We start from the raw sequence: 115,343 nt of genomic DNA on the forward strand, positions 1-115,343 counted from the left end.
ATGGGGAGGGCGGCGAACTGGGGTTCGAGCCAGGCACGGAGGTCGGCGGGCAGGATGTTTTTCAGGTCATCTTCGAGGGGAGCGGCGAGGCGCGGATCTTCATGCGCGAGGGCGTAGTGGAAGTTGGCGGCGAGGGAGGCCTCGGCCTGGTTGAAGGCGCGATCGGCGGCGGCGATGCTTTCGGCCACGGCGTGGCTGACGGCGTTTTCGGCGAGGGCAGGATCGGTCAGGTAGGCGGCAACGATGCGGCAGAGGAGGGGGAGTTGTTCGCGTTCGGTGGAGCCGGTGAAGAGGAGGGCGTCCTCGGTGACGGCGAAGGTGATCTCGGCGGCGTGGCCATCGAGGGCACGGGTGATGCCGGCGATGTCGAGTTGGCCGAGTCCGCCGGCGATGAGGGCGGCTTCCGCCACCTCGGGCACGCCGGGCTGGGCGGGATCGGTGCGCAGGTGGCCGCCGTTCTTGAGGCGCACGATGAACTCGACGGTGTCCTGCTCGAAGGAGGTCGGTTTGAAGTTGAAGGTCACGCCGTTGGCGTAGTGGACCTGTTCCACGTCGGTGGCGGGATCGGTGCGCTCGGAGACGATGGCGGCGGGCTCGCCGAAGGAGGTGTAGGGGAACTCGAGGTCCTCGTTGACGGACGGCGGGGTGAGCTCGAGGCGGGTGCCCTCTTGGAGGGCTTCGACGAGGTTTTTGCTCATGCCGGCTTCGCCGAGGTCGCCGTAGATGAAGTAGCGGGCCTGGCCGGTGGCGAGGTAGTCGGCCAAGGCTTCGCGACAGGTTTCCGGCGTGAGCGTGGGCAGGATCTCGCGGGCGAGGGCGTGGGTGGTGGCATCGGCCGGAAGCACACGTTGGTAACGCACGGCGTCGGTGAGGCGGGACGCGTAGGCGGGCACGTCGGCGTGCGACGGATGGCTCTCCTCGTAGGTGATGCGGTTGAGCAACACCTCGCGGGCGTCTGCGACCTCCTCGGGGAGGAAGCCGTATTTGCGCAGGCCGCGGTATTCGGTGAGCAGGGTGTGGAGGAGGGTTTTCCAATGCTCGGGGCGACCGCTGACGGAAAGGGTGAGCTCGGCAACGTCGGGGGACGGCGAGGCCTCGTAGATTTGGAGACGTTCGACCTCGGAGGGCGCGAAAAGCACCTGGCGGTTGAGGCGCGACTGGATGACTTGGAGGGCGAGTTGAGTGATGAGGCTTTGGCGGAAGTTTTCGACCGAGTCGGTGGCGGGCGTGGGGCGGGTGTGGATGATCTCGAAGTTGAAGGACTTGATGGGGCCGATCTGGGTCCAGTGCAGGCGCGGGGAGGACGGGTTGACAGCGGGGGGCGCGGAGGGTTGCGGGGCGAGCGGACCGCGGGCGCGAAAGCTGCCGAAGTGGCGGGCGACAGCGGCATCGATCTCGGCGGAGGGTTTGTCGGCCACGATGGCGAGCACGACATTGTCGGGGCGATACCAGCGCTCGTAGAAGTCGCGCAGGTCGTCGGCGCGGGCGCGGTCGACGCTGTGCGGGGTGCCGGCGGGGTTACGTTCACCGAGCGGATGGTCCGGGTAGACGAAACCCATACGCTCCTGGGCGAAAGGGCCGGCGACGAGGCCGCGGGCATTGATCTCGGCGAGGATGACCTTGGCTTCGCGCTTCACCTCGCGGGCTTCGATTTTGAGGCCGTCGCACCAGTCGCGCATGACTTGGAGGGCGAGCTCGAAGGTGGCGGGGTCGTCGTTGGGTAGGTCGAGTTGGTAGACCGTGTGGGAAGGCGAGGTGAAGGCGTTGACCTCGGGGCCGATGCGCACGCCAGCGCGGGCGAGGGTGGCGCGCAGGGTATCGGCGGGGAAGTTGCGGGTGCCGTTGAACGCCATGTGTTCCACGAAGTGCGCGTAGCCGAGCTCGTCGTCCTCCTCGTGATTGGAGCCGGCGTTGACGATGAGACGCACGCTGACGCGGTTGTTTTTATCGGTCGTCTGCGCGTGGAGATAGCGCATGCCGTTGTCGAGTTGGCCGGAGGAGAGGATCGGGTCGTAGGGCAGACCTTCGATTTCGGGCAGCCACGCGGCGTGGAGGGCGGTGAGCGGCAAAAGGCAGGAGGCGACGGCCGCGAGGAAAGGGCGGAGGGAAAGAGAGCGCATGGTGAAACGGATTAGGGGAGAAGCCGGCAACCGGTGAAACCGGTTTCAGCTCGGGGTGCAATGCACCTGGGATGATTGGTCGAGAGACCGGATCACTGGTCGGTGACGCGGTGGAGGGCGAGGGGGCGAGCGCGCCTCAGCGGCGGGCGGCCATCAGAATGCGCAGCACATACCAGAAGAGCAGCATGACGCTGGAGAACAGCGCGAGGGCCGCGGCGACGGGTTGGTCGGTGCGGTAGTGGTGGATGATGTTCGAAGTCGTGTAGAGGATCGAACCACCGGCAAAGAGCACCATGACGGCCGAGAAGAGGAGGCCGAGTTGGAAGCCAAAGAGCATGCTGCAGACGATGACGCCGAGCGCGACGAAACCGCCGATGGCGAGGATGCCGCGCATGAAGGAGAAGTCCTTGCGGGTCATGAAGGCCGTGGCGGTGAGGCCGGCGAAGAGCAGGCCGGTGATGATGGCGGCCATCGGAATGACATCGGGCGAACTGAAGTTGGACGCGATGTAGAGCAGCGGCAAAAAGAGGAAGGCTTCGGCAGCGACGAAGAGCCCGAGGCCGACGTATTGCAGGGCCTGCGACACATTGGAGCGTGCCCAGGCGTCGGCGAGCCATGAGACGCCCATGAAGGCGCCGAGCACGATGAGCCAACTGTATTGGCCGCCGGTCATGAGGCGGACGACGTCGGGTGCCCAGGAGGAGCCGATGAAGACGGCTTCCAAGGCCACGAAGGCGAAGATGGCACCCGCGAGGGTGAAGTAGGTTTCGCGAATGAAGGCGGCGCGCTGCTCGGCGGGGGCCTGGGCGACGACGAAGGGATTGCCGGGTTGGCTTTGCATGGTCGGACGAATCAGCAGGAGTGGAGGGTTGCGGCCAGCGGGCGCGTTTCTTCCTCAGATCCGAGCGAAGCTCAACGTCAAAGCGCGACGCGGCGCGGCACCGCACGGGGCCACGCGCCGGTCGGGAGCTCAGAAGCTCGCCGTGAAGGCGAGGGCGGCGAGGAAGGACGGATCGTAGTCGCTGCGGGCGAGGGTGTGGCCGCTGGCGTCGTCCCAAGTCAGCTCGCCGCCGACGATGGTGCCGAGGTAGAGATTGAGGTGGCTGCCCGGACCGAGCGGGCGGGAGGCGCGGAGGAAGGTGGCGACGCCCTTGTCCTCGCCATAGCTGGCCGTGGCGGGATTGCCGTCGTCGAGTTTGAAGCGTTCGGAGCGGTAGCTGGCGCCGAAGCCCAGTTCCCAGGATTCGAATCCGGTGTAAACGAGCTCGAGGCCGGCGGGACCGGCGGGGCCGGGGCGGAAGGGATTGCCGAGGCGCCAGTCGTCGTTGATCTGCCAGCGCACGAGCACGACGGGAAAACCGCTGGTGTCTTCGAGACCGAAGAAGACGCCGGCACCGATGCCGAGGGTGAGGGTGGAGTCGACTTGGCGGGAGTAGCCGAAGATGCCGCCGTAGGTGAGGCTGTCGCTGTCGAGGCCACCGGACTCGGCGGCGAAACCGACGGAGGGCGAGGCGAAGAGGGACGACGTGCGGGAAAGCGGATGGGAGTAGCTGAGGCCCAGATCGAGGCGCTCGATTTCAGACCAGCCGCCGGGCGTGCTGAAGTCGTAGTCGAAAAGTTGATACTCGAGGCTGGCGCCGAGGGTGCGGCCGCCCTCGAGGCCGTAACGGCCGCCGAGCTGAATGCGATAGTCGTTGCTGGAGACGTCACCGCCGGCGTCGACGTCGGAGCTGCTGCGGAAAATGCCCGAGGTGAGGAGTTGCCATTCCTGATCACCGGCGGCGAGGGGCGGGCCGCCTTGGGCCGATATCGAGACGGCTCCGGCGCTGATAGTGGCGAAGGCGGCAGAAAGGAAACGACGAAGGGAGGAGGTTTTCATGGCAGTGGCCGGAAGGACGCGAGAGGAGTGCGTCTTGTCAAACGGGGTGGGACGGATTGTGGGGCGGTCGCGGGTTGCCATGCCGGTCGCGCGTGGCAGACAGAGGAGATCATGCCGTCATCCGCTGAAACGTCTGCCGAGAGTATCATCACCGCACTGGGGCTGCAGCCGCTGGATCAGGAGGGCGGGTATTTCCGCCGCACCGCCGAAGCGGGCCTGTGGGTGAAGCCGGCGGAGCAGATTGGAGGAGGCGACGGCGATGGGGACGAAGCGCGGCGGGCCTATTCGGTCATCTATGCGCTGTTCACGCCGGAGGGGTTTTCGGCGATGCACCGTTTGAGCAACGACGAGATCTGGTGCTGGCACGCCGGAGATCCGCTGGAGTCGCTGCGGCTGCACGCGGATGGCAGCGGCGAATGGGTGCGGCTGGGCGCCAATTTCGCGGCGGGCGAACGGCCGCAGGACGTGGTATTGGCCGGCGTGTGGCAGGGCACGCGGTTGGTGCCGGGGGGGCGCTGGGCGCTGGTGTCGTGTGTGCTCGCGCCGGAGTTTGATTGGGGCGATTTTGAGCTCGGCGAGCGGGCGGAGCTGACGGCGGCGTATCCGAATTTCGGTGACGGCGTGACGGCGTTGACGCGGGAGGAGGCGCCGGCGGGGGCGCGGTGAGTGGCAGGGGGCAGGACGGAGGGGCAGGGGAGCGCGAGCAAGCTCGCAGCCTACACGGTAGTTTCGGGCACCGAGCTTGAATCCTAACGGCGGCGGCGGGTGGGCTTTGCCGTGCGTCCTTTGGCTTTGGGCTTGGGGGGCGGGGCTTTGCCTTTGCGGGGCGCCGGCGGCGCGGCTTTTTTGGGCGCGGGTTTGCGGCTGGGTTTGCGGACCGGGACGCGGGTGTCGACGCGGGGTGGACCGCCGCCTTGGTAGGTGAAGCCGGGCAGGCTGATCTGCTGGATGCGTTCGCCGATGAAGCGTTCGATCTCGTGGACGGCGCCGCGGTCGGCGGGGGTGGCGAGGGTGAAGGCGTCGCCCTCATTCATGGCGCGGCCGGTGCGACCGATGCGGTGCACGTAGTCCTGCGAGTTGTTTGGCACGTCGTAGTTGATGACGTGGGACACGCCGGAGATATCGAGTCCGCGGGCGGCGATGTCGGTCGCCACGAGCAGCGGGTAGGTGCCGTCTTTGAAGCCGCGCAGGGAGGTGTTGCGCTGTCCCTGGGAACGGTCGGAGTGTAGCACGGTGACTTTGAGTTTGGTCGCCTTGAGTTGGCGCACGACCTCGTTGGCCCCTTGTTTGGTGCGGGTGAAGATGAGCGCGCTTTCGTAGTCGATGCGCCCGAGGAGGGCGAGGAGCAGGTCGAACTTCTGGTCGGGCAATACCGGGAAGAGCGAGTGGCTGACGGTGTTGGTGACGACTTGATCGCGGCCGACGACGATGCGGGCCGGGTTGTGCACGGCAAACTTGGCGACGCGCTCGATGGCCTTGGGCAGTGTGGCGGAAAAGAAGAGCGTCTGGCGGCGGCGCGGGCAGTGCGGGACGATGGTTTTGATGTCGGGGATGAAACCCATGTCCAGCATGCGATCGACTTCATCGAGCACGAGGACCTCGATGCCGGAGAGGTCGATGAGCTTGCGTTCGAGCAGATCGAGCAGGCGGCCGGTGGTGGAGATGACGATGTCCGAACCGGCGGCGAGGGCGTCGCGTTGGCGACCCAGACCGACGCCGCCGTGGAGCACGGTGGCGGTGAGGTCGTGGTCGCGGCCGAGATCCTGGATGACCTCCTCGACCTGCACGGCGAGCTCGCGGGTCGGCTCGAGGATGAGGGCGCGGGGCGCGGCGCCGGGGCGATGGCGACGCAGACGTTGCAGGATGGGCAACACGAAGGCGGCGGTTTTGCCGGTGCCGGTTTGGGCGGAGGCTACGAGGTTGCGCCCTTCGAGCACGACCGGGATGGCGCGGGCCTGAACGGGGGTGGGCGTGGTGTAGCCGGCCCGCTCGACGGCAGCGAGGAGGTCGGGGTTGAGGCCGAGATCCTGAAAGGCGGACATGGTTCTGGGTGGCTGGTGGATGGGTGCTGGTCGCTGGGAGCTGGGAGCTGGGTGGCTGGTGACTGGGTGCTGGTCGCGGGGTTAGCGGCGGAGGCGGGAGCGGCGGCGCGGGTTGGCGGGTTGGCCTGAGGGGGAGGGCGCGCCGGCGGGTTTGGGTCCGGAGGATTTGGATTTCGGACGAGAGGGCGACGACTTTCCGCCGCCGCCTTGCTGGCCGCGGCCGCCTTGGGGACGGTTTTGTTGCGGGCGCTGTTGGCGGTTGCCGCCACCACCACCGCCGCCGCCGCCTTTGGAGCGGCGCGGGTTCTTGAACGGGCGGGAGGTGTCGAGGGTGGGTTGTTGGCCGCCGATGTAGTCGAAGCCCTCGAGCGTGAGCTGCGGGATGCGGGCGCCGATGAAACGTTCGATGTCGTGGACGTCGCCCTGTTCGTCGGGGCAGGCGAGCATGTAGGCGTCGCCGACGGTCATGGCTCGGCCGGTGCGGCCGATGCGATGCACGTAGTCCTCGGGGTTTTCGGGCACGTCATAGTTGATGACATGGGACACGCCGGAAACGTCGATGCCGCGGGCGGCGATGTCGGTGGCGACCATCACCTCGTAACGTCCGTTCTTGAAGCCCTCGAGCGCGGCGGTGCGTTGGTTTTGCGAGCGGTTGGCGTGAAGGACGGCGACGGAGTGCGGGGACGATTTGAGTTTGCGGGCGATGCGGTCGGCGCCGTGTTTCGTGCGCGAGAAGATGATGACGCTTTGGTAGTCCTCGCGTTCGAGCAGGGCGTAGAGCAGTTCGAACTTTTGCTCGTAGGCGACGGGGAAGATGGCGTGTTTGACGGAGTCGTTGACGGAGCGGGTGCGGCCGATGACGACGCGCTCGGGGTTGTTGAGGGCGAAGCGGGCGACCTCCTCGATTTCCGGCGGGACGGTGGCGGAGAAGAAGAGGGTCTGGCGGGACTTGGGGCAGAGCTCGACGATGCGTCGGACGTCGCGGATGAAGCCCATGTCGAGCATGCGGTCGACCTCGTCAAGGATGAGCACCTCGATGCCGCTCAGATCGATGGCCTTCTCCTGCACGAAGTCCATGAGGCGGCCGGTGGTGGCGATGACGATATCGGTGCCCTGGCGCAGGGCCTGGCGTTGTTTGCCGTAGCCGACGCCGCCGTGGAGCACGGTGGCGGTGAGGTCGGTGAAGCGGCCGAGATCGCGGAAAGAGGTTTCGACCTGGGCGGCGAGTTCGCGAGTGGGCTCGAGCACGAGGACGCGCGGGCCGCGGCTGCGGTGGCGGTCGAGGCGCTGGAGCACGGGCAGGGCGAAGGCGGCGGTTTTGCCGGTGCCGGTTTGGGCGGAGCCGATGAGGTCACGGCCCTCCAGCACGATCGGAATGGCGCGCAGCTGGATGGGCGTGGGATCGCCGTAACCCATGGCGAGGACGCCCTCGACGAGGTTGGATTGAAGACCGAGTTGTTTGAATGGCATGGGGCGAGGGCGACGGGTTTTGCGGGGAAGGCGAGGGAATTATGGGGGGAGCGATCAGCCATCAGCTGTCAGCGGTCAGGGCGAACTCGAAGAGGCAGAGCGGTTTTTAACGCAAAGATCGCAAAGAGAACGCATCCTCCGTCGCTCTACGAGCTATGGCGGACAGGGACGGCGCTTCGCTACCTTTGCGATCTTGGTGTTTTTAAAAGATGAGGCTGGGGAATTCTGATCGCATGTGGCGGGACGGCTCGGTAGGGCGGGGAATGGAAAAACGTAAATTTGCCGAACTCGGACTCAGCGACGAAGTGCTCAAAGCCGTCGATCGCATGGGTTTTGAAGAGGCGTCTCCGATTCAAACCGCGGTCATTCCGCTGCTGCTGGAAGGCCGCGATGTGGTGGGCCAGTCGGCGACCGGGTCGGGCAAGACGGCGGCGTTTGCGATCCCAGCGATCGAGCGGGTGGACCCGAAACTGAAGCGCGTGCAGGTGCTCATCCTGTGCCCAACGCGTGAGCTGGCGGTGCAGGTGGCGGAAGAGGTGGCCAAGCTCGCCAGCGGCAAGCGCGGCGTGATGGAGGTGCCGATTTACGGTGGGCAAAGTTACGAGCGCCAATACCGCGCGCTGAAGGCGGGCGCCCAGATCGTGATCGGCACGCCGGGCCGCGTGATGGACCACATGGAGCGCGGCACCTTGTCGTTGGACAGCCTGAAGATGGTGATCCTCGACGAGTGCGACCGCATGCTCGACATGGGTTTCCGCGACGACATCGAGCAGGTGTTGTCGGCCACGCCGCCGGAGCGGCAGTCGTTGTTCTTCTCGGCCACGTTGCCGCCGCAGATTCGTGGGCTAATCAACCGCTACACCAACAACCCGGAGTCGGTGAAGATCGCGGCCAAGGCGCAGAATGCGCCGCGGGTGGAACAGATCTATTTTGAAGTGAACCGCCGTTCGAAGATCGAGGCGCTGACGCGTTTGATCGACCTGCACGATTTCCGGCACGGCATCATTTTCTGTTCGACCAAGATCATGGTCGACGAGCTCGACGAGCACCTGCACGCGCGCGGTTATCAAACGGATCGCCTGCACGGTGACATCACGCAGGCGCAGCGCAATCGCGTGACGGAGAAGTTCAAGAAGCGCGGCTTTGAGTTCCTCGTGGCGACGGATGTGGCGGCGCGTGGTTTGGACGTCGATGACCTCGAAGTGGTCTTCAACTACGACCTGCCGAACGATGCCGAGGACTACACGCACCGCGTGGGCCGCACCGGCCGCGCCGGTAAGTCGGGCATGGCCTTCACCTTCGTGAGCGGCCGCGAGGTCTACAAACTCCAAGGCATGATGCGCTACGGCAACCTGAAGATCCGGCGCGAGAATCTGCCGTCGCTCGATCAGGTGGAAGAGGCGCGCGAGAACGCGTTCTTCGAGAAGCTGCGCGGCACCTTGGAGGAAGGAAAGTATCGCAAATACGATCGCCTTATCGACCGCCTGCTTGACCAAGGTTACGCCAGCACCGACATCGCCTCGGCGCTCATCCACCAGATGACCGCGCACAACGACGAGAAGCGCCAAGAGGTGGAGCACGCGGCGGGCTTCGGTCGCGAGGAGCGCGGTGGTGGCGGTGGCAGTGGTCGGGGAGGCGACCGCGGCGGCGAGCGTTTTGAGCGCGGTGGAGGTCGCGGTGGCGATCGCCATGAAAAGCCGAGTTTCGATCGGCCGGGTCGCACCGGACGCGAGTCGGGTTTCACGACGCTGTTCTTCAACGTGGGCCGAAAGAACCTGGTGCAGCCGGGTGACCTGGTGGGCAAGATCGGGGGCGTGACGCGCCTGCCGATCAACGTGGTCGGCGCGATCGACATCAAGCAGCGGCACTCGCTGGTCGACGTGGCGAATGACGCGGTCGACACGGTGCTGCAGAAAATGGCCGGCGTGCGGATGAAGGGGCAGGTGTTGCAGCCGATCCCGGCGCAGGACGCGGAGTAGGCTGGGTGCTGGGTTTTGTAGGGCTGCCGCTTGCGGCATGCCGTCGGCTGTTGGGGGAGGGCCGTCAGCCTGCGGCGCGCCGCAAGCGGCGGCCCTACACGGGGTGGCGAGGACTTTCGCATGATGATTTGTCGGTCGTAACCGGGTCGTTACGGCGTGTTTCTTGACACGTCTCCAAACGCTCAATACTCCGGGGACCCGACATGGATGCTGTTCTAGAACAACCCGTGTTGGTGTTGAACCGCCTCTGGCAGGCGGTGAATGTCATCGGCGCCAAACGAGCCTTTGGTCTGCTAGCGAGAGGGCATGCTCAGGTGGTGCACCACGCCACTGAGGATTTTCGCGTCTTCTCTTTTATGGATTGGATGGACTTCTCGGTCCACAACCCGCCCCTCGACGAACTGGACGCGGTGCACACGCCCAGCACGGTGGTGCGGTTGCCGCGGGTGATCCTGCTCACCGTCTTCGACAAGTTGCCGCGCAAGGAGATCAAACTCACTCGCAGCAACGTGTTCCAGCGCGACAAGGATACCTGCCAGTATTGCGGGCAGGTGTTTGACCGGGAGGACCTGAATCTCGACCACGTGATCCCGCGCGACCGCGGCGGCAAAACGACGTGGGAGAACATCGTGTGCTCCTGCATCCGCTGCAATTCGCGCAAGGCCAACCGCCTGCCGCACCAGGCGCACATGCGGCTCATCCGCAAGCCGGTGCGGCCCAAGTGGCGTCCGGTCATCTCGCTGGTGCTGGACAACAAACAGCGCGAGCGGTGGAAGGACTTCCTCGATCTGGCCTATTGGAACGTGGAGCTGGAGGAGTAGGGTGTTGAACCACGGATGGACACGGATGAGCGCCACTACCGTGGCGCTTTTCTTTTTGCCTACTTCCTTTTGGCGGGGCGCTTCCTGAGCGTGGAGGGGGCGATGATGCCGACGCGCTCGTCGCGGGCTTGGGCACGGCGGACCAGCCAGCGGGCGTCGGTTTCAAAGCTATCGGATTCCTCGGGAAGGAAGAGCCACTTGGGCAGGATGGGGTGCGGGGCGAGCGCGGGGCAGTCCTCGATGAGCGAGGCTTGGTGTTCCCGCTCGGTCGGCACGAGCACGCCGCGCCATGGCTCTTCGCGGTCGGCGAGGAAGAGCACAAACTTGCCGTGCAGGTAGGCGGCTTTGCCACCGAACATGGACTTGAGCAGGAAGGTGGGATCCTCCTCCAAGGGCTCGACCACCCAGAGGTGCCGGTTGAGGCGTTTGGCGGTTGGTTCGCGGCGCGGGGGCATGCGCGCGAGTCAGGCGCTACCGGCGCAGAAAGGCAATGGTGGCGGCGGCGTGATCGGTGAAGACGCCATCGACCTTCGCTTGGTGCAGGAGCAGATCGAGGAGCACGTCGATGTGCGGCACGCCGGGCGGCAGGGCGTCGGCGCGCACGGTGTAGGGATGGATCAACAGACCGCGGGCGTGGGCGGCGGCGACGGCCGGTTGCGGTTGGCCGTCGGCCCGGAGGATCTGACCGAGGTGTGGTCCGATGCCTTGGGCGTAGGTGGCGAAGTCGGTGAGGTTGGCGTCGGTCAGCGGCAAGTCGCCGCCGGTGAGCTGAATGAAGGGCAGGGTGGTGCCGGTCTCGCGGCGGAGGCGCTTGAGCTCGGCGGGATCGAAGCACTGGACGAAGACCGGGTCGTCGGCGGAGTCGTAGCCGTAGTGGGCGAGCAGGGCGATGAGGGCGGTGCCGGGGTCCTTGCCCTCGCTGTGGTGCCAGGCGGGGTCCTTGATTTCCGGATACAGGCCGACGGTGCGGCCGGTGCTGTGGTTGAGGCCCTGGATCAGTTGAATTTGATCCTCCATGCGGCAGAGGCGGAACGGGCCATCGCCGCTCGGGAAACGCTGCGGGAACACGGCTTCGCCGGTGCGGGGATCGAAGCGTTCGCGCACGGTGAGGGTTTGCAGCTCGGCCCAATCAAAATCGATGGCGTAGAAGCGGCCGTCCTCGCGGTGGCGGGAGGGGTAGCGCGTGGCGACATCGGTGGTGGTGTCGAGGTGGATGTCGTGAAGCACGACGAGCACATCGTCGCGCGACATGACGAGGTCCTGCTCGATGTAGTCGGCCCCCTGCGCGTAGGCGAAGGCGGCGGCGGGTAGGGTGTGTTCCGGCAGCACGCCACTCGCGCCGCGGTGGGCAATCACGAGGGGGGAAGACGCGGCGGCTGCGGTGGTCATGAGGGCGCAGGCTAGCACCGTGGAGGCGAGGGCGGCGAGGGTCATCGGAATCAAGTGAGCGGGAAGGGCTTTTCGCCCTCAAACTGCGGCGAGGCGAGTTTGGGGGCCGGGTCACCAGGTGCCCAGGCGGGCAGCTCGAAGTGGACGCGGCGTTGCAGCTCGGCCCCGACATCGCCACGGGGCGTGAGCGGTGGCACGATGGCGAGGTGTTCGACCTGTATCCGATCGGCGGTGACACGGGCCCGGGCGACGCCGTAGCTGTGGGTGTCGCAGTAGGCGAGGTGACGGTTTTGGCGCGGGTTGCGCGCGGCGGCGGCGGCGGTGAGGTCGCCGCCGGTTTTGGCGGCGGTCATGGCGGCCTTGGTGCCCCAGAGGAAACTGGTGTTGAGGTTGGCGGCCAGGGCGTTGCCGAGCTCGAAGGCCGTCAGGGGGCGCAGCGGGTTGTCGGGTTTGGTGTAGGAGAGCACCCCCTCGAACAGGCTCTGGGAACTGATGCCGGCGACGGCGAACTCAGCGCCAACCCAACGCGGCGAATCGGCGTCGAAATCAGGGGCAACCGCGCCGGCAAAGTGGCAGTGATGATCACCGGTGAGGGACACAAAATTGTTGATGCCGTGATCGTCGACGAAACCGAGGAGCTCGGCGCGCTCGGACGGGTAGCCGTCCCAGCAATCGGTGGTGAAGGCGAGTTCGGCGCCTTTGGCTGGATCGAGGTGATGGAAATCGAGACGCAGGGGCTGGAGGGGCAGGGAGTTGCCCCAGAGTTTCCAGGTGGCATCGGTTTCGCGGAGCACGTTTTTGAACCAGTCCTTTTGCTCGGCACCGAGCATGGTGCCGGCGGGACGGTCGCGGCGGACGTTGGGGATGGTCTTGTCGCCGAGCGGGATTTCGGCGGGCGGCTGACCGCCGTTGAAGGTGCGGCCGGCGTCGAAAATTTTGATGAGTTCCCACGGGGTGACGTAGCGGGCGGAGCCGGAGATCTGCTGATTGAGCTCGCCGGGCACCGGGTGTTCGGAGCGGTGGGAACGGGTGTCGGTGACGACAAGTTCAACGTGGCGGCCGTAGCGGAAGGAGCGGTAGATCGACAGGGTGTCGATGGCGCGCAGGTTGTTGGGCTCGGTGTCCAGGCCGTGCGCATCGACGGTGCCGGCCAAGGGCGCGTCCTCGACGGCGGCGAAGGTGAAGTCGCGGGCGGCGTTGGGCACGATGGTGGAGGCGGGCAGATCGGAGAGGACGGCGGGGATGAACTCGAACCAAGCCTGATTGGCGGCGACCTTGCGGCGCTGCTCGGCGAGAGGCTGGGCGGTGTAGGTGGAGACCGATTGCCAGCAGTCGTCGGAGAACTCGTGGTCGTCCCAGGTGTTGATGAAGGGCCAGCGAGCGCGGGCGGCCTGGAGGTCGGGATCGGCGAGGTAGGTTTTGTAGAGGAAGCGGTAGTCTTCGAGGGTGAGCGCGTAGACGCCGCCGGCCCATTCGGGGGGCGTGCCGCCGCCGCTGGGCAGACCGTCGATCTGGCGAGCGCCACCGTAGCCGAGGGCCTCGTAAATGAAGTCACCGAGGTGGAGGACGAAGTCGAGTTGGTGGTCGGCCGGAGCGGCGAGGTCCTCGTTCACGAGGGTGCGCCACGCGTGGTAATACCCGCCCTCGTAGCTCTGGCAGGAAGCGAAGGCGAGGTTGATGGCGCGGTCGCTGTCGGGGGCCGGGGCGGTGCGGGTGCGACCGAGCAGGTGGGTGACGTCGGCACCGGCGCGGAAGCGGTAATAGTAGATCGTGTCGGGCGACAGCTCCTCCACGTAGACGCGCACGGTGTGGTCGCTGGCGGCGGTGGCCATGACGGTGCGCTCGGCGACGACCTGGCGGAACTCGGTGTCGGTTGCGACCTGCAGCACGAGCGCGATGGGTTCGGCGGTTGGACCGGTGAGAGGTTCGACGCGCGTCCAAAGCATCACGCTGGACGGGGTCGGGTCACCGGAGGCGAGGCCCTGCGGGAAGTGAAACGCGCCGGGCTGCGCGCTGGTGGCGGCCCAGAGTTGGGAGCGAAAGGGCAGGGCGGCGGAGACGGCGAAGCAGCCCGCGCCCTGGAGGAAGCGTTGGAGGAAGTGGCGACGAAGCACAGCGGCGGGCGGGTCAGTAGTTGAAGGTCGCGTTGAGGCCCCACAGGCGCGGGGAGCCGGCGATGAAGGTCGGAATCCCGAAGGAGCCGCCGGTGTTGCCCGCGTCGATGAGGTAGTCCTCGTCGGTCAGGTTCTGCGCCCAGGCGCCGATTTCCCAGCGGCCGTTGGGCGAGCGCCAGCCGGCGCGCAGGTTGAGCAAGGTGTAGCCGTCCTCGCTGAGGATGCCGCCGAACATGGCGTTGTTGTCGTCGAAGTAGTGCTTCGACTTGTATTGCACGACCGGGGTGAGCCAGAGGTTGCCGTTGTTGCCGAGCGGGAAATTGAGGGTGGCGCCGAGGGCCGCGGTATTGCGGGCGGTGAGACGGAAGCTGTAGCCGGCAAATTCCTGCGGCTGGCCGTTGTCGCCGGTCTCGTCAAAGGTGGCGTCGGTGTAGCCGTAGCTGGCGAAGAGGGTGATCGTGTCGGTCACCGCGCCTTGGAAGGTGGCTTCGAAGCCGGTGCCGGTGGCGTTGCCGGCGTCGGTCGCGATGAAGCGGCCGGGCGTGCTGGGATCGGCGATGGTGGTCTGGAAGTTGTTGTAATTGTAGGTGAAGGCCGCGGCGCTCCAGTTGATGCGGCGGTTGGCGGAGACGCCCTTCACGCCGACCTCGTAGTTCCAGACGATTTCCTCTTTCAGGTAGTTCGGCGTGCCGGTCGCGTCGATGGTGATGGCGTTGGGGCGGCGGCCGCGGGAGACGGAGGCGTAGGCGCTGGTGAGGTCGTTGAGGCTGTAGCGGGCGCTGACGCGGCCAACCCAACCGGTGGAGTCGTCGCTGGCTTCGAGCACGCCGTTGGTCGGGGTGAAGACGATATTTTCGCCGCCGCCGAGGATGAAGCCCACGGTGGAGGGGGTGGAGCTCAGGCGGCTGGCCTCGTAGCCGGAGGTGATGTCCTCGGCGGTGAAGCGCACGCCGCCGGTGAGTTCGAGGCGATCGGTGAGTTGGTAGGTGCCATCGGCGAAGAGATCCCAGGCGGTCGTCTCACCGTGGTTGGCGTATTCCTCGACGTGGGAGCCTTTGAGCGGGACGCCGGCGAGGAAGGCGAGGCCTTGCAGGGACGGCGGCAGGGCCGGGTTGGCGAAGAGGGCCATGGAGGCCGGGTAAGCGCTGACGGGGGCGAAGGGATTGACTGCAGGGATGGCGGCGTTGGCGAGGGCGGCGGGGACTCCGGCGGCGATGATGCCGTCGCGGAAGTTGCCGGAGAGGAAGGGCCAGATCTGTTGCTCGTTGCCGTAGAAGGGCACGACTTGGGAACCGGTCTCGTGGAAGTAGCCGGCGCCAATGAAGCCGACGAAGGGGCCGCCGTTTTTGTAGTTGAGGCGGAACTCCTGGCTGAACTGATCGCCGGTGGCGTCTTCGGCGAACTCGAGGAGGGGCACGAAGGAACCGTCGGCGTCGAACTGCTCAAAGGAGTCGAACTTGCGCCAACCGGTGATGGAGGAAAGCGACCAGGCGCCGGCGAGTTCGTGGTCGATCAGGAGGGTGGCGCCCCAGACGCTGCGATCGATGTAGAGGTCGCGGCCGCGGTTGAGGGCCGCGAAGGTGTAGGGGGAGGTATCGCCGCCGGGAGGCGCGATGGTGCCGCTCTTGAAGGAGGTGCCAGGCGGGGTGTCGACCTGGTAGTTGAGGATGAGGTCGACGGTGGTGGTGGGCTGCGGCTGCCAGCGGAGGGACGCGCGCACGGCCTGGGTGTCTTTGCCGTTGAGGGTGGAACCGTCGGCGACGTTGTCGATGGTGCCATCGTGTTGGACGGCGGTGAAGGCGACGCGACCGAAAAGTTGGTCGGCGACGATGGGGGCGTTGACCATGCCCTCGATCTCGGTGCGGTTGAAGTTGCCAAAGCCGGCGGTGAGGCGGGCGGCGGTCGTGTTCTGGGCTTTGCGCTGGATGAGGGACACTGCGCCGATTTCGGCGCCGCGGCCGAAGAGGGTGCCCTGCGGTCCTTTGAGCACCTCGACGCGTTCCATGTCGAAGAGTTCAACGACGCTGCCACGGGAACGGCTGATGGAGACGCCGTCTTGGAAGAGCGAAACGCGGGTCTCGCTGCGCGGGTCGCCGCTGTCGGTGGTGACGCCGCGGATGTTGATGCCGGGGTTGTTGGGCGACTGCTCCTGCACCATGAAGCCCGGCACGAATGGCGCGAGGTCCTTGTATTGGCGGATGCCGTAGGCTTCGAGGGCGGAACCGGTGAGGGCAGTGACCGGAATCGGCACGTCCTGGATCTCCTGCACGCGGAGCTGGGAGGTGACCTCAACGGCTTCGAGACTGATGACGTCGGAGGGAGCCTCCGAAGCGGATTGGGCGTGGACCGTGGCGGTTGAGACGGTCAGCGCGAGGGCAAGGCGGGCGAGGTGGCGCGAAGTGCTCATGATAGGGATCGGAGTTGTCCGAAATCCCAGCACGAGCAGGCCGGAATGGGTGGGTCAATGCGGTGGCGGCGTGGTCACGCTAACTTAACCGCGGCGTAACCGCGCGGTCACGAATCAGCCTTTTATCTTCTGGCGGCCGAGCAGCCAGAGGGCGGCGGCGGCGGCGAGATCGGTGAAGGCGATGAGGATGCGCAGCGGCTTGGGAATGATGCCGGGCAGCATGAGGATGAGCAGGGCGAAGAGGACGAGGAAGCCGACGGCGAACTTGAGCAGGATGAGCTGGCGGCCGGGGTCACCGGTGGGTGGAGGCATGGAAGGATTTTCGATTTGGGATTCTTGATTTTCGATTCGTCAGGCCAGCGGGAGGAGGAGGGCCATGGTGGTGCCTTCGGGGCCGGTGGAGCGCAGCTCGAGATCACCGTGGTGGCTGACGAGGATGCGTTTGGCTATGGAGAGACCGAGGCCGGTGCCGTCGGGGCGGCCGGAGAGGAAGGAGTCGAAGATGCGGTCGCGCATGCTCGGGTGAATGCCGGGGCCGGTATCCGTAACGCTGATACAAACCTGGCGACCGCCCTCGGCGCGGGTCTCGACGCTGGTGCTCACGGTGATGGTGCCGCCGTTAGGCATGACCTGGGTGGCGTTGAGCAGGAGGTTGAGCAGCACCTGTTGGAGCTGGCCCTTGTTGACGTCGATGACCAGTGGGATGTCGGGCGGCTCGAAGCGCAGGTGGATTTTGCCCTGGGTGAGTTTGAGGCGGATGAGGACGAGGGTGTCCTCGATGATGTCGGTGACATTCCAGCGCGAGTGCAGGCTGGAGGGGGCTTTGGCGAAGTTGAGCACGCGCGAAACGATGGCCTCGAGTTGGTCGAGTTTTTCGGTGATGACGCGCACGTCGGTTTTGCGCGGATCGTCGTCGGGGTATTCGAGGCGCAGGGTGCTGAAGAGGAGTTTGAGCACCGTGAGCGGGTTGCGGATCTCGTGGGCGATCTCGGCGGCGAGCAGACCCAGGGTGGTGAGCTGTTCGTTTTTGCGCAGGGTGGCTTCGCTTTGGAAAACGCGGGCGTAGAGGCGGGAGTTTTGCAGGGCGACGGCGCCGAGGGAGGCGAGGGCGCGGACGAGGCGTTTTTCGTCGTTGTTAAAGCGGTGGGTGGTGTCGGTGAAGATGGCCAGCACGCCGATGATTTCGTCCTCGATCTGGAGCGGGGTGGCGAGGATGGAGCGCAGGCTGGCTTCGCGGGGCAGGTCGATCACGTCGACAAACTCGCGGGACTGGACGTTGGAGAATTCGACGGCGCGGCGGGTGTGAATGGCGGAGGCGACCAGGCAGGAGTCGAGCGGGAGGGCGCCCTCGGGCAAGGTGGTGGGCGTGGGGCCGTCGTAGGCAACGAGGCGGGCGGCGCCGCCGCTGGTTTCCGGCTCGTGGAGGTAGAGGGCGCAGGCACGGGCGGCGGTGATACTGCGGGCGTCCTGCGTGAGGCTGTTGAAGAGATCCTCGGGCTCGAGTTTGGTGACGAGGGTCTGACCGATGGAGATGAGGGACTGGAGTTGGCGTTCCTTGCCGCGGAGGTTTTGCAGCTCCCAGTGGCGCTCCATGACCGAGGTGGCTTCCTCGGTGAGGATGAGCATGAGCTCGAGGTCAGTATCGTTGAAACAACCCGGTTCTTCGCCATCGACATTGATGACGCCCATCACCTGACCGTTGGAGCCGATCATGGGAGTGACCATCTCGGTGCGCACGTTGTCGCGAACGCGGACGTAGCGCGGATCCAGACCGACGTCGTGGACGAGTTGGGGGCGGCCATGGAAAGCGACCCAGCCGGTGATGCCCTGACCGAGACGCAGGGAAAGGTCGTCGTAGCCGGCGCTGTTGGTTTCGTCGGCGATCTCGATCTCCAGCTTTCCGGTGTCGGGATTGAGCAGGGAAATGTCGCCGGAGGTGGCTCCGACGGCTTCGATGACGGCCTTAAGAATGGCGAGCAGGATCGCGCGCGGTTCGTCTTTGCGACCGGCGAGCGAACTGATGCGGTAAAGCGCGGGAAGGGTGCGTGAATCGGGCGGCAGCTCCACGGGGACAGTTACTGGAGTTTGGGCGGCAGGGGAGCCAGCCAAAGATGGGTCTCAGGTGGCGGGAAATCGCACCGGCCAGTGACCGTCGACGAAGGGGCGGCGGCCGCGAATGTTGCGCAAATAGATGTAGGTTTCGACCGGGGTGGTGTCGTGGGGCGGCAACAAGGGGATCGGGTCGCGGCGGTAGAGTTTTTCGTCGATGCCTTCGAGACGATCGAGCTCGGCGAGGGTGGGGGTGTCGACCTCCCAGAGCTCGCCGGTGACGCCGCGTTGGTCGGATGGGTCGCGGACCATGCCCGGGTAGTCGGCGACCAGATAGAGTTTGTAGCCGGGCACGGTGCGGGCGTCGCCGAGGTAGGTCTGGCCCTCGAGGAAGGCGTGGTTGGAGCCGCCCTGTTTGAGGGTGCCGTAGACGAAAACGCGGTGGCGGGTGGGCGCGGTGGTGGGCGCGGTGGAGGTGGTCATGCGTGCACGTCGATCACCAGCGCGGTGGTATTGTCGCGGCCGGAGGCGCGCACGGCTTCTTCAACGAGGAGGCGGCCGATCTCGGGATCGTGGGACTCGCGCACGGCGTCTTCGATGCGGTGATCCCAGAGGCCGTCGATGAGCCCGTCGGAGCAGAGTAGAAAACGATCTCCGGCGTCGCAGCCGACGGCGCCGATCTGCGGCTCGAGAAATTGGAAACTGCTGCCGAGAGACTGTTGCAGAGAGTTTTTGGCAGGATGGTTGCGGGCCTCGCGCTCGTTGATCTCGCCGCGGCGGCGCAGCCAGCCGGGGCGGGTGTGATCGTGGGTGAGCTGTTTCATGCCCCCGATCTTGGGGAAATAATAGATGCGGCTGTCGCCGACATGGCCGAAATAGAGCCAGCCGGGAGTGAACCAAGCCAGGCTGAGGGTGGCGCCCATGCCGGCGCATTCCTCGTAGGCGGACCCGAGGTAGGTGAGGGCTTTGTGGATGCGTTGGAAGAGCTCTTCCAAGACATCGTTGAAACCGGAGGCCATGCCGGCGGCGCTGTGGCGGAAGCTGCGGGGGAGGAGTTGGGTGGTCTTCTCGATGGTGATTTTGGAGGCAAATTCACCGGCGGCTTTGCCGCCCATGCCGTCGCTGACGGCGAAGACGAAGTCGTTGTCGGAGAGCGAGGCGGAGCCGACCTTGCCGAGGTAGTTGATATCGTGGCCGTTGAAACGCAGACCAAGGAAGGTGTCCTCGTTGTTCTTGCGGAAGCGGCCCACGTCGGAGTGGCCGGACCAGTGGAGAGAGAGGGGGGGGCCACCCGGAGGGGGCGCGGACTCAGCTTCAGGCATCGGGGGCAGGCGTTTGGTCTTCGTCTTCGGGATCGGGGTCGGGCTTGAGGGAGACCGAGGGATCATCGAGCAGGGTGGCAAACTCGAAATCGATCAGACAGAAGCGACCGTCGGCCGCCCGGTAGGTGACGTTGCGCAAGAAAGGGTCTTCATGGCGCACGCCGTAGTCTTCGAGTTCACCGAACAGCAGCTTCAGCTTGCGGGAGCTGAGGTGTTCGACGCGGGTGCCGCAGTTGGTGGTGATGATCGAGAGGGCCTCTGGATCGGACTCGAGGAGTTTGGGCACAAATGGACAGTCGCGCTGCTCAAGATGACGCAGGACGGCGACTTCGGTCTCAAAGCGTTCCCGGGCGCGGGCGCCGCGGTAGTGCTTGTGGACCCGACCGTCGAAGCCGATGTGAACGGTGGCGCGAGCGGTATCCTTGATCTCAGGCATGATTAAAATTCATAACGGGAGGAACTTACGAGGTGAGGCAGCGGCGGCAAGGTCAGCGCGAGCGATTTGTAGGGTTTGCCGGAGGGGAACTATGCATGAATTTTGTTTCTTAGTGGCATATAAGGTGCTCAAACTACTTCCGCGTCTGGACAAACTTTTGCTCATGCGCGGAACCGAGACGGTTACCCGTCCCCTTAAAGCAACCCAGCAACCCATTCGTTACTCACCCTAAGTCATATGGCCAAACTGAAACTGGAATACATCTGGCTCGACGGTTACACCCCCGTCGCCGGCCTCCGCGGTAAAACTAAGATCGTCGATGGCGATCCCGAGAAGTTCACCCTCGAAGACTGCCCGATGTGGGGCTTCGACGGTTCCTCGACCAAGCAGGCGGAGGGTAAGAGCTCCGATTGTTTGCTCAAGCCGGTCGGCCTTTATCCGGACAGCAGCCGTGAGAATGGCTTCATTGTCATGACCGAGGTGCTTCTCCCGGACGGTTCCCCGCACCCGACCAACACTCGCGCCACCATCCTCGACGACGAGGGCACCTGGTTCGGCTTCGAGCAGGAATACTTCTTCTACCAAGACGGTCGTCCGCTCGGTTTCCCCGAGGGCGGCTACCCGGCCCCGCAGGGTCCCTACTACACCGGCGTCGGTTACAAGTCCGTCGGTGACATCGCCCGCACCATCGTCGAGGAGCATCTCGACGCCTGTATCGATGCCGGCATCAACCACGAGGGCATCAATGCCGAGGTCGCCAAGGGCCAGTGGGAATTCCAGATCTTCGGCAAGGGCTCCAAGAAGGCCGCCGACGAGATTTGGGTCGCTCGCTACCTCCTCCTCCGCATCGGTGAAAAGTATGGCGTGGACATCGAGTTCCACTGCAAGCCGCTCCTCGGTGCCTACGACGATCCGCTCGATTGGAACGGCTCCGGTATGCACTGCAACTTCTCCACCGAATACATGCGCACGGTTGGTGGTAAGGAATACTTCGAGAAGCTCATGGAAGCCTTCTCCAAGTATCGCGAAGAGCACATCGCCGTCTACGGTCCGGACAATCACCTCCGCCTCACCGGTCTGCACGAGACCCAGTCGATCGACCAGTTCTCCTGGGGCATCGCCGACCGCGGTGCGTCGATCCGCGTCCCGCACAGCTTCGCCAACAATGGTTGGAAGGGCTACCTCGAGGATCGCCGTCCGAACTCCGCCGGCGACCCCTACGCCATCGCCGGTCGCATCCTCCAGACGATCGCTACGGTTCCGACCAGCTAACGGGAACTAGCTTAGAACCTAAAAGGACTTACACCGAACCACCCCGCCGCGAGCGGGGTGGTTTTTTTTGGGGTGGCGCCGGGGAGGTGATGCGCCTTGCTGTGAGGCCGATGGCGTTGTCCCCGCGCGAAACGGTTGGTGTTGGAGCCTGGTTGGATCGATTGATCACTGGGCTGTATCTGGGCGTGCTGGCGTGGGTCGTCTGGAATCTCGGTGGGGTGATGGCGCGGCCGATGGGAGCGGGATTTGCCGGGGCGATGGCCGTGGTGGTATTGGTGTGGCTGCGTTGGCTGGTGCTGGACGCGACCGGTCTGCCGCGCGGGTGGTGGTGGCCACTGCCGATGCTGGCTTATGCCGGGCTGCATGTGGGCGGGCTTTCGGCGACGCCGGGGCGGGCGGTGATGGATGCCTTGCTGGGCGTTTGGGGCGTGGCCGGCTGGTGGGGGGCATTGCACCTGGTGCGGTTCAAAGAGACGCGGCGCTGGCTGTGGCTGGGCGTGGGGTTGATCACGGTGGTGATGGGGTTGCTGGCGTTTTACCAACGGGCGGTGGACCCGACGTGGCTGCCGCTGGACCGGATTCAATCCAAGCAATACCAAGAGCGTTCGAGCGGACCCTTTGGGGTGCCGAACAACATGGCGGCCTGGATGCTGATGGTGCTGCCGCCGGCATGGTGGTTGACGTGGCGTTGTCTGCGCAAGCGGCCGGAGGCGGCGCTCACGGCGGGCGTGGTGGCGGTGCTGGCGAGTGCGGCGCTGGTGTTGAGCCTGTCGCGCGGCGTGTGGCTGGCGGCGTTTCTGGCGCTGGCGGTGTGGGCGACCGTAGGGCGATCCGGAGGGTGGGGCCGACGTTTTGGCTTGGGCGTTGCGGTGCTGGTAGTGGCGGGCGGGTTGGTGGCGTGGAGTTATGCCAAGCTGCCGGTGGTGCGGGATCGGATGGACATCATGGTCGAGTATCGGGGCGAACGGACGCGTCCGATGATGTGGTCGGCAGCGTGGCAGACTTGGCAGGACTCTCCTTGGACGGGGAGTGGGGGCGGCAGTTTTGAGGCGGTGTTGGAGAAACACCGGCCGGCGCCGTTTCGGGATGCGCCGAAGTGGGTGCACAACGACTACCTGAATGTATTGAGCGACTATGGGGTGGTGGGGTTTGGTCTGAGTTGGGGATTGGCGGCGGTGGTTTTGGCGGGCACGGCGTGGCGACATAGCCGACGGCGAGTGGCTCAGGCGGATGGCGGGGAGCGGGTGGCGTTTGACGACGGCTGGCGGACGGCGGTGGGCGTGGGCCTGCTCGGCCTGTTGTTGGCGAGCGTGGTGGATTTTCATTTCCATATCCCTGCGGTGGTGTGGTTGGCCGCGCTGGCGGCGGCGGAGTGGACGGGAGGGCGGCGGCGGGGTGACGCGGTGCCGCGAGCTACAGTGCGCACGAGTAGGGTGAGGCGAATCGGAGCCGCGGCGGTCGGGCTGGTCGCGGTGGTATTGGCGGTGCTGGCTTGGCCGCGCTATGTGGCGGAGCAGCATCGGTTTTTGGGGCGGGAGCTCACGGACAAGCTGGCCGATAGGGGCGGGGCGCCGTCGGAGGAAGATCTTGCCGCGATTCTGGTGCATTTTGAGGCGGCGACGCGTTTGGCGCCGGAGCACGAACTAGGCTGGGCGGAGTTGTCGATGGCGATTGCGTTGCAGGCGCACGTCGAGCCGGAGCGAAAGGTGGAGTTGGGGCGAGAGGCCGAGGTCGCGGCGCGGCGGGCCTTGGCGCTGAGCGAGGCGGTGGCCTGGCATTGGGTGCGCCTCGGGGTGGCCTTGGATTTACAGGGGGAGTGGGCCGAGGGGGGCTTGGCCTTTGGGCGGGCGGTAAAATTAGCCCCGACCAACGCGCGGGTTTGGTTTTACCAAGGCTTTCATTTCAGCCAGAAAGCTCACACCCACGCTCTCGCGAGGGTCGCTTTAGCCACTTGCTTGCGTCTTGACGGTGGAATCCGGCAGGCAAAAGCTCTCCGCGCTGACCTGGAGCGATCCCCGTAGATCGTTTTGAAACCACTTTACCGATGTCCTCCCTCAACTTTCGCCGGTTCCTCATCGCCTCAATCGCAGTTCTGCTCACCTCCGTCGTCGTGGCGCAGGCACCGGTGAAGCGAGGTTACGTGCGGCTGACCCGGATCGGGCCGACGGTGCAGGTGCAGGACAACGCGACCGGGGAACTGAAATACGACCTGAAGGAACAGCCCACGGAAGAGATCCGAATTTTGGAGAAGAGCACTGTGCTGACGGTGGGGGACGACTCCCGGGTCATTCTGGTTTTCTCCAATGGAGCAACGATCACGGTAGCGGAGAAATCGATTCTCAATATCGAAAGCTACCGGCAGAATCCGTTTGCGGGCGACTACAAGCCGGCCTCCGCCTCGGAGGAGCCTCCGGCCGATTCGCATACACGCATCCGACTCGAATATGGTGAGTTGGTGGGCAACGTGAAGAAGCTGCGACCCGACTCTACCTTTACCGTGGAAACTCCGGTTGGTGCCGCTGGTATTCGCGGCACGACCTTCCGCGTGGTGTATCGCCCGCAGGGAGACGGTCAGGCTTTCTTTTCGGTGACGACGCTTGAGGGCGACGTTGGTGTCACGACCAACGAGGGCACGGTGGACGCACCGATTAGCGTCGTGGACGAGCAGGAGGTCGTGATCGTGATCGAAGTGGATGACGATACCGGTGAGGTCACGGTCGTGACGCCGGTCGAGGAGATCGCTCCCGCCAACGCGGATACGGGGACGTTGGCGGACATGACGGCGGCGGTGCAGGATTTGGCCGAGGCGGTCGTGGATCTCGTGTTTACGGCTGAGAATTCCCAAACCGACGAGCCCGCCGAGGAAGGCGCCGGTGAGACGGGTGATGAATCAGCCGAAGATCAGGAAGAGCAGGAAGACGAGGGTGATGACGAATCCGACCAGCAAGATTCGGAGGAAACCGATGAAGGCGAAGGTCAGGATGAGGGTGAGCCGGGAGATGAGGGCCAACCTGGCGAAGAAGGTGCAGGCCAAACACCGGAAGGTGAAGGCTCGGATAACGAGTTCACCGGAGGAGAAGAAGGGGATGATGACGGTGAGCAGTCCCAAACTCAAACGCCTCCCGAAAATGACATTCCCCCGGTGATTGATAACGCCGACGAGCAGACTCCTGGTGCGGGACAAGGGTAAATCTTCGGCTTAATAACTCCTTTTCGCCCCGGCCGTCGGCCGGGGCTTTTGTTGGGCGGGCTTACTTAAAGCGGCTGAGGTGGGCGATTTACTGGACCTCGCGCTCGGGGCCGGACTAGCTTCGGCGGCATGAGCTCGGCGCGCGTGAAGACACTGTGGGTGATCCTGGCCTTACTGCCGGTGCCGGTGCTGTGGTGCTTTTTATTTGAGTCGGGCTCGCTCAATCGAGCGCGGGATTGGTCGATGGACCTGCGCTACCGTATCCGTGGTCCGGTGACGACCGAGGCGAAGGTGGTTTACGTCGACATCGACTCGCTGAGCATGAGCAAGATTGGCAATTTCCCGTGGAGTCGGGCTTATCTCGCCAAAGTGGCCCGCACCTTGATCGAAGAGGCGGGGGTGAAGGTGGTGGGCGTTGACTTGGTGTTGTCGGACGCAGGTTTGGCGGAATCGGCCGACATCAATTACATTGTGCAGGGCAACCGCGAACTGGCGGCCTATTTGTGGAACGATCCGCCGGTGGTGCTGGCGAGTTCGTTCTCCGCGCAGGTGTCGACGGACATCAATGGCAATTTGATTTATCGGCAGCTCCCGCGGGTGGCGGGGGAGTTGCCACCCATCCATGAAATCGAGGGGCCGGAGGTGCCGGCCATACGCGTAGTGCCGGGCCAGCCGCCGTATTCGCCGGGCAGCACCGGGCTCATCGACACCGAGGATCGAGGTGTGCGACGGGTGCCGTTGTGGGCGCCGACCGATGTGCGCACCTACTACCATCTTTCGGTGGAGATGCTGCGACGCTATTGGGATCTCGATATTGACGGGGTGAGGGTGGACGGCGACCGACTCCTGTTCGTGCGTCCGGACGGCGAGGTGTTGCGTTCGGTGCCGATGCTGCGGGGGCAGATGCTGGAGTTGAACTGGTTTTCCAAATGGGACTCTCCCGACCACAATCCGCGGATCAGTTTTTATGACGTCTACGCTTACGCGAGCGCCTTGGAAACAGACGATCCGGAGGTTGTCGCTACGGGGGAGGCCTTTTTTGCCCAGGAGCAGTTCAAGGATGCCCTGGTGTTGATCGGTCCGGTGGACCCTTTGCTACAGGATTTGGCGACGACGCCCTTGGATGAAAATGCGGTGCCCAAGGTGGGGGTGCACGGCAACGCGTTGAAAACGATCCTGGCGGAGAAATATATCCGGAGACTGGATACGTGGCAGATCTATGTGGTGGTGGTGCTCTTCTCCGTGCTGGTGGCGACGTTGGCGATTTGGGGCGGGCATCGCAGCGCCCTGGCGCGGTTGGTGGCGGTGTTGCTCGTATTGGGCTACGTGGGGCTTTCGCTGTGGCTGTTCGGCTCGCAGCATCTGGTGTTGCCGTTGGTGACGCCGGTGGGATCGGCGCTGTCGATGACCTTCCTGGCGATCGGTTGGCAGGTGGTGCAGGAGCAGAAGGCGAAGGGCCGCATCAAGGGCATGTTTGGCACCTACCTCGCGCCGACAGTGGTCGAGTCGATGATCAACTCGGGCAAGGACCCGGAGCTCGGCGGTCACGACGCGGAGATCACGCCGTATTTTTCGGATATCCAGAGTTTCTCCTCGTTCTCGGAGGTGCTGACGTCGTCGCAGTTGGGTGAACTCCTGAACGAGTATCTGACGGCCTGCACCGACATCATTCAGGCCGAGGGCGGCACTCTGGATAAATACATCGGTGACGCGGTGGTGGCGATGTTTGGTGCGCCGGTGGATTTGGCCGACCACGCCTACAAGGCCTGTTTGACGGCATTGCTGGTGCAGCAGCGGCTGGATGAGCTGCGGGCCAAGTGGACAGCCGAAGGCGACAAATGGCCGGACATGGTGCACCGCATGCGCACCCGGATTGGGCTCAATACTGGCAAGTGTATGATCGGAAACATGGGCAGTCGGACGCGCTTCAACTACACCATGATGGGGGACAATGTGAACCTGGCGGCGCGCATGGAAAGTGGTGCCAAAGCGTGGGGCGCGTTCACCATGGTGGCGGACACCACGCGGGTCGCTTGCGAGCAGCATGGCGGTGACCGGATCGTGTTTCGTCGTCTGGGCCGCATCACGGTGCAGGGCCGTTCGCAGCCGGTGCCGATTCACGAGGTGACGGGCCTGCGCGAGCAGGTGAGCGACCGGACACTGGAGTGCCTGGCGCTGTTCGATCAGGGCTTGGAAAAGTATTACGCGCGGGATTGGGAGGGCGCGGCGGCGCTCTTCAAGCGGTCGGCGGAACTGGAGCCACTCATTCCGGGGCAGGCACCCGGCGTGAAAGCCAACCCGTCCTTGGTTTACCAAAAGATCGTCGCGGAGACAGCGGCGAAGCCGCCCCCGCCGGATTGGGATGGCGTTTACCACATGACGAGCAAGTGAGGGATGAGCATCGGCGCGGCGTGGCGCCGGGGTCCGTTGCTCACTCGATCACGATGTCGCGGATGTAGAACCAATCGAAGTTTTTGCGGCCTTCCGGTCCCGGGTCGGAGCGAATGAGCAGCTTGTCGTCGGGCGCGAGTTGCAGGGGCAGGCGCAGGATCTGCATCGGCCGGTGGGCTTCGTTGCCGCGCGGGTTGATGTGGCGCTGGAAGAGGTTTTCCACGGTGCCGTCGGCGGCAAGACGCTCGACGATGAGGGTCGCGCCATCGGTGTCCATGTAGTCGTTCTGCCAGACGCTATCGAACATGCCGTATTCGACCAGCAGGCTGGTCGCGCCGGGGGGCGGCGTGAACCAGAGGCGGGTGGTCGGATGCGCGTTGATGAGCATGCCGTCGGTGGTGTTGAGCACGGCCGGGCCAAACTCGAAGTAGAAGCGATCGGGCAACGGCGAGAGGTTGGCGAAGAGGCGTTGCTGACGCTTGGTCAGGTTGGCGGTCTCGACGGTGGCGCCCTTCATGGTGTCGGCGTAAACCTGCACGGGATCGCCGCCCACGTCGTTGGGATTGGCGTCGGCGGGGAGGAGTTCGGACATCACGCGCTGGGTGAAATACACGTCGGCGTAGTCCAGGCGCAGCATCGGCTCGCGGGTGATGTCGAAGGCGCGCATGACGTGCTCAACCAAGGCGTCGTTGCCGCGTTGGTCGCGCACCAGCACGAGACCGGCCACCTCGTTGGGGTCCAACTTGGCGAAGGCCTCGTCGAGCACCGCCGGGTCATAGATGGTGCCGAAGGCCAGCATGAGGGCGCGGCGTTGCGCGTAGTAGGGGATGACTGAGCTCCATTCGTCGCCGGCGATGATGAGGACTTCGTTGTCCTCGGTGAGCTGGAGCAGACCGTTGGTGAGGTTGTCGCCCGAGCTGCCGCGGACCATGCCGGCGCGGTAGTGTTCGTTGAAGGTCTGGATTTGTAGGCCGGCGACGAGCGCGAGCAGGCCGAGGGCGGGGAGGCGGGTCCAGCGTGAGCGCTCGGCGAGACCGGAGAGGGCGAGTCCCCAACCGAGGGCGGCGACGCCGGCGATGGCGACGAAGTAGTAGTCGTGAATCGAATACAGGTTGGGGAAGATGGCCTGAGTGCCGAGGAAGGTGGCGAGGCAGAGTAGGGCGGCCCAGCGCAGGCGGCCGGCGAGGGTGGCGGCGATGAGGGCGAGGACGACGATCAGCAGGGGCGGGAGCAGGCCGAGCTCCCATTGGCGAGCGAGTTGGGTCCAGCGATCGATGGAGAAACGGTCGGCGAAAAGGTTTTGGCCGAAGTTGAAGCCAGTGAGGTTGTCGGAGCGCAGGATGCGTCCGATGGGGTTGAGGGCTTTGGTGGCGTCGGCAAAGTGAGTCCACCACCACGTAGCGATAAAGGCGGGCAAGGCGGCGGCCGCGCCCCAGCCGACGAGGACGAGCGCCTCACGTGGGTTGCGCTCCCGCAGGGCGCGGATGAATGGGGTGAGGCCGATGGCGGCGCAGGGCAGGCCGGCGGCGAGCAGGGTGGTGGCTTTGGTGAGACCGGCGAGGGCACCGAAGACGCCGGTCGCGACGAGCCAGCACAGTGAACGTCGGCGCAACATGAGCGCGAAGCTGAGGACGAACCAGGCGGCGAAACACAGGGCCATGGTTTCGATAAGAAAGGCGCGGCCGTAGAGGATGTTGACCGGACTGAGCAGCACGGGAATGAGGCACCACCAACGGCGGGCGACGGGCACGCCGGCCAATCCGAGGAGCAACCAGAACGCGGGCAGCGTGGCGTAGAAACAGACGAGGGAGACCGTGCGGGCGACCTCGGTCATGGAGAGGTCGCCGTGCTGCGTGATCCACGCGACGGTCCACTGGTAGAGGGGAAACTCCATCGGGATGGACCAGGGACGGCCGAGGATCGGCGTGGGGTAGGCGAGGTCGTAGTTGTCCTCGGCGATGATAAAGTGCGTCGAGTGAGCCGTCTGAGTTTGGCGGAAGGAGTTGCCGGGCAGGGCGGTGGAGCTCCAGCTGATCGTGACGGCCTGGATTTGCCAGACGAGCGCGCCGAGCAGGCAGAGCAGCGCCAGGAGGTGTTCGAGTCGGCCCGGCGTGGTGATGGCGGGGGCAGGGGACCCGGGGGAATCGGGGGAGGCGGCGGAACGAGGGCTCAAGGTGCTAGTGGCTAGGTGGACGGGGGCGCGGGCACAAGGGTTTTGCCGGGGATCGGCCGCGCGTCGAAAGTGCTGGCCGGGTGAACCGGCAAAAGCAAACTGCTGGCCATGAAACGAACTGGTGCGATGTTCCTGGCGGCGGTGGTGGCGGCGACAACGGTCCTGGCCGGATCGTCGGTGTGGCGGGCCGAGTTGGACGGCGAGGTGGTTTACCTGGGCGGCACCTGTCACATGCTGCGGGCGAGCGACTTTCCGCTGCCGGCGGAGTTCGACGCGGCTTACGCCGAGGCCGACACGCTTTACTTCGAAACCGATCTCAACGCGATGCAGTCGCCCGCGGTGCAAATGAAGATCCTGGAAGAAGGCATGTTGGGAGACGGCACGGTGTTGTCGGATCACCTGAAGCCCGAGACGTGGGCCGCCTTGGAGGAGCACTGCGCCAAACACGGACTGCCGTTGGCCGCCTTTGCGCAGATGAAGCCGTGGTTGCTCACCGTCACGCTGGCGGTGTTGGAGTGGCAGAAGAACGGGGCGGTGCAGGAAGGCGTGGACATGCACTATCACGCGCTGGCCGAAAAGGACGGCAAAACCACCGCGGGGCTCGAAGACATCGATGCGCACCTGCAGTTCGTCATCTCCATCGGTGACGGACAGGAGGATGAGATGCTGTTGAGCACTTTGCGCGACTTGGAGACCTTGCCGCAGATGGTGAGTGAACTCATCGCGGCGTGGCGCAGCGGCGACATTGAGACCATGGACACGGCGATGATGGCCGACATGCGCAAAGAATTTCCCAAGGTCTACACCGACCTCGTCACGGGCCGTAACCACGACTGGGTGCCCCAGGTGCTGGCGATGTTTAAGCAGCCCGGCACGGAATACGTGTTAGTGGGCGTCGGCCATTTTGGGGGCGAGGAAGGCTTGATCGCGCTGCTCGAAGCCGAGGGCGTGACGATCGAGTTGGTCGAAGTGGAAGAGTGAGTTTTGGCAGCTCGGGTCGGTTTATTTGAACCGATCCGGCGGATGCGAACGACTTGGGGGGCGAAACCATGGAAAGAGACGCCCGCCAAGTGCTGAGTGAGTTGCTGATCCTGCGAGCGCAGGGCGGTGATGAACGCGCGTTTGCCGAGCTCCACCAGCTTTGGTGCGGCGACGTGGAGCGTTACGCGGCAGGAAAAGTGGGGGATAGGCATGGCGCGGAGGAGGTGGCCCAGTCGAGCTGGGTGGCAATCGCCCGCGGGCTGGGGCGGCTGGACGATCCGGCGCGTTTTGCGGGGTGGGCGTTTCGCATCGTGGCGCGGCGGGCGGCGGACTGGATCCGGGGCCGTCAGACCGCGCGGCGGCAGGCGGAAGAGCTGCAGGGGCAGGTTGCGACGGAAGTGGACGACGGTCCGGCGCCGGCGAGGGACGATGACATCACGCGCCTCCAGGAGTGTATCGCGGGTATGGATACGGCGACACGGGAGCTGCTGGAACTCTTTTACCAAACGGGGCTATCGGTCGGCGAAATCGCCGACGTGTTGGGCGTGCCGGCGGGCACGGTAAAATCCCGCCTGTTTCACGCCCGCGAAGCCCTCAAACGCCAAATCGAAAGGGAATCACCATGAACGACAGCATTGATGAAAAAATCCGCGCGGCGCTGCGCGATTCGACCGATGGAGATGCGCTCGCCCGCGAGCCCAACCTTGCCCAGGAGCTGATCACGGCCTTCCGGGGGCGCAACCGCTTCACCAACGTGATGGCCTTCGTTATGAGCATCGTCTCGATGGCCGTCTTTGTGTGGTCGGTGATGCGTTTCTACGACGCTGCGGTCGTGCGGGACCAGTTGGTCTGGGGCGGCGTGGCGCTGTTCACGCTGATCTTCATCTCCTTCATGAAGGTCTGGTTCTGGATGGAGATGCACAGCAACCGGGTCCTGCGCGAAGTGAAGCGGGTGGAACTGCTGCTGTTGAGCAAGCTGCAGGAGCGCTGAGCGGCGCAGGTGGAAAACAAAACGCCCGCGCCGGGAAGGGCGCGGGCGGAGAGTTGGTAGGTAAACGGTGGATACCGCTTACTTGAGGATCATTTCCTTCACCGTCTTGCCGGCGGGGACCATCGGCATGACGTGTTCGGTGTAGGGCACGATGACGTCGAGCAGGTAGGGGCCTTCGCAGTCGAGCATCTCCTGCATGGCCTCGCGCAGGTCTTCCTTGCGGATGACGCGACGGCCGGGGATGCCGTAACCTTCGGCGATCTTCACGAAGTCCGGGTAGAGCGCTTCGGGATTTTCCGGGCCACCGATGTTGTTCTCGTCGCCGAGAATGGTGTTACCGCGGATGGAGCCGTAGAAGCGGTCTTCCCACTGCACGACCATACCGAGGTGCTGGTTGTTGAGGATGAGAGCCTTGGCGCCGATCTTCTCGATCTTGGCGGTGGCGAGCTCCTGGATGTTCATCGCAAAGGAACCGTCGCCATCGATGTCGACGACCTGCTTGTCGGGCGCGGCGACCTTGGCGCCGAGGGCGGCCGGGTAACCGAAGCCCATCGCGCCGAGGCCGAGGGAGCTGATGTAGTGGCGGGGCTTGTCGAAGCGGTAGAACTGGGCGGCCCACATCTGGTGCTGACCCACGCCGGTGGTGATGATGGCTTCGCCCTTGGTGAGCTCGTATAGGGTCTTGATCGCCTCTTGGGAGGTGATGTGCGGACCGTCTTCGTAGGCGAAGGGGTGGTCGCGCTTCCACGCCTGGAGTTGGGCGTGCCACTCGCTGGTATCGGGCGGGGTGAAGTTGTGGGTGGCGATGAGCTCGTTGAGGCGGGTGAGGGCCTGCTTGATGTCGGCCTGGATCGGCAGCTCGACGCGTTTGTTTTTGTTGTGCTCCGAGGCGTCGATGTCGATGTGGACGATGGTCGCTTCGGGCGCGAACTTGTTGACATCGCCGGTGATGCGGTCGTCGAAACGGGCACCAAAGCCGAGCAGGAGGTCGGCCTGATCGACGGCCCAGTTGCCGTAGGCGGCGCCGTGCATGCCGAACCACTGCAGCGAAAGCTCGTGGGTTTCGGGGAAGGCACCGACGCCCATGAGGGTGGTGGCCACGGCGACGTTGGTGGCTTCGGCAAAGGCTTTGAGCTCGGCGGAAGCCTCGGCGGAGATGATGCCGCCCCCGCAGTAGAGGATGGGGCGTTTGGCCTTGGCGATGAGGTTGAGCACCTCTTTCAGCTGCTCGTCGCTGGCGGCGTGCTGCTGACCCACGTAGGGGTTGGCGAACTCGACGGAAGCCGGGAAAACCGGAGTGAGGCGGGTCTGTTGGACGTCCTTCGGGATGTCGATGACGACGGGGCCGGGACGACCGCTGCGGGCGAGATGGAAGGCCTCTTTGAAGACGCGCGGCAGATCGGCGGCGTCCATCACGAGGTAGGAGTGCTTCACGATCGGCAGGGTCATGCCGTAGAAGTCGGTCTCCTGGAAAGCGCTCTTACCGATGAACTTGGAGTAAACCTGACCGGTGATGGCGACCATCGGGATGGAGTCCATGTAGGCATCGGCGATGGCGGAAACGAGGTTGGTCGCGCCGGGGCCGCTGGTGGCCATGCAGACGCCAACGTCGCCCTTCACGCGGGCGTAGCCCTCGGCGGCGAAGGAACCGCCCTGCTCGTGACGCGGCAGGATGGTGCGGATCTTGTCGGTGCGGGCGAGAGCCTGATGGAGCTCTTGGGACGCGCCGCCCGGGTAGGCGAAGATTACGTCCACCCCTTCACGAATCAGGCACTCGACAACTACGTCGGCACCATTCATTTCGCGGCCAATTTCAGGCGAGGGAAAGTCGGTGGGTTGGGAGGACGTTTTCATAGCGGTTTATTTGTGGACAAAGGAGAACGAGCAAAGCGCAGGGCGGTTCGCGCTGGCAAGCGCTTAAACCCGTCGGTTGCCAGAGGTAAAACGGTCACGGTGGGTGGGGCGCCAAGGTGTTGGATTTTGGAGTTGGTATTGCGTGCGACCGAGGTGCAGGGTGCCGCGGTGATACGGATTCTTTTTATTGGCGACATCGTGGGCCGTCCGGGCCGGGACAAGATCGCGACCTGGTTGGGTCGATTGCGTGAGAAGCACCGCCTGGATTTTGTGGTCGCCAATGCGGAAAACGCCGCGGCGGGCGCGGGCATCACCGGCTCCATCGCCAAGACCCTGCTGGGCCAGGGCGTGGACGCGATCACACTCGGCGACCATGTGTGGGATCAGCGTGGTTGGGAGCACGAGATCGACGGTTTTCCGAAGGTCTGCCGGCCGGCCAACCTGCCGACGGAGTGCCCGGGGCGGGACCATGTGGTGCTGGAGAAAAACGGTTTCCGGCTGGCGGTGTTTACGGTGCTGGGACGCACCTATCTCAACCTGAAGGCGGAGTGTCCGTTTAAGGGGGCAGACACGATGTTGTCGCGCACGGTAGGGGCGGGCGTGGCCGATGCGGCGCTGGTTGAGATTCACGCCGAGGCGACCTCGGAAAAGATCGCGTTGGGTTGGTATTTGGACGGGCGCGCGGCGGCGGTGCTGGGCACGCACACCCACGTGCCGACGGCGGATGCGACGGTGTTGCCCAATGGCACCGCGTTCATCACCGACGTCGGCATGACCGGGCCTTACCGCGGGGTGTTGGGCCGGCAAATCGAGCCGGTGGTCGGGCGTTTCGTAGATGGGATGCCGCGTCGGTTTGGCGTGGCGGAGGAAGACGTGCGTTTGTCGGGCGTGTTGATCGATTTTAATCCCGAGACGCGCCGCGCCGAGCGCTGCGAGTTATTGGTCGTGAAGTGAGGCCTGGGCGTCGTCGCGGCGGACGTCGACGCGGCCCCAGTAGGCCCAATCGCGGGTGAGGGTTTCACCGGGGCTGGTTTGCAGCACGAGTTGGCGGGTGCCGGCGGGTAGCGCGAGTTGGTGCTGCTGCGGGTTTTGGAAATCCGGATCTTGGTGAGGCCGCAGTGCGTGCTCGGCTTGGGCGAGCGGGGCGCCGTTGTCGTTGAGGGCGACGATGGTGAAGGTCACGCCGTCGGTGGTCTCGGTGGCCGTGGGATCGTTGTAGGCGGCGGGTTGCAGACCGATGGTGTAGTCGACGGTCGCGGCGGCGGGGGACACTTGGATCCAAAGCTCCGAGGAAGGGTGGGCGCCGAGGGCTTGAGTGCCGTCGGGCAGATCCACGACGTTGAAGCCGAATTGGGTGCGGTATTGGAAAGGCGCCGGGGTGATGAATTTGAAAATCTGGTCGGCCTGGATCGGCTGGACGGCGGTCAGCTCCGAGCCGGTTACGAAAGGTTCGGGCGGGGGCGGCGGGGGCATCTCGGCGTGTAGCGTGACATCGTCGAAAGCGGGGTTGTGCAGCAGGGCGGAGATGACCCCGATGGAGAATTGCGGGACGATGTAGGCATCGGTGATGGGTCCGGAGGCGATGCGGTTCGGGCCGATGCCGTAGCGCTCGTGCACGTCTTGCAGCAGTCCGGTGTTACTGCGCTGGTGAGAAGAGAGCCAAAGCGCCACGACGGACGTATCGCCGAGCGCGTCGAAATAGCGGGCGCGAGCGGCGGGGTCGTCGGCGACTTCATCGACGAGCATGAGGGCGCGGCGCTGCATGTAATAGGGCGTGGCGGCGTTCCAGTTTTCGCCGGCGATCACCACGACGCCTTCGGGCGGGAGTTGGTCGCGCAGCACGTGGATGAGGTCGTTGCCGCCCCAGGAGCGCAGGGTTTGGGAGGGGTGGAAGAGGCGGAGGTAGCTGCCGGTTTGAGCAGCGATCAGCGCGACGACCAGTAGTGCGGGCACGCCGCGACGGAGTGGCGCTGGCAATGCCGTGCTCACGCGATCCAGCGCGGCGGCGAAGGCGACGACGACGAACGGACCAATGGCGTAGAAGTAGTAGTCGTGGCGCTGATACAGAACCGGGAAGAGGAGAATCGTGCCGAGGACCAGGAGGAGAGGGATGAGGAGGAGTCGGCGCGTGCCGGACGGCGCTCGCCAGGCGGCAAGCAGTGCGAGCGGCAGCAGCCACCACGGCAAGAGGCTGCCGCTGATGTGGCCGGACACGGCGGACCAACCGGCGGGGTCGGTGCGATCGGCCCAGGTGCCAAAATTGGTGTCGGAGAGCGCGGCGGAGGAGAGTTCCTGGCCCCCGGGAGACTGGGCTTTGATGGCGTCGGCAAAGGACAGCCACCACAGGATACTCACGGCGGGCAGCAGGGCGGCGACGAAACCGAGGCGAACGAGGTGGAAGACGCGAGGGAGGTCTTTCGCGCGCCACGCGGTCCACGTGTGATGCAGTCCGATGAGGGCCGCGGCCGCGCACCACGGCACGAAGGTGGTGACTTTGACGAGGATGGCCAACGCTCCGAGCACGGCGGTGAGGCCGGCGTAGGCGAAGCTGCGGGTCTCCGGTTGGCACATGCGAATGAAGGCGACGAGAAACCAGACACTGAACCCGAGTGCCATGGTTTCGATGAGCACGGAGCGCGTGTAGAAAATGTAGAGCGGCGCGGTGGCGGTGAGCGCAAGCGTGGTCCCGGTGACGATACCGGGCGCGCGCAGTTGGCGCAGGAGCACGTAGAGCCCGGCGAGGACGCCGGGGAAGAGGATCACATTGACGGTGCGGGCGGCGACCGGGATGGACCAGCCAGTGAGTTCGACGAGACCAGCGACACTCCATTGGTAGAGCGGGAACTCGAAGGGGATGGACCACGGGGGGCCGAAGAGCGGGGTGGGATATGCCAGACTGAAGTCGTGATCCTGCACCATATGGTGCACGCTGAGGGCGGTCTGGGACTGGCGAAACTCGTGGCCGACGAGGAAGCCGGCCGTGAAGTTTTGGGTGACCCACCACGTATTGAGCAGGATGGCGGCGAGCACGAGCCAACTCCAGAAGGGGGGAAGCCGGCGGGAGTCGGGAGACGGAGCGGGAGAGGGCTCTGGCACCATGACGGAAGGTGAAACGGGCCGGGGCTTACTTGACCTCGATGCGTTGCCAATAGGCCCAGTCGAAGCTGTAGCCCTCGTTGCGGCGGGTGGCAAAAATCAGGTGAGCCGGGAGGGGCGACGGCAGCGGGAACGAAACGGTTTGCGCACCGCGGTCGGCGGGGGCGGAAACGGGGGTGAGGGTGCGGGTAAAGAGCGGGGTTTGGGTGCCGGCGGCATCGACGCCGTAGACGATAAACTCGACGCCATCGGAGAGGGTTTCGGCGCGTTCGTAGCTCTCGGGGCGCATGCCGAAGGTCATCTTCACGGTGTGGGCGGTGGGCGGCGGTTGAATCCAGATGTCGGCGTCGGGATGGGCGGTGAGCACGAGTTGGCCGTTGATGTTGGCGACCTCGAGATCGTATTTCGCGCTGTAGTGGTGGGGGCGCGGGCTGGCGAAGGAGAAGAGGCTCTCGGCCAGCTCGGGGGGGACGGCTTGGAGCGAGTTGTCGGCGACGATGGAGGGCGGGAGCACGGGTTCGTCGGCAGCGCGGTTGACGACGAGGGTGCGGTAGTTGGGGTCCTGTTCGGTGGCGTAGCGGACGACGCCGCGCAGGTGATTGCTGAGGTAGAGATCGTGGTGGCCGTCGGTGATGGAAATCTGGGGATCGAGGTCGAGGGCAGTGGTGATGGGTTCGATGAGGGTGGGTTTATCCCGCATCTCTCGAGCGACGAGCAGGCCGGCGATCTCTTCGTCCTCGAGACAGCCGAGCAGCTTCACGGCGGTGGCCGGGTCGCCCATGATCTGGTTGTGCAACATGAAGGCGCGGCGATCGGCGTAGAAGGGAATCGAGGCGGCCCAATCGTCGCCGAGCACGATGAGCACGCTGTCGGTGGGCAGTTTTTCGCGGATGAGGGCAGTGACGAGGGTGCCGCCGGGCGAGTCGACCAGCTGGATCTCGCGGTAGTCGCGGATGTAGCCGTGGAGTTGGGCGGCGCAGACGGCGATCAGCAGGAGCGGAGCGGCGTAGCGCAAGCGATGGCGCAGGTTTTGCAGCCCGGCCAGACACCAGGCGGCGGCGGTGAGCAGGGCGATGCCGTTGGCGTAGAAATAGTAGTCGTGATACGAATACAGGATCGGAAAGCCGACTGGCACGGCGATGAACCAGGCGAGGGCGATCCACGGCCAGCGATCCCGACGGCGCCAGGCGAGGGCGGTGGCGGCGACGGCGACCGCGAGGATGATCCACGCGGGCGAAACGGCGCGGGCGGCGTTGGTGGCGGCTTCGGCCCAGGTGGTGGGGTTGGTGCGGTCGGCCCAGGTGCCGAGGTTGAAGCTGCGCAGGTTCTCTGATTGCAGCCAACTGCCGCCGGGGGAGGTGGCTTTGATGGCATCGGCGGTGCGCAACCACCATACGGTGAGGCCGCCGGGCAGGACGGCGGTGACGGTGCCCAACCAGAGCGTGCGACGCCAGGCGGCCCAGCCGGCGGCGCGCCATTGTTGCCAGCTCCAGAGGATGCCACCGAGAGCGGCGGCGCCACACCAGGCCATGAAAGTGGTGACTTTGACGAGGGCGGCGAGGCCACCGAGCACACTGGCGACGACGGCCCAGCTCAGACTCGAGCGGTGGCACATGCGGGCGAAGGCCCAGAGAAACCATACGCTGAACATGAGCGCCATGGACTCGATGAGCACGGCGCGGGTGAAGAACAGGTAGACCGGCGAGCAGAGCAGCAGGGTCGGTGCGAGCCAGCGACCGATGGTCTCGCGGGGACGCAGTTCGCGGAGCAGCAGGACGAGACCGACGAGGGAGAGGTAGAAGCAGGCGAGATTGAGCGCGCGGCCACTCTCGACGACAGACCAGTCCGTGTGGGTGGAGAGCCAGGCCGTGCCCCATTGGTAGAGCGGAAACTCCATCGGGATCGACCACGGCGGGCCGAAGAGGGGCGTGGGGTAAGCGAGGCTGTAGTTATCTTCCCGCGCGATGAAGGTCGCGGAGATGGCAGTCTGCGCTTGGCGGAACTCGTGACCCGGCAGGAAGCGCGCCGACCAATTTGCGGTGACGAGATGGAAATGCAGCCCGAGGGCGAGGAGCAGGGCGAGCTTGGGCCAATGGGCCAACCAGAGCGCGAGCGGTCCGCGCGGGGAGGCGGCCACCACCGTCGGAGCGGGGGGGGCCGCGGAGGCTGCAGAATCAGGCTTTGGCAACTCCGGCCTCCTCGTAGACGCCCATGTGACGGAAGCGTTCGTAGCGAGTATCGAGGAGTTGCTCTGGAGAGAGACCCTTGAGGTCGTTGAGGTGCTTTTGCAGGGCGTAGCCCAGAGTCTGGGCGGTTTGGGCGGGGTCGTGATGGGCGCCGCCGAAAGGTTCGGGGATGACCTCGTCGACGATGCCAAACTTGTCGAGGTTGATGGCGTCGATCTTGAGGGCGGTGGCGGCGCGGGGCGCCTCGGCGGCGTCCTTGTAGAGGATGGCGGCGCAGCCCTCGGGGGTGATCACGGAGTAGTAGCTGTTCTCCATCATGAGCACGCGGTTGGTGACGCCGATGCCGATGGCGCCGCCGGAACCGCCTTCACCCACCACCACGGAGATGGTCGGGATGCGGAGCATGGCCATTTCGCGGAGGTTGACGGCGATGGCTTCGGAAACGTGGCGTTCCTCGGAGCCGACGCCCGGGTAGGCGCCGGGGGTGTCGATGAAGGAAAGGAGGGGCAGGCCAAACTTCTCGGCCATTTCCATCAGGCGCAGGGCCTTGCGGTAGCCCTCGGGCTGGGGGTGGCCGAAATTGCGGGCAATTTTGTCCTTGGTCTCGCGGCCCTTTTGCTGGGCCACGATCATAACGGGTTCGCCGCGGAAGAAGGCGGTGCCGCCGATGAGCGCCTGGTCGTCGCCAAAACGGCGGTCGCCGTGCAGCTCCTGGAAATCGGTGCACAGGGCGTTGATGTAATCCAGCGAGTAGGGGCGCTGGGGGTGGCGTGCGATCTGGACCCGCTGCCACGGCGTGAGGTTGGAGTAGATGTCGCGCTGGGTGGCCTCGATCTTCTTTTTGATGCCGGCGATCTCGTCGCTCAGATCCAAATTGTTCTCGAGGGATTGCTGACGCAGCGCGTCGAGCTGCGCGGTGAGGTCGCGCAACGGCTTCTCGAACTCCAGCGTATAGGCGGGCTTATCCATGCGCGGCGGAGGCTAGGTGGCTCAGGGAACGGCTGTCAACGGGCAGGAATAGGCCCGGATGGTGCCAAAAAAGAGGGGTCAATTGATGCCGTCGGTCTGGCCGGGCGGGGTCTTGAGCTGGTCTTTCCAGCCAAGCATTTTGGCGCGGGCACCGAAACGTTCGGCGGCTTCCTTGTCGCCTTTGCCCACCCAAATGCGGGAGAGGGTGGTGTTGATGAAGAGGTCGTCGGGCTGAAGCGCGTGGGCCTGTTCGGCGGCGTGGAGGGCCTCGTCGAGGCGCTCGAGGTTGAGGTGGATCTCGGCGCTGGCGTGCCAAGCGGCAAAGGACTGGGGGGCGGCGGAGGTGGCCTCGTTGATTTTGGCCATGGCTGCATCGTGGTCGCCCATGGTGTAGTCGAAGGTGGCGTCTTCGATGAGGGTTTGGAGGGCGTCTTCGGTCATAGGCGCAGTGAAGGCGAACGGGCGGAAGTGGAAAGAAAAAGAAAAGACCGGCTCAACGAAGAGCCGGTCTGGAAAACCGATGGGAGGATGCTTTGGGCGATCAGGCGTCGGGCGCGCTGCCGACCATGGCGATGCTGAGGTCGATTTGGTCGGCGACCTTGTCCTCGTTCTGGCCGGGACGGATGCCGTAGTCGGAGCGGCTGATGGAGAATTCGCCGCGCACGACGAGCAGGTCGCCGCCGATCTCGGGCTTGTTGATGCGCTTGCCGAAGGCGTCGGCGAGGTAGGTGAGTTTGACCGGCACAGAGATGTCCTTGGTCACGCCCTTGAGGGTGAAGGAACCGTGGGCGGTGGCGGTGGTGGTGGTGCCGGCGGTGGAGACGTCGGAGAGGCTCTCGATGGCGAAGGTGATCTCAGGATGACCGGCGGCATCGATCCAGCCCTCGCTGAGGAGGTGGTCACGCATGGTGTCGTTGGTGACCTTGAGCGACGGAGTGGCGACGACGATGGTGCCGGTGGTGGCGGCCGGATTGGCCGGGTCGAAGGACACGGTGCCGGAGATGCCGTTGGCGGTGCCGGCGATGGGCTCGAGCAGCGAGTCCAGATGGAAGGAAATCGCGTTCACGCCCTTCGGGTCCTTGAAGTCATAGGACGCCGGAGCGGCCATCGCAGCACCGGCGATGGACAGGGAGAGGAGGAAGGCAAGGATGGTCTTTTTCATGTTGGTTTGGGAAAGGGAAATGAGGGAGCCGCCGAGCATCAGACCGCGGCGGTCGGTCGGCGCTTGACGAAGAGCGACACGCCGAAGAGCACGACACCAAGAGCGACGCCGCCGACCAGGTATTCCATGCCGGGCACAAAACGATCTTCGTAGGTCGTGTATTCGAGGCCGGTGATTTCGTCGATTTGGGTGACGGGCACCTGGTCCATGCTCCAGCCGGAGTGGGCCCCGGCGTTCACCCACCAAATGACGGTGGCGACGACGAGCAGGAGGGAGAGGAGGCGGAGAGGAAGGCGCAGGGCTGCCATGCGCCGTAGCGAGGGCGTTCCGCGTTGAAAGGCAAATGGCCCGGAACGAAATTTCAGGGCGTGGCCAGCTCGCTCATCGGTGCTGATGGCGGCGGCGACTGTAGGCGAATGCCAGCCCCACGAGGCCGGAGAGCAGGGCGAAATTGGTGGGCTCGGGCACCGCGCTGAGCGAGTTGGCGGAAATGTAAGCCGCGATATCGGTGGCGTAGTTTCCGACGTAGGAAAAACCGCTGGCCTGGTAGGTGGTGGTCGAGGTTGCTACGCTGCCGGTCCACCAATTGATGCCCGTCAGGTAAAGGGTGTCGCCGGACGTGAGAAACAGGGGGGCACCTGAATCGCCGGGTTCCAACAAGGCCTCGTAGGTCAAACCGCCGGGGGTGTTATAGAGCGAAACCAAGGCGTGATCCGTGGTGCCGGCGACCTCGTTGTTGGAAATCCAGGACTCGAGATAGTTTTCGCCGACGGCGAGATCCTGGGTCGTCGACCACGTGGTGTCGGAGTGGCCCGTGATCTTGGCCCGGCGACCGGCGATACTGGAGGAGGCAAATTCGGCGAAACTGGAGATGGTCTCCGTTTGATAGTCGTAGCTCGTGTAAGTCGACGTGAGGGGAGTCGCGAGCAGGCCGATCCAGAGGTCGGAAGAGCCGAGGCGTTGGCCGCCGGTCACCGTGACCGTGGTGCTGGCTCCGGCGGGGTCGTTGCTGTTGTAGAAGGTGACCGAGGAGCCCACTTCCGGGTGGTAGTGGTTGGCGCTGAGAAAAACGTCCAGCGCCACCAGGGTCGCCCATTGGCCGGCGCTGCTGCGGCCGACGCCGGACCAGTCAAAGGCGCTGCCGATGAAGTCCGGGTCGTTGGCGAAGCGGTCATTGGTCTCGGTCGAAAAATCGACGATGACGACCGCGTGGACGGCGTGCGCGAACAGCAGCGAGGCGAAGGGCGCTAACAGAGCTCGGGCGATGCCAGTCATTGGCGCGAACGTAGGTGTCGTGCGCGACTTGGCAATACGCCCGAGCTGGGTCGAGGCGGTCTTATTCAGCCGGCTTGCGCAGGCGGAACATCATGACGTCGTGCGATTCGACGACGCGGGAGTAGTTCTCATCGGACATTCCGACGACTTCTTTGGTCCACACGTCGTAGAGTTCCTTGGGCTCGCCGAGCATGTAGAAACGATGGAAGGGGATGGTGAGTTCGCGGGCTTCGTCGGCGGTATTGAGCGCGCAGACGGCCCATTCGCCGTCGCTGAGTTCTTTGAGGAAGATCTCGATGCCGGCGGCGTCTTCGTCGAGGGCCTTAAAGCCCTGCTTGCCGAGGGGATCCTGGTTGATGGCAATGACGTCGGGATCGGTCATGATGGCGGTGATCTCATCGCTCATGTGGCGCACGTCGTTGCCGGCCATGAGGGGGGCGGCGATCATGCACCAAAGGCTGAAGTGGGCGCGGGACTCGGCGACGGTGAGGCCGTCGTTGCCGACTTCCATCATGTCGGGGTCGTTCCAGTGGCCGGGGCCGGCGTATTTGGCGATGCCGTTGGGGCCCCACTCCTTCACCAGTTCGGATTGGAGATCGAGGATGCGTTTCCAGCCCATTTCCCACATCTTGTAGCCGTCCCAGGAGTCGTAGATGTCGCCGGTGGTGCGCCAGAGGTGACCAACGTCCTCGGCCCATTCCCAAGGTTTGGCGGTGCCCCATTCGCAGATGGAGAACACGATCGGCCGGCCGGCGGTGTAGAGGGCGTCACGCATGGTGGTGTAGGCCTCGCGGGCGTCGCGGGTCTCGGTGTAGCACCAGTCGTATTTCAGGTAGTCGATGCCCCAGGAAGCCCAGAGACGGGCGTCCTGATATTCGTGGCCTTGGGAGCCCGGGTAGCCGGCGCAGGTTTTGGAGCCGGCGCAGGAATAGATGCCGAGTTTGAAGCCGCGCTCGTGCACGTAGTCGGCGAGGGCCTTCATGCCGGAGGGGAATTTCTCCGGGTCGGCGACGAGGCTGCCGTTTTCGTCGCGTTCGCGCAGGGACCAGGTGTCGTCGAGCACGATGTATTCGTAGCCGGCGTCACGCATGCCGTTGGCGACCATGGCGTCGGCGACACCTTTCACGAGGTCTTCGTTGATGTTGCTGGCGAAGGTGTTCCAGCTGTTCCAGCCCATGGGCGGAGTCTGGGCGAGGTCTTCAAACTTCTGGGCCGAGAGCGGGCTGGCGAGCAGCGCGGCGCCGAGGGCCAGGGCGGACAAGGGGTTGAGGCGATTCATCATTAAACAGGATTTTTGGGTGAAGAGGGGAGGGAGGAACAGGGGCGTTTTAAACCGGGTTTGTGGAAGGGGTTGCGAGGAGGAGAACGGGGTTTTCCGCGGAAGCAAAGTGCATCCTAGCGAACGCGGCGCTTTACGGCATTGAGAAATATTATCTTGGTTAGCGTTTTACCGGTATGAGTTTTCCATCTGAATTTACCTGGGGGGCTGCCGCGGCGGCCTATCAAATCGAAGGAGCTTGGAACGTGGATGGCCGCGGTCCGTCGGTGTGGGACACCTTTTCGCAGACTGCGGGCAAGGTGTTTGAGAACCACAACGGCAACGTGGCCTGCGATCACTACCATCGCTGGCGCGAGGACATCGGGCTGATGAAGCAGCTCGGCATCAAGGCCTACCGCCTGTCCCTGTCCTGGTCGCGCATCCTGCCGCAGGGCACGGGCGAGGTGAACGAGGCGGGCCTCAAGTTCTACGACGACCTCATCAACGGCCTGCTCGAGGCCGGCATCCAGCCGTGGGTGACCCTCTTCCACTGGGACCTGCCACAGGCGCTGCAGGACCAGGGCGGTTTCACCAATCCGGCGATTGCCGACTGGTTTGGTGACTACGCGACGATCGTGGCCAAGCGCCTCGGCGATCGGGTGAACCACTGGATGACGATCAACGAGCCGCCGGTGATCCTGGGTCTCGGTTATCAGGACGGTGTCTTCGCCCCCGGTCTGAAACTCTCCTACGCCGAGTGTTTGGCGGCTGCGCACAACCTGTTGCGCGCCCACGGCAAGGGCGTGCAGGCCCTGCGCGCAAACTGCGTGGGACCGCAGCAAATCTCCATCGCGCACACCTCACGGGAACCGATCCCGGCGAGTGACTCGCCGGCCGATATCGAGGCGGCCCGCGCCCGCTATTTTGGCTGCGTTGCCGAGAACATGTGGAACCTCGCCTGGTGGGCGGATCCGATCGTGTTGGGTCGTTATCCGGAGGATGGTCTGGAGCGCTTCAAGGAGCACCTGCCGACGATCACCGACGCCGACATGAAGCTCATCTCCGAGCCGATCGACTACCTCGCCTACAACTGCTACTCGGGCTACAAAGTGAAGGCCGGGGCGGACGGCGTGGCCGAGGTCATCACCGATGGTCACGGCATCGGCAACCCGCGCGGCACGCTGCCGTGGCTGAGCATCGCGCCGGAGGCGATCTACTGGGCGGCCCGCTGGCAGACCGAGCGTTACAAGCTGCCGCTGGTCTTCTCGGAAAACGGCTTCTGCAACACCGACTTTGTGCATCGCGACGGCAAGGTGCACGACAGCCAGCGCATCGAGTTCATGCACCACTACCTTACGGCCATCGGTAAGGCGATCGACGACGGCGCCGATGTGCAGGGCTACTTCTACTGGTCGATCATGGACAACTTCGAGTGGGCCGAAGGTTACAAGGACCGTTTCGGCATCGTGCACGTCGATTACCAGACGCAGGTGCGCACCCCGAAGGACTCGTTCTACTGGTATCGCGATCTCATCGCGCGGGGCGGTCAGCTCGACTGAGCGACTGAACCGGTTGAGATATTTTGTATGGCGGGTGGCACGTTGTTGCCGCCCGCTTTTTTTTACCCGCCGAGCACGGTTTTCAGCATCTTGCTGAGTTCGGCGATGCGGTAGGGTTTGGTGAGGTAACCGCAGAAACCCATTTCGAGGAACTGGCGGGCCATCTCGTCGTTGTCGTAGCCGCTGGAGACGATGGCCCGCACATCGGGGTCGATTTCCTTGAGCTTCTTGAAGGTCTCTTCGCCGCCCATGCCGCCCACGATGGTGAGGTCGAGCAGGACGACGTCATAGGGGCGGTTGACCGCGTGGTAGCGGCGGTAGAGGGCGAGGGCGTCTTCGCCGCGGTGGGCGAGGTCGACCTTGTAGTCGAGGCCCTCGAGCATCGTTTTGCTGATGTCGCAGAGCTGTTTCTCGTCGTCCATGAAGAGCACGCGGCCGGTGCCGTAGCGGAGGCTGGCGGCTTTGCGCACGCCGGTTTCGAGCGACTTGGTGGTGACGGGGAGAAAACTGGTGAAGCTGGTGCCGACACCGACGGTGGAGTCGACACCGAGCTGGCCGCCGTGTTTGCGGATAATGGACAACACGGTGGCGAGGCCGAGGCCGGTGCCAGTCTTTTTGGTGGTGAAGAACGGCTCGAAGATGCGGTCGATTTTGTCCTCGGGAATGCCGGCGCCGTTGTCCTGCACCTCGATCTGCACGTAGTCGCCGCCGGCGAGCGGAGGCACGCGGCCCTCGGCGAGGGTGACGGTGCGGCAGCGGATCCAGATGGTGCCCTGGGACGGGTCGGCCATGGCCTGCATGGCGTTGATGATGAGGTTTTGGTAGACCTGAATGATCTGGCCGCGGTCGACCTCGATGGGGCCGGCGCGTTCGTCGAGTTCGACATGGATCGTGACCGGGCTCCCGGCGGCGGCGACGCGCACGGCGTCGCGCAGAACGTCGGCCGGGCGGGTGACGGTGTAGGTGCCGCCGGGGTTGCCCTTGGCAAAGGAGAGCAGCTGACGCGTGAGGGTCTTGGCCGTCATGCACGCCGTCTCGGCGTCGCTGAGTTTGTCGTAGTCGCGGTTGTCCTTGGCGATGGAGATGGCGCCGAGGATGGTGGACAGCAGGTTGTTAAAATCGTGGGCGATGCCGCCGGCGAGTTGGCCGAGCGAGTCGAAGCGGTTGGCGCGGATGAGCTCCTCGGGCGTGAGCGACATCTCGTTGGGGTCGCGGAAGACGAGGGCGAGGCCACCGATGCGGTCGTCGGGGCCGCGGAGTTGTCGCACCGTCCAGGCGACGGCGCGGGGGGGCTGACCTTCGGACTCCAGCAAGTGCTCGGTGTGGAGACGAGGGGCGCCATCGGCTTCCAGGGCGAGCTCGATGGAGTCAGTCGCGGGCTGACGGTCGGATGCGTTGAGCAGGCGGAATTCCTCGGCGAGCGGATGCTCGCGCACGGCGGCGGTCGGCCGACCGAGGAAGCGCTCGGCCCGCGTATTCATGAAGGTAATACCCCCGTGGGCATCGGTGAGGATGACGGCCTCGTGCAGGGCGTTGAGCACGCCGGGCAGTTTTTCCTGCTCGGCGGGCGTCGGGACGGGCAGCGCGAAGGGGACGGCGGAATATCCGGCCCGGGGCGGAGGCTGTGCGTGGGGTGAGGAGGCGGGCAGCACACAGCCGACCACGCGGAGCAGTTCACCGCGGCGACTTACCCGGCGCTGCAGTCCGAGCGCGACCGGAATGTCGACGCGATCGGAACGGCGCAGGGTGGCGGGGCCATTGCCCCACGGAGCGTCGCCGCCGAAGTGGGCCAGATAGTGGGTGAGGTCGCCTTCGCAGTCGGTCAGGTGTTGGGTGAAAACGCCGATGTCGGGGTGCTCCACCGGGTCGCCGATGAGGGCGCGCCAGGCGGGCGAAGTCCAGGCGCGGCCTTCGGCAAAATCGAGGTCGAAGACGGCGAGCTCACCGTCGCCGCAGAGGGCGTCGAGGCGGTCTTCGGCGATGACGCCGAGTTCTTCGACCTCCTTGCGTTCGGAGATGTCGAGGTGGAAGCCGACCACGCGTTGGAGTTCGCCATCGGCGGCGAAGATCTGGACGCCGACGCAGTTGATCCACACCCAGTGGCCGCGGCGGTGTTTCATGCGAAACTCGACGGAGAAGCTGCGACGATCGGAGCGGGTGTGGCGACCCACCTGGTCGGGGGCGGCGGCGGAGTCGTCGGGGTGGATGAGCTTCAGCCAGGTGTCGTAGGTGTTGGCGAGATCGGCGTCGGCGTAGCCCAGCAGGCGTTTCCAGGCGGGCGAGTAGTGGGTTTCGTCGGCCGCAAAATTGAGGTCAAAAAAGCCGGCGGCGTCGCTCTGGACGAGTTGAGGCCAGGCAGTCGGGGCGTCGGTGGATGCGCTCGGCGCGGTGGTGGCTGCGGTCGGTGACGGCGTGTTGGGGGCCGCCGCGGGCGCGGGCGAGGCAGCCGGTTCACGGGGAGGGATCGCGAGTCGGGCGAGCCAAGCGATGTCGGTGCCGTCGGCTTCCTCGAGCTCCACCCGCACCTCGGTGGGTGATTCGTCGGGTTCGTGGCGCAGGCACAGCGGCACCCGTTGTTCGGTGGCGGTGGCGGAGAGCACCTCCCATTGGGTGTCCAGCAGTTCGGGGTCGTCCGAAACGACTTCGAAGGCAAAGAGCGTGACAAAAGGTTGGCCGATCTGGGCGCTGAGTGGACCGGGGCAAAAGGCCTCGGCGGCGAGGTTGGCGCCGAGAATGTGACCGCGGGCGTTGAGCAAGAAGGTTGCACTGAGCCCCGGGCGTCGAAGGGCCGGGGGGCGGGAGTGCGGATCGATCGGACTGGAAGAAGGCGAGCTCAAGGTCGGTCGGGATCGCTTCGAGCCGGGGGAGGTGGACCTAGCAAGAAGGTAGGGGAGACTTACTAGGTCCGTTCGGAGCGACAATCATCGAATGATTGCCGCGCAAGCCCCTAAGCTTGGTGGGTGGCGGCGCTGGAAAGGATGTGCGTGGCCGTGGGGCTTTCGCCCTCGAGCCAGCGGTGCACCCGGCCGGCCAGAAACTCGATGTAGGGGGCCTGGTCGTTGAGGCAGGGCACGTGGCGGAAGGATTCGCCGCCGGCGGCTTTGAACTCTTCGGCCCCTTCGCCGGCGATTTCCTCGAGCGTCTCGAGGCAATCGGCCACGAAGGCCGGGGTCATGACCACCATGCGCTTCTTGCCGTCGTGGGCGAAGCGTTCGAGTTCCTTATCGGTATAGGGGGTGAGCCAGGGTTCACCGACGAGGCGGGACTGGAAGGAGACGGACCACTTGTCGGCGGGCAGGCCGGCGCGTTTGACGAAGGCGTCGGTGGTCTTGAGCACCTGGGCCTTGTAGCACATGGCGTGGGCGGCGCTGCAGGTGGAGCAGCAGTCTTTCACGAGGGTGCAATGGGCCTTGGAGGCGTCGCCCTTGCGCAGGTGGCGCACGGGGATGCCGTGGTAGGAAAAGAGGATGTGGTCGTAGGGCTCCTCGAGGTAGGGAGCGGAGACGCGGTAGAGCGCTTCGATGTAGTCGGCGTCCTCGTAGAACGGCTGCACCGACTCGATTTTCATCGTCGGCGCGAGACGGGCGGCTTCCTCGTAGACCTTCACCACGACAGTTTCCCAGGAGGACATCGCGTAGTGGGGGTATTGGGGGAAGAGCAGCACCTCCTCGATGCCATCGGTGGCCATTTGCTCGATCACGCTGGCGATCGAGGGCTGGCGGTAGCGCATGGCGAGGTAGACGGGTAGGTCGGGGCCGAGGGCGGTGGCGAGTTTGGCGGCGACGGCTTGGGAAGTGAGGACGAGCGGGGAGCCGTTTTCGGTCCAAATTTCCTCGTAAGCCTTGGCGGATTTGGGCGCGCGGAAGCGACAAATGATCTGATTGACGAGAAAGCGGCGGGCGGGGCCCCAGGCCGGTTTGTCGATCACGCGCTCGTCGCCGAGGAATTCCTGCAGATAGGTGCGGACATCCGGCACGGCGGTGGAATCGGGCGAACCCAGGTTAACGAGGAGGACGGCGCGTTTTGGCATGTGGCGCCATTCATCGAAGCGGGGGGAAGGGTTGTCAACTGGAGGGCGGGCTTTCCCGGCGCGGGGGAAGGTGACGGCGGGCGGGGCAGTGCGTAAATCCCCGGATGGACTTGGACGGCGGGGTGCCTTTACTCGCCGGTTGCTCGTCGTGGATTTGCCACTGCTGTTTATTCCCCAACTTCCTTTTTCGCTCGGCGTGGTGTCTTGGCCGAGCGCGTTGCTGTTGAATGGCGCGGGTTGGGGGCTGCTGGGGGGCGTGTTGGTGGTGGCGGCGTTTGTCCTGGGGTTCTGGTGGCGCGGAAGGCGGGGGACCTCGGATCCGAGCAAAGCCAGCCAAGCCGATCAGGCGGGGCGGGAACGGGGGCAGGCGGATTTGCAATCGGTGCTCTCGAATCTCGATGTCTTGGTCTGGGAGGCGGAGGTTTTGGTCGAAGGGGAGTCCCTGCGATGGGACTTCCGGATCAAAGAGACGCGGATGACTCAGCGCCTCTTTGCCGAGGGCTGGCAGGAGCGGCGGATCAGCCTATGGCGGCATCTGCAGGTGCCGGAGATGGCGGAGATGGACCGGCGCTCGCGCGGGGCGATTTTGGAAGGCCTGCCGGGTTACCAGCAGGAGTTTCGGGTCCCGGAGGGCGACGGGTTTCGTTGGGTGCGTGAGACGGTGGCGATCGAACAGCGGGCGGCCGATCGATACTGGCTGGTGGGGTTTGCGGTCGATATCACCGACCAGCGGTTGGCGGAGGAGGAGTTTCGCCACAGTGAACGCAGCCTGACGGAGATCTTGAAAGGGGCGGACTGTCTGCTCTGGCGTTCGCAGGTGGAGCGAGGGGCGGATGGGGTTTTGCAATGGCTCCATTTTCGTATCCCCCGGTCGGGATTGTATCCACGGCTCTTCGGTGATCGGCCGGCCACCATGGGCGGGAAACTCTGGAGTTTGGTGGAGGTGCCCGACCTGGAGGCGATGAACCGGCGCTCGCGGGATGCCTTGGAGAATGGGGCGCCGGAGTATGAGCAGACCTTTAGCGTGCGAAATCGGGCCGGGGAGTCCTTCTGGCTGCAGGAAAAGGTTTCGATCTATCCCATCGGCGCCAATCAGTGGCACTTGGTGGGCATCGTCACCGATGTGACCCAGCGACGTAAGGCGGAGCTGGCGGTGCGACGGTCGGAGGGGCGCTACCGCTCTCTGTTTGAGCACGTGCCGGTTTCGATCGTGGAGGCGGATTTTACGGCGGTGGGTGAGTGGCTGGAGCGGCTGCGGGGGGAAGGAGTGACGGACCTGCGCGCGTATTTGCAGCGTCACCCACGGGAGATTTCGCGCGGGGCGATGCGGGTGCAGATTCTCGCGGCCAATGTGGCGGCCCGGCGCACGATTGGGGCCGAGAGCACCCGGCAGATCCGGTGGCGTCGGCGGGTGTTGGAGACGCCGTCCTCGATGGAGGCGGTGTTGGAGGCGTTCGTCGCGCTCTGGGAGGGGCGCAACTTCATCGAACGGGTGGTGGAGCTGAGGAGTCTGCACGGGCGTCACATCACCACGACGATGCGGTGGTGGGTGGCCCATGGAGAGCAGGGCTACGACCTCTCGCAGGTCATCATGATCTATGTGGATGTGACCGAATTGAAGCGGGTGCAGGGCGACTTGGCCGCGCAACGCGAGCAGTTGAGCGTCACCTTGCGTTCGATGAAGGAGGGGGTCGTCACCACGGACACGATCGGGCGGGTGCAGTTCATCAACCCGGCCGCGCAGGAGCTGATCGGGGTGAGTGAAGCCAATGCCATCGGGCAACCGCTGCTGCGGGCCTGCGGTTTTAAATCGGCCGAAAGTGGCGAGCCGCTCTCACTTGAGCTGGAGCGGGTCGCGGCGGGCGACGCGGTGCTCAATCTGCCAGCCAATACGGTGATCGAAAAGTCGCCGGGCGACCTGCGCTTGATCGAGGGCGAGCTGGCGCCGGTGCACGACCGCGAGTCGCGGGTCACGGGCGTGGTGCTGGTGTTTCGCGACATCACCGACCGCGATCGGCTGGAGAAAGAAATGGTGCGGGCCACTCGGCTCGAAGGCGTCGGGGTGCTGGCCGGCGGCATTGCTCATGATTTTAACAATATCCTCACCGCGGTCATCGGCAACCTGTCGATCGCCGCGATCGACACCGAAGAGCACACCGACGTCGGCAGTGCGGTGCGGGATGCGCGACGAGCGGCCCTCAAAGCCAAGGACCTCACCCAGCAGCTGCTCACCTTTGCCAAGGGCGGGGAGCCGATTCGAGCGGCGGTGCAGTTGCCGGAGGTCATCCGCGATATGGCGGGATTTGCGCTGCATGGAGCCAACGTGCGGGCGGAGTTCGATTTTGCCGAAGACCTATGGCTGGCCAATGTCGACAAGGGGCAAATCGGGCGCGTGGTGCAGAACCTGGTGATCAACGCGGTCCAGGCCATGCCGGGGGGCGGCCGGGTGACTTTGCAGGCGCGCAACGAGGTGCTGGCGTATTGCCCGGGGCGGCGACTGCAGCCGGGCAAGTATGTGCGTATCGACATTAGTGATACCGGTGGCGGCATCCGGCCGGAGCACCTGGCTCGGGTGTTTGATCCCTATTTCTCGACGAAGGAATCGGGAAGCGGGCTCGGCCTGTCGGCGGCCTATTCCATCGTGGCCAAGCACCAGGGTGTGATCGAAGTGGCCTCCACGCTGGGCGAAGGCACGACCTTTACCATCTGGTTGCCGGTGGCGGTGACGAACGAAACGGCGCCGGAAGAAGTCGCCGTGGAACTCGAAGCCCCGTTGCGTGGGCGGGTGCTCTTCATGGATGACGAGGAACCGATCCGCGAAATGATCGTGACGCTGCTCCGGCGCCTGGGCATGGAGGTCCAGACCACGGCCGACGGCGAGGAGCTGGTGGAGGTCTACCGGCGGGAATTTGAGCGCGGCACGCCGCCGGACCTGGTGTTGACGGATCTCACCGTGCCGGGTGGCATGGGCGGGCAGCAGGCGATGGAGATCTTGTTGACTATCAATCCGGCCGTGCGCGCGGTGGTTTCGAGCGGTTATTCCAGTGACCCGATTCTGGCGAATTTCCGCGACTACGGTTTCTGCGGCATGGTCGCCAAACCTTACGAGCTGCCCGAGTTGCGTCGCGTCCTGCAGGAGGCGCTGTCGACGGAACCGGACTCGTCCTAGGCCGCGCAGGCGCGGATGCGGGCGATGAGCGTCCCGACGTTCTCGGGGGCGATACGGTCGGTCAGCACGGTGCCGGGATATCGCAATTCGGTGTCGAGGTGCACGCCGGGCTCGGAGCCGGGGCGCACGATGTCCTCGATGAAATCCATGCCACCGCGCGGTTTGATCCAGGCGTAGAAGAGGTCGGCATCGCCCGATTCGAGCACGACATCGAGCCGGAGGAAGGTGTGACAGTAGAGGGTGAGGTCCCGAAACGACGCAAACCAGGTCGGCGGGCACGTCAGTTGATCGCGAATGATCAGAGTCATGTCGGAGCTGTGGCCTAGCAGATCGTTTGCCAAAAAACCGGGATGAGAGGCCAGCGGGTGAGCACGATTGGGTTTTGACGATCGCCCGGCGAGCGGGCCTGCTGGAGGTCGAATGTCCAACGCCATGACTGAAGAAAAACGCACGCCTGTCCTGCTCGTGATCCGCGATGGTTGGGGAAAGAACCCCGATCCCGCCGCCAAAGCTTCCAATGCCGTGGAACTCGCCGCCACTCCGTGTGACGACGCGCTGCAGGCCGGCAGCCCGAAGACCGCCATCAGGGCCTCGGGTCTCGACGTCGGTCTGCCCGACGGCGTGATGGGCAACAGCGAGGTGGGCCACGAAAACATCGGCGCCGGTCGCATCGTCGACCAGGAGCTGGTGCGCCTCAACAAGCTGTTCTCCGAGGGCAAACTCGCCGGCAACGCCGTCTGGGGCGGCATCAAAGAGCGCGTCGCCGCCGGCGGTCGCCTCCACCTCATGGGCATCGTGTCCGACGCGGGCGTGCACGGCATGCTCGACCACCTTTACGGCATCCTCGAACAGGCCAAGACCGATGGCATCAAAGAGGTGTTCATCCACGCCTTCACCGATGGCCGCGACACGCCCCCGACCAGCGGTCTGGGTTACGTGACGGCCGTTGATGCCAAGTGCGCCGAGATCGGCGTGGGCAAGATCGCCAGCGTTTGCGGTCGCTTTTGGAGCATGGACCGCGACAACCGCTGGGAGCGCGTTTCGAAGGCCTACGACCTGCTCACCGGCCGCGCCGCCGTGGCCACCGCCAAGACCGCGCAGGAAGCCGTGCAGCAGTATTACGATGCGCCGCTCAGCCCGAGCCAGACCGGTGACGAATTTGTCGCGCCGACCGCCATCGTGGACGCCTCCGGCGAGCCGCTGGCGACCTTCCAAAACGGCGATGCCGTGCTCTTCTACAACTACCGCGGCGACCGTCCGCGCGAGATCACCAAGGCCTTCGTGTTCGATGACTTTGATGGCTTCGATCGCGGCGAGAAGCTCGACCTCTACTACGCCACCATGACGGAGTATGAGAAGGGTCTGCCGGTGCACATCGTTTCGCCGAAGCCCGAGAAGTTGAAAAACATCCTCGGTGAGGTCGTGGCCAATGCGGGCATCAACCAGTTCCGCTGTGCCGAGACCGAGAAGAACCCGCACGTCACCTTCTTCTTCAACAACTACCGCAGCGATCCCTTCCCCGGTGAAGATCGCGCCTGCCCGTCCAGCCCCAAGGTGCCGACCTACGACATGCAGCCGGAAATGTCTTCGGTGGAAGTCACCGCCAAAGCGAAGGAAGCCATCCTCTCCGGCAAATACGGCCTGGTGGTGGTCAACTTCGCCAACCCCGACATGGTCGGCCACACCGGCAATCTCGACGCCGTGATCAAGGCGGTCGAGGCGACCGACAAGGGCGTGGGCATTTTGCTCGAAGCCCTCAAGTCCGTCGGCGGCAAGGCGGTCGTCACCGCCGACCACGGCAACTGCGAACAGATGTGGAACCCGGAGACCAAGGGCCCGCATACCGCGCACACGCTCAACCTCGTGGAACTCTTCGTCGTCGGCGAAGGCCTCACCAAGGATGGCACCCAGATGCGGGACGGCGGTCGCCTCGCCGACATCGCGCCGACCGTGCTCGACCTCATGGGCCTGCCGAAGCCGGTGGAGATGACCGGCGAAAGCCTCATCGCCTCGCGGTAAGGTTCGCGGCGGTTTACACCTCTATTCATTTACACCGCGCCTCGGAATCCGGGGCGCGGTTTTTTGTGCCAGTAGGCGACGGTTCAGTGAATCTCCAGCACCACCGCGCTGCGGGCGGGGACGACGACGGATTCGCTCAGGTCCTGGGTGGTGCCGGTGAGCACATCGGTGCCGTGGCTGCCCGGCGGCAGGATTTCGGCGAAGCGGGCGGTCGGGAGCACCGCCGGCTCGGGGCGTTTGTTGAGCACGACCATCACGGTGCTCTCGTCGGTGTAACGAAAATAACAATACGTGCCATCGTCGGGCACGAAGTGACGCAGCGCGCCGTCGTGGATGGCGGTGGCGGTGCGGCGCCAGTGCAGGAGACGGCGGGTGAAAGCCTGGGCATCACGTTGGTCCGTGGTGAGCCCGTCGCCGGTGAAGGCGTTGACGGGATCGCCGGCCCAGCCGCCGGGGAAGTCGGTGCGAATCACGCCGTGGTCGCCCGGGTGGTCGCGGTTGTGCATGAGGATCTCGGTGCCGTAGTAGAGCTGCGGGATGCCGCGCATGGTGAGGTTAAACACGAGACCGAGTTTAAAGAGCGCGAGGTCCTCGCCGACCTGGGTGTAGAAGCGGTCCATGTCGTGGTTGTCGGGGAAGATGACGAGGTCCTGCGGGGCCGGGTAGAGGAAGTCGTGGGCGACCGCTTCGTAGAGCCGGATGAAACCGGCGTTCCACGTTTCCTCCGGCGCGGTGAGGGCGAGGCGCAGGGCGTCGTTGAGCGGGAAATCCATCATGCTCGGCATGGGCGAAGTGTAAGCGTCGGCGTTGACCTTGCCGCGTTGCCAGTAAGCGACGAGGGCGGGGGAGAGGGTCCACTCCTCGCCGACGAGATTGAGCTGCGGATATTCGGTCAGGATGGCGGACGCCCAGCGCGCCATGAAGTGTTTATCTGGATACGGATAGGTGTCGACGCGCACGCCGGAGAGGCCGGCTTCCTCAATCCACCAGATCGCGTTTTGAATGAGGTAGTCGGCCATCAGCGGATGGCGCTGATTTAGGTCAGGCATGTCGGCGACGAACCAACCGTCGTTGAAACGCTGGCGATCAATCTGAGCCGCGTGCGGATCCTGATTGGTGGTGCGCGCGTGGTTGGTGGGCTCGAAGCGACCCGCAAAATTGATCCACTCCGCATCAGGTGGATCCTGCACAAACCAATGCTGCAGACCGCAGTGGTTGGGCACCATGTCCATGATGACGCCGAGGCCGCGCTCGCGGGCGGCGGCGACGAGGTGGAGATAGTCGTCGTGGTTGCCGTAACGCGGATCGATGCGGTAAAAGTCGGTCATGGCGTAGCCGTGGTAGGACCAACGCGGCATGTCGTTTTCGCGCACGGGGTTTAACCATAGCTGGGTCACGCCGAGGTCGGCGAGGTAGTCGAGGTGTTGGGTAATGCCGGCGAGGTCACCGCCGTGGCGGCCGTAGGCTTCGGCGCGGTTGAGGCCCTCGCGTAGGTCGGCGATTTCGTCGTTGGACGGGTCGCCGTTGGCGAAGCGATCGGGCGTGATGAGGTAAATCACGTCGCTGGCGTTAAACCCCTCGCGGTCGGCGGAGCCGGGGACGCGGGGTTTGAGCTCGTAGGAGAAGACTGAATACGTGACGTCGGGTGCGGTGAGGTGCAGCTCCAAGGAGCCGGGCGCGGCTTCCGGCGCGATCTGCAGGTAGACGAAGAGGTAACGCGGATTGGCCACGCGCTCCACGCGGTCGATGTGAACACCCGGGTAGTCGGTGAGGGAGACGGTGCAGTCGTGCAGGTTTTCGCCGTAGAGCAGCAGTTGCAGTTCGGACTGTTGCATGCCGGCCCACCAGTGGGCGGGTTCGAGGCGCTCGAGTTCCGGTTTGGCGGACAGGGGCGTCAGCAGCAGCGAGGCGATTAACGCGGCGCTGAGGAGCGGGCGAGGCAAGCGGGGGCGGGGCATGCCTGCATTCTCAAACGAAGAACCCGACCGGCAAGGGCCGGCCGGGCGTTAAAACCGGGGCTTGCCCGGAGAAAACTTAGGTGCGGGTCGCTTCGGCCACGACCGACGGAGCGGCCGCGGTTGCGGACCGGCGGAAGAGGGCGCGGTCTTTGCGGCGTCCGTTGAGGATGCGGCCGATGAAGGTGGAGCGAACGAAGAGCTCGTAGGTGAGCAGCGCGATGCCGATGGTGGCGAGGGAGATGGCGCTGAGTTTGAGCGACCAGTGCCAGGACCATTCGGCGACCACCACCTGCAGCCAGAGCACAATCGGCAGGTGGATGAGATACATCCAGTAGGACGAATCGGCCACGTAGCGCACGGTGGCGGACGGGCGGCGGATGAGTTTTTGAAACACACCGAGGGTGAGCAGCACGAGCGACCACATCACGACGGCGTAGCTCAGCACGAAGCCGGAGCGAGCGAGTTGGAAGTGCGGGTGGCCGGTATCGCCTTGAATTTCGGACAACCACAGGGCGGCGAGACCGCTGACGACGACCAACACCCAGCGCAGGGCGGACAGTGCCACGACCTGGTCAAGCAGGTGGGTGTTGCGGCGGAGCATCCAGCCGAAGGTGAAGAAGCCCCCGTAGATGAGCAGCGCGGGCAGGTGCGGGTCGAGCGAGCGGTCCGGCGTGTCCATGCCCCAGCCTTGCATGAACCAGAGCGCGCCGGCGGTGGGAAGGACGAGCAGGTAGATCGACCACGGGGCGCGGGCGATGCGACCGAGGGTGGCGTCGGCGGCACGGAGGAGTCCGCGGTAGACCGGACCCGTCAGGCGCAGCGCGGCGCGCACGCAGAGCAGCAGGGCGGTGCAGAGGATGAGGTAGTAGAGGAACCAGAGGTGCGAACCCATGAGCAGGCCTTCCGGCAGGGTGGAGAGTGTGGCGTAACCGTCGCGGATGCCGCCCCAGAAGCTCCATTCCCCGCGCATGCTTTGGCCGCCCATGATCCAGCCGGACACGAGGAGCGGCTTGAGGATGAACCAGCCCACCACGAAGGGCACGACGATGCGCAGCCAGCGGTTGGCGAGGAAGCCGGCGCCGCCCTGGCGGTGGAACGACAGGTGGCTGAAGTAGCCAGCGATGAGGAAGAACAACGCCATGCGGAAGGAGTGGCTCAACAGCATGAACGGGCCGATGACGGCGCTGGTGGACACGTCCATCACCGCCCAGCCGATGTAGATCGGCAGGAAGGAGAGGGCGGCGTGAAAGACCACACCCAACAACAAGGCGTAGGCGCGCACGGCATCGAGGTAGTCGAGGCGGGCAGGGGAGGCGGACGGGTTCATGAGGGTTCCTCGGTTGGGGGTGGCGGAGGTGGAGGGGGCGGGACGGTTGGGGCGCTGCGAATCGGCGGCGGATCAATAGAAACCGATCTCGTCGATGGCGTAGGCGAAGTCGCCCGGTTGCACGCCGGCGACGACGAGGCTGATGCTGTTGATGGTCGCCGGGTTGAGTTTGGTCTGCTCGGACCAGGCGCGCTTCATGGAGGCGAAGGGGATCTTGATCTCGTGGAAGTCGCCGTCGGCGGCGCGGGTGATGGGAGCGGCGTGGTAGTCGAAGTTGACGACCTCGGTGCTGTTGGCGGAGACGGCGAGGTTGCCGCTGGTGAGCTTCACGCGCATCACGATGCCCTCGAAGTGGCTGAGATCGGCGGCCTCGTTGGGCGCGGCCATGGGGAGCACGAGGCTCACGAAGCCGGGCTGGCCGCGGGCGGGTTTGATCTCGCCGGTGGCGGTGAGCACGCCGTCCTTCACGTTGTGCGTGAGGTGGGATTTGCCGCCGACGGTGGCGTCGTCGATCACGATGCGCGGCGCGCCGATCGAGCTCAGATCGCTTTGCGCGAAGTCATCGAGTTTGGCCGGGAATTGGCCGAGGGCGACGGTGGCCGAAGCGAGCGCGCCGAGGGCGAGCGCGAGGCGAGAAACGCGGCGGAAGAGGGAAGGGGAGGAGGAGGCTTTCATAATGTTCCTGCGGTTGAAGGGGGTTGTTGGTTTACACATAGGAGTGCCTCCGCGGCGGGGTGAGGTGACAGAGTTTCGACATTTTTTTGGCGGCAGCCCCGGCGCTCGCCGGGTGGCGGGGCAAAATGCGCCCCCGATTATTGAATTGCCCCGCTGGCGCGCGGTGAGCTTACGTCAGCCCCTTTCGTCCCCGATTTTCCGACTATGAAGCGCACCCACCACTGTGCCCAGCTCACCTCCGCCGACCTCGACAGCGAAGTCTCGCTCATCGGCTGGGTGGACACCATCCGCGACCAAGGCGGCATCATCTTCGTCGACCTGCGCGACCGCAAAGGCATCACGCAGATCAAGCTCGAGCCGCATGATAATGCGCAGCTGGCCGGGCAGATGAAGCACCTCAAGGACGAGTCGGTGGTCGAGATCCACGGCAAGGTCTCCCGCCGCCCAGAGGGCACGCAAAACGACAATCTGCCCACCGGTCAGGTGGAGGTCGTCGCCTCGGAACTGGTGATTCACAACGTCTCCGAGACCCCGCCGTTCCCGCTCGACGACGCTGGCGGCGACAAGGTCAACGAGGACCTGCGTCTCACCTACCGTTACCTCGACCTGCGCCGTCCGCGGATGCGCAAGAACCTGCTCACCCGTCACAAGGTGACCAAGGCGATCCGCGATTATTTCGACAGCCAGGAGTTCATCGAGGTCGAAACCCCGTCTCTCTTTAAGAGCACCCCGGAAGGTGCCCGTGAGTATCTCGTGCCGTCGCGCATCCACCCGGGCGAGTTCTACGCCCTGTCCCAGTCGCCCCAGCAGTATAAGCAGATCCTGATGGTGGCCGGCGTGGAGCGTTACTTCCAGATTGCCCGCTGTTTCCGCGACGAGGATCTGCGCGCCGACCGCCAGATGGAGTTCACCCAGGTGGACGTCGAGGCGTCGTTTGTGACCCGCGAGGACATTTATGAGCTCTTCGAGGGCATGGTGCGCAAAGTTTGGAAAGAAGCGGCCAACTACGATCTCGAAGGCCCGATCCAGCGCATGTCCTTCCAGGACGCGATGAACCGCTTCGGCATCGACAAGCCCGACCTGCGTTTCGACATGGAACTGGTCGATTTCTCCGAGATCTTCTGCGAGTCGTCCTTCAAGGTCTTCTCCGGCACGGTGAAGAGCGGCGGCGTGATCAAAGCGATCAACGCCAAGGGCCTCGCCGACGTCACCCAGGGCGAACTCAAGAGCCTCGAAGACACCGCCAAATCGCTCGGCGCTAAGGGCCTGGCCTTCATCAAGATCGAAGGCGGCGAATGGAAGTCGCCCATCGTGAAGTTCTTCACCGACGAGGAGAAGGCGGCGCTCACCGAGCAGCTCAATATCGAGGACGGTGACATTGTCTTTTTCGCCGCCGCGGAGTGGGAGCGCGCCTGCACGATCCTCGGCCGCATCCGCCTCGACAGCGCCCAGCTGCTGGTCAAACGCGGCAAACTCACCATTCGCCACGACGATTGGAAGTTCCTCTGGGTCATCGATTTTCCGCTCATGTCCTACGACGAGGAGCAGGGCCGTTTCGTCGCGACGCATCACCCCTTCACCTCGCCGGTGCCGGAGGATGTGGCGCTGCTCGACAGCGACCCCAAGGCCGTTCGCGGCCAGCACTACGACCTCGTGCTCAACGGCATGGAGTTGGGTGGCGGCTCGATCCGTATTCATCAGCCGGCGCTGCAGGAAAAGGTCTTCAAGGACGTGCTCAAGATTCCGGAGGACGTCGTGGAGAGTCGCTTCGGCTACATGCTCAAGGCCTTCAAATTCGGCGCGCCCCCGCACGGCGGTATCGCCTTTGGTCTCGACCGCGTGTGCGCGCTGCTCAGCGGCACGACCAGCATCCGCGACGTGATTGCCTTCCCGAAGACCCAGCGTGGTCAGGACCTCATGGCGCAGAGCCCGACCCCGGTCACCGCCCGCCAGCTCAAGGAGCTGCACATCCAGACGGTGGTGCCGGAGACGGAGTAAATCCGCGCATATTTCAGATCGTTTTAAGGGAAACCGGAGTCCTGCGGGGCTCCGGTTTTTTTTGGGCAATTTACCCAACCCGGAGAGGCAGAGGGAGGGCCTGATACAGGGGCATCTACACCTGGCAGAGGGCCCTGTTGCGACCCCGTAAGTTATTTGCAAAAGGTCGGTAAAAACTGATCCATGAAAAATTTTCAGAATCGGGAACCGTTGGCATACCCCGTGCTTTTTTCGACGTCCGGTAACGCCCCCGGGCGCTGCCTCAGCAACGTCTACAACCACTACACGATACCCAAATAAAACTATGAAGCTACGGTCCCAGCAAATGACCAGCTGGCTGAAGATGGCAGGCATCTTCGCTGTGCTGGCCGCGCTCACGCCCCTCTTCGGCCAAGACGAGCCGCCGCCTTACGAGTCCTACGACGCTTTCGTCGAGTCCGGCGGTTTCGCTCTCTTCACCGTTAACAATCTCTGGCTCCTGATCTCGGCTGCCTTGGTGTTCATCATGCACCTGGGCTTCTCTTGCGTGGAGACCGGCCTCACCCAGTCGAAGAACACGGTCAACATTCTGTTCAAGAACCTGTTCATCGTCTCCATCGGTATCCTCGGTTATGCCTTCTGGGGCTTCAACTCCATGTATCCGGGTGACTTCAATGGCTTCTTCGCCACGGGCTCTTGGTTCGGCGTCGATAATGAAGACGTCACCATGATGACCGATGCTTACGCTGCCTACACCTGGTGGACGGACTTCATCTTCCAGGCCATGTTCGCCGCGACCGCCGCGACCATCGTCTCCGGTGCCGTCGCCGAGCGCGTGAAGCTCTCCGGCTTCATGATCTACGCGACCCTGCTCGTGACCTTCTTCTACCCGATCACCGGTTCCTGGCAGTGGGGCGGTGGCTGGCTCTCCGAGCGCGGCTTCTACGACTTTGCTGGTTCCTCCCTCGTGCACGCCTTCGGTGGTTTCGCCGCCCTCGCTGCAGTGCTCGTGCTCGGTCCCCGCAACGGCAAGTATCTCGCCGGTGGCAAAGTGAAGCCGATCCTCGGTCACTCCATGCCGCTCGCCGCCATCGGTGTGTTCATGCTGTGGCTCGGTTGGTATGGCTTTAACGGCGGTTCGGTGCTCAGCGCTGATCCTCGTGGCGTCTCCTACGTCTTCGTGACCACCACCCTCGCTGCGGCCATGGGTGCGGTGTCCGCCATGATGGTGAGCTGGGGCCTGCTCAAGAAGCCTGACCTCTCCATGGGCCTCAACGGTGTGCTCGCCGGTCTCGTGGGTATCACCGCGGGTGCTGACTCCGTCTCCATGAGCGGTTCCATCTGGATCGGCCTCATCGCCGGTGCCCTCGTGGTCTTTGCCATCATCTTCTTCGACAAGATCAAGATCGACGATCCGGTTGGTGCCATCTCCGTGCACGGTGTGTGCGGTATCTGGGGCACCATCGCCGTGGCCCTCTTCTCGGACGCCGCTCCGTTCGGCATCCAGCTGATCGGCACGCTGTCGGTCTCGGCCTTCGCCTTCGTGGTCTCCCTCATCCTCGCCATCCTTGTTAAGGTCACCATCGGTATCCGCGTCAGCGCGGACGAAGAATCCGAGGGTCTCGACATCGGTGAGCACGGTGCGGAAGCTTACCCGGACTTCACCCCCGCCCACAAAGGCTGATGAACATCCCGCAAAATTGGCGTCGGTCCTAGACTTGCGCCAATGGAGCGGGGCTCTCACATTACTTACGAACCCTCCATTATTTATCGCATGAAACTGATCATCGCCATCATCAAGCCGTTCAAGTTGGAAGAGGTGAAAGAAGCCCTCTCCGAAATCGGCGTCGAGGGTATGACCGTGACTGAAGTCAAGGGCTTCGGTCGTCAAAAGGGTCACACCGAAATCTATCGTGGCAGCGAATACACCGTCGACTTCCTCCCCAAGGTGAAGATCGAGATCGTGGTCCCCGACGACGTCGTTGGTAAGGCCGTCGACACCATCGTCGGCGCCGCCAAGACCGGCAAGATCGGTGACGGCAAGGTGTTTGTCGTCGGTCTCGAAGAGGCCGTGCGCATCCGCACCGACGAGCGCGGCGAGACCGCCATCTGAGCGCTCGTTACGCGTTAGTTTAGCCTAGCCCCCTCAATTATTGCAGCGGCCGCCTCTCTCCCGAGGCGGCCGTTTTTTTGTGGGGGGCAGAGGGAGGAAAGGAGCGGAAGGCGAAGCGCGGCGGCGGCGGTTGCGGAGAGGCAACGTGGAACGGCGGAGAGGCAGCGGAGAGCGGCCGAGACGGCCGCTGCTACACTAGGACGGGGGATGTAGACGCTGGCGTGTCGCCCGCGTGCGGTGGAGAGGTGCGGCGGAGAGGGCAGGGGAGAGCGGCCGAGACGGCCGCTGCTACACCCGGACGGGGATGTAGCCGCGGGCGTGTCGCCCGCGTTCGGTGGAGTGGTGCGGCGGAGAGGGCAGGGGAGAGCGGCCGAGACGGCCGCTGCTACACCCGGACGGGGATGTAGCCGCGGGCGTGTCGCCCGCGTTCGGTGGAGTGGTGATCGCCTAGTGGTGCGATAGTGGCACGATTTCACCCGCGTAGGGCCAATCTTCGGCGTTGAGACACAGGTGTGCTCGCACCGGATTTTGCCAAACATAGGTCCACTTGGTTTGGTAGGATTCGTCACTTCTCAGTAAGTGATCGAAGAAGCTTTGCTGCCAAAGCGGCAGTCGGCCGCCGGCTTTGACCCACGTGCGGCTTAAGTGCCGCTTAAGACTTCCCACCCAACTTGAAAGAGAAGCGGCGGCGGGGGAGAGGCTCACGAAAAGATGAATGTGATCGGGCATGATGACGTAGCGTCCGACGGCGACTCCGTGCTGGTCCTGGGCTCGTGTGGAGAACGCTCTAAACGCGGTATGAATCGCGGGTGTGGCGAGGGCGTTTTTCCGCCGAATCGTGCAGAACGTCACGAAGTAGATCGGAGCCTCGTTCGCGAAAGGGACGATGCGAGGAGGTCGTCGGGGATAGGCGTCCGGGGTGGTGCCCATTAGCAAAGGCTCTCGCATTGCAGGTTATGTGCAAGAGGGGAGTGAGGGCGGAGAGGCAGCGGGAAGCGGCCGAGGCGGCCGCTGCTACACTAGGACGGGGGATGTCGCCGCGGGCGTGTCGCCCGCGTGCGACGGAGTGGTGCGGCGAGATGGGAGTGGCAGGTGACGGAGAGGCAGCGGAGAGCGGCCGAGACGGCCGCTGCTACACTCGGACGGGGATGTAGCCGCGGGCGTGTCGCCCGCGTGCGGTGGAGTGGTGCGGCGGGGTGGGAGCGGCAGGAGGCGGAGCGGCAACGGAGAGCGGCCGAGACGGCCGCTGCTACACCCGGACGGGGGATGTAGCCGCGGGCGTGTCGCCCGCGTGCGGTGGAGTGGTGCGGCGGAGCGGGCGGGGGAAGCAGGCGGAGAGGCAACGGAGAGCGGCCGAGACGGCCGCTGCTACACTTGGACGGAGATGTAGCCGCGGGCGTGTCGCCCGCGTTCGGGTAGCCGAGGGCGGACGGGGGCGTCGGCGCTCCCTGGTGGTTGCTTTCCGGCTTAGTTTTCCGGGAGGAGGTAGACTTCCACCAGGACGATGCCGGTTTGGTTGGTGGGGGCGGTGACGCGGGCGGTGTAAGCTCCCGGCGGCAAGGTCGTCACGAGGGCGGCGTCGGCGCTGCTGTTTTGGAGCGGAAACGCCCCCACGGTTTCGGCCGCCGCGCGGACTTGTTCGAGTCCGCGCCAATCTTCGTTGCCGGTCTCCGCGGTCTGGCCGACGAGCAGGGTGAGTTGCGGGTCGTTGAGGGTCGTTGCCGGGTTGAGGAACTGATCGAGGCCCGGACCCACGGCGCGGATGAGCACGGTGCGGGGGGAGTTGCCAGCGAGCACGAAACCCAGGGTCACGTCGCCATTGGCGGCGAGGGCCGTGCGGGCGGAGAGATTGGTGAGGCGGGTGCGCAGCTCGGCTATGTCGGCGTCGTAGATTTCCACCAGACCGATGCCCGGCGCCGTATCGTCGGTGCGGGGAAGGAGCTGGGCGGTGTAGGCCTCGGAGCCAAAGGAGGTGCGCACCACGCTGTCGGCGCTGCCATCGGGCAGCGGAAAAGCGCCCAGGTCGCGGCCGTCGCCGGTGGTGCTTGTCCAGCCACTGTTGGAGACGAGGGCGGCGGAGGTGTCGGCGGTGCGATACACTTCGAGGGTGGTTTCGCTCACGGTGCCGGTGACGCCGAAGTCGGCGAGCGTGGGGCCGATGCCGCGGACGACAAGGGGTTTTCCGACCGGTCCGGAGAGCACGAAGCCGGCGGTGAGCACGCCGGTGCCGCGGGTGGTGCGGTTGCGGACCGAGAGGTTCACCAAACGTCCCGGATCGACCGGATCGGTGGCGACGGTGCGGCCGATGATTTCGAGGGTGGCGCGGCCGAGGTGGCGTTGGCCGTGGCGGTATTGGGGCCACGGATACTCGGGGCCGGCGGCGGGCTCGATGCCGTCGAGATCGAAGGCGTAGACCTTGCCGTCGCCGTTGCCGATGTAAATGCGGCCGTCGGCGAGGGCGGGGGAACTGCGGAACCAGTTGCCGGCCGACCAGGAGCGCAGCAGGTTGCCGTCGCGATCGAAGCGGAAGAGTTTGTTGGCGTAGCTGCCGACGATGATGGAGCCGTCGGCGGCGATGGCCGGCGAGCTGGCGCGGGCCTGGGCTTCGATGGAGGCCCGCCAGACTTGGGTGCCGTCGGTTTGATCGAGGGCGTAGAGGAAGGCGCCGTAACTGGCGAAGTAGGCCCGGCCCTCGCCGAGGGCGATGGAGGAGGAAACGTTTTCACCGGCTTCGGGCGTGCGGAAAACCCAGCGCAGGCTGCCGGTGGAGGTAAGCGAGAAAACGGTGCCTTGGAGCGTGGATACGTAAATGTTGCCAGCGCCGTCGATGGCCGGGGAGGTGTAGATGCCGCTGTCGTCGTCGGCGCCCTCGGCGTTCTGCGGGAGGTAGCGCCAACGCAGGGTGCCGCTGGGGTTGAGGCAATGCAGGGCGCCGTCGTTGGCGGGCAGCAGGATGGCGCCATCGGCGGCGATGGCGGGACCACCGTAGCTGCCTTCACCATCGGTCGCACCGGAGTAGGACCACAGGCTGGTGCCGTCGGGGGAGAAGGCGCGCAGGACGCCGTCGTCGCGTTTGAAGTAAGCGGTGCCATCGGCGGCGACAGCGGGGGCGGCGGTGAACGGAGCATCGTCCTGCCCGATGCTCCAGCGGGTAGAGCCGTCGGGATTTAGGCCGTAGAGGTAACCTAGGCGGGTGCCGAACAGGATGGTGCCGTCGGGGGCGAGAGCAGCGGCAGCGGAGTCGGAGTAGCCCTCGGTGGCTACGCGCCAGAGCTGGGTTCCGTCGGGTCGAATCGCATAAAAATGTGCGTCGGAGCTACTCACGTAGATGATGCCGTCGGGCCCGACGGTGGGCACGTTGGTGATGGTGGGGCGTCGGGCGTCGGGATCGTCGTCGTCGAAGGCACCGGTGGCGAACTGCCAAAGAGCGTCGGTGAGGGAGAGGGTGATCTCGCCGTCGTCGGAGCCATTGTAGGTGTCGATGGCGATGAAGTAGGTGGTATCCTCGACGGCGGTCCATTGCACGAGGGCGTTGACGTTGGCCCCGCTGGGGCCGGTGTCGTCGGCCGCGCCGAGACGCGTGAGGTTGGTGACGGTGGAGCCGGTGAAGACGCCGAGCATGGGATCGGTGGACTCGGAGTAGGCGCTGGCTTGGAAAACCCCGTCGTGCGGGGCGGTCCATTTATACCAGAGGGTTTGGCCGGCGGCGCCGCTGGCGATGGTGGGTTCGCCAAACTCTCGGGTGGCGCTGGCGTTGGTGGTGGTGATGAGCGGGGCGTCGCCGGTGAGTTCCTGGGCGGAGGCAAAGGCGTCGTTGGCGGCGGCGCTGGCGAGGTTGAGGATCACGAGGCCGGCGCTGAAGCTGTCGCTCGCGATGTAGTAGGTGGTGCCGAGGGTGGCGGTGAAGGAAACGCGGGAGGTGAGGAAGCCGGGCGCTTCGTTGTCGTTTTGGGCGATCTGAGTGAGGGCGTTGAGGCTGGTGCCGGTGTAGACCGCGAGGGCGGTGTCGCCGTCGGAGCCGCGCGTATCCACTTGCACAATACCGGAGGAGGGGGCGGTCCAGGCCCACCAGAGGGAGTTGCGCAGGCGGCCGGCGTGGGAGGGCTCACCGGCCTGAGCGGTGGCACCGACGCTGTTGTTGCGCACGGTGATGATTTCGCCCTGCAGCACGGCGGCATCGGCGAAGTCGTCGTTGAAAGGACGGGTGTCGCTGGTGGTGAGGGCGTTGAAAACGTTGAGGCGGCCGCCGGACTGGGCTTCGCCGGTGAAGGCGACGCGACGATCGACGCCACGGAGGAGACGGTTGATGGTGGCGCGGTAACCATCTTGTGGATACTGCGCGCGGAGCAGAGCGACGGCGCCGGCGACCATGGGGGAGGACATGGAGGTGCCGCTGGCGACGCGCGTGTCGGTGTCGGAGTCGACACCGAGGGACATGATCTCGGAACCGGGGGCGAAGAGATCGACGAGACCGGAGCCGGTGTTGGAGGTCGTCGAAACGTCGTCGAGGCGGGTGGAGTTGCCGACGGTGAGGATGTTGTCGAGAGGGTAGTTGGCCGGGTAGGCGGCGCTGATATCGAGGTCGAGACCGTCGTTGCCGGCGGAGGTCACGAAGATGATGCCGGCGTTGCGGGCGGCGCGGATGGCCTCGCGCTCACCTTGGGAAAAGCCGCCGGAGCCGTAGGAGGCGTTGATGACGTGGGCGCCATGGCGGACGGCGTAGTTGATGCACTCGATGGCATCGGCGTCGGATCCGTTGCCTTCGGTGCCGCCGAGGAAACGCAGGGGCATGATCTGCACGCGCCAGGCGACGCCGGTGCCGCCGACGCCGTTGTTGGCGGCGGCGCCGATGATGCCGGCGACGTGGGTGCCGTGGCCCTCACCGTCGTCGTCCGTGGGATTGCCGGTGCCGTCGCGGGCGTCGATGCCATGCACGTCGTCGACGTAGCCATTGCGGTCGTCGTCACGACCGTTGCCGGCGATTTCGGCGGAGTTGGTCCAGAGGTTGGGCGCGATGTCCTGGTGGGTAAGGCGGATGCCGTCGTCGACGACGGCGACGATGATGTTGGACGCGTCGTTGCGCAGGTCCCAGGCCTCGGTGGAGTCGATGTCGGCATCGGCGGTGCCACCGGATTGGCCGGTGTTGCGGTGGTGCCATTGGGAGCCATCGGCGAAGGTCGGGTCGGTGGGGACGAGGGCGCGCTCGCGGATGTGGTTGTAGTCGACGAATTGGTAGCGGCCGGTGGCGAGGAGTTGGGTGCGGGCCTGGGCGGGCGACATGCCGTCGGGCAGGCGCAGCACGCGCAGTCCGTTCATGAGCGGATAAACGCGATCGAGCTCGAAACCGGCGGCGGTCTCGGCGGCGGCGTAGGTCGCCTCGGCGGTCTCGTCGTAGGTGTCGCGAAGGGAGGGCTGCGGCAGGGCGATGACCTTTTGGTTGGTGAACCCCTGGGAGATTTCCTCGGCGGTGAAGCCGGTGGTGCGCATGCGTTCGCTGTCGGGCGCGGCGAAGAGCCAGGTGGCAGAGGCGAGGAGGATGGTGAGGAGGGTAAGACGGGCGCGGGGGCGGACGCGGGAAGGGCACATGGTGGAAGACAGACCGGTGTGGCGGACGGGTGTTTCGGGAAAATGGTGGAGGCGGGAGAGGGCAGGCACTGCTGCCACTTGCTCACGCTCGAGCCACGAAGGCTCAGGTGAGTTGATTAAGGAAGTGGCGGAGGTTGCGCTGGTGGGCGGTGATGCCGAGGTCCTCGGAGGTGTCGAGCAAGGTGGTGAGGGCGAGTTGGAGCGCTTCGGTATGGCGGCCTTGGTCGTGGCGGAGCAGGGCGAGGTAGGCGTCGAATTCGGCCTGGTCGGGGAACTGGGCCTGGCCCGACTCGAGGGTGGCCGCGGCGGCGGCGGTCTGGCCGAGGTTGCGCTGGCAAATGGCGAGAGCGATGAGGGCGTTGCTCTGCTCGTTGGGAGACAGGCCGAGGGCGATGGCGCGCTCGAAGTGCGGCAGGGCCTGCTCGTCGCGGCCCATGGAATCGAGGGTCCAGGCGATCTGAAAGGAGATCTCAGCGACGTTGGGATAGGTGGTGTCGAGCTGCTTGAGCTGGGTCAGCAGGGCGCTGGTTTGGCCGCCGTGACGGGCGCTGACAATGGTATCGAGCGGCTGGCGCCACGCGGGAGTTTCCGAAGCATCTTCTGCCATGGCAGGAAAGGAAAACGGGCCATGGCAGGAGGCAAGAGTGCGGCGCGGCGGCGGGCGCAGGATGTGGCGACTTGGCCACGACACTTAGGCGACGCGGCGATTTTAGTCGAAGGCGCTGGGGAGCAGCTCAGGGAACTTGCCGAGGTTGCAGAGCAGGGTGTCGGCTTCTTTGGCGGCGTCACTCTCCGGATCGCAGGCCGGGGCGGTGGCACCGTCGACCCAGCGGCCGTCGATGATGACGGTGCGGGGCTTTTCGGGCAGGCCTCGCTCGTGGCGGAGGAGTTGACCGGCGACCATGTCGACGCAGGCGGCGCCGATGCTTTCGGGGTCCTGATAAACACCGGCCATGGTGCCATCGTCCGCCGGGATGTCCAAGTTGACGTAGGCGACATCGCGGGGAATGCGCATGCCGGCGCCGGCCAACCATTCCGGGATGCGGCGGTCGACACTGAGGATGGCGTCGGGCTTGGTCTCGCGAACCCAGCGGATGAAGAGGGTTTCGTCGAGCTCGGGCGGCCGGTGGAGGAGCTCCTCCTGAAACTCGCCGACCTCGTGCATTTGCCAGAGGTAACCGGCGCCCCAGAGGCCGTTGACGCGGCGGTCAAAGTTGCCGGAGAGGGCGAAGCCGATGCGTTTGAAACCGGCGCCGCGCAGGCGGGTCACGCCGACGCGGACCGAGGCGGTGTGGTTGTCGGTCACGCGATGGAGGCGGGGAGAGGTGACGGAGAAGCCCACGGTGGCGGCGGCGAAGTGTTTCCACGCCAGTTCGAGCGGGCCGGGGGCGGCCATGGGGGCGATGATGAGGCCGTTGATGCCGCGGTTGTAGAGGATGTCGCTGAGGCGGGAGACGTTGCCGCGGGCGTCACCGAGCCAGAAGTGCTCGAGCTTGTAGCCAGCGCGGGCGGCGCGGGCGTCGGCGCCGTCGTGGACGCGGGAAAAGAAGTGGATGTTGCGCCAGCCCTCGCGCTCGGGGAAGGTGGTGACCCAGGCGAGGGTGACGCGATCGGCGGGCGGCTGGCCGGCGCGAATGGCGCTCATGGCCTCGGCGAGGAGCGGGTTGGGTTTCCAACCGAGCCGTTTGGCGATGGCCTCGATCCGCTCGCGGGTGGCGATGGGAATGCGGGGATGATGGCGGAGCGCCATGGAGACGGCGGCGCGGGAAACGCCGGCTTCTTCAGCTATTCGGGCAAGGGAAGGGGTATCGGATCGACGGCGCATGATGGGGGTAAACGCGACTGGTCAACGTTTCATAGACGTTAAACAAGGGCTGGCCATGACGAATCTGGGCGATTGATCGCTAAATCAAAAAATAGTTGAGCGAGCTGCTGGGGCGACCTCGGGAACAGGGGGCGAAACGGTTAACGCGGCGGCGGAAGGCGCCGACGATTTGCGCTCCGAACTTTCCTTTGGCGCGAAGCTGGCAATGGTAGCGCGTTCCCGGTGACAGACGCCGGGACCGGGGCGGTGAGTCCGGCCCGTTTTCCCCTTCGCAGTTCACCTCAACGACAACCCAGTCATTCCATTATGAAGAAACTTCTCTCCACCCTGTGCTCGGTCCTCGCTCTTGGTCTGGCGGCCACCTCTCTCTCTGCCGCCCATCATGAAGGAGGACACGACACCGAGATGGCGCCCTCCTCAGTGATCCACGTGGTCACGGTTTCCTGGAAGGAAGATGCATCGGAAGCGCAGATCAAAGCCGCTCTCGACGGCGTGCACGCGCTGGCCAAGTCCTATGACGGCATCACCCGCGTTTGGACCAAGTGCATCAAGGCTCAGGGCAACCGCGAGTATGCCTTCGTGATGGAGTTCAAGAGTGAGCAGGCCCTCGCCGACTACGCCGGCAGCGACGCCCAAAAGGAGTGGTATAAGACCTACTACCCAGCGCGCGCGGGCAGCACGACGTTCGACATCACGAACTGAGTTTCGAGCGAGCAGCTGTCAGCGTTCAGCCGTCAGCTTTCGGCAGACAGGAGAGCGCTTCGATTTAGCAAAAAGGCCGGTCCGCGCGGACCGGCCTTTTTTGTGGGAGCGGCGAGCCGTTTAGCTTCCGATTCGTGGGCTTGCTTGGCGCTTTTGAAGAGCATTGTGTATTGCGTCATGAAGACCGCTGAAATTCCTCGCTTTCAGGAACTGAGTGACCTCGAGCGGTTGGCGCTGGCAGATGAGATTCTGGGCACGCTCCGCGAGCCGGAATCGTTGCCTTCCCCGGCGTGGCACGGTGCTGAGCTGGCTCGTCGTTGGCAGGATTTTGAGTCAGGCGGGAGCTCTCCCATGACGCGGCAGCAGTTTTGGGCGGAGGTTGAGCGACTAAAGAAATGAGCCGGACGGTCGGCTACCTGCCAGAAGTCCGTGAAGACTTCGTGGCGGCTTTTGCGTATTACGAGGCGCTGTCGGAGGGTTTGGGTGAGCGATTTGAAGCGGCCTTCAAGTCAGCTGAAGCGGAAGTAGCGGAGGGGATGGTCACCCATCATCGACACTTCGGTCATTACCATCGCGTGGTGCTGCGCCACTTTCCCTAACGCCTCTATTACCGTTTGCACGGGGATCGGGTGATCTTGGTGGGCCTGTTTCATGTGCGCCGCGATTCCGCGACGGTCGGTCACGCACTGGGCCGCAGGGAAATCTGAGGTCGGGACGGCGCGTGGGGCCACGCTTTCGCCGGGGCTCAAGCGCAGCTACGTTTTGTTTGAAACAAAAGGCCGGTCCGCGCGGACCGGCCTTTTTTCGTGGGAGTTGGGTGAGCCCGGCTCAGCTCTTGGTGGGGAGGGCGCGGGTGGCGATCTCCTCTTTGAGGGAGGCGAGATATTCGGTGAAGGGCATGGTGCCACGGTCGCCGGCGCCCCGGGTGCGGACGGAGACGGCCTGGGCTTCGGCTTCCTTGGCACCGAGCACGAGGGTGTGCGGGACCTTTTCCAATTCGGCGCGGCGGATCTTGGCGCCGAGTTTGTCGCTTTGCTCGTCGAGCACGGCGCGCACGCCGGCGGCCTTGAGCTGGGCGACGAGGTCGCGGCCGTAGTCGAGCGTCTTCTCCGAGATGGGCAGGAGGCGCACTTGTTCGGGCGCGAGCCAGACGGGGAAGTTGCCACCGAAGTGCTCGATGAGCACGCCGCAGAAACGTTCCATCGAGCCGAAGGGAGCGCGGTGGATCATGACCGGGCGGTGCGGCTTGTTGTCGGAGCCGATGTAGGAGAGGTCGAAGCGCACGGGCAGGTTGTAGTCGACCTGCACGGTGCCGAGCTGCCACTCGCGGCCGATGACGTCCTTGACGACGAAGTCGATCTTGGGGCCGTAGAAGGCAGCCTCGCCGGGCTCCTCGGTGAAGGGCACGCCGAGGGTTTTGGCGGCGTTGCGGCAGGCTTCCTCGGCCTTGTCCCAGACGGCGGCGTCGCCAGCGTATTTGTCGGAGTCGGGATCACGCAAACCGACGCGCACGCGGTAGTCCGACATGCCGAGCGTGGTGAGCACGATCTTCACGAGGGCGAGACAGCCCTGCACTTCGGCGGCCACCTGGTCTTCGGTGCAGAAGAGGTGGGCGTCGTCCTGGGTGAAGCCGCGCACGCGGGTCATGCCGTTGAGCTCGCCGGACTGTTCCCAGCGGTAAACGGTGCCGAACTCGGCCAGGCGCAGCGGCAGGTCGCGGTAGGAGTGCGGCTGGGAGGCGAAGATCTTGATGTGATGCGGGCAGTTCATCGGCTTCAGCATGAAGCCGTCGAGCAGCTTGGTCGGATCCATGGTGCGCTCGGCGCCGATGGTTTCGCGGCCGGTGCGGCGGTTGATCTCGTTGGCAAACTGCGGCGAGACAGCCTCAAGGCGGGCGGTGAGTTCGGCGCAGGAACAGCCCTCGGTGGCGACGCGTTCGAGGTCATCGGGTTCGGCGATGGCGGGGAACTGCGACTCCTTGTAGTAGGGGAAGTGGCCGGAGGTCTTGTAGAGGGTGAGTTTGCCGATGTGCGGCGTGAAGACCTGATGGTAACCCTGCTTGCGGAGCTCGTCGCCGATGAAGGTCTGGAGTTCCTGGCGGATGATGGAACCGGCGGGCGTCCAGAGGATGAGGCCCTGGCCGACGTCCTCGTCGATGACGAAGAGTTTGAGGTCCTTGCCGATCTTGCGGTGGTCGCGGGCCTTGGCCTGCTCGAGGCGATCGAGGTATTCGGCGAGCTCTTCCTTGGAGGCGAAGGCGGTGCCGTAGATGCGCTGGAGCTGCTTGTTTTTCTCGTCGCCGCGGTGGTAGGCGCCGGCGATGGAGAGCAGTTTGAAGGCCTTGATCTGCTTGCTGTAGCGCACGTGGGTGCCGGCGCAGAGGTCCATGAACTCGCCGTTCTCGTAGAAGGAGATGGCTTCGCCCTCGGGAATGTCGTCGAGGCGGCCGAGTTTGTAGCGCTCCTGGCCGCGGCCTTTGATGATCTCGATGGCTTCGTCGCGGGAGACCTCCTTGCGACGGAAGGCCTGGTTTTCCTTAATCACCTTGCGCATCTCTTCCTCGATTTTCTCGAGGTCTTCGGTGGTGAATTTGTGGTCCAGATCGAAGTCGTAATAGAAGCCGGAGTCGGTGGGGGGACCGATATCGAGCTTGGTCTCGGGGAAGAGACGGAGGACGGCGGTGGCCAGCACGTGCGAGCACGAGTGGCGCAGTTCTTCGAGCGGAGTCATGGAGGACATGGCGATATTGGGTTGTGGACCGGCCTACGGTTGTCGGTCCGATGGAATGGAAACGGTTGGTTAACCACGGATGGCCATGGGGAGGCACGCTCTTTTTTGCGAATGGGCGGGCCCGAGGGGCAGGGCGACGCCGCCCGGAGGTCGGCGTCCACCGTGTGGTGGTTTGCTGGGAAGGTGGACCGTGGCCTCCGGACGCGGTCGCGGTGGGACGGGGCGGTTGGAACGGAGACGGCTCCGAGGGGCAGGGCGACGCCGCCCGGAGGTCGGCGTCCACCGTGGGTGGCTTGCTGGGAAGGTGGACCGTGGCCTCCGGACGCGGTCGCGGTGGGACGGGGCGGTTGGAACGGGGACGGCTCCGAGGGGCAGGGCGACGCCGCCCGGAGGTCGGCGTCCACCGTGGGTGGCTTTTACTCGGTTGAGCCGATGAGGCCTTCGGGGTCTTGGAAAACGCGGTCCTGGTAGTCGTTGATCCAGAGGGCCTGCGGGTTGCGGCGGGCGATGGCGATCTGGCCGCGCTGGGCGGCGGCACCGGGGTTGCGGTGCCATTTGAAGACGACGTAGCCGTCATCCGGTTCGCCGCTGACGCCACACACTTCCACTTTGCCCTGCTCGGTGGACATGACGAAGCGGGCGTGCGCTTCGACGCCGGAGAGGTGGCGTTGGGAGTCGGTGAAGAGTTGCCAGCATTCCTCGACCGGCACGGCGAAGGCTTTGTGGCCTTCGATCTGGCGGCATTGAAAGTAGTAGTGGTTGCCGATGCCGTGGGCGTAGAGCTCCTGCTGGAGGATCTTGAGCACGTGGGCGTCGTTGTTCACGTCGCGGATGATGGGAGTCTGGTTTTCCAGCGAGATGAAGTGGCGGCGGCGGGTGAGCTGCTCGACGGCGTTTTCGACGGGGGCGAGCCACATGAAGCGGTGGTCGTTCTCGGCCGTGACGTAGGCGCCCTCATCGTCGCGGATGAGAAACTCGTCGGGATGGGTGAAGTGCACGGCGAAGACGAGGCGCACATTGGGGTAGGCCTCATTGAAGGCGTCGAGCATGCCGAAGAAGTCGTCGTCGAAGCGGTGGGGGAAGAAGGCGAGTTCCTTGGTGCCGATGCGGATGGTGGAGATGCCGGCTTCGGCGAGTTCGATGAGCCAGGCGGCGAGCTTGGTGTTGCTCAACACCATGGGGTCGCCGCCGGAGAGGAGCACTTCGCGGAGGGTCGGTCGGCCGGTCTCGGGGTGGAAACCGTGGTTGGCGGCGGCCGCCTCGTTGTGCGCATCGATGTAGTCGCGCACGGCGGCGAGCTGGGCCAGAGGTTTGCCGGATTTGCCGGTGAAGAGGTCGAGGCGGTAGCAGTAGCGACAGTGGGCGCTGCAGGTCTTCACAACGTAGAGCAGGGCCATCTCGTATTTGTGCAGGATGCCGGCGGCCGGGCTGTAGGAGAGCTGGTTGGACGGATCGACCTCGCCGGAGAGGTCCTTGACCTCTTCGCCCCGGGCGGTGACCAGGTTGCGCAGCGGCGCGGAGGGCGGCATGTCGGAATCGCCCGTGACCAACGCGTTGTAGTGGTCGCTGATCTTCACCTTCATGCGATCTTCGATGCCGAGCTCGATGAGCTTGCGGGCCTCGGAGGTGGAGTAGAGGTGAGCGGAGGACGCATCGACCTTGCCCTCGGCGTAGCGCTTGAGGCCGCTGACCCCACCGCGGTCGTATCGCGGCGACGCCACCTTAACCAGGAAGTCCTGCTTGCGTTGCTCTTCGGTCGGATGCTCAGAATCGGGCGAAAACGGAGGCGCGGAGTTGGCGGGCGTGCGGTTGGGTTGGTTTGGCTGCATGGATGTTCCTTCGTTTTGCGATCCCTTGGGGCGCGGATCGGTGGGTTGTCTGGCGGAGGGCCGGAACGGCAGGCGCGGGTGCGACGAGCAACATCGCGAGAGGTGGGGGGTTTTGCGCCTTTGCCATCATGACGCGCAGAACGCGACCATGGGGCCCCGAATGAAATAGGGTCCTAAGTGGCGGACGCGAAGCCCGACTTGTCAACAGGCGGTCGGGCTCAATTCGGAAACAACCCAGTGACAGCGAGATGCGCGGCTGCAGAAATGGCCCTCATGGAACCGTAGAACCGGACGGCAAGTCCCTCGGTCTAGCTCACATAGGCGATTTCGCGTTCGGCTCGGCGCAGGGGATTGGCTCGGATTTTGATGGCGAGCGTCGAGGACTCACGCCGCCGACCGACTTGCGGTTGGGGCACAACGCGCTGATTCACGGCGATCTGGCCGTTGGAGGTGGGGGACACGAGACCAGCGCGGCCGCGGGTCACGCCGAAATCCTCAACCCAAAATCGGGGTAGGATTGAAAGTCCGGGGCTGCCTATTTCGCCGGCTCGAGGTCGTAGCCGTCTTTGCGGTCTTTCATGGTCCAGCCGGCGGCGGCGATTTCGCCGCGGAGGGCGTCGGCGGCGGGCCAGTCCTTGGCCTGCTTGGCGGCCCAGCGTTTTTCGGCGAGGGCAGTGATCTCGGCCGGGATCTCGACAGTAGGCGTCTCGGGGGCGGTGAGATCGAAGCCGAAGGCGAAGATCACGCGATCGAAGGTGGCGGCGTCGACGCCGCGCGGGCCGGCATTGACGATGCGGAACAGCGCACCGAGCGCACCGGGGGTGTTGAGATTGTCGTGCAGGGCGGCGAAGACCGGATCAAACACCGCGGGGTCGCCGGTCTGCTCGCCGAGCAGGCCGCGGAAGTTGCGCAGGGTGGTGAGGGCCTTGTCGGCCGCGCCGAGGGAGGCGAGGGTGAAGTTGAGCTGCTTGTGCGGGTGACCGGCGAGCAGGGTGTAGCGCAGGGCGGCGGCGGAGTGGCCCATCTCCTTGAGCTGGTCGAGCGTGTAGAGGTTGCCGAGCGATTTGCTCATCTTGGCGCCGTCAACGAGCAGGTGCTTGCTGTGATACCAGAGGCGGGCGAAGGGCACGCCGTTGCAGCACTCGCTCTGCGCAATCTCGTTTTCGTGGTGCGGGAAGAGCAGGTCCTCGCCGCCGGTGTGCAGGTCGATGGTCTCGCCGAGGTGTTTTTTGGCCATGGCGCTGCACTCGATGTGCCAGCCGGGGCGACCGGCGGAGGCGCCGGCGGGGCCGTCCCATTTCACGTCACCTTCGTCGGCCTTCCAGGCCTTCCAGAGAGCGAAGTCGGTGCCGTCTTCCTTTTCGTCGGCGTCGACCGAGGTGGTGTCCTTGGCCCCGGTGTTGCCGGCGGCCGCGGCGGCGCCGGATTTGAGTTCACGTTCCTTGACGCGGGAGAGGGCGCCGTATCCATCAAATGAGGACACCTTGAAGTAGACCGAACCGTCGGCGGCTCGGTAGGCGTGGCCCTTTTCCATGAGGACCTCGATCATGTTGACCTGCTCTTTAATGTGAGTGGTGGCGGCTGGCTCGACGTGGGGGCGCAGGCAGTTGAGGGCGTCGCAGTCGGCGTGAAACTTGTCGGTCCAGCGTTGGGTGACGGTGGAAAGGGGCACGCCCTCCTCGCGGGCGCGGCGGATGGTCTTGTCGTCGACGTCGGTGAGATTGCGCACGTGCTTCACTTTGTCGGCGCCGAACTGGTCCTCGAGCAGGCGGCGGAGGAGGTCATTGACCACGAAGGTGCGGAAGTTGCCGATGTGAGCTTCGGCGTAGACGGTGGGGCCGCAGTTGTAGAAACGGAAGACGCCGTCATCGTGCGCCGGAGCGACGGGCTGGAGGGAGCGGGACAGGGAATCGTGGAGCTGCAGAGCCATGGGAATGGATTAGGAGAAACCACGAAGGACACCAAACACACGAAAAATCAAAGCCGGGCCCGACATGGAGGCGGAGGCAAAATGAACAAATGCCGCCGTGGTAGCGTCTGAGGGCGTGTGCGTTTTCTGTTTATCCTGAGTGTCTTGGCGGCCGTGGGCTTGGTGGCGAAGGAGCCGATTTACCCGGAGATGGAGGATTTTTCGGCGGGGGCGGCGGTGGTGGCGCTGGCGGAGCGGGAAGGGCTGCCCCTGACAGGCGTGACCGTGGCGGGAGCCGGCCGTGAGCGTCCGGAGGCGGGTGACCGCGCGGTGGTGCTCATCTCCATGCGCGATGACGACGAGGTCGAGCAGTGGCTGGCGGAGTTTCGGTTGGCGGAGCTCAACGCGGAGGAAGCCGCGCAAGTGGCGTCGGCGGATGTCGAGCCGTTGAGCATCTACACCTCGACCGGTTCGCATTACACGTTTGAGCGGGATTTGGTGGCGGTGGAGGTGACGGTGTGGGGGCCGTTGGATCAGGATGAGGGGCGGATCGAACGGGCGTTGGCCAAGGTGACGCGGGAGCAGGCGCGGTTCCTAGTGAATGCGGAGTTTCTGCAGGTGGGGTTGGACCGGGCGGCGGGGACGATTCTGCGACTGCGCGATGATACGGGGCGGGTGGGAATCAGCATGCGCAACACGCCGTTTCCGGAGGAAGAAGCACGCGCCACCCGGGCGGAGTTGGAGGAGCGGGGCGTGCGCGAGGAGGATGTGCGTTCGGTGGTGGGCTCGTTGCCTGCGCTGGTGGAGTTTTTTGGGATCGCGGCACAGACCCCGGGGTTGAAAGGCATTCTGTTCGAGGTCGTCGACGTGCCGTGGTGGGCGCTGGTGAAGGGGCTGGGATCGGTGAACGCCAACATCAACCTGGATGGTAACCGGCTGCGGCGGGTGCCGGAGACCGCGGCGTCATTTGTGGTGCCGTTTGCGGTGGAGCTGAACGGTGTGGCGGCGCTGACGGTCGAGCTGGTGGCGCAACCACCGAAGGCGCCGGCCTCGGTTTTGGCCGGGGTGACGGCGGTGTATGCGGGGCGGCCCAAGGGCGGGGGCAAGCGCGTGTCGATTCAGTTGCTGGCGGCGACGGTCTCGGACGCGTCCGCGGAGAAATGAGGTGGCGCTGGCGGGCGCGGCGGGTGTAAACCGCGAGCATGTCTTCCGAAGCTATGCTTGATCTGGTTGAACGTCCTCGCCGCCTGCGCCGCACGGCGGGTTTGCGCGCCATGGTGCGCGAGACGCATCTGCGCCCCGAGGATTTCATCGCGCCGCTGTTTGTGGTGGATGGCAAACCGGCGCCGGAGGAGATCGCGTCGATGCCGGGCGTGTTTCGCCTGAACATCAAAGACCTCGTCAAAGAGTGCCGGGCGCTGAGCAAGCTCGGGGTGCGCGCGGTCGCGCTGTTTCCCAAGATGGACAGCAAGCTGAAGGACGCCGAAGGCACGGCGGCGCTCGATGAGGACGGCCTCATCCTGCGGGCGGTGCGCGCGGTGAAGCAGGCGCTGCCGGAACTCGCGGTGGTGACCGATGTGGCGCTCGATCCTTACACTTCGCACGGCCACGACGGCGTGCTGACCGACATTGCTGATGACGTGGACAACGATCGCACGGTGGCGATTCTTTCCGAGATGGCGGTGCTGCAGGCCGAGGCGGGCGTCGATATCGTGGCGCCGTCGGACATGATGGATGGCCGCATCGGTGCGATCCGCGAGGCGCTCGACGCGCACGACTTTGCCGACACCGCGATCATGGCTTACTCGGCGAAATTTAACTCGGCCTATTATGGTCCTTTCCGTGATGCGGTGGGCAGTGCGAAGGCGGCTGGCACCAATACGCTGAGCAAGGCGACCTACCAGCTCGACCCGGCCAACCGACGCATGGCGATCAACGAGGCGGCGCTCGACGAAGAAGAGGGGGCGGACTTCATCATGGTGAAGCCAGCGGGCGCTTATCTGGACATCATCCGCGAGCTGCGTGATGCGACGACCAAGCCGGTGGCGGCGTATCAGGTGTCGGGCGAATATTCCCAGATTCACGCGGCGGCGAAGCTGGGCTGGCTGGATCTCGAAAAGATCAGGCACGAGTCGTTGCTCGCGATCAAGCGAGCGGGGGCCGACCTGATCCTGACCTACTTTGCCAAGGACATGGCGAAGCTGCTCAAGTAACCGGTCCGAGCGACGCACCGCCATGTTGCTCCGCCGCCGACGTTCCCATCACTCCATGGGGCGTCGGAGACGGCTGGTGGCGGGGCTGATGGCGCTGAATGCGGCAACTGTCGCGTGGGCGGCGGATGCGCCTGAACCGCAGTTGGGCGAGAGTCTGGGACTGCGGCCGGTGGCGCCGCTGGTCGCGGTGGCACGTGAGGAAGGCATGGCGCTGAATGGTGCGGTCTTTCGGACGGTGCTGACAGCATCAGATCACGAGGCGGAAGTCGCCGTGAAAGGCAGTTGCACTCTGGTGGTGGAGACGCGCGGCAAACGGCGGTTGGCGCAGTGGCTGGTGGAAGTGGCGGCACTGGATGAAGACGGTGAAGGCTTCGAGTCTTCGACGGATCAGGAGGCGCGGTTGTTCACTTCGACGGGCCGCGAGCACACCTTTGCCATGACCAAACAGCCGGTGCGGTTGACGGCGTTTGGGCCGGTGCCGCTGGCGGAGCGAAAGCTGGCGAAACTTACGCGCGACGACATCCCTCGCGCGACGGTCGAGCGGGCGGTCACGGCGGATTTCCTGCGACTCGGTTTTGCCGGGTTCACGCGCGGCTGGATAGGCATGCTGGAGCGAGGAGTGGAGACGGCGCCCGGGTTGGGCCTGCGCTTGCGCGAACCGTATCCGGAAAAGGTCACGCAAGCGGTGGCAAAGATCGCGGCGGAGGCGGGTTGGACGGAGGTCGATGACCGGGCCTACGCGGCGACGCTGCCTGCACTGCTGGAGTTTGTGGGCGTGATCATGAAAACGCCGGCGATGGCGGAGATCCTGGCGGAGGTGGTGGACGTGCCGTGGTGGTCGGTGGTGAAGCGCGGGGGCAAGCTGCCGCCGATCAACATCCGTTACCGGTTTGAGCGTATCCGCAGAGTGGCGACACAGACGGCGTCGGCGGACGCCCGTCAGCCGCAGGACGTCTATGTGCTGCCGGTCGTCTTGTTGTTGGACGGCAAGCCGGCGTTGGAGGTCGACCTGTTTGTGCGGCGCCCGGTGGGAGGCCTCGCGCTGGTGGCGGGGGTGATCGGGCTGGAGGCGCGCGATCCGCGTGACGCGCAGAGCCGCGTGTTGATGCGGGTGATCGGTGTGAGCGACGACTGAGGGCGGACGGCACTGGTCCGCTGCCTGACCGCCCTTGCCGATGCCGGCGGGGTGACCGGCATCGGCAGTTTGGGGCTGGGGGGGGGAGTCAGCCGGGGTATTCTGCGCCGAGCATGCGCTCCATGTTGTGGAGGGCGGCGCCTTGGGCAGAGATGATCCAGTTGACGAGGTTGCCGATCGAAACGACGCCGACGACGCGGTCGACTTCGATGACCGGGAGGTGGCGCACGCGGTGCTCCGTCATCAGGTGCATGCAACGATCCACCGTGTCGAACGGGGCGACGGTGGTGAGGTTGGTGCTCATGATCTCTTCAACGCTGGTCTCCTTGGACTGTTTGCCCACGAGGATGACTTTGCGGGTGTAGTCACGTTCGGAGAGCATGCCGACGAGGCGGTCGTGATCCATTACCAATACAGCGCCGATGTTCTTTGCAGCCATCAGCGCGATCGCATCATAGACCGTGGCGTCCGGGGTAACGCTCCAGATTGCGGTTCCTTTCTGGGCGAGGACGGCACGGACAGTATCGAGGACTTCCATGGTGCCGGCGAGCTTGGCGGGCGGGCGACGCCGGGTCAACCGGGCAGGTGCGCGCTCAAAAAGGCGGCAGGGTGTCGTCGGCGGGGCGGCGGGTGGGCAGACGCAGCGTGAAAGTGGCCCCCTGTTCGGGAGCGCCGGTGGCGGTGATGGTGCCGCCATGGCGGGTGACGATGCGGTGCACGTTGGTGAGGCCGATCCCGGTGCCTTTGAAGCGGCGGTTGTCGTGCGCGCGCTGGAAGGGCTCGAAGAGGTGGACCTGCGCAGGATCAAAACCGGCGCCGTTGTCGCTGATCACAAAGGTCGCGAAGGATCGGTCGGGCTGGAGGGGGGCGGTGATGCGGATGATGGCCTGATCGCGCTCGCCGGTGAATTTGAGCGCGTTGTTCAGCAGGTTGGTGAACACCTGTTGGAGCAGGGTGGGGTCGCCCGCGACGGTGGGGACGGTGGTGGGCAGCTCCCAACACACCTGGCGGTCGGGGGCGTCGTGCATGAGGCGGTCACGGATGGCGACGATGATGGGCAGCAGGTCGACGTGTTGCCAGTGGATCGCGGCCTTCTGCACGGTGGCGAAATCGAGGAAACTCTGCACGAGCTCGATGAGGCGCTGGCTTTCGTTGACGATGAAGGCGGTCATCTTGTCGCGTTCGGATCCCGGCTCGGGCGGGTAGAGGGAACGCAGGAGCTTGGCGAAGTTGCCGATGTTGCCGATGGGCGAACGCAGGTCGTGGGCGACGGAGTAGGCGAAGGCTTCGAGGTCGCGGTTGGCTTCACGCAGCTCCTCGGTGCGTTGGTGGACGCGTTGTTCGAGATCGGCGTTGAGTTGTCTGATCTCGTGCTGAGAGGCCTCGAGTTCGTGGGACTTTTGCTCCGTGGCGGTGATCTGTTGTTCGAGACGCAGGTTGCTGCGCTTGAGGGCCTCGGTGCGCAGGGTGACGAGACGGTCGAGCTCGGCGTTGCGTTGGCGGGTGACGGTGGTCGAAACCCAACCGGCGAACCAGATGGCCCCGATGCCCAACAGGGCGAAACCGATCATGGCCCAGAGTCGGGTATACCACGGCTGCGGCACCATGAAAGTGAGTGCGGCCCGCTCGCCGATGCCGTCCGCGCCGACCGGCCGCACGATGAGTTGGTAATCACCGGGCGGGATGCCGCCGAGCGGCAGCATGCCGGTGGCATCGGCTTGGCGCCACTGGTGGTCGAGCCCATCGATGCGGTATTCGAACCCCACGGCGTGGCGCGGCTGGCCGCCGGTGGCCATGACTTGAACGACGAGGCTGTCGGCGCCAGCGCGAAGCGGGCTCGTGTCATCGAACGGTGGATACAGCGTGGTGGTGCCGCCGAGTTGCACGCGGGCGATGAGGGCGTGGAGCGGCTGGCGTTGCGGGATGGGGATGGCGGGATCGTAACGCGCAAGCTTTTGTGGTTCGTGCAGCCACACCACGCCGTCGCGCTGGCCATAGATGTGGAGCGGGAGCAGACCGGCCGGCAGCGGTTCATCCAAGCTGGCCCATTGGCCGTCCTGCGACTCGAGCACCTGCAGGCGTCCCTCATGGGTGAGCCAGAGGCGACCGGTTGAATCGAGGGTGGGGCGACCGAGCACGTCACGCATCTGGGGGATGCGGTTGAGGAGAGCTTCGTCGAGCCGCAGCTGTCCGCTGAGCGGGTCGCGGGCGAAGATCTGCCACGGCACGTTTACGCGCACCTGATCGTCGAGCAGAAAGAGGTTGGGCCAACGGTTGCCAAGGGCACCACCCGGGCCGTGCATCTCGATGGTTGGGCGCGGCAGGGTCGGCGTCACCCGGGCAACCTTGCCGGTGCCGAGTTCCACCCAGAAGGCGCCGGCGTCGTCGCTGATGGCGCCGTAGGCGTGGCCGAAGCCGGGGCTGGGGAATCGTTCCACGGAGAGTGCGCCGGCCGCATCCTGGAGCACCCAGCCGACTTCATCGTGGGCGACGTAGAGCCAGCGGCCGGGAGCGGTGGGGTTTGCCTGTATCAGCGGACTGGAGACGTCGCTGAGTTTGGCCCAGCGGTCGGCCAGGGTGCGGCGGAAAAGGCCGTCGCGGGAGGCGGCCAGCAATTGGTCGCCGATCGCGAAGAGTTGGTTGGCGTAGCCGGGCGGGGAGTCCACCTCGAAGCGCCGGATGCGATTGTCTTCATCGTAGATGCCGCGCTGGATGCGCCCGTCGGAGAGCAGCCAGAGCCGACCGTCGAATCGGAACGGCATGGCGTAGGCGAGGCCGGTGTCGACGAAGGCTTCGAAGTGCGAGATGCGGGAGGGGAAATCGATGCGAGCGATACCGTCGTTGAGCAGCGCCCAGAGCGCGCCGTCGGTGCCTCGCACGAGCTTGGTGACGCGCGCGAGGCGGTGGTCGTTGCTGCGATCGAGCACTTGCACGATGGTGCCGTCGGCGCGGAAAAAGATGATGCCGAGGTTGTGGGAAGCGGCGGCGTAGAGGTCCTGGCCGAGGGCGCAGAGGGCGTTGATGGAGTAGGCGCGGGCGAGCAGGCCGCGGGTGGCAAACGGAGTGAAGGCCTGGCCGTCCCAGACGCGCAGGCCGCGCCCGGTGGTGCCGACCAAGGTGCGGTCAGGGCCCAGCGGAGCGGCAGAGGTGATGGTGGCATCGGCGTAGTCGTCGCCGGCGAGATGCACGGGATGAAGTTGCTCACCGTCGTAGCGGTAGAGCGCGCCGTTGGAGCTGTCGCTGAGGTGGACGACTCCGTTGAGGGAGAAGGCGGCGCGGGGGGCATTGGCGACGCCGATGACGCGCGGGGTGGCGCCGGGTTGCCAGGCGAAGATCGGACCGGCGCCCCACCACCAGAACCATTTGCCCTCGGCCTCGCGCACGTGCGTGAGCTGCGGATCGCCGTAGCGCTCGTGCTCGACGATGGTCTCGACGGGTTCGAGGCGCCACGTGGCGTCGGACCCAAATTCGAGGCGGGCGAAGGCGTTGGAGCGGCCGGCGTAGATGGTGCCATCGGTGGCGACGGCGACGTTTTCCAAATTGATGTGCGGTTGGTCGGCGGCGCGTTCGAGCTGCATCCAGCGGACCCCATCGCCGATGGCGAGTTCGTCCTGGGCCATGACGAGCAGGCGACCGTCGGGCAGGACGTGCAGGTCGACGGCGGGTTTGGTCATGCCCACACTCTCGGGGCCGAAGATTTCGAAATTGGGCGCGCCGGATTCAACGACTCCCGTGGGCGTTCCGGCCAAGGTGTATTCGGCCGGCTGGGACCACGCCGTCAGCGCGCGCAGGCCCAATGCGGCACCAAGGGCGGCCAAGCGTAGGCGCGGGGAAAAAACGCTGCGGGAAATAGCCACGAGTCGAGAGAGTGGATCGGAGATGACGGAACCGAATTCGGTCGGTTTCCGCAATGGTGGATGACGGTCGATTGCAATAAGTGGCGAAGAGCGTGGTGGTGCCGAAGCAGACGCAGCGAGGTTCAACGTCAACTCCCGGACCGTTCGGCCGTTTTAGCGCGGCGGTTGCGCGAGGGGGGAGTGCGACTATTTTGGCCGACCATGAATCGTCTTGTTGCCTCCCTTCTTACGTTTTCGGTGACGTCCCTGCTCGCGGGTTCCGCGGCATTGGCGGAGCTCAAACCCAGTCCGAACAATGGCGACATCACGTTGCCGCCGGGATTCCACGCGGTGGTGGTGGCCGATGGCGTGGATGGCGTGCGGGGCATGGCGGTGGCGCCCAACGGCGACATCTACGGGCGACTGCGCGGCGGCGGCATTGAGGCGCTGCGTGACACCGATGGTGATGGCGTGGCGGATATGCGGGAGCGCATCGACACGGGCAATGGTGGCAGCGGCATCGCGGTGCACGGCGGGTATTTGTATTACTCTTCCAATGACGCGGTTTATCGCATGGCCCGGGCGGAGGGCGAGTTGGTGCCGAGTGGTCAACCCGAGCTCGTGGTGAGCGGCTTGCCGGACAAGCGCCAACATGCGGCGAAGATGTTCACCTTTGATGAGGACGGCATGCTCTACGTGGAGGTGGGTTCGCCGTCGAACGCCTTGGGCGATCCGGACCGGGCGCGTGGGGCGCGAGGGCTGAGTGAGGCGCGCGTGCAGGCCTTCCTGAGCGAGCACGGCGGCATCTGGAAATTTGATCCGAGCCAGGCACCGCAGACGCAGGCCGATGGCGTGCATTGGTCGACCGGTCATCGTCATGTGCTGTCGTTGGTGTGGCATCCGGTGGCCGACCAATTGTTCATGGCGCAGAACGGCCGCGATGTGCTCGATGTGGTGCGTCCCGATATTTTCAACGCAGCCTACAACGCGGAGCACGTGGCCGAGGAATTTCACGCGGTGCCGCAGGGCGCGAACTTTGGCTGGCCCTACACCTACTACAGCCCGATTGAGCACAAGCGGCTGATGTCGCCGGAGTATGGTGGCGACGGCCAAAAGGGACCGGCGGCGGGCACCTATCCGGACCCGGTCATCGCGTTCCCGGCGCACTGGGCGCCGATGCAGATGGCGTATTACGGCGCGGAGCAGTTCCCGGCTAAATACCGTGGTGGCATTTTCCTCGCGTTCCACGGATCCTGGAATCGTCCGGTGCAGAAGGGCTACAACGTGTGCTTCATCCCGTTTGACGACGACGGCAAGCCGACCGGCGAGTGGTCGATCTTTGCCGATGATTTTATGGGCAAGGACGAGATTCGCAGTCCGCGTGACGCCAAGTATCGCCCCATGGGGTTGGCGGTGGGACCGGACGGATCGCTCTACATCGGCTCCGACCAGGGTGATCGCGTCTGGCGCGTTTTCTACACCGGCGAATGAGCACAGGGCGCGGATGGAGCTACGCCGTGATGGCGCTGGGCCTCGGCATCATGGGCGTAGGCTGGTTGTTGCAACCCCGGTCCAGCACTGACGAGGCCGAGTCGCCTGCGGTCGTGGCAGCGCCCGAACCCGCGGAACCCATCGCGCCGCCGCCGGATGGCGAGGCCCTTTATGCAGCCAACTGCGCCAGCTGTCACATGGCGGATGGCGGCGGCGTGCCGAATTTTCAGCCGGGGATTCTCGATGGTCCGATCGTGGCGGCGGGCGTAGAGCGGGTGGCGGAGGTGATCCGCGCTGGCTCGGCGGTGCTGCGCGATCGGGATAATCCGATGGGCTGGGAAATGCCGCCTTTTGGGTTTTTCACCGATGCCGAAGTGCAGGCGCTGGCGACGTATGTGCACGAAGCCTTTGGGCCGAAGGCGGAGGAGTAGACAATGGCGGCGCAGAGACCCAGGATCGGACTGCTCATCGTGAGCGTGGGGTTGTTGGCGGTCGTGGGGTGGTGGGCGCGCGGGGCGATGCACCGCAGTGCGCTGCGGGCGGTAGTGCCGTCGGTGCCGGTTGAAATCGAGGCAGGCTCTCCGCTCGAGGAAGCGTTGGCGGCAGCGAGCGGCGAGGTGGAGGCGGGGGACGTCGCCGGGCTAAGCGCGCTGGGGCGCGTGTATCAAGTAAATGGATATGGCGACGAGGCCCGCGATGTTTGGGCGGGATTGGCGGAGCTCGATGCAGCGCAAACGGGGGCCGGGGAACGCCGGGATTGGCTCACGGCACACGTAGCCGAGGCGGGCGGCGCGGAGGATCCGTGGTTGGCGGAAGATTTGGCGGAGGCCTTCGACGCGATGCGGCTGGTGTCGGTGGCCGAAGCGGTGAGTGGGGGCGGGGACGATAAGCTGGCGATGCAGGTTTTGGAGCGGGCGCACATGTTGGTGCCCGATAATGGCACGATCGTCTGGCAGCAGGCGCGGTTGTGGGAGCGCTTGCGCGATCAGGTGAAAGCCAAGGCGGCGTATGAGCGGGCGGTCGCGTTGGACCCCACGTTGGCCGAGGCTTGGGTGCGCTTGGCGACGCTGCAGCGGGCGGTGGGCGAGAGCTCGGAGGCTTGGCGATCTGTGCAGGCGGGTTTGGCGGCGAGTCCGGATGCGGTGCCGCTGTTGCTGGCGCGGGGGCGCGCGTATCAGGAGCGAGGCCGCGTGGAGGACGCGTTGGCGGATTTTGCGCGGGTGGCCGAGTTGTGGCCGGATCGCGCGGTGGGCGTCTTGGAGGCGGCGCAGGTGCTGCTCGCGGTTGATCGCGCGGACGAAGGCACGGCGATGTTGGAGCGCTCGTTGGAGATCGAGCCGGAGAATCCGGCCGCGCTCGTGCTGCTCACTTTGCAAGCGATCCTGGCCGGCAAGCGGCTGGATGCGGATGCGTGGTTTGACCGCGTGTGGGCGCAGCCGACGGTGGCTCCGGCGGACCGGGCCCGGCTCGCCGCGGCTTACGAGGAAGTCTTTGCCCAACCGGCACCGCGACCGGACGGCGGGCGCTGATCAGAAGGCCGAGCGATCCACCTGAATGGAATCGCCGGGAAAGAGGCGCGGGTCTTCCGCGGGGCTGCGGCGGGCGAGGCGAGCGTCGAGCGAGTAGGACGATTGGTCGCGCACGACGTTTACCGCGGTCTCCTTGGCGTAGAGAGTGAAACCGCCGGCGGCTTGGATGGCCTTGGTCATGGTGAGGTCGGGCGTCCAAACGATACGGCCGGGGCGTTGCACTTCGCCGCCGACGTAGACGAAACGTTCGGTGACGGTGACGGACACATCGATGGCGCGGTAGAAGTCGCGATTGATGTAGTCGGCACGGATGCGCACGGAAAGATCGGCGGCGGTGAGGCCGGCGGCGGAGACCCCGCCGATGTAGGGCAGGGAGATGAGACCCTGCTCGTCGATCTGCACGTTGTGCATGCTGGGATCGGGAATGCCTTGCAGGGAGATGCCGAGGCTATCACCGGCACGGAGGACAGCGGCGCTGGCGGGCTCGGGGAGGCGAGGATTGCCGGGGCCGGAGCTGGTGGCTCCGCCAGTCGTTTCGCAGCCAACAAAGGTCAACGCGCCGAGCGCAAGCAAGAGGGTGGTGACAAGACGAAGACCGCGCGGCCGGGAAAGCATGCCGGAAGTTCAGCGACGACCCGGGGAGACGAAAGCAAAAAGCGCGACCCGGGATCGGGTCGCGCTTTGAAAGTGTGGTTGAGTAAGAGGTGTTCGAGCGGTGATCAGCGACGACGAGAACCGCGGCGCGGCTTCTCTTCCTCTTCGTCTTCTTCGTCACCGTCGTCGTCTTCATCGTCGTCGGAGTCGGAATCGGAGTCCTCGTCGTCCTCCTCGTCTTCGTCGCCTTCTTCGTCTTCGTCCTCGTCATCCCACTTGAGGGAGGCGTCGCCCTTGAGCGCGTTCTCGTCCTCTTCGTCGATGTCGGGGAGATCGGCGTCGTCGATGTCTTCTTCATCGGTGTCACCTTCGCCGTCTTCCTCGTCGGTTTCGTAACCGGCGGGAACGTAATCGAGGATGGCGATGAGTTCTTCGAAGGTGTGGACGGCCTTGCCCTCGATGAAGGAGGCGTTCTGGTCCTCGCGGATGTCGTCCTCCATCTCATCGACGGTGAGCTTGGACTCGAAGTCGAAGGCGTCGTTGAGCATCTTGACCCGGCAGCGGGTGAGATGGTCGAGCAGATCGGCATAGGGACCGTTCTCGTCGTCGACGATGTCGGGCAGGGCGAAGAGTTTCTCGTCGGCTTCGAAGAGGGAGTCCTTCACGCGCTTGAGGCGCACGCGGCCTTCGCCGGCTTCCTTTTCGATGCGGAAGGGGATGAAGGCGAGGTCGAGGATGTCCTGGTCGAACCCGTAGTCACGCAGCGGGTCCACGAGCTCCACGAGGTAGTCGACTTGGCGCGGGTCAACGATGCTGAGACCATCGACGTCCCAACGGACGGGATCGCTCACTTCGTCGACCCACCAGTTGTGGTCTTCTCCAAGGCGAACGATGCACCAATCGAGTGTGGAAGAGGATTTTGCCATGTTACGGGTGTGCTAGGTTGGTCGGAGGAAAAAGGGTGTGCTTTGCGCGAGTCAAACCACGAAAAGCACTTTCGGGTGACTTTTCTGAAGAAGCTTTTCGGCCGCTTGGACCGTGAATGAAGTCAGGAGTTCGTAGGGCCTCGGTTTGGCGCGAAGCTGTGAGAGGGGATTTCGCTTTGGTGCGGGGGCAATCTTGCGTTTTGCGGGACGCCCCGCAGTGTCCGGCGGCGATGGATTTTCTCTATGAGAAGGTGTTACGCCCGATGTTGTTCCAGCTCGATTCCGAGCGGGCACATGAGGTGGGGGCCAATGCGATGACGGTGCTGGGCTGGATGAAGCCGGTGTGCCGTCTGATGGAAGCCTGGAACCGGCTGCCAGCGGACCGCTACCGACCGGTGGAGGCATTTGGTTTAAAGTTCCCCAATGCGATCGGGCTGGCGGCGGGCTTTGACAAGAACGCCACGGCGTGGCCGGCGGCAGCGGCGATGGGCTTTGGGCACGTGGAGATCGGCACGGTGACGGCGTTGGCGCAGCCGGGAAACCCGCAGCCGCGCATGTTCCGCTATCCGAAGGAAGAGGCGGTGATCAACCGAATGGGTTTTAACAACGAAGGTGCGGATCGCGTCGCTCGGCGCTTGGCCAAACAGCCGGGGGTGGGGCAGCGGCGCATCCCGCTAGGCGTGAACTTGGGCAAATCAAAGGCGGCTCCGCTCGACAAGGCGGTCGACGATTACCTGCGCAGTTTCAGCAAACTGGCCGACTACGCGGATTATTTGGTGCTCAACGTCTCCAGTCCCAACACGCCGGACCTGCGCAAGCTGCAGGACGAGTCGCGGCTGCGGGAGTTGCTGGGGGAGGTGAGCGCGGCCAACCGGGCGCGGGAGGCGGCGCGGCGTCCGCTGTTGCTGAAGATCGCGCCGGATCTCAGCTGGGGCCAAATCGACCGGGTGTTGGCGGTGATCGAGGAATTTGGTTTCGACGGTATCATCGCCACCAATACGACGCTGGCCCGGCCGGGGTTTTTCGCCTCGGTCGAGGAGACCGGCGGTTTGAGTGGGGCGCCGCTGAATGTGCGTTCCACCCAGATCATCAACTACATCTCCCGGGCAACCCACGGGAAGCTGCCGATCATCGGCGTGGGTGGCATCACCGACGGAGCCACCGCGGGCGAGAAGCTCGATGCCGGGGCGACGCTGGTGCAGGTCTACAGCGGCATGATCTACCGCGGCCCGTTTTTCGCGGCGGCGCTGGCGAAGGGTTTGGCGGAGCGGCAGAGGCGGTAGTTGCAAGGCATTGGACAGGGGGCGCGGTGGAAAGGAATCTGCCGCGCGTTTCACCCCGGCATTAGCGCAAGTGGTCCCGGCTGGCTTCCAATATTAGATTAAATTGTTCTGTGTCGTCCTCGCATCAAGGTTGGTTCACGCAAACAACCACGCGCTGCTTTCGAGTTTGGGACGAGGCAGCGCGTGACTGTTTTTAGGGGGGAGGACATTGCGGAAAGCGGGGCGGGGGGGTGTCGTGGGGAGCACTGAATGTGGCGCATGCTTGCGGAACAAGGGGCGCAGGGTTCAGTCAGACGCTGGGGTTACCCCTCGTTCCACCCTCACGCCCCTCCTGCTGCTTTCGCCTCACCCCATGATGCTTACCCCTCTTTCGTTTCTGGCGACGTTCCGGCGTATTTGGTGCCTCGGTCTGCTTGGTGTGTTCGCCTCCGCGGCAACGTCCGCGCTTCATGCCGATATCGAGGATATGGCGGTGGTCGGGGTGACCGACATGACCGAGGAGGGACGCAAGCGGCCGCAGGTGACGCCGGAAAATCCGGTTTATTATCAGGCGGTCACGGCGGGTTACACCGACTTCGGACGGCCCATGGCGGGCGAACGGGAGCCGGATCATGATCGTTTTCTGCAAGTCATTCTGCGGGCGTTGAAGAAACAGGGATACCTGCCGGCGCACGGGGACCAGCATCCCACGATCGTGCTCGGGTTTTCGTGGGGCAGTGTGCGAGGCGACCTCGGCGGGGCATTGGCGGCGCTGGGCGGCGACAAGCTCGACCTCATGGATGTGGTGAAACAACCGGTGGGTTTGGACCCGAAGCAATGGCTACGCGGGCTGCGCAGCGAGAAGGCCGATCGGGTGCTGGAGATGGCCAAGAACGATTTGTTTATGATGAACATCGTGGCCTACGACCGCGAGGCGTTGATCCGCGGACGCAAGGTGCCGCTGTGGCATACCCGCATCTCCAGTCCGGCCCGTGGCGTCTGGGCGGCCGATGCACTGCCGCGCATCGTCGAAGTGGGCGCGCCGATCATCGGCCGCGAAACCAAGACCCCGGAGCTCACGACGGTGCGGGAGGCGTTTGGCAAGGAGGGATCGATCGAGATCGGCGAACTCACGGTGGTGGACGAGGAGTTTGATCTGAACGAAATCCAGCTGCTCGACATGACCAAGGACGACGGCTCGAGCGAATCGGGCGCGGCGGGCGGTAAGTAAGCGGCGGCGATCAGGCAGGGGATCAGGACTTGGTCCGCCACTGGCGAAAACGCTCCGCCCAGCGGCGGAGCAGGAGCTCGGTTTTATCGAGCAGGATGGCCACCCAGATGGATTCGCCGGCGATGAGGAAGGCGGCGAGGGCGTAGAACACGACGGCGGGGCCGGGTAGCACCATGAGCGGAATCGCGATGAGAATGCAGAGCACGGCAGCCGCGAGCAGCAGGACGCGACCGATTTGGGAGGCGCCCTGTTTGCGCTCGCGGGCACGGCGACGGTAACGCTCGCGAAAGCGTCGACCGGGCGTGCCGGCCCGAAAGGTCTGCCAATGCTGGTGGAGGCGGCGGCGCATGAATGCCCCCTCCGAGGGGCGGGAGTCGGTTGAGGAGCGCGGACGTCCTCCGCCGACTCAGAATTTCAGGTGCTTGAGGGTGAGGCCCTGGTTGATGAGCTGGTTGAGCGAGGCGATGCCGATCTTGAGGTGATCGGTGACGTAGGCGTCGTCGACCTCCGCATCGCTCTCGGCGGTTTTTACGCCTTCGGGAATCATCGGTTGGTCGCTGACGAGGAGAAGCACCCCGGTGGTGATCTCGTTGAAAAAGCCGGTCATGAAGATGGTGGCCGTCTCCATGTCGATGGCGATGGCGCGGATCTTCTTCAGGTAGCTCTTGAACTTGGCGTCATGTTCCCAGACGCGGCGATTCATGGTGTAGACCGTGCCGGTCCAATAATCGCGGGCAAAGTCGCGGATGGTGGTCGAGATCGCCTTCTGCAGGGCGAAGGAGGGCAGGGCGGGCACCTCGGGCGGGAAGTAGTCGTCGCTCGTGCCTTCGCCGCGGATGGCGGCGATGGGCAGGATGAGGTCGCCGATCTCGGCGCGGTGTTTGAGTCCGCCGCATTTGCCGAGGAAAAGCACGGCTTTGGGCGAGATGGCGGTGAGCAGGTCCATCACGGTAGCGGCGGTGGCGCTGCCCATGCCGAAGTTGATGATGGTGATGCGGCCGGCAGTCGCAGACGTCATGGCCTTGTCCTTGCCGCGAATGGGCACGCGGTGCCAGCGGGCAAAGAGTTTCACGTAGCGATGGAAATTGGTGAGCAGGATGTGGTCGCCAAACTCTTCGAGCGGCACGCCGGTGTAGCGGGGCAGCCAGTTTTTGACGATCTGCTTGCGGGTTTTGAGGCCTTTCGCGGTGGGTGAATTCACGGGCGAAGAGGAGCGGGGAGCGGAGGCAGCGGCAGACGTAACGGGCTTGGGCATAATTTGCCGCGAAAGCTAAACAGAGGCGGACATTTGTCGATGCCTCTTGCCGGGGAAGCTGCGCGGAAAAACAGGGCGGTAGGAATTGCCGGGTGCGGGGAGAAATTTCAGTGAGAGACGATCGTGTGATTAGTGGAGATTTCTTAAGTAGCTGATGGGAGATGGGTTAAAACTATTGGCACGTAGGTTGCATAAGCTTTGGGCACCTATGATCCACTCGCCTGTTTCGACCCCGGTTCCCGTTGCTTCGGCTGATGCGCTTTGGCGTGAAATCAGTGAAGCGGCGCACGAGAGCTGCCTGGCCAAGTGCACCGGGCGGCACCGGGACGCTCGGCAGTTGATGGAGCATACGCTGCCGCTGGTGATTCGCGAATGGTCGCAGGTTTGTGGCCTGCCGATGGCCGAGCGCAAGGAACGCCTGCGCAAACTCTTCGCCCAAGTGCAGGAGCGGGTGGCCTCTGCGGTCATCAGCCGCCGCCTGGCCGAGGAAGGCCTGCCGCCGGAAGAGCGCCGCAACCGCGCGCTGGGTCGCCCGATGCAGCTAAGCCGTCGCATCCCGATTCATGACGTCGCCGGGATGATCGATGCGCTCAACGAGATGGAGCAGCGCTGGAACCCCGCCGCGGCTCGCCCCCAGCCCGCAGTGCTCACGGCGCCGACCCGTTCCCAATCCCTTTCCAACCGCGCTTTGGTCACCGCCTGAGCCGTAGTGAAAAATCAGATACCAACCAACTCAACCAACCAAAAACCACGTTATCGAAAGTCAGATCAATGAGCACCAAAACCACCAACTCCTCCAAGGCCAAGGTCCTTACCGCCGACCAGTCCCTCACCCAGAACGCCCCCCTCCTCGTCGGCTTCGACTGGGGCACCAACATGTCCCGCATCTACGGCGCGCCGCTCGGTTCCAAGACCGCGACGGTCGATGAGAGCATCCCGACCGTGGTCGGCTACGCCAAGGACGAAGTCCTCGCCGGCGTGATCCCCGGTGACGAGAAAGTCCTCTTTGGCGCCATGGCCAACAAGCACAAGTTGCACCTCAACCTGGTCCGTCCGCTCGAAGGTGGCGTGATTCAGGACACCAAGGCCGCCCGCCTTTTTGCCCAGCACATCAAGTCCAAGCTCGGCGAGGATGCGTCCGAAGTGCGCGCCGTCATCGGCATGCCGGCCAGCTCCGATCTCGAGGCGCGCGAAAACGCCCGCGAGGCCGTGCACGGGGTGTTCAATAAGGTGCTCTTCGTGCCGGAGCCTTTCCTCGCCGCCCTCGGTTACCGCGAGGAAGACAAGCTGCAGGACATCGATTATCAGGATCCCGTCCTCAACTCCCTTTACGTCGATATCGGTGCCGGTTCGGCCGACGTCTGCCTCGTGCAGGGCCACTATCCGACCACCGAGGATCAGCTCACCACCAAGGTGGCGGGCGACACGGTCGACCGCATCATCCTCGACAAGATTCTCGCCGCTTACCCGGATTGTGGTCTCACCCTGCCGCGCGTGCGCACCATCAAGGAAAAGCACTCCTGGGTGCTCAGCGAAGACGCCGCCACGCCGGCCATCGCGACCATCATGGTGGGCGGCAAGCCCCGTAAGATCGACGTCACCACGCAGGTCGGCGAAGGTTGCCAGGCGTTGCTCGAAGAGGTCTTCAACATGACCAAGGAGCTCATCGCCCGTGCCGATCCCGACAGCGTCGAGGAGCTGCTGCAGAACGTCATCGTCACCGGTGGTGGCAGCCTCATCAAGGGCTTCGGCGTCGCGCTGCAGACCAAGCTGCTCGAGGAAGGTTTTGAAAACCCGCGCGTGCATGTGCTCGGCGACAACTACAAGGACTTCGTGGCCAAGGGCGCGCTCAAGACGGCGTCCCGTGCTCGCGAAGACCAGTGGCAGTCGCTGCTCGACTGAGCGCCACGTGTCGTATGTCGCGCGATCGATTTGAATTTTAGTTTAGCGATGGGCACGCAGCGGGAAGTCGCTGCCACGATGGAACGGACTGCGTGCCCCTTAATTTGGAGTTTCCCGGCGGTGGTTGCCGTCGGGATGATCTGACTCCGTTGGTATCAGCCCTCGGCTTTCGAGCCGAGGGCTGTTTGCCGTCTGGGGGCGGGGGACGGGGCGGATGGGCGTCGGGCTGACGCACTGGAACGACGCCGCCGGGGACGTCGGCGTCCACCTGGGTTGCGTTAATTGCCGGACGGCAGCTGCAGGTCGCTGAGTTTGATGACCTGCTCGAAGCGCGTGTCGCCTTGTTTGTCGATGCAGGTGACGAGTAGCTCGCGTCGCTTGCCTTCGCCGCGCACGTCGATGCGCACGAAGTTTTGGTCGCCCACCAGCGTGCCGGGGATCACGTAAGGGTCTTCGGCTTTGCTGCTGGTTTCGACCGGCCAAGAGCCGCTGCTCAGCGGCGACGAGGTGATGTCGTAAACCATGCGACCGTCGGAGAGTTTGCGGTGATACATGGCGCTGTGGTGCACGTCGCCGGTGAGAAAGATCACGCCCTCGATCTGGTTCTCGACGATGAAGTCGAGCAGCTCTTCACGCTCGCGGCGGTAGAGCTCGTGGGGCTCGCCGCGGGGCTCGGTTTGGAGCATCTGATTGCCGGTGGCGATGAAGAGGAATTTGAAGTGCTTCAGCTCCTTGGCGGAGAGGAGAGATTGTTTGAGCCACTCCAGTTGCGGGCGACCCCATTGGGTTTTCTCGGGGTGTTTGTCCTGATCGAGACCGGCGGCGTCGCGATGGTAGTGATTGTCCATCAGGAAAAACGCGGCGTCGCCCCAGTAGAACTTGCTGTAGACGCCCGGGTTGTTGGCTTCGCCGTAGGTGTGGTTGCCCCAATAGGCTTTGAAGATGTCGAGTGCGACGTCCTTGTATTCGTAGGACCAGTTGGAGTCGTTGGGACCGTAGTCGTGATCGTCCCAGGTGGCGTAGTGGTGCATCGTGCCGAGCAGCTTCTGCATCTCGGGAATGGCGCGGTCGTGCATGGGGCGATACCAGAGGCCGCTCACGGAATCGTAGTCGGGTTCGCGCCAATACCAGTTGTCGCCGGTCCAGACCATAAACTCGGCGTCGCTCTCGCCCATGAGTTCGAAGGTGCGGGTGGTCTTGCCGTAGCCTTCGCCGGGGCGGTCGAACTCGGGTTCGTTGATGTAGGCGCAGGAGCCGAAGAGGAAACTGAAGTCGGGGGGCGAGGTGCGCCATTCCCAGAGCTCCTGCGTGGAGAACGTCGGCGTGGCGGCGAGGGCCTGTTCCTGACCGTCGATGGTGATCGCGTAGCGATAGGTGCCGCCCATCTTGAGCAGACCGGGACGGAAGTGGTGGATCTGGCCGCCAGCCGGATGGACGGGCACGTCGGTGTGGGTGATCGTGTGTTTTTCGTCCGGCTGATTCACCAGCCAATAGGTGAGGGTGACCTCCTCGGCGTCCTTGGTTTCGAGCCAGAGGAAAACCTCGCGGTGCGCGCGGTAGCCCAGCATGGGACCGGACACGATCTCACCGGCGACAAGAGCGGAGGCGAGGGAGAGGAAGAGGAGAGCGGGAGCGACGACAGCGCGGAGGCGCGAAGGCAGGTGCATGGCGGCGGACGCTGGGGGGGCGCGCTCCAAAAAGCAAAACCGGAGCCGCCGGTGGGCGTGACAATTTGGAGCCGCGCGGGGGGGCATGCCGAGGCTGGAAGCCTCGGCCACGGGGGGCGGGTGTGGCCGCGGCATCTTGCCGCGGTGTTGGCTGACCGGGCGGTGGAGTGGCCGGGTGGTGAGCGCCGAGGCTGGAAGCCTCGGCCACGATGGACTTGTGTGGCCGCGGCATCTTGCCGCGGTGTAGGCTGACCGGGCGGTGGAGTGCCCGTGTGGTGGACGCCGAGGCTGGAAGCCTCGGCCACGGGGGACTGCGGGGCTCAGCGAGCGCTTGCGCCGGCGAGGGCGTTGGCGTTGTTGAGGTGCTCGGTTCCGGTGTATTTCTCGGACTGCTCGTCGGCGTGGTAGGAGGAGCGCACCATGGCGCCACTTTCAACGACGCCGAAGCCGAGCTTCAGGCCGTAGTCCTTCCAGTGGGCAAATTCGTCGGGGTGCACCCAGCGGTCGATCTTCCAGTGACGCGGCGTGGGCTGGAGGTATTGGCCGATGGTCAAGATGTCGATCTGGTCATCGACGAGGTCCTGCATGGTCTTTTCGATCTCCTCCTTGCGTTCACCGAGGCCGAGCATGATGCCGGTCTTGGTGGTGAAGCCGCGGGATTTGGCGTGGCGCAGCGTCGAGCGGGAGCGATCGTAACGGGCCTGCACGCGCACGGGCTTTTGCAGGCGTTCCACGGTCTCGACGTTGTGGTTGTAAATGTCGGGGGCGGCGTCGAGCACGGTGTCGACCTGGTCCATGCGGCCCTTGAAGTCGGGCACGAGCACCTCGATGGCGGTCTGCGGATTGCGATGGCGGATCGCGCGGATGGTGGCGGCCCAGATGCCGGCGCCGCCGTCAGCGAGTTCGTCGCGGGCGACGGAAGTGACGACGCAGTGCTTCAGGTTCATCTTGGCCACGGCATCGGCGACGCGGGCGGGCTCGGCGATGTCGTATTCGGTCGGGCGGCCGGTCTGGATCGCACAGAAGTTGCACGAGCGGGTGCAGATGTTGCCCAGGATCATCACGGTGGCGGTGCCGCGGGACCAGCATTCGCCCAGATTGGGGCACTGGGCGCTTTGGCAGACGGTGTGCAAATCGTGAGCATCCACGAGCTTACGCACGGCAGAGTAACCGGGGCCGGAAGGCAGTTTGGCGCGGAGCCAGGCGGGTTTGCGCGAAGTGTCAGTCAGATCCATGAGACGAAAAGCGGAGAGTTAACCACAGATGAACACAGATAAACACGGATATTTGTCAGGTATGAGCCGCGCTTTTCTGCGGTGTCATCTGATTTCATTGAGCGGTGGTGGAGCCGATAAATTGCGGCCAGAGGGCATTAAACTCGGCGAAAAGCACCTCGCGCACCTCGGCCATGGACGGTGCGGTGGGCAGCTCCTGGGCGAGGGAGGTGACGGTGCCTTCGGTGGGCGCGATGCCGCAGGGCACGATGCCGGAAAAGTGATTGAGGTCGGGCGCGACGTTGAGGGCGAAGCCGTGGTAGGCGACCCAGCGGCGCACAGCGACGCCGATGGCGGCGATCTTGCGGGTGCCCACCCAGATACCGGTGAGGCCGTTGCGGCGGGTGGCGGCGAGGCCGAGGGTGCCAACGGCGCGAATCATGACCTCCTCCAGGAAACGCAGGTAGGCGTGCAGGTCTTTGACGGCGGACAGGTCGACGATCGGGTAACCGACCACCTGGCCGGGACCGTGATAGGTGATGTCGCCGCCGCGGTTGGTCGGAACGATGGTGATGCCCTGGCGTTCGAGTTGGGCGGGATCCCAGAGCACGTGAGCGTCGGCGCCGGTGCGCAGGCCGATGGTGTAGACCGGATCGTGTTCGGTGAAGACGAGCGTGTCGGGGATGCGCCCCTCGATGCGATCGGCCACGAGTTGTTTCTGGCGCTCGGTGGCTTCCGGGTAGGCAGTGCGGCCCCAGTCGATGGATTGCAAAGGAAGCGGTGTGGTCGCGGCGTGGCTCACAGCAGCGCAAGGTGGAAGGCGCGCGGCGGATAGCAACCTTGCGACGATCTTGGCGGTCCCGGCCAGCCAGTCACAAGTGTCACGTATTACGTGACACTTGTGGGTAAGTTGCTGGAAGGGAGGGGGATGAGGGGTGGCTCAGAAGAGGAAGATCGCGGCGGCGCCGATGGCGGCGGTGCTGCCGAGCACGAGGGCGACGGGCAGGCGGAGGGCGCGGGCGCCGAGCGAGGCGGCGAGACCGGCTTTGAGCACGGAATTGGCGACGGCGCCCATCACGACGGCCTTGGCGGCGAGGTCGAGGACCACGGAGCCGTTGCGCTGGGTTTCGGCCATGGAGAGCGCGATGGCATCCATGTCGGTGAGCCCCGACACGAAGCTGAGCGGCAGCAGGCTGTCCTGCATGTCGAGCTGGGTGGCGGCTTTGACCAGAAACGCGAAGATGGCGTAGAGCAGGGCGAACTTGATGGAGGTTTTGAGGCTCAGCGGATTGCTGACCGCGGGCGAATCGACCGGGCCTTGGTCTCGTTTGCGGGGGCTGAGCAAATACCAGCCGGCGAAGAGCAACGCGGGCACGGTCATCGCCGCCAGCGGCAACGCGGAGGCGAGGGCGAGCTCGGGGTTGAGCACGGCAATCACCGCGACCACGCGCGGCACCATGACGGTGCAGGCGGTGCTGATGGCGAAGGCGTAATCGACCGAGAGGGCGGGTTCTTCTTTGCTGCGGCGGCTGAAGGCGAGGGTGGTGGCGGTGCTGGAGGCGAGGCCGCCGAGCAGGCTGGTGATGACGATGCCGGACTTGGTGCCGAGCACGCGCATGGCGACGTAACCCACAAAACCGACGCCGGAGATGAGCACCACCATGAGCCAGGTGGAGTAGGGGTTGAACCCGTCGAACGGGCCCATGGCACGGTTGGGCACGAGCGGCAGAATGACGCCGGTGATGGCGGCAAATTGGAGGGCGGCGCGGACGTCTTCGCTGGTGAAGTTGCGGGTCCAGGCGTGGATCGGTTTTTTGGCGCCGAGCATCACCATGGTGAGGGCGGTGACGAGGACGGCGGCTTGGGTCATGCCCCAGGCGACGAGGGTGCCGGAGAGCAGCGTCAGCAAGGAGGCGGCAAAGCTGGTGCCGCCGCCGTGGCCCTCCTCGATGCTTTTCCAACGCGCGAGGATTTGGTGGGCGGACACTACGACGATGATCACGGGCAGCACCCAGGAGCCTTGCGTCGAGCCGTAGCCGCCGAGATAGCCCAGCATGCCCCACAGCGCGTGGGTGCGCACGCCGCCGAAGTCGACCGCGTCCTTCTGTTGTTTCTCCTGATCGCTCCACTGGCGGATCAGCCCGATGAGCGCCCCGAGGGCGGCACTGGCAGCAATGGCGGCGAGGGTGGGGGGCATAGGCTCATATCAAACGCGCTTAGGCCCGAAGACAACCGTGTTCAGTTTGTCGATACGGATCCCGGTTCCAGTAGGTAGATTTCCAATAGCGCCTCGGCGGGGGTGGTGCCGGCGGCAGGTTTGACCTGCGCCGTGTAGGCCCCTGGCGGGAGTTTGAGGAGAACCGCCGCATCACGAGAATGGAGGGGCAAGGCAAAGGCTCCGACCTGTTCCCCAGCGGAATATAGCTCATTCGAGTCGGACCAGTCATTGTTTTGGATGACCTCAAAATTTCTGCTGCGATGGATCGTGAGGACGGGATCCTCGAGCGGAGCGTCGATCCCGAATTGGGTCAGAGTTGGGCCCACCGCACGGATTAGCACATGGGCGGGGCCTTTACCTTGTAGGACAAAACCACCGATGAGGGCGTTGTGACCGGTTCCAGCGTAACCGCGTAGGGAGACGTTGCCGAGCAGGCGAGCCGCCGTGTCGTTCGGATCAAATATCTCCAGCAGTCCGAGGCCTCGACTTTGAGCGGAGGCACGCGCTGTGACCGTGAACGATGAGGGGGGGAGCGTCGGGTTGAGGGCGATGCCGTAGGTGAATGGATCGTCTTGAGAATCTCCGCTGACGGGGAATGCGCCCACGCTGGCAGCCAAGACGGCGATGTCGGGATCGGTGAGGGGATAGGATTCGAACGGTTCGGCCATTTCGCCCGTTTGGTGGAGGTCCAAATCCGGGGGGCCCATGAGCTCAAGAGCGTGGGTCGTGGGCAAATAGGGACGAAGCCCCTCACCGATGGAACGTATAAGCAGCTCCTGAGGCGTGCCGCCGCGCAGCACAAAGCCCGCGACTTGCGGGTCTGTATCCGAAACCTGACTACGGCCCGAAAAATTCGTCAAACGGGTGGTGTTGGGCTGCACCGAGAGCTGCGCGACTTGGGTCTCGTGAATGGTCGGAGTTGCTCCGTTGGCAGGATAGGAAATGACGGCGTGGTAGGCTCCGGCATCGGAGGGTGAGGCAGAGGCAAACTCCAAGTGGGGGTCCGTGGCCCCGGCGACGGGAATCCCGTCTTTGAGCCATTGGATGGATGCATTCTCAAGAGTGCTGAGGCCCAACGTGAACGACGCTGGTTCTCCCGCGACGACGGTCCGTTCCGTAGGGGGCACGACCAGACTGGACGTTGTCGCGCGCGTGAACCGCGCGAGGGTGCCGTATTCGGTCGGAAAAGTGGGGGCGAACAGGGGTAGATCAAACACACTATTGTTGTCACGGGGCACAGCCCAGAGCGCCTGCAGGGAGGAAAGGGTGGCATTGCCGAGATAGGTGGGCTGGAGCGTGGGCGTCAGCAGGGGTTCCGGCCAGCCGGTGGAATTCAGTAATTCTGCGCCACTTTGATAACGTTGCTCGCTGAGCGGCTTGAGGTCGTAGAAGGGACGGTCGAGTGGCGGGGCAAACGTTGGGTCTAGGCTGCCGTTGGCATGGAACCGCAGCGCGACTTCCGTGCGGGTGAGGTCGTTGCGGAAGCGACCGATCAGCAGAATGTCGCCGGCGGGATCGAGGATCACCTGGTTGGCCAGAAAATGGTCGGGCAACTGGATCGTGAAGGATGCATCCAGCTCACCAGAGGAATTCAGGTGAAATACAAGGCCAGTTTGGTCTTCGGTCTGCGCGAGGTATCGAGCGGCGATGAGCAGAGAGCCGTCGTCGAGTTCGACCCCTTCGTCGATGATGCCTTGACTGGAAACACTCGGCAGGTCGATGAAGTCGGCGGAATCGGCGCTGCCCGGGTGACTACCGGGGACGGAAAAGGTGGTAGGCAAGCGGCGGGCCTCGGAACCGTCGCGGTTGAGCCAGAGCAGATGAGTAACCGAAGTGCCGGTGCTCCAGTCGTGCCATGCGACGAGCCATTCCCCGGAATTACCTTCGCACAGCCATGTGAGGGCATCCGGATCGACTTCCGGGGGAAGCTGCTCAAGCGGCTCCACGTCACCGGCGGCCGTGAGTTTTACAATCCGCTCGCTCCGTGGTTGGCCGACGTTTGCGGGAGGCACCCGTTGCAGGGCGATCTGACCGCCGTCGCGCAGGGCCAGCAGTGGGTAAACGCGCGGTGGGGCGTAATGCGAATCGAGTGAACCGTCGGCGAGAAAGCGCGCGACACCGTCACGTGTGTGTCCGTTGATGTGAGTGAAATTTCCGGTGATGGTTACGGCACCGGTGGAGTCGGCGGCGGAGAGGGTTTGGACGCTACCGGCGACTCGCCGAGCAGGATGCAGATCAATCAGTTGCAGGTTCGTATCGGAGCGTATCGCCCACGACCAAGTGCCCGAGCTGACCGCCCCTTCATCGAAAAAGCCGCGAAGCAGCATCGATCCATCGCTCGCGACCGCGAGAATGGAGGCGCTCTCCGGCTCGCTGAACGGTGACGGCCAGATCGATGACATCTGCAAGTCGGCTTCGATTGTGATGGTTTTGACCGTTTGAGTCGTTCCTTGAGCTAGGGATTGGATCGTTAGAGCGAAACGACGGTTGGGCAGGGGGTGAAGGTGGGTGAGAAGGATATCGAACCCCGGGAAATCTTCACGGAAGTCGTGTTCGAATACCTGTTTCCCCAGGAGGTTGAAGGCCCGCAATGAGTGGCGAGTGAGGGTGATCACCCGGTCTCCGTCGATCAGCAGTTGCTGCGCGTCGAGGCCCGGGGCGCGCCATTCAAAATCAGGGTCTATGCTGCCGTCGTTCAGAAGACGTTGCAGAACATCTACGCGGTCAGAGCCGTAGCCTTGCTGCAGCCAGATTACGACCCGACCCGTTGCGTCGGGCGGCAGCAGACGAACTACGCGAAGGTCTGGATCCAGCGGCGGAGCATAGATCGGGTCGAGGAGTCCGTTGGCGTAAAATCGCGCGATTTGGTTGCGCGAATACCCGTCGATTTCGAATGCGTCCAAGGAGCGGATCACGAGTGATTGGTCACGCAGCACGACGGCTTGGGCGACAAACTCCTCCAGTTCGATCGGGGCGACCGCGGGATCAATGCTACCGTCCTCACGCAATTTGGTGAGTCGCTCCCAGGTGGGGATAGGCTGCGCGAAGTCGATGCCCGAGTAGTGGCGTCGCCATTGCACCCAAGCGCCTCCGTCGGCCGTATGCGCCAACACGACCGGATACGTCGTGCGATCGGCGTCAGGCAGCGAAGGGTCCAGTTCACCGTTGGGGGTGAGCCGAGCCAGACCGGAATACCGGGCACCATTGATATGCGTGAAGGGGCGATCCGTGCTGTGGAGCCAGAAACGACCGGCGTTGTCGGCTGATGCCGACAACGAGTGTGGCGTTTCCTCGACGATCTCAGGGGCGAAGGTGGGGTCTTTCTCCCAGACTTGGGCTGACGCCGCTGCGGCGATCATCCCGAATCCGGCGAGGGACAGGCGGGGCAGGTGCAAATTCATCGGGAGGGGTGGGTTGCCGGCCAGCGCCTGAGTCATGGATATTCGGCTGGCGGGGCGCAAACCCTGTTTGGCGGGGGGCCGGAGACGCGGCTGCCTTTGGGTTTGCCCTCGCAGGCGCGACTTTCCACGGTGGCCGATTCCATGAGCGAGAAGACACCGGTAGATAATAGCCACGACCAACATGCCGTGCGGCGGCAGAAGCTGGCCGAATTGCGCGCAATGGGCGACGACCCGTTTCGCAGCAACGTGACGCCCACTCACTTTTCGACCGACGCCAAAGCGCTCTACGTCGAGGGCGAGGACGAGACCGTCGAGGTCACCGTGGCCGGCCGCCTCATCACCTTCCGCGTGCAGGGCGGCAGCTCGTTCGTGAAGATCCAGGATCAGGCGGGCATCATCCAGCTCTACTTCCGCAAGGACGTGCTCGGCGAGGAACGTTACCTCGTCTTCAAGAAGCAGTGCGACCTGGGCGACTACATCGGCGTGACCGGCAAGCTCTTCAAGACGAAGACCGGTGAGATCACCGTGCGCGTCGAGTCCTTCACCGTCGTGTCAAAGGCGCTCCGCCCGTTGCCCGAGAAGTGGCACGGCCTGTCCGACGCCGAGAAGGTTTATCGTCAGCGTTACCTCGACATGGTGGTCAACCAAGAGTCGCGCGAACGCCTCATCACACGCTCGAAGATCGTGTCGCAGATCCGCCGCTTTTTGGAGGAGCGCAGCTTCCTCGAGGTCGAGACCCCGGTCCTGCAATCGGTGGCCGGTGGCGCGGCGGCGCGTCCGTTTGAGACTCACCACAATGCGCTCGGCGTCGACTTCGTGCTGCGCATCTCGCTCGAGCTTTATCTGAAGCGCCTGCTCGTGGGCGGCATCGATCGCGTCTTCGAGATCGGCCGCAACTTCCGCAACGAGGGCATCTCCCCGCGCCACAATCCCGAGTTCACCATGCTCGAGGTGTATCAGGCCTACAGTGACTACCGCGGCATGATGACGCTGGTGAAGGACATGCTGCAGTCGATCTGCCGCGAGGTATTGGGCACGACCCGCATCAAGCACGCCGCCAGCGGCGAGGAGATCGAGTTTGACGGCGAGTGGCGTGAAGTCACCTACAAGGATTTGCTGCGCGAAGCCACCGGTGAACCGGGCTGGTTTGAACTCTCCAAGGAGGAGAAGATCACCAAGGCCGAAGCGCTGGGATGCAAGGTCAACCCCGCGTGGGAAGACTACGAGGTCACCAACGAGATCTTCTCCAAGAAGATCGAGCCGACCCTCATTCAGCCGACTTTCGTCACCCACCTCCCCAAGGAGCTGTGCCCGTTGGCCAAGCTCAATCAGGAGGATCCGAGCGTGCTCGACGTGTTTGAGCTCACCATCGGCGGCATGGAAATCGCCCCGGCTTACAGCGAGCAGAACGATCCCGACGTGCAGCGCGCCATGTTTGAGGCGCAGGCCGGCGAAGAGACGCAGAAGGTCGACAACGACTTCCTGCTCGCGCTCGAGCACGGCATGCCCCCGGCGGGTGGCATGGGCATCGGTATCGATCGCCTCTGCATCCTGCTGACCGGCGCGGAAAGCATCCGCGACGTGATCCTGTTCCCGCAGCTGCGACCGGGCAGCTGAGCTGCGCCGAGCGTTCAGCCTTCAGCGATCAGCAGTCAGCTGCTGACGGAACCTTTGATGAATATGGCTGACAGCTAAGGGCTGATCGCTGATCGCTTTTCCGTGCCCTGGTCCCTCTATCTCGCCCTTAAACAGCTATTCCCGTCGGGGAAGCGGTTTCCGTTTTTTACGGCGATCTCGATGCTGGGGGTGATGCTGGGCGTGGCGCTGCTGATTGTCTCGATCAGCGTGATGGGCGGCTTCGGCCGGGAGATCCGTCGCATGATCGTGGATACGCAGGGGGAGGTGCAGGTGCGTTCACGCGGGTTTTTGCCCAACAACGCAGACGTCATCGCGACGATCACCGATTCGCCCGACGTGGTGGGCGTGACGCCGTTTGCGGAGGGCGTGGTGATGTTGGAATACAACTACAAGCCGACCTTCCCGGGCATGCAGGGCATCGACGTGAACCGCATCAACTCGGTGGTGCCGCTGGCCGACTACGTGCGGGTCGGTTCGCTCGACGATCTCGACGACGATTCGATCATCCTGAGTTCACGACTGGCGTATTCGATCGGCGCGACGTTGGGCAGCGTGGTCGAGGTGTATTCGCCGCTGCTGCTGGAGAAGATGAAGGGCGACGAGGTGATGTTGCCGCGTGAGTTGGAGGTCGTGGGCATCTTCGAGATCGGTCATCAATCCCTCGATAGCAGCACGGTCTTGGTGACGTTGCGGCGCATGCAGGAGCTCTACGGGCTGGGCGACGAGGTGCACGGTTACAGCGTGAAACTGCGCGACGGCGTGGATCCGGATCGGGCGGCGCGCGGACTCAATGCGACCTTGCCGGAGGTCGCGCCGGGCGCGTTTGCGCGGTCGTGGATGGATTCGAATCAGGACTTCCTCTTCGTGGTGCAGCTGGAGAAGAACATGATCTTTTTCCTGCTGCTGTTCATCATCGTGGTGGCGGCGTTTTCGGTCACGAGTTCGCTGCTCATTTCGGTGGTGCGCAAGACGCGCGAGATCGGGCTGCTCGGGGCGATGGGCGGGCGGGCGCGGGACGTCGCGCTGTGCTTCTGCTGGCAGGCGCTCATCATCGGTCTGGCCGGCACGGGGGCGGGCGTGGCGCTCGGTTTCACCGTGCTGCATTTCCGCAACGACATGATCGCGCTCTTTACGCGGCTGACCGGCAGCGAGGAGGCGTTGTTGCGCTTTTATGAATTCAGCAATCTGCCGGCCTACCTCTCTAATCAGGATCTCAGCCTGATCGTGGGCGCGGCCATTCTCATCTCGGCGCTGGCGGGCATCCTGCCGGCGTGGCGAGCGGCGCGACTGCAACCGGTGGAGGCCCTGCGATCCGAATGAGTGCGGCGACTTCCAGTGCGAGTGCGAATGCGGTGTTGGCGGCGCGTGGCGTGGCGAAGTCGTTTGTGAGCGGCGAGCGCAAGCTGCAGGTGTTGCAGGATGTCGCGATCGAGGTGTTGGCGGGAGAGAGTGTGAGCATCCGCGGCGAATCGGGCTCGGGCAAATCGACCCTGCTGCATCTGCTGGCCGGACTGGACACGGTGGATGGCGGCGAAGTGCGGTGGGGCGGCAGCGCCAAACTCGATGCGGCGCGTCGCGGCCGTTTCCTCGGCATGGTGTTTCAGTCCTTCTACCTGATCCCGGAACTCACCGCGCTCGACAACGTGCTCATGGCGGCGCGCATGGTGGGCCGCGTAGGCAAAACCGAACGGGCGCGGGCGGCGGAGTTGTTGTTGCGAGTGGGTTTGGCGGAGCGAGCGCAGCATGTGCCGGCCAAACTTTCGGGCGGGGAACGTCAGCGGGTGGCGGTGGCGCGGGCGTTGATGAACCGACCGGAGTTGCTGTTGGCCGATGAGCCGACGGGCAATCTGGACGAGCGCACCGGCGACGAAGTGATCAACCTGTTGCTGCAGCTTTGCCGGGAAACGCAGACCACGCTGGTGCTGGTCACGCACAACCCGGCGCACGCGGCGCGCACGGATCGGCAGTTGGTGCTGCACGAGGGGCGGCTGGGGGAGGCGTAGGTCGAGGCCCGGGGCTGAGGCCGAGGGGCAGGGGTAGCGCGAGCAAGCTCGCGGCCTACGGTTGGGCGATTCACCCGCCGATCTCTTTGGCCATGGCGCGGTGAGGGATGCCGAAGGCGGTGGGGGCGGGGCCGGTATCCACAAAACCGTTACTGGCATAAAAGGGGATCGCGGTTTCGCGGGCGTTGAGCTTCAGCCGGCGGTAACCGCGGCGCACGGCTTCGGCCTCAAGTCCACGCAGAATGACGCTGCCCAGACCCTGTCCGCGGTGGGTGTCGGCGACCGCCATGTAGCGCACTTGGCCGATACCGGGTTCGGGTTCGTGCAGACGGCCGGCAGCGATGGGCGTGCCGTCGGTATCGTCGCGCAGCATGAGGTGGAACGCGATGGCATCGTGGTCGTCCTGTTCGGATCCGCGCGGTTGGTCCCAAGGCTGGCGGAGGACCCGCCAGCGCAGGTCGAAGTAAGCGGCTAGATCGGCGGGGGAGGAGGGAGTGGTCGGCGTCATCGGCGGAGGCGGAATGTGGCGGAGCGCGCGGGCCTTGTCACGTTCGCGCGTTGAGCGTTCAGCCAGATGTGGTGAGCGGCGGAGGCTAAGCTCTTGGCAGCGGTCGGCGAGCGAGGCAGGCTGAGGGTCCCCTGTCTCCCCATGTTGCAGCCCTGTTCTTCCCTTCGTCGTTTTGCTCAACTCAGCCTTTTACCGGTCGTCGCGCTTTGCGTCAGCGCCGGTGAAATCAAATTGGAGCGCGACTCCGCGGAGGGCGTGTATTGGGCGGGCGCCAAACCGACCTGGACGGTGCGTTGGGTGGCTGATGCCGCACAATCCGACGAAGCACCGCCGACGGATGCGCATTTTAAATTTTTGCGCGGTGGCGCGACCGAAGTGTTGGGTGGCCTCATCATGTGGGAGCGTGATCAAACCACCGCGTTGACGGTGAAGATTGATCGGCCGGACTCGATGCTACTGGAGGTGCGCTGGACGGACGACGAAGGCGAGGAACAGGTGGTGCGCAGTGGGGCGATTGCCTCGCCGCAGAACATCCAGTCCGCGGTGGGCGCGCCGGATGATTTTGACGCGTTCTGGGCGGCGAAGTTGGCGGAGCTGGCAGCGGTGTCGGCGAACACACGACTGACGTCGGTCGAGACGGAGGCCGAGGGGGTCGACTACTGGCACCTCACGATGGACAACATCCGGGGCTCACACATCAACGGTCAGTTGGCGCGGCCGGAGGGCGACGAGAAACTGCCCGCATTGCTGATTGTGCAGTGGGCGGGGGTGTATGGCCTGAAGCCTGATTGGGTGACGGAGCGGGCGGAGGAGGGTTGGCTCACGCTCAATATCCTGCCGCATGATTTGCCGATCGATGAGCCGGAGGCGTTTTACGAGGCGCAGCGCGAAGGGCCGCTCAAGGACTATTGGGAGATCGGTAATGACGATCCGGATACGAGCTATTTCCTGCGCATGTATCTGTCGTGCTACCGCGCGGTCGAATACCTGAAGTCGCGGCCGGATTGGAATGGCGAGACCCTGGTGGTGATGGGCACGAGTCAGGGCGGGCAGCAGACTTTTGTGACGGCGGGACTGCACCCGGATATCACGGCAGCGTTGGCCTTGGTGCCGGCTGGGGCCGACATGCTGGCGCCGGAGCAGGGACGTGAGCCGGCGTTTCCGCGTTGGTATGAAAAGACCGAAGCGCGCTCGGCCGTGGCGGTGCGGGAGGCGAGCCGCTACTACGACATCGCCAACTTTGCGTCGCGCATCCGGGCGCCGATGTTGGTGGGCGTGGGGTTGCAGGATACGGTGTGTCCGCCGGCGGGCGTGTATGCTGCGATCAATCAGGTGCCGAGTTATACCGAGGTGGTCGTGCTGCCGGAGTCGGGGCACCAGAACGTGAACGATTCACAGGCGGAGTATTATCGGCGTTCGAATGAAAACTGGTTGCCGGCGCTGCAGCGCGGACAACTTCCGCCGCAGAAACTGACCAACGCGACGGCGCGGCGGGCGATGCTGGATAAGTTGGGCATCGACGACACGCGGCCGGGGGCGGATCCGAACAACCCGGACTCGCCGAATGCGGTGAATTACGACGAAAGCAAAGCGACCCGTTTCCCCGATCTGCCGGATCCGCTTACGACCGAAGCGGGTGAACCGGTGGAAACGGCCGAGGCCTGGTGGCAGGTGCGTCGTCCGGAGATCGTGGCGCAGTTTGAGAGCGAGGTTTATGGGCACATCCCGGCCGGGGTGCCGGAGGTGACGTGGGTGGTGGTGGACGAATACCCCGAGCGAAAAGGCCCGTTCGAGGTCATCACGCGGCGCTTGGAAGGGCGGCTGGACAACAGCGCGTATCCGTTTGTCGAGGTGGCGATCGCGCTTACGGTCAGCGTGCGGGCGGATGCGACGGGGGCGGTGCCGGCGGTGTTAAACTTTGGTTGGCCGCCTGCGATCATGGCGATGTTCCCGCGGCCGCCGGGACCGACGTGGGAGGAAGAGGTGTTGGCCCGCGGCTGGGCGTCGGCGTCGATGGTGCCGACGAGTTTTCAGGCCGACAACGGTGCGGGCATCAATCAGGGCGTGATCGGCCTCACGGCCAAGGGGCAGATTCGGGCGCCGGATGAATGGGGGGCGCTGCGGGCGTGGGCCTGGGGCGCCAGTCGTTGTCTGGACTTTTTCGAGACGGATGCGGCGGTCGATGGCGACAAGGTCGTGCTCGAAGGGCTGTCGCGCTACGGCAAGGCGGTCGCGGTCGCGATGGCTTTTGACGAGCGTTTCCCGGTGGCGTTCATCGGCTCGTCGGGCGCGGGCGGCGGCAAGTTGCTGCGCCGCGATTTTGGCGAGCGGGTGGAGAACTTGGCGGGCGACTACGCCAACCATTGGATGGCCGGCAACTTCATGAAGTATGCGGGCCCGCTGGATTGGGATGACCTGCCGGTGGACGCGCACGAGTTGCTCGCGCTGTGTGCGCCGCGACCGATTTTTATCAGCGTTGGTGCAAGTGAGGTGGAGGGCCATTGGCTCGATCACCGCGGCATGTTCCTGGCGGGCGTGGAAGCCGGGCCGGTTTACGAGCTGCTCGGCCAGAAGAGCCTCGGCACGGCGGAGTATCCGGACGAAGGCGTGGCCATCGACGGCGGCGAGATCGCTTGGCGGCAGCATCACGGTGGTCACACGACGCTGCCGAATTGGTCGGCGTTTTTCGACTGGGTGTCGCGGTATATTCCGGTGGAGGCGCCGTAGCGCACGGAGTGCCTGATTGACGAGAGCCCTCCTTCGCGAGGCTTCGGCGGGCAGTTTTGAACTCGATTCGAATTCAAAACTGGAGCCGCTTGTCGGACTCGAACCGACGACCTGCTCATTACGAATGAGCTGCTCTACCAACTGAGCTAAAGCGGCGCTGTAGGGATGAGGGAGAAAACCCGCGCGCTAGGGCAGCGCAAGCCTTGTTTTGGGAGGGGGACGGACCGGCCTGACTGCGGAGGCGAAACTCCCGTCCGGCAGGTCAGTTGCGGGTGAGGGCGACACGGATCTGGGTGAACGAATGGGCAGGGAAGGTGTGGGTGAGGGAATCGCCCGTGGTGGGGAGTTCGTGCTCGGTGGGCTCGTAGTCGGCGCGGTCGGCGTAGGTGTAGGGGCGGTTGTCGAGGTGCTCGCTGTTGAACTCGATGTAGTGGGCGGTGGCGGCGAGGGTGCCGCTGACGTTGGTGATCTCGGTGGTGAGGGCTTCGTCGCGGTGGCGGTTAACGACGTTGATGATGAGCTCGCCGGTCTCCGGGTTGTGCACGGTGGTGACGTCGAGGTAGGGGATGGCGGTGTAATACTCGTCAACGCCGAAGGTGTCACAGACGACGGCGGGGCGCAGGGCGTTGCCGTGGGCGCGGGTGGAGAAGGCCTTGAAGGCGTAGAAGGACGGAGACTTGTAGGTGGCTCCGGTCTCCATATCGCGGGAGAGGAAGGAGGTGAGCAGGGTGTAGTTGGCCATCTTGATGTAGTCGGCGTTGCGGATGAACGCGTTGAGGAACTGGGTGATGGCGAGGGTGTTGAGGTGGCCGCCGTAGATGGGTGGGGCCCACTCGTCGAAGGAGATGTGCATGGGCGGCGCTTTGACCGTGGTGGAGACGGCTTTGATCTGGCCGACGGTGATGTCGATTTTCTCCTGCAGATCGACGGCGCGCTCGCCGACGAAGGTGTAGTAGTCGTCGGTGTTGTCCCAGTAGCGGTGGAGGGAAATGTAGTCGGCGACGTCGTGGAGCTCTTTGATGACGGTCCAGTTCCAGTCGATCCAATCGAGGGTGTCTTTGTAGTTGGAGGAGCCGTTGGCGATGAAGGAGAGCTCGGTGTCGGGGGAGCTGCGTTGCATGGCGCGGGCGGCGACGCGGGCAAACTTCACGTAGTCCTCGGCGTTCTTGTAGCCGATGATCCACCCCTCGCCGTCGACCTCGTTGCCGAGGCACCAGTATTTTATGCCGAAGGGTTCCGGGTGGCCGTAGGCGGCGCGCTTGTCGGCCCAGTAGGTGCCGAGCGGGCCGTTGCAGTATTCGACCCAGTGGGCGGCGTCGAGGGCGGTGCCGGTGCCCATGTTGATGCAGACGACGTTTTCGGTGCCGAGGAGGGCGTTGAGCTGGACCCACTCGTCGGTGCCGACGGTGTTGGGTTCGATGACCCCCCAAGCGAGTTCGCGGCGGGCGGGGCGGTCGGCCTGCGGGCCGATGCCGTCGCGCCAATCGTAGTTGGCGACGAAGTTGCCGCCGGGCCAGCGCATGTTGGTGAGTTGGAGCTCGCGGGCGGCGTCGAGCATGCCGGTGCGCCAGCCGTCGGCGTTGGCGTCGGGGGCGTCGGGGTTGTAGAGGGGCCCGTAGAGGGTGTTGTAGCTGAAGTCCTCCCGTTCGACCCCGATCGGCTCCATGAAGACGCCGTAGATGCGGGGATCGATCTGGTCGATGACGTCGTCGACGTCGATCGTGATGCGGTTGGGGGCGGAGGCAGCGAGGGCGGCGGTCGCGGAGGCGAGTAGCAGCGCCGCGCCGGAGAAGAGAGAACGCTTCACGGGGCAGGCGGGGGTAGAGGATGAACGGGGTAGGGGCGGTGAACGCGGACGGACGAGCCGAACGCGCCGAAGAAGCTGCACCGCGGGCGCGAAGAATGGAAGGGCGTCGGGGCGGACCGTTCACCAGTCGCCGGCAGCTTCGAAGCGCCCGTAGCTGAGACCGGGGGCGGGCTCAGTTATTGGGGATGTCGTCGTCCGGGAGGTTTCCCTGGAGTTTGCGATACAGGGAGAGGCGATCGACTTCGTCGCGGAGGGCGCGACCGTAGAGCTGGAGGCGCTCATGCACGTCGAGGGTCTCGAGCAGCTTTTGCTTGAGGGGCGTGTCGTCGCAGAGGGTGAACGCGGCGAGGTCGACGAAGGTCTCGGCGTCATCGACGGTGCGGAGAAATTGGGAAAAGCCGTCGGGGAGGGGGGCGCCGAGTTGGCGTTTGAGGGCGATCAGGCGTTCGAGGCGACGACGGAGGCGGTTGTTCTCGTCGTCGGAGGCACCGGCGGTGCTGGTGAGGGGACGGGCGCGGATGACGCGGTAGGGCTCTTCGCGGAGGACGGCTTCGCAATCGACGCGCACGAGACCTTGGAGGAGGAGGTTGGAGGTGCCGTCGGCGTTTTGGTTGCAGGCGCGCACGATGCCGGCGGTGGCGATGCGTTGGCCGCGTTCTTCGGAGGGATCGGAGTCGGGAGCGAGACCGGCGATGGCAAAGATGCGGTGAGTGTCGAGCACGGTGCGTAGCATCTGGCGATAACGCGGCTCGAAGATGTGCAGCGGCATGAGGGCTTGGGGAAAAAACGCGACGTCGGGCAGGGTCATGACGGCGAGTTCTTCCGGGACGATGATCTCGGTCTCCACGCGAGGCAGGGTGGGGATCCCCGATCGCGGCGCAAGTGCGCACAAGGTGGGACACCGTCTGACACACCGGTGGCGGGGTGTGACACCAACTGTGTCATCGCGTCGCGGCTTTTGGCGCTCAGCGCGTCGGTGGGAGCGGTTTAATAAATTGTAAGTAACTACCTTTCAGTGTTATACGTCGTCTTTGGGTGGGTGGGCACGTGCATTGCTTAACAGGTGGGCATGAGCCGTATTCTCGGAATCGATTTAGGCACCACCAACTCCTGCATGGCCGCTATGGATGGCGGAGAGCCGGTGGTCATCCCCAACGCGGAGGGCGCCCGCACCACGCCTTCGATCGTCGCTTTCACCAAGTCCGGTGAACGCCTGGTGGGCCAAGCCGCCAAGCGCCAGGCCGTGACGAACCCGCGCAACACCATTTTCTCGGCCAAGCGCCTCATCGGTCGCAAGTTCTCGGAGGTTTCCGAGGAGGCCCGGAACCTGCCCTACAAGGTCGTCGAAGGTAAGAATGGCGACGCTTACATCGAGGCGCAGGTGGGCGACAAGACCGAGCAGTTCGCGCCGCAGCAGATCGCTGCCTTCGTGCTGCAGAAGCTCAAGGCCGACGCCGAGGCCTACCTCGGTGGCGCCGTGACCCAGGCGGTCATCACCGTCCCCGCTTACTTCAACGACGCCCAGCGTCAGGCCACCAAGGATGCCGGCAAGATCGCTGGCCTCGAGGTGCTCCGCATCATCAACGAGCCGACCGCCGCTTCGCTGGCCTACGGTCTCGACAAGAAGTCCGACGAGAAGATCGCGGTTTATGACTTGGGCGGTGGCACCTTCGACGTGTCCATCCTCGAGATCGGTGACGGCGTCTTCGAGGTGAAGGCCACCAACGGTGACACCCACCTCGGCGGTGACAACTGGGACGAGGCGTTGATCAACTTCCTCGTGGACACCTTCAAGTCCGAGCAGGGCATCGACCTCCGCTCCGATCCGATGGCCCTCCAACGCCTCAAGGAAGAGTCCGAAAAGGCGAAGATCGCGCTCTCCTCCGCGCAGTCGACTGACATCAACCTGCCGTTCATCACGGCCGACGCGTCCGGTCCGAAGCACCTTAACATCACCCTCTCCCGCTCCAAGATGGAGCAGGTCTGCGATTCGCTCTTTGAGCGCACCATTGCGCCGTTCCGTTCCTGTCTCAAGGACGCCGATCTCGATTCGGCCGGCATCGATGAGCTCGTTCTCGTCGGCGGTATGACCCGCATGCCCAAGGTGGTGCAACTCGCCCGCGAACTCGCCGGCAAGCAGCCGCACCAAGGCGTGAACCCGGACGAAGTCGTCGCGATCGGCGCCGCCATTCAGGGCGGTGTGCTCCAGGGCGACGTGCGTGACGTGCTCCTGCTCGACGTGACTCCGCTCACGCTCGGCATCGAGACCGCCGGTGGTGTCTCCACCGCGATGATCTCGCGCAACACCACCATCCCGACCAAGAAGTCGCAGACGTTCTCCACCTACTCGGATAACCAGCCTTCCGTCGAAATCGTGGTCCTCCAAGGCGAGCGCCCGATGGCCAAGGACAACAAGAACCTCGGCACCTTCCGCCTCGACGGCATCCCGCCGGCACCGCGCGGCACGCCGCAGATCGAGGTCACCTTCGACATCGACGCCAACGGCATCCTCCACGTGACCGCCAAGGATCTTGGCACCAACAAGGAGCAGAAGATCACCATCCAAGGCTCCTCCGGTCTCTCCTCCGACGAAGTCGAGAAGATGACCAAGGAAGCCGAGCTCCACGCCGAGGAAGACAAGAAGCGCAAGGAGTCCGTCGAGACCAAGAATCAGCTCGATTCCACCATCTACCAGATGGAGAAGGCGCTGAAGGACAACGGCGACAAGCTGCCCGACGACGTGAAGGCCAAGATCGAGCCCGCCATCACCGAGGCCAAGAAGGACCTCGAGTCCGGTGACCTCGACAAGATGAAGGCCGCGATGGAGAACCTCTCCAAGGTCGGCCAGGAACTCTACGCCAAGGCCGCTGAAGCCGCCCAAGCCGCTGGGGTTGATCCCGAGCAGGCTGCCGCCGCTGCCGCTGCTGCCGCCCAAGGTGGCGCCGAGCCGAAGTCCGACAAAAAGAAGTCCGACGGCGACGTGGTCGACGCCGACTTCGAGGTCGTCGACGACGAAGACGACAAGAAGAAGAGCTAAATCCTTTCGCGCACCGTGAGTGACCCCGTCACCTGCGGTGCGCTTTTTGTGATCCTACAAATCAACAACCTTATCCCAACAAACATCCAAACAACCCAATCATATGGCCAAAGTAAGCATTAAGCCCATCGGTGATCGCGTGCTCGTGCAGCACATCGAGGAAAAGGAACAGGTCCGTGGTGGCATCATCATCCCGGACGCCGCCAAGGAAAAGCCCCAAGAGGCCAAGGTCATCGCGCTCGGCACTGGCAAGAAGGACGAGAACGGCAAAGCCGCCGCCTTCGAAGTGAAGGTCGGTGACATGGTGCTCCTCAGCCCCTACGGCGGTTCCGAGGTCAAGGTCGACGGTCAGAAATACAAGCTGGTCCGCGAAGACGACATCCTCGGCGTGATCGTCTGATCCGGCGTTCGCCTCCGTATCCAAAGTTTAAACACAAAAGAATAACTTAAGCATATGTCCGCCAAACAACTTCTCTTCGACGAAGCCGCCCGCTCCAAGATCCTGAAGGGTGTCGAGCTCCTCTCCCGCGCCGTCAAAGTCACCCTCGGTCCGAAGGGCCGCAACGTCGTCATCGACAAGAAATTCGGCTCCCCGACCGTCACCAAGGACGGCGTGAGCGTCGCCAAAGAAGTCGAGCTTCCGGACGCCTACGAGAACATGGGCGCCCAGATGGTGAAGGAAGTCGCTTCCAAAACCTCCGACAACGCCGGTGACGGCACCACCACCGCGACCGTGCTCGCCGAGGCCATCTACCGCGAAGGTCTCAAGAACGTCGCCGCCGGTTCCAACCCGATCTTCCTCAAGCGCGGCATCGACAAGGCCGTCGAGGCCGCCGTTGCCCAGCTCCACAAGATCTCCAAGAAGGTCAACGACCGCGAAGAGATCCGCCAGGTCGCGACCGTGTCCGCCAACTGGGACACCGAGATCGGTGACATCATCGCCGACGCCATGGACAAGGTGGGCAAGGACGGCACCATCACCGTCGAGGAAGCCAAGTCGATCCAGACCACCCTCGACGTCGTCGAAGGTATGCAGTTCGACAAGGGTTACCTCTCCCCCTACTTCACCACCAACCAGGAGGCCCAGGAGGCTGTCCTCGAGGACGCCTACGTGCTGATCCACGAGAAGAAGATCTCCTCCCTGCAGGATCTCCTCCCGCTGCTCCAGTCGGTCTCCAAGACCGGCAAGCCCCTCCTCCTCATCGCTGAGGACATCGAGGGTGAGGCCCTCGCCGCTCTCGTGGTCAACAAGATCCGCGGCACCCTCAACGTCTGCGCCGTCAAGGCTCCGGGCTTCGGCGATCGCCGCAAGGCCATGCTCGAAGACATCGCCGTCCTCACCGGTGGCAAGTGCATCACCGAGGACCTCGGCATCAAGCTCGAGAACGTCGAGCTGTCCGATCTCGGTAAGGCCAAGCGCATCGTCGTCGACAAGGAAAACACGACCATCGTTGAAGGCGCCGGCAAGGCTTCCGACATCCAGGGTCGCGTGAAGCAGATCCGTCGTCAGATTGA

89 protein-coding genes and 1 tRNA gene (2 of these 90 cut by a window edge) are annotated in these 115,343 nt (G+C 64.7%); 37 read left to right on the top strand and 53 right to left on the bottom strand.

What is annotated here, in order from left to right:
• The 3 genes from K1X11_RS21860 to K1X11_RS21870 all read right to left on the bottom strand — a co-directional run.
• Positions 1-2,120, bottom strand: partial view of a M16 family metallopeptidase gene (locus tag K1X11_RS21860; protein WP_221030366.1) — the 5' portion only. Its footprint begins 700 nt before the window's first position; only the first 2,120 of its 2,820 coding nucleotides appear in the window; the start codon lies at positions 2,118-2,120; the stop codon falls past the left edge of the window.
• 136 nt (positions 2,121-2,256) lie between these two features.
• Complete coding sequence (locus K1X11_RS21865) at positions 2,257-2,961, bottom strand: Bax inhibitor-1/YccA family protein (RefSeq protein ID WP_221030365.1); 705 nt, start codon at positions 2,959-2,961, stop codon at positions 2,257-2,259.
• Between the two features lie 129 nt (positions 2,962-3,090).
• A complete protein-coding gene (locus K1X11_RS21870; RefSeq protein ID WP_221030364.1) occupies positions 3,091-3,999 on the bottom strand; it encodes a DUF6268 family outer membrane beta-barrel protein in 909 nt (302 codons plus the stop codon).
• A 111-nt stretch (positions 4,000-4,110) separates the two neighbouring features.
• Between K1X11_RS21870 and K1X11_RS21875 the strand changes: the two genes are divergently transcribed.
• Complete coding sequence (locus K1X11_RS21875; RefSeq protein WP_221030363.1) at positions 4,111-4,665, top strand: cupin domain-containing protein; 555 nt, start codon at positions 4,111-4,113, stop codon at positions 4,663-4,665.
• 83 nt (positions 4,666-4,748) lie between these two features.
• Here K1X11_RS21875 and K1X11_RS21880 read toward each other — a convergent pair whose 3' ends face one another.
• Both K1X11_RS21880 and K1X11_RS21885 read right to left on the bottom strand, forming a co-directional pair.
• Positions 4,749-6,041 carry a DEAD/DEAH box helicase gene (locus K1X11_RS21880; protein WP_221030362.1) on the bottom strand — a complete coding sequence of 431 codons (1,293 nt, stop codon included), beginning with the start codon at positions 6,039-6,041 and terminating at the stop codon, positions 4,749-4,751.
• Positions 6,042-6,122: 81 nt separating this feature from the next.
• Positions 6,123-7,511: a DEAD/DEAH box helicase gene (locus K1X11_RS21885; RefSeq protein WP_221030361.1), complete on the bottom strand. Its 1,389-nt coding sequence runs from the start codon at positions 7,509-7,511 to the stop codon at positions 6,123-6,125.
• A 263-nt stretch (positions 7,512-7,774) separates the two neighbouring features.
• Here K1X11_RS21885 and K1X11_RS21890 point away from each other — a divergent pair, with 263 nt between their 5' ends.
• Together K1X11_RS21890 and K1X11_RS21895 are read left to right on the top strand one after the other, a co-directional pair.
• Positions 7,775-9,490 carry a DEAD/DEAH box helicase gene (locus tag K1X11_RS21890; protein WP_221030360.1) on the top strand — a complete coding sequence of 572 codons (1,716 nt, stop codon included), beginning with the start codon at positions 7,775-7,777 and terminating at the stop codon, positions 9,488-9,490.
• 203 nt (positions 9,491-9,693) lie between these two features.
• Positions 9,694-10,311 (top strand): HNH endonuclease, encoded by a 618-nt coding sequence (locus K1X11_RS21895; protein WP_221030359.1) that lies wholly within the window; start codon positions 9,694-9,696, stop codon positions 10,309-10,311.
• A gap of 59 nt (positions 10,312-10,370) precedes the next feature.
• On the opposite strand, the gene K1X11_RS21900 is transcribed toward K1X11_RS21895, so the two are convergent.
• From K1X11_RS21900 to K1X11_RS21940, 9 genes are all read right to left on the bottom strand, one after another.
• Complete coding sequence (locus tag K1X11_RS21900) at positions 10,371-10,766, bottom strand: hypothetical protein (protein WP_221030358.1); 396 nt, start codon at positions 10,764-10,766, stop codon at positions 10,371-10,373.
• A gap of 16 nt (positions 10,767-10,782) precedes the next feature.
• Entirely contained in the window at positions 10,783-11,745 is a 963-nt protein-coding gene (glpQ, locus tag K1X11_RS21905; protein WP_221030357.1) for a glycerophosphodiester phosphodiesterase, read from the bottom strand.
• 5 nt (positions 11,746-11,750) lie between these two features.
• A complete protein-coding gene (locus K1X11_RS21910; protein WP_221030356.1) occupies positions 11,751-13,814 on the bottom strand; it encodes an alkaline phosphatase D family protein in 2,064 nt (687 codons plus the stop codon).
• Positions 13,815-13,827: 13 nt separating this feature from the next.
• The gene (locus K1X11_RS21915) at positions 13,828-16,221 is read right to left on the bottom strand and encodes a TonB-dependent receptor (protein ID WP_221030355.1); all 2,394 of its coding nucleotides are present in this window, start codon (positions 16,219-16,221) and stop codon (positions 13,828-13,830) included.
• A 114-nt stretch (positions 16,222-16,335) separates the two neighbouring features.
• On the bottom strand, positions 16,336-16,533 hold the full coding sequence (locus K1X11_RS21920) for a hypothetical protein (protein ID WP_221030354.1): 198 nt from the start codon (positions 16,531-16,533) through the stop codon (positions 16,336-16,338).
• 39 nt (positions 16,534-16,572) lie between these two features.
• Positions 16,573-18,288 (bottom strand): GAF domain-containing protein, encoded by a 1,716-nt coding sequence (locus K1X11_RS21925; protein ID WP_221030353.1) that lies wholly within the window; start codon positions 18,286-18,288, stop codon positions 16,573-16,575.
• Positions 18,289-18,339: 51 nt separating this feature from the next.
• The gene (locus tag K1X11_RS21930; RefSeq protein ID WP_221030352.1) at positions 18,340-18,753 is read right to left on the bottom strand and encodes a gamma-glutamylcyclotransferase family protein; all 414 of its coding nucleotides are present in this window, start codon (positions 18,751-18,753) and stop codon (positions 18,340-18,342) included.
• Complete coding sequence (locus K1X11_RS21935) at positions 18,750-19,592, bottom strand: PP2C family protein-serine/threonine phosphatase (RefSeq protein ID WP_221030351.1); 843 nt, start codon at positions 19,590-19,592, stop codon at positions 18,750-18,752. The genes K1X11_RS21930 and K1X11_RS21935 overlap by 4 nt, the downstream gene beginning before the upstream one ends.
• Entirely contained in the window at positions 19,585-20,028 is a 444-nt protein-coding gene (locus K1X11_RS21940; protein WP_221030350.1) for a BUD32 family EKC/KEOPS complex subunit, read from the bottom strand. Before K1X11_RS21940 ends, K1X11_RS21935 begins: the two co-directional genes overlap by 8 nt.
• Before the next feature lie 237 nt (positions 20,029-20,265).
• On the opposite strand from K1X11_RS21940, the gene K1X11_RS21945 reads away from it, so the two are divergent.
• From K1X11_RS21945 to K1X11_RS21960, 4 genes are all read left to right on the top strand, one after another.
• A complete protein-coding gene (locus K1X11_RS21945; protein WP_221030349.1) occupies positions 20,266-21,300 on the top strand; it encodes a glutamine synthetase beta-grasp domain-containing protein in 1,035 nt (344 codons plus the stop codon).
• 110 nt (positions 21,301-21,410) lie between these two features.
• Positions 21,411-23,321 (top strand): O-antigen ligase family protein, encoded by a 1,911-nt coding sequence (locus K1X11_RS21950; protein ID WP_221030348.1) that lies wholly within the window; start codon positions 21,411-21,413, stop codon positions 23,319-23,321.
• Positions 23,322-23,344: 23 nt separating this feature from the next.
• A complete protein-coding gene (locus K1X11_RS21955) occupies positions 23,345-24,490 on the top strand; it encodes a FecR domain-containing protein (protein ID WP_221030347.1) in 1,146 nt (381 codons plus the stop codon).
• Positions 24,491-24,619: 129 nt separating this feature from the next.
• Positions 24,620-26,881, top strand: a complete 2,262-nt coding sequence (locus K1X11_RS21960) for a CHASE2 domain-containing protein (RefSeq protein ID WP_221030346.1) — start codon at positions 24,620-24,622, stop codon at positions 26,879-26,881.
• Between the two features lie 40 nt (positions 26,882-26,921).
• On the opposite strand, the gene K1X11_RS21965 is transcribed toward K1X11_RS21960, so the two are convergent.
• Positions 26,922-29,054, bottom strand: a complete 2,133-nt coding sequence (locus tag K1X11_RS21965; RefSeq protein WP_221030345.1) for an ArnT family glycosyltransferase — start codon at positions 29,052-29,054, stop codon at positions 26,922-26,924.
• Between the two features lie 108 nt (positions 29,055-29,162).
• Here K1X11_RS21965 and K1X11_RS21970 point away from each other — a divergent pair, with 108 nt between their 5' ends.
• From K1X11_RS21970 to K1X11_RS21980, 3 genes are all read left to right on the top strand, one after another.
• Positions 29,163-30,035 (top strand): TraB/GumN family protein, encoded by an 873-nt coding sequence (locus tag K1X11_RS21970; RefSeq protein WP_221030344.1) that lies wholly within the window; start codon positions 29,163-29,165, stop codon positions 30,033-30,035.
• 68 nt (positions 30,036-30,103) lie between these two features.
• Complete coding sequence (locus K1X11_RS21975; RefSeq protein WP_221030343.1) at positions 30,104-30,661, top strand: RNA polymerase sigma factor; 558 nt, start codon at positions 30,104-30,106, stop codon at positions 30,659-30,661.
• Entirely contained in the window at positions 30,658-31,026 is a 369-nt protein-coding gene (locus K1X11_RS21980) for a DUF6768 family protein (protein WP_221030342.1), read from the top strand. Before K1X11_RS21975 ends, K1X11_RS21980 begins: the two co-directional genes overlap by 4 nt.
• 78 nt (positions 31,027-31,104) lie before the next feature.
• Here K1X11_RS21980 and ilvB read toward each other — a convergent pair whose 3' ends face one another.
• Positions 31,105-32,880 (bottom strand): biosynthetic-type acetolactate synthase large subunit, encoded by a 1,776-nt coding sequence (gene ilvB, locus K1X11_RS21985; RefSeq protein ID WP_221030341.1) that lies wholly within the window; start codon positions 32,878-32,880, stop codon positions 31,105-31,107.
• 138 nt (positions 32,881-33,018) lie between these two features.
• Between ilvB and K1X11_RS21990 the strand changes: the two genes are divergently transcribed.
• A complete protein-coding gene (locus tag K1X11_RS21990) occupies positions 33,019-33,834 on the top strand; it encodes a TIGR00282 family metallophosphoesterase (protein ID WP_225919352.1) in 816 nt (271 codons plus the stop codon).
• Here K1X11_RS21990 and K1X11_RS21995 read toward each other — a convergent pair.
• The 8 genes from K1X11_RS21995 to K1X11_RS22030 all read right to left on the bottom strand — a co-directional run bounded on the left by K1X11_RS21995 (position 33,817) and on the right by K1X11_RS22030 (position 42,847).
• Entirely contained in the window at positions 33,817-35,979 is a 2,163-nt protein-coding gene (locus K1X11_RS21995) for a hypothetical protein (protein WP_221030340.1), read from the bottom strand. The genes K1X11_RS21990 and K1X11_RS21995 overlap by 18 nt on opposite strands.
• 25 nt (positions 35,980-36,004) lie before the next feature.
• Positions 36,005-38,113 carry an ArnT family glycosyltransferase gene (locus K1X11_RS22000; protein WP_221030339.1) on the bottom strand — a complete coding sequence of 703 codons (2,109 nt, stop codon included), beginning with the start codon at positions 38,111-38,113 and terminating at the stop codon, positions 36,005-36,007.
• 37 nt (positions 38,114-38,150) lie between these two features.
• Positions 38,151-39,131: an acetyl-CoA carboxylase carboxyltransferase subunit alpha gene (locus K1X11_RS22005; RefSeq protein WP_221030338.1), complete on the bottom strand. Its 981-nt coding sequence runs from the start codon at positions 39,129-39,131 to the stop codon at positions 38,151-38,153.
• A 78-nt stretch (positions 39,132-39,209) separates the two neighbouring features.
• Positions 39,210-39,572, bottom strand: coding sequence for a tetratricopeptide repeat protein (locus tag K1X11_RS22010; protein WP_221030337.1), 363 nt, complete (start codon positions 39,570-39,572; stop codon positions 39,210-39,212).
• Between the two features lie 100 nt (positions 39,573-39,672).
• A complete protein-coding gene (locus tag K1X11_RS22015; protein ID WP_221030336.1) occupies positions 39,673-40,293 on the bottom strand; it encodes a YceI family protein in 621 nt (206 codons plus the stop codon).
• 38 nt (positions 40,294-40,331) lie between these two features.
• Positions 40,332-40,601: a hypothetical protein gene (locus K1X11_RS22020; RefSeq protein WP_221030335.1), complete on the bottom strand. Its 270-nt coding sequence runs from the start codon at positions 40,599-40,601 to the stop codon at positions 40,332-40,334.
• 73 nt (positions 40,602-40,674) lie between these two features.
• Complete coding sequence (locus tag K1X11_RS22025; RefSeq protein WP_221030334.1) at positions 40,675-41,568, bottom strand: hypothetical protein; 894 nt, start codon at positions 41,566-41,568, stop codon at positions 40,675-40,677.
• A gap of 61 nt (positions 41,569-41,629) precedes the next feature.
• The gene (locus K1X11_RS22030) at positions 41,630-42,847 is read right to left on the bottom strand and encodes a glycoside hydrolase family 27 protein (protein WP_221030456.1); all 1,218 of its coding nucleotides are present in this window, start codon (positions 42,845-42,847) and stop codon (positions 41,630-41,632) included.
• 176 nt (positions 42,848-43,023) lie between these two features.
• Between K1X11_RS22030 and K1X11_RS22035 the strand changes: the two genes are divergently transcribed.
• Positions 43,024-44,385, top strand: coding sequence for a GH1 family beta-glucosidase (locus K1X11_RS22035; RefSeq protein ID WP_221030333.1), 1,362 nt, complete (start codon positions 43,024-43,026; stop codon positions 44,383-44,385).
• A 62-nt stretch (positions 44,386-44,447) separates the two neighbouring features.
• Here the strand turns inward: K1X11_RS22035 and K1X11_RS22040 are convergent, their stop codons facing one another.
• Together K1X11_RS22040 and hemH are read right to left on the bottom strand one after the other, a co-directional pair.
• A complete protein-coding gene (locus K1X11_RS22040; protein ID WP_221030332.1) occupies positions 44,448-47,222 on the bottom strand; it encodes an ATP-binding protein in 2,775 nt (924 codons plus the stop codon).
• 110 nt (positions 47,223-47,332) lie between these two features.
• On the bottom strand, positions 47,333-48,415 hold the full coding sequence (hemH, locus tag K1X11_RS22045; protein ID WP_221030331.1) for a ferrochelatase: 1,083 nt from the start codon (positions 48,413-48,415) through the stop codon (positions 47,333-47,335).
• 199 nt (positions 48,416-48,614) lie between these two features.
• On the opposite strand from hemH, the gene K1X11_RS22050 reads away from it, so the two are divergent.
• Positions 48,615-51,584 carry a PAS domain-containing hybrid sensor histidine kinase/response regulator gene (locus K1X11_RS22050; protein ID WP_324726041.1) on the top strand — a complete coding sequence of 990 codons (2,970 nt, stop codon included), beginning with the start codon at positions 48,615-48,617 and terminating at the stop codon, positions 51,582-51,584.
• Here K1X11_RS22050 and K1X11_RS22055 read toward each other — a convergent pair.
• Positions 51,581-51,892 (bottom strand): hypothetical protein, encoded by a 312-nt coding sequence (locus K1X11_RS22055; protein WP_221030329.1) that lies wholly within the window; start codon positions 51,890-51,892, stop codon positions 51,581-51,583. The two genes, K1X11_RS22050 and K1X11_RS22055, sit on opposite strands and share 4 nt — an antisense overlap.
• Before the next feature lie 124 nt (positions 51,893-52,016).
• Here K1X11_RS22055 and gpmI point away from each other — a divergent pair, with 124 nt between their 5' ends.
• Positions 52,017-53,603: a 2,3-bisphosphoglycerate-independent phosphoglycerate mutase gene (gene gpmI / locus K1X11_RS22060; RefSeq protein WP_221030328.1), complete on the top strand. Its 1,587-nt coding sequence runs from the start codon at positions 52,017-52,019 to the stop codon at positions 53,601-53,603.
• Positions 53,604-53,686: 83 nt separating this feature from the next.
• Here gpmI and K1X11_RS22065 read toward each other — a convergent pair whose 3' ends face one another.
• The 3 genes from K1X11_RS22065 to K1X11_RS22075 form a co-directional block, all read right to left on the bottom strand.
• Positions 53,687-55,561, bottom strand: a complete 1,875-nt coding sequence (locus K1X11_RS22065; protein ID WP_221030327.1) for a glycoside hydrolase family 13 protein — start codon at positions 55,559-55,561, stop codon at positions 53,687-53,689.
• Positions 55,562-55,637: 76 nt separating this feature from the next.
• Positions 55,638-56,888 carry an acyltransferase family protein gene (locus K1X11_RS22070; RefSeq protein WP_221030326.1) on the bottom strand — a complete coding sequence of 417 codons (1,251 nt, stop codon included), beginning with the start codon at positions 56,886-56,888 and terminating at the stop codon, positions 55,638-55,640.
• Positions 56,889-56,960: 72 nt separating this feature from the next.
• Entirely contained in the window at positions 56,961-57,563 is a 603-nt protein-coding gene (locus tag K1X11_RS22075) for a CIA30 family protein (RefSeq protein ID WP_221030325.1), read from the bottom strand.
• 204 nt (positions 57,564-57,767) lie between these two features.
• Here K1X11_RS22075 and aspS point away from each other — a divergent pair, with 204 nt between their 5' ends.
• From aspS to K1X11_RS22090, 3 genes are all read left to right on the top strand, one after another.
• Positions 57,768-59,561 carry an aspartate--tRNA ligase gene (aspS, locus tag K1X11_RS22080; protein ID WP_221030324.1) on the top strand — a complete coding sequence of 598 codons (1,794 nt, stop codon included), beginning with the start codon at positions 57,768-57,770 and terminating at the stop codon, positions 59,559-59,561.
• 304 nt (positions 59,562-59,865) lie between these two features.
• Positions 59,866-61,224 (top strand): ammonium transporter, encoded by a 1,359-nt coding sequence (locus tag K1X11_RS22085; protein ID WP_221030323.1) that lies wholly within the window; start codon positions 59,866-59,868, stop codon positions 61,222-61,224.
• A gap of 90 nt (positions 61,225-61,314) precedes the next feature.
• Entirely contained in the window at positions 61,315-61,653 is a 339-nt protein-coding gene (locus K1X11_RS22090) for a P-II family nitrogen regulator (RefSeq protein WP_221030322.1), read from the top strand.
• 447 nt (positions 61,654-62,100) lie between these two features.
• Here K1X11_RS22090 and K1X11_RS22095 read toward each other — a convergent pair whose 3' ends face one another.
• The 4 genes from K1X11_RS22095 to K1X11_RS22110 form a co-directional block, all read right to left on the bottom strand.
• Positions 62,101-62,583: an REP-associated tyrosine transposase gene (locus tag K1X11_RS22095; protein WP_221030321.1), complete on the bottom strand. Its 483-nt coding sequence runs from the start codon at positions 62,581-62,583 to the stop codon at positions 62,101-62,103.
• 537 nt (positions 62,584-63,120) lie between these two features.
• Positions 63,121-67,239: a S8 family serine peptidase gene (locus tag K1X11_RS22100; protein ID WP_221030320.1), complete on the bottom strand. Its 4,119-nt coding sequence runs from the start codon at positions 67,237-67,239 to the stop codon at positions 63,121-63,123.
• A 103-nt stretch (positions 67,240-67,342) separates the two neighbouring features.
• Entirely contained in the window at positions 67,343-67,846 is a 504-nt protein-coding gene (locus tag K1X11_RS22105) for a tetratricopeptide repeat protein (RefSeq protein ID WP_221030319.1), read from the bottom strand.
• Positions 67,847-67,948: 102 nt separating this feature from the next.
• On the bottom strand, positions 67,949-69,064 hold the full coding sequence (locus K1X11_RS22110) for a LacI family DNA-binding transcriptional regulator (protein ID WP_221030318.1): 1,116 nt from the start codon (positions 69,062-69,064) through the stop codon (positions 67,949-67,951).
• 306 nt (positions 69,065-69,370) lie between these two features.
• Between K1X11_RS22110 and K1X11_RS22115 the strand changes: the two genes are divergently transcribed.
• From K1X11_RS22115 to K1X11_RS22125, 3 genes are all read left to right on the top strand, one after another.
• Positions 69,371-69,766 carry a Dabb family protein gene (locus tag K1X11_RS22115; RefSeq protein ID WP_221030317.1) on the top strand — a complete coding sequence of 132 codons (396 nt, stop codon included), beginning with the start codon at positions 69,371-69,373 and terminating at the stop codon, positions 69,764-69,766.
• A gap of 177 nt (positions 69,767-69,943) precedes the next feature.
• Positions 69,944-70,165, top strand: coding sequence for an addiction module protein (locus K1X11_RS22120; protein ID WP_221030316.1), 222 nt, complete (start codon positions 69,944-69,946; stop codon positions 70,163-70,165).
• Positions 70,162-70,365 carry a hypothetical protein gene (locus K1X11_RS22125; RefSeq protein ID WP_221030315.1) on the top strand — a complete coding sequence of 68 codons (204 nt, stop codon included), beginning with the start codon at positions 70,162-70,164 and terminating at the stop codon, positions 70,363-70,365. Before K1X11_RS22120 ends, K1X11_RS22125 begins: the two co-directional genes overlap by 4 nt.
• A gap of 229 nt (positions 70,366-70,594) precedes the next feature.
• Here K1X11_RS22125 and thrS read toward each other — a convergent pair whose 3' ends face one another.
• The 4 genes from thrS to cysS all read right to left on the bottom strand — a co-directional run bounded on the left by thrS (position 70,595) and on the right by cysS (position 76,255).
• Positions 70,595-72,505 (bottom strand): threonine--tRNA ligase, encoded by a 1,911-nt coding sequence (thrS, locus tag K1X11_RS22130; RefSeq protein WP_221030314.1) that lies wholly within the window; start codon positions 72,503-72,505, stop codon positions 70,595-70,597.
• A 407-nt stretch (positions 72,506-72,912) separates the two neighbouring features.
• Entirely contained in the window at positions 72,913-74,325 is a 1,413-nt protein-coding gene (locus K1X11_RS22135; RefSeq protein ID WP_221030313.1) for a hypothetical protein, read from the bottom strand.
• 308 nt (positions 74,326-74,633) lie between these two features.
• Positions 74,634-74,786, bottom strand: coding sequence for a hypothetical protein (locus tag K1X11_RS22140; RefSeq protein ID WP_221030312.1), 153 nt, complete (start codon positions 74,784-74,786; stop codon positions 74,634-74,636).
• 74 nt (positions 74,787-74,860) lie between these two features.
• Positions 74,861-76,255 (bottom strand): cysteine--tRNA ligase, encoded by a 1,395-nt coding sequence (cysS, locus tag K1X11_RS22145; RefSeq protein WP_221030311.1) that lies wholly within the window; start codon positions 76,253-76,255, stop codon positions 74,861-74,863.
• Positions 76,256-76,372: 117 nt separating this feature from the next.
• Between cysS and K1X11_RS22150 the strand changes: the two genes are divergently transcribed.
• Genes K1X11_RS22150 through K1X11_RS22160 form a run of 3 tightly spaced genes read left to right on the top strand, consistent with a single transcriptional unit; the run spans position 76,373 to position 79,582 of the window.
• The gene (locus K1X11_RS22150) at positions 76,373-77,398 is read left to right on the top strand and encodes a hypothetical protein (protein ID WP_221030310.1); all 1,026 of its coding nucleotides are present in this window, start codon (positions 76,373-76,375) and stop codon (positions 77,396-77,398) included.
• Positions 77,399-77,436: 38 nt separating this feature from the next.
• The gene (hemB, locus tag K1X11_RS22155; RefSeq protein ID WP_221030309.1) at positions 77,437-78,447 is read left to right on the top strand and encodes a porphobilinogen synthase; all 1,011 of its coding nucleotides are present in this window, start codon (positions 77,437-77,439) and stop codon (positions 78,445-78,447) included.
• A gap of 22 nt (positions 78,448-78,469) precedes the next feature.
• The gene (locus K1X11_RS22160; RefSeq protein WP_221030308.1) at positions 78,470-79,582 is read left to right on the top strand and encodes a hypothetical protein; all 1,113 of its coding nucleotides are present in this window, start codon (positions 78,470-78,472) and stop codon (positions 79,580-79,582) included.
• Between the two features lie 88 nt (positions 79,583-79,670).
• Here K1X11_RS22160 and K1X11_RS22165 read toward each other — a convergent pair whose 3' ends face one another.
• Together K1X11_RS22165 and K1X11_RS22170 are read right to left on the bottom strand one after the other, a co-directional pair.
• On the bottom strand, positions 79,671-80,120 hold the full coding sequence (locus K1X11_RS22165; protein WP_221030307.1) for a CBS domain-containing protein: 450 nt from the start codon (positions 80,118-80,120) through the stop codon (positions 79,671-79,673).
• Between the two features lie 55 nt (positions 80,121-80,175).
• Positions 80,176-83,400, bottom strand: coding sequence for a sensor histidine kinase (locus K1X11_RS22170; RefSeq protein WP_221030306.1), 3,225 nt, complete (start codon positions 83,398-83,400; stop codon positions 80,176-80,178).
• Between the two features lie 240 nt (positions 83,401-83,640).
• Here K1X11_RS22170 and K1X11_RS22175 point away from each other — a divergent pair, with 240 nt between their 5' ends.
• Genes K1X11_RS22175 through K1X11_RS22185 form a run of 3 tightly spaced genes read left to right on the top strand, consistent with a single transcriptional unit; the run spans position 83,641 to position 86,438 of the window.
• Complete coding sequence (locus K1X11_RS22175) at positions 83,641-84,909, top strand: PQQ-dependent sugar dehydrogenase (protein WP_221030305.1); 1,269 nt, start codon at positions 83,641-83,643, stop codon at positions 84,907-84,909.
• On the top strand, positions 84,906-85,340 hold the full coding sequence (locus K1X11_RS22180; RefSeq protein ID WP_221030304.1) for a c-type cytochrome: 435 nt from the start codon (positions 84,906-84,908) through the stop codon (positions 85,338-85,340). The genes K1X11_RS22175 and K1X11_RS22180 overlap by 4 nt, the downstream gene beginning before the upstream one ends.
• Before the next feature lie 39 nt (positions 85,341-85,379).
• Positions 85,380-86,438, top strand: a complete 1,059-nt coding sequence (locus K1X11_RS22185; protein ID WP_221030303.1) for a tetratricopeptide repeat protein — start codon at positions 85,380-85,382, stop codon at positions 86,436-86,438.
• Here the strand turns inward: K1X11_RS22185 and K1X11_RS22190 are convergent, their stop codons facing one another.
• Both K1X11_RS22190 and K1X11_RS22195 read right to left on the bottom strand, forming a co-directional pair.
• Positions 86,439-87,053 (bottom strand): polysaccharide biosynthesis/export family protein, encoded by a 615-nt coding sequence (locus K1X11_RS22190; RefSeq protein ID WP_221030302.1) that lies wholly within the window; start codon positions 87,051-87,053, stop codon positions 86,439-86,441. It abuts the gene before it with no gap.
• 104 nt (positions 87,054-87,157) lie between these two features.
• Positions 87,158-87,958, bottom strand: a complete 801-nt coding sequence (locus K1X11_RS22195; RefSeq protein ID WP_221030301.1) for a hypothetical protein — start codon at positions 87,956-87,958, stop codon at positions 87,158-87,160.
• A gap of 230 nt (positions 87,959-88,188) precedes the next feature.
• On the opposite strand from K1X11_RS22195, the gene K1X11_RS22200 reads away from it, so the two are divergent.
• Positions 88,189-89,241, top strand: coding sequence for a quinone-dependent dihydroorotate dehydrogenase (locus K1X11_RS22200; protein WP_221030300.1), 1,053 nt, complete (start codon positions 88,189-88,191; stop codon positions 89,239-89,241).
• Positions 89,242-89,593: 352 nt separating this feature from the next.
• Complete coding sequence (locus tag K1X11_RS22205) at positions 89,594-90,451, top strand: hypothetical protein (protein WP_221030299.1); 858 nt, start codon at positions 89,594-89,596, stop codon at positions 90,449-90,451.
• A 22-nt stretch (positions 90,452-90,473) separates the two neighbouring features.
• Here K1X11_RS22205 and K1X11_RS22210 read toward each other — a convergent pair whose 3' ends face one another.
• Positions 90,474-90,800 carry a hypothetical protein gene (locus tag K1X11_RS22210; protein ID WP_221030298.1) on the bottom strand — a complete coding sequence of 109 codons (327 nt, stop codon included), beginning with the start codon at positions 90,798-90,800 and terminating at the stop codon, positions 90,474-90,476.
• 57 nt (positions 90,801-90,857) lie between these two features.
• Positions 90,858-91,652 (bottom strand): AMP nucleosidase, encoded by a 795-nt coding sequence (locus K1X11_RS22215; RefSeq protein WP_324726042.1) that lies wholly within the window; start codon positions 91,650-91,652, stop codon positions 90,858-90,860.
• Between the two features lie 262 nt (positions 91,653-91,914).
• Here K1X11_RS22215 and K1X11_RS22220 point away from each other — a divergent pair, with 262 nt between their 5' ends.
• Positions 91,915-92,409 carry a hypothetical protein gene (locus tag K1X11_RS22220; protein ID WP_221030296.1) on the top strand — a complete coding sequence of 165 codons (495 nt, stop codon included), beginning with the start codon at positions 91,915-91,917 and terminating at the stop codon, positions 92,407-92,409.
• Between the two features lie 68 nt (positions 92,410-92,477).
• The gene (gene beeR / locus K1X11_RS22225; RefSeq protein WP_221030295.1) at positions 92,478-93,608 is read left to right on the top strand and encodes a BeeR family actin-like protein; all 1,131 of its coding nucleotides are present in this window, start codon (positions 92,478-92,480) and stop codon (positions 93,606-93,608) included.
• A 278-nt stretch (positions 93,609-93,886) separates the two neighbouring features.
• Here the strand turns inward: beeR and K1X11_RS22230 are convergent, their stop codons facing one another.
• From K1X11_RS22230 to K1X11_RS22250, 5 genes are all read right to left on the bottom strand, one after another.
• Positions 93,887-95,275 carry an alkaline phosphatase D family protein gene (locus K1X11_RS22230; RefSeq protein WP_221030294.1) on the bottom strand — a complete coding sequence of 463 codons (1,389 nt, stop codon included), beginning with the start codon at positions 95,273-95,275 and terminating at the stop codon, positions 93,887-93,889.
• A 320-nt stretch (positions 95,276-95,595) separates the two neighbouring features.
• Entirely contained in the window at positions 95,596-96,510 is a 915-nt protein-coding gene (gene lipA / locus K1X11_RS22235) for a lipoyl synthase (protein ID WP_221030293.1), read from the bottom strand.
• Between the two features lie 94 nt (positions 96,511-96,604).
• On the bottom strand, positions 96,605-97,261 hold the full coding sequence (gene lipB, locus K1X11_RS22240) for a lipoyl(octanoyl) transferase LipB (protein WP_225919350.1): 657 nt from the start codon (positions 97,259-97,261) through the stop codon (positions 96,605-96,607).
• A gap of 168 nt (positions 97,262-97,429) precedes the next feature.
• Positions 97,430-98,686 (bottom strand): MgtC/SapB family protein, encoded by a 1,257-nt coding sequence (locus tag K1X11_RS22245; RefSeq protein ID WP_221030292.1) that lies wholly within the window; start codon positions 98,684-98,686, stop codon positions 97,430-97,432.
• A gap of 41 nt (positions 98,687-98,727) precedes the next feature.
• Positions 98,728-102,108: a delta-60 repeat domain-containing protein gene (locus tag K1X11_RS22250; protein ID WP_221030291.1), complete on the bottom strand. Its 3,381-nt coding sequence runs from the start codon at positions 102,106-102,108 to the stop codon at positions 98,728-98,730.
• Positions 102,109-102,249: 141 nt separating this feature from the next.
• Between K1X11_RS22250 and lysS the strand changes: the two genes are divergently transcribed.
• From lysS to K1X11_RS22265, 3 genes are all read left to right on the top strand, one after another.
• Positions 102,250-103,725 (top strand): lysine--tRNA ligase, encoded by a 1,476-nt coding sequence (gene lysS, locus K1X11_RS22255; RefSeq protein WP_221030290.1) that lies wholly within the window; start codon positions 102,250-102,252, stop codon positions 103,723-103,725.
• Between the two features lie 102 nt (positions 103,726-103,827).
• Positions 103,828-105,066: an ABC transporter permease gene (locus tag K1X11_RS22260; RefSeq protein WP_221030289.1), complete on the top strand. Its 1,239-nt coding sequence runs from the start codon at positions 103,828-103,830 to the stop codon at positions 105,064-105,066.
• Positions 105,063-105,749, top strand: a complete 687-nt coding sequence (locus K1X11_RS22265) for an ABC transporter ATP-binding protein (protein WP_221030288.1) — start codon at positions 105,063-105,065, stop codon at positions 105,747-105,749. The genes K1X11_RS22260 and K1X11_RS22265 overlap by 4 nt, the downstream gene beginning before the upstream one ends.
• A gap of 70 nt (positions 105,750-105,819) precedes the next feature.
• On the opposite strand, the gene K1X11_RS22270 is transcribed toward K1X11_RS22265, so the two are convergent.
• Positions 105,820-106,257, bottom strand: coding sequence for a GNAT family N-acetyltransferase (locus tag K1X11_RS22270; RefSeq protein WP_221030287.1), 438 nt, complete (start codon positions 106,255-106,257; stop codon positions 105,820-105,822).
• 141 nt (positions 106,258-106,398) lie between these two features.
• Between K1X11_RS22270 and K1X11_RS22275 the strand changes: the two genes are divergently transcribed.
• Positions 106,399-108,984, top strand: coding sequence for an acetylxylan esterase (locus K1X11_RS22275; RefSeq protein WP_221030286.1), 2,586 nt, complete (start codon positions 106,399-106,401; stop codon positions 108,982-108,984).
• 80 nt (positions 108,985-109,064) lie between these two features.
• Here K1X11_RS22275 and K1X11_RS22280 read toward each other — a convergent pair.
• The 3 genes from K1X11_RS22280 to K1X11_RS22290 all read right to left on the bottom strand — a co-directional run bounded on the left by K1X11_RS22280 (position 109,065) and on the right by K1X11_RS22290 (position 111,638).
• Positions 109,065-109,140: transfer RNA gene (locus K1X11_RS22280), tRNA-Thr, on the bottom strand.
• Between the two features lie 106 nt (positions 109,141-109,246).
• Complete coding sequence (locus K1X11_RS22285; RefSeq protein ID WP_221030285.1) at positions 109,247-110,791, bottom strand: alpha-L-arabinofuranosidase C-terminal domain-containing protein; 1,545 nt, start codon at positions 110,789-110,791, stop codon at positions 109,247-109,249.
• A gap of 172 nt (positions 110,792-110,963) precedes the next feature.
• Positions 110,964-111,638 (bottom strand): LON peptidase substrate-binding domain-containing protein, encoded by a 675-nt coding sequence (locus tag K1X11_RS22290; RefSeq protein WP_221030284.1) that lies wholly within the window; start codon positions 111,636-111,638, stop codon positions 110,964-110,966.
• Between the two features lie 222 nt (positions 111,639-111,860).
• On the opposite strand from K1X11_RS22290, the gene dnaK reads away from it, so the two are divergent.
• The 3 genes from dnaK to groL form a co-directional block, all read left to right on the top strand.
• Complete coding sequence (dnaK, locus tag K1X11_RS22295) at positions 111,861-113,828, top strand: molecular chaperone DnaK (protein ID WP_221030283.1); 1,968 nt, start codon at positions 111,861-111,863, stop codon at positions 113,826-113,828.
• Between the two features lie 103 nt (positions 113,829-113,931).
• On the top strand, positions 113,932-114,228 hold the full coding sequence (locus K1X11_RS22300) for a GroES family chaperonin (protein WP_221030282.1): 297 nt from the start codon (positions 113,932-113,934) through the stop codon (positions 114,226-114,228).
• A gap of 54 nt (positions 114,229-114,282) precedes the next feature.
• Positions 114,283-115,343, top strand: partial view of a chaperonin GroEL gene (groL, locus tag K1X11_RS22305; RefSeq protein ID WP_221030281.1) — the 5' portion only. It continues 574 nt past the right edge of the window; the window shows 1,061 of its 1,635 coding nt (coding positions 1-1,061); its start codon is at positions 114,283-114,285; its stop codon lies beyond the right edge, outside the window.

The organism is Actomonas aquatica, assembly GCF_019679435.2.
Classification (GTDB): domain Bacteria; phylum Verrucomicrobiota; class Verrucomicrobiia; order Opitutales; family Opitutaceae; genus Actomonas; species Actomonas aquatica.

What these genes read in the sequence shown, in the direction of transcription:
- K1X11_RS22100 (WP_221030320.1), bottom strand. Translation starts at nt 67,239, where the DNA reads ATGTGCCCTTCCCGCGTCCGCCCCCGCGCCCGTCTTACCCTCCTCACC.
- K1X11_RS22085 (WP_221030323.1), top strand. Translation starts at nt 59,866, where the DNA reads ATGAAGCTACGGTCCCAGCAAATGACCAGCTGGCTGAAGATGGCAGGC.
- K1X11_RS22165 (WP_221030307.1), bottom strand. Translation starts at nt 80,120, where the DNA reads ATGGAAGTCCTCGATACTGTCCGTGCCGTCCTCGCCCAGAAAGGAACC.
- K1X11_RS21980 (WP_221030342.1), top strand. Translation starts at nt 30,658, where the DNA reads ATGAACGACAGCATTGATGAAAAAATCCGCGCGGCGCTGCGCGATTCG.
- K1X11_RS22005 (WP_221030338.1), bottom strand. Translation starts at nt 39,131, where the DNA reads ATGGATAAGCCCGCCTATACGCTGGAGTTCGAGAAGCCGTTGCGCGAC.
- K1X11_RS22070 (WP_221030326.1), bottom strand. Translation starts at nt 56,888, where the DNA reads ATGAACCCGTCCGCCTCCCCTGCCCGCCTCGACTACCTCGATGCCGTG.
- K1X11_RS22090 (WP_221030322.1), top strand. Translation starts at nt 61,315, where the DNA reads ATGAAACTGATCATCGCCATCATCAAGCCGTTCAAGTTGGAAGAGGTG.
- K1X11_RS22245 (WP_221030292.1), bottom strand. Translation starts at nt 98,686, where the DNA reads ATGCCCCCCACCCTCGCCGCCATTGCTGCCAGTGCCGCCCTCGGGGCG.
- K1X11_RS21960 (WP_221030346.1), top strand. Translation starts at nt 24,620, where the DNA reads ATGAGCTCGGCGCGCGTGAAGACACTGTGGGTGATCCTGGCCTTACTG.
- K1X11_RS21875 (WP_221030363.1), top strand. Translation starts at nt 4,111, where the DNA reads ATGCCGTCATCCGCTGAAACGTCTGCCGAGAGTATCATCACCGCACTG.
- dnaK (WP_221030283.1), top strand. Translation starts at nt 111,861, where the DNA reads ATGAGCCGTATTCTCGGAATCGATTTAGGCACCACCAACTCCTGCATG.
- K1X11_RS22120 (WP_221030316.1), top strand. Translation starts at nt 69,944, where the DNA reads ATGAAGACCGCTGAAATTCCTCGCTTTCAGGAACTGAGTGACCTCGAG.
- cysS (WP_221030311.1), bottom strand. Translation starts at nt 76,255, where the DNA reads ATGGCTCTGCAGCTCCACGATTCCCTGTCCCGCTCCCTCCAGCCCGTC.
- K1X11_RS21950 (WP_221030348.1), top strand. Translation starts at nt 21,411, where the DNA reads ATGGCGTTGTCCCCGCGCGAAACGGTTGGTGTTGGAGCCTGGTTGGAT.
- K1X11_RS22030 (WP_221030456.1), bottom strand. Translation starts at nt 42,847, where the DNA reads ATGAATCGCCTCAACCCCTTGTCCGCCCTGGCCCTCGGCGCCGCGCTG.
- lysS (WP_221030290.1), top strand. Translation starts at nt 102,250, where the DNA reads ATGAGCGAGAAGACACCGGTAGATAATAGCCACGACCAACATGCCGTG.
- K1X11_RS22300 (WP_221030282.1), top strand. Translation starts at nt 113,932, where the DNA reads ATGGCCAAAGTAAGCATTAAGCCCATCGGTGATCGCGTGCTCGTGCAG.
- K1X11_RS22035 (WP_221030333.1), top strand. Translation starts at nt 43,024, where the DNA reads ATGAGTTTTCCATCTGAATTTACCTGGGGGGCTGCCGCGGCGGCCTAT.
- K1X11_RS21865 (WP_221030365.1), bottom strand. Translation starts at nt 2,961, where the DNA reads ATGCAAAGCCAACCCGGCAATCCCTTCGTCGTCGCCCAGGCCCCCGCC.
- K1X11_RS21935 (WP_221030351.1), bottom strand. Translation starts at nt 19,592, where the DNA reads ATGCCTGAAGCTGAGTCCGCGCCCCCTCCGGGTGGCCCCCCCCTCTCT.
- glpQ (WP_221030357.1), bottom strand. Translation starts at nt 11,745, where the DNA reads ATGACCCTCGCCGCCCTCGCCTCCACGGTGCTAGCCTGCGCCCTCATG.
- K1X11_RS22115 (WP_221030317.1), top strand. Translation starts at nt 69,371, where the DNA reads ATGAAGAAACTTCTCTCCACCCTGTGCTCGGTCCTCGCTCTTGGTCTG.
- K1X11_RS22105 (WP_221030319.1), bottom strand. Translation starts at nt 67,846, where the DNA reads ATGGCAGAAGATGCTTCGGAAACTCCCGCGTGGCGCCAGCCGCTCGAT.
- K1X11_RS21880 (WP_221030362.1), bottom strand. Translation starts at nt 6,041, where the DNA reads ATGTCCGCCTTTCAGGATCTCGGCCTCAACCCCGACCTCCTCGCTGCC.
- K1X11_RS21870 (WP_221030364.1), bottom strand. Translation starts at nt 3,999, where the DNA reads ATGAAAACCTCCTCCCTTCGTCGTTTCCTTTCTGCCGCCTTCGCCACT.
- K1X11_RS22190 (WP_221030302.1), bottom strand. Translation starts at nt 87,053, where the DNA reads ATGCTTTCCCGGCCGCGCGGTCTTCGTCTTGTCACCACCCTCTTGCTT.
- K1X11_RS21945 (WP_221030349.1), top strand. Translation starts at nt 20,266, where the DNA reads ATGGCCAAACTGAAACTGGAATACATCTGGCTCGACGGTTACACCCCC.
- K1X11_RS21995 (WP_221030340.1), bottom strand. Translation starts at nt 35,979, where the DNA reads ATGGTGCCAGAGCCCTCTCCCGCTCCGTCTCCCGACTCCCGCCGGCTT.
- K1X11_RS22210 (WP_221030298.1), bottom strand. Translation starts at nt 90,800, where the DNA reads ATGCGCCGCCGCCTCCACCAGCATTGGCAGACCTTTCGGGCCGGCACG.
- K1X11_RS22230 (WP_221030294.1), bottom strand. Translation starts at nt 95,275, where the DNA reads ATGCACCTGCCTTCGCGCCTCCGCGCTGTCGTCGCTCCCGCTCTCCTC.
- K1X11_RS22275 (WP_221030286.1), top strand. Translation starts at nt 106,399, where the DNA reads ATGTTGCAGCCCTGTTCTTCCCTTCGTCGTTTTGCTCAACTCAGCCTT.
- K1X11_RS22265 (WP_221030288.1), top strand. Translation starts at nt 105,063, where the DNA reads ATGAGTGCGGCGACTTCCAGTGCGAGTGCGAATGCGGTGTTGGCGGCG.
- K1X11_RS22180 (WP_221030304.1), top strand. Translation starts at nt 84,906, where the DNA reads ATGAGCACAGGGCGCGGATGGAGCTACGCCGTGATGGCGCTGGGCCTC.
- K1X11_RS21895 (WP_221030359.1), top strand. Translation starts at nt 9,694, where the DNA reads ATGGATGCTGTTCTAGAACAACCCGTGTTGGTGTTGAACCGCCTCTGG.
- K1X11_RS22025 (WP_221030334.1), bottom strand. Translation starts at nt 41,568, where the DNA reads ATGACTGGCATCGCCCGAGCTCTGTTAGCGCCCTTCGCCTCGCTGCTG.
- K1X11_RS21920 (WP_221030354.1), bottom strand. Translation starts at nt 16,533, where the DNA reads ATGCCTCCACCCACCGGTGACCCCGGCCGCCAGCTCATCCTGCTCAAG.
- K1X11_RS22195 (WP_221030301.1), bottom strand. Translation starts at nt 87,958, where the DNA reads ATGGCAAAATCCTCTTCCACACTCGATTGGTGCATCGTTCGCCTTGGA.
- hemH (WP_221030331.1), bottom strand. Translation starts at nt 48,415, where the DNA reads ATGCCAAAACGCGCCGTCCTCCTCGTTAACCTGGGTTCGCCCGATTCC.
- ilvB (WP_221030341.1), bottom strand. Translation starts at nt 32,880, where the DNA reads ATGAAAACGTCCTCCCAACCCACCGACTTTCCCTCGCCTGAAATTGGC.
- K1X11_RS21955 (WP_221030347.1), top strand. Translation starts at nt 23,345, where the DNA reads ATGTCCTCCCTCAACTTTCGCCGGTTCCTCATCGCCTCAATCGCAGTT.
- K1X11_RS21885 (WP_221030361.1), bottom strand. Translation starts at nt 7,511, where the DNA reads ATGCCATTCAAACAACTCGGTCTTCAATCCAACCTCGTCGAGGGCGTC.
- gpmI (WP_221030328.1), top strand. Translation starts at nt 52,017, where the DNA reads ATGACTGAAGAAAAACGCACGCCTGTCCTGCTCGTGATCCGCGATGGT.
- K1X11_RS21970 (WP_221030344.1), top strand. Translation starts at nt 29,163, where the DNA reads ATGAAACGAACTGGTGCGATGTTCCTGGCGGCGGTGGTGGCGGCGACA.
- K1X11_RS21975 (WP_221030343.1), top strand. Translation starts at nt 30,104, where the DNA reads ATGGAAAGAGACGCCCGCCAAGTGCTGAGTGAGTTGCTGATCCTGCGA.
- beeR (WP_221030295.1), top strand. Translation starts at nt 92,478, where the DNA reads ATGAGCACCAAAACCACCAACTCCTCCAAGGCCAAGGTCCTTACCGCC.
- K1X11_RS22160 (WP_221030308.1), top strand. Translation starts at nt 78,470, where the DNA reads ATGTTGCTCCGCCGCCGACGTTCCCATCACTCCATGGGGCGTCGGAGA.
- K1X11_RS22250 (WP_221030291.1), bottom strand. Translation starts at nt 102,108, where the DNA reads ATGAATTTGCACCTGCCCCGCCTGTCCCTCGCCGGATTCGGGATGATC.
- K1X11_RS21890 (WP_221030360.1), top strand. Translation starts at nt 7,775, where the DNA reads ATGGAAAAACGTAAATTTGCCGAACTCGGACTCAGCGACGAAGTGCTC.
- K1X11_RS22095 (WP_221030321.1), bottom strand. Translation starts at nt 62,583, where the DNA reads ATGGGCACCACCCCGGACGCCTATCCCCGACGACCTCCTCGCATCGTC.
- K1X11_RS22110 (WP_221030318.1), bottom strand. Translation starts at nt 69,064, where the DNA reads ATGCGCCGTCGATCCGATACCCCTTCCCTTGCCCGAATAGCTGAAGAA.
- aspS (WP_221030324.1), top strand. Translation starts at nt 57,768, where the DNA reads ATGAAGCGCACCCACCACTGTGCCCAGCTCACCTCCGCCGACCTCGAC.
- K1X11_RS22020 (WP_221030335.1), bottom strand. Translation starts at nt 40,601, where the DNA reads ATGGCAGCCCTGCGCCTTCCTCTCCGCCTCCTCTCCCTCCTGCTCGTC.
- K1X11_RS22015 (WP_221030336.1), bottom strand. Translation starts at nt 40,293, where the DNA reads ATGAAAAAGACCATCCTTGCCTTCCTCCTCTCCCTGTCCATCGCCGGT.
- K1X11_RS22270 (WP_221030287.1), bottom strand. Translation starts at nt 106,257, where the DNA reads ATGACGCCGACCACTCCCTCCTCCCCCGCCGATCTAGCCGCTTACTTC.
- K1X11_RS22010 (WP_221030337.1), bottom strand. Translation starts at nt 39,572, where the DNA reads ATGACCGAAGACGCCCTCCAAACCCTCATCGAAGACGCCACCTTCGAC.
- K1X11_RS22220 (WP_221030296.1), top strand. Translation starts at nt 91,915, where the DNA reads ATGATCCACTCGCCTGTTTCGACCCCGGTTCCCGTTGCTTCGGCTGAT.
- K1X11_RS22065 (WP_221030327.1), bottom strand. Translation starts at nt 55,561, where the DNA reads ATGCCCCGCCCCCGCTTGCCTCGCCCGCTCCTCAGCGCCGCGTTAATC.
- K1X11_RS21940 (WP_221030350.1), bottom strand. Translation starts at nt 20,028, where the DNA reads ATGCCTGAGATCAAGGATACCGCTCGCGCCACCGTTCACATCGGCTTC.
- K1X11_RS22175 (WP_221030305.1), top strand. Translation starts at nt 83,641, where the DNA reads ATGAATCGTCTTGTTGCCTCCCTTCTTACGTTTTCGGTGACGTCCCTG.
- K1X11_RS21900 (WP_221030358.1), bottom strand. Translation starts at nt 10,766, where the DNA reads ATGCCCCCGCGCCGCGAACCAACCGCCAAACGCCTCAACCGGCACCTC.
- K1X11_RS21915 (WP_221030355.1), bottom strand. Translation starts at nt 16,221, where the DNA reads ATGAGCACTTCGCGCCACCTCGCCCGCCTTGCCCTCGCGCTGACCGTC.
- K1X11_RS22135 (WP_221030313.1), bottom strand. Translation starts at nt 74,325, where the DNA reads ATGCAGCCAAACCAACCCAACCGCACGCCCGCCAACTCCGCGCCTCCG.
- K1X11_RS21930 (WP_221030352.1), bottom strand. Translation starts at nt 18,753, where the DNA reads ATGACCACCTCCACCGCGCCCACCACCGCGCCCACCCGCCACCGCGTT.
- K1X11_RS22200 (WP_221030300.1), top strand. Translation starts at nt 88,189, where the DNA reads ATGGATTTTCTCTATGAGAAGGTGTTACGCCCGATGTTGTTCCAGCTC.
- K1X11_RS22055 (WP_221030329.1), bottom strand. Translation starts at nt 51,892, where the DNA reads ATGACTCTGATCATTCGCGATCAACTGACGTGCCCGCCGACCTGGTTT.
- thrS (WP_221030314.1), bottom strand. Translation starts at nt 72,505, where the DNA reads ATGTCCTCCATGACTCCGCTCGAAGAACTGCGCCACTCGTGCTCGCAC.
- K1X11_RS22125 (WP_221030315.1), top strand. Translation starts at nt 70,162, where the DNA reads ATGAGCCGGACGGTCGGCTACCTGCCAGAAGTCCGTGAAGACTTCGTG.
- K1X11_RS22075 (WP_221030325.1), bottom strand. Translation starts at nt 57,563, where the DNA reads ATGAAAGCCTCCTCCTCCCCTTCCCTCTTCCGCCGCGTTTCTCGCCTC.
- lipA (WP_221030293.1), bottom strand. Translation starts at nt 96,510, where the DNA reads ATGGATCTGACTGACACTTCGCGCAAACCCGCCTGGCTCCGCGCCAAA.
- hemB (WP_221030309.1), top strand. Translation starts at nt 77,437, where the DNA reads ATGTCTTCCGAAGCTATGCTTGATCTGGTTGAACGTCCTCGCCGCCTG.
- K1X11_RS22205 (WP_221030299.1), top strand. Translation starts at nt 89,594, where the DNA reads ATGATGCTTACCCCTCTTTCGTTTCTGGCGACGTTCCGGCGTATTTGG.